108 protein-coding genes and 1 pseudogene are annotated in these 110,035 nt (G+C 73.2%); 79 read left to right on the forward strand and 30 right to left on the reverse strand.

All coding sequences use genetic code 11. The features are described from left to right. The 15 genes from WD794_05025 to ftsY form a co-directional block, all read left to right on the forward strand. Positions 1-682: dihydroxyacetone kinase (locus tag WD794_05025; GenBank protein ID MEX2289673.1), on the forward strand; the 682-nt coding region annotated here is incomplete at its 5' end. Positions 683-693: 11 nt separating this feature from the next. Beyond that, a complete protein-coding gene (recG, locus tag WD794_05030) occupies positions 694-2,862 on the forward strand; it encodes an ATP-dependent DNA helicase RecG (protein ID MEX2289674.1) in 2,169 nt (722 codons plus the stop codon). A 24-nt stretch (positions 2,863-2,886) separates the two neighbouring features. After that, the gene (gene rsmD / locus WD794_05035) at positions 2,887-3,438 is read left to right on the forward strand and encodes a 16S rRNA (guanine(966)-N(2))-methyltransferase RsmD (GenBank protein ID MEX2289675.1); all 552 of its coding nucleotides are present in this window, start codon (positions 2,887-2,889) and stop codon (positions 3,436-3,438) included. 7 nt (positions 3,439-3,445) lie between these two features. Continuing rightward, the gene (coaD, locus tag WD794_05040; protein MEX2289676.1) at positions 3,446-3,928 is read left to right on the forward strand and encodes a pantetheine-phosphate adenylyltransferase; all 483 of its coding nucleotides are present in this window, start codon (positions 3,446-3,448) and stop codon (positions 3,926-3,928) included. Between the two features lie 65 nt (positions 3,929-3,993). Continuing rightward, positions 3,994-4,431, forward strand: coding sequence for a hypothetical protein (locus WD794_05045; GenBank protein ID MEX2289677.1), 438 nt, complete (start codon positions 3,994-3,996; stop codon positions 4,429-4,431). Between the two features lie 220 nt (positions 4,432-4,651). Further along, positions 4,652-5,224: a YceD family protein gene (locus tag WD794_05050; protein MEX2289678.1), complete on the forward strand. Its 573-nt coding sequence runs from the start codon at positions 4,652-4,654 to the stop codon at positions 5,222-5,224. Between the two features lie 4 nt (positions 5,225-5,228). Next, entirely contained in the window at positions 5,229-5,399 is a 171-nt protein-coding gene (rpmF, locus tag WD794_05055) for a 50S ribosomal protein L32 (protein ID MEX2289679.1), read from the forward strand. 11 nt (positions 5,400-5,410) lie between these two features. Then, a complete protein-coding gene (gene plsX / locus WD794_05060; GenBank protein ID MEX2289680.1) occupies positions 5,411-6,448 on the forward strand; it encodes a phosphate acyltransferase PlsX in 1,038 nt (345 codons plus the stop codon). Then, entirely contained in the window at positions 6,445-6,702 is a 258-nt protein-coding gene (locus WD794_05065; GenBank protein ID MEX2289681.1) for a phosphopantetheine-binding protein, read from the forward strand. Before plsX ends, WD794_05065 begins: the two co-directional genes overlap by 4 nt. Positions 6,703-6,754: 52 nt before the next feature. Beyond that, positions 6,755-7,465, forward strand: coding sequence for a ribonuclease III (rnc, locus tag WD794_05070; GenBank protein ID MEX2289682.1), 711 nt, complete (start codon positions 6,755-6,757; stop codon positions 7,463-7,465). Further along, entirely contained in the window at positions 7,458-8,360 is a 903-nt protein-coding gene (gene mutM, locus WD794_05075) for a bifunctional DNA-formamidopyrimidine glycosylase/DNA-(apurinic or apyrimidinic site) lyase (protein ID MEX2289683.1), read from the forward strand. The genes rnc and mutM overlap by 8 nt, the downstream gene beginning before the upstream one ends. Next, complete coding sequence (locus WD794_05080; GenBank protein MEX2289684.1) at positions 8,357-8,656, forward strand: acylphosphatase; 300 nt, start codon at positions 8,357-8,359, stop codon at positions 8,654-8,656. Before mutM ends, WD794_05080 begins: the two co-directional genes overlap by 4 nt. A 126-nt stretch (positions 8,657-8,782) precedes the next feature. Beyond that, entirely contained in the window at positions 8,783-8,980 is a 198-nt protein-coding gene (locus WD794_05085; GenBank protein MEX2289685.1) for a hypothetical protein, read from the forward strand. Positions 8,981-9,158: 178 nt separating this feature from the next. Further along, the gene (gene smc, locus WD794_05090; GenBank protein ID MEX2289686.1) at positions 9,159-12,722 is read left to right on the forward strand and encodes a chromosome segregation protein SMC; all 3,564 of its coding nucleotides are present in this window, start codon (positions 9,159-9,161) and stop codon (positions 12,720-12,722) included. A 162-nt stretch (positions 12,723-12,884) separates the two neighbouring features. Further along, positions 12,885-14,087: a signal recognition particle-docking protein FtsY gene (gene ftsY / locus WD794_05095; protein ID MEX2289687.1), complete on the forward strand. Its 1,203-nt coding sequence runs from the start codon at positions 12,885-12,887 to the stop codon at positions 14,085-14,087. Between the two features lie 76 nt (positions 14,088-14,163). On the opposite strand, the gene WD794_05100 is transcribed toward ftsY, so the two are convergent. After that, positions 14,164-14,742, reverse strand: a complete 579-nt coding sequence (locus WD794_05100; protein MEX2289688.1) for a class I SAM-dependent methyltransferase — start codon at positions 14,740-14,742, stop codon at positions 14,164-14,166. 226 nt (positions 14,743-14,968) lie between these two features. Between WD794_05100 and WD794_05105 the strand changes: the two genes are divergently transcribed. The 5 genes from WD794_05105 (at position 14,969) to ffh (ending at position 20,907) form a co-directional block, all read left to right on the forward strand. After that, positions 14,969-16,228 (forward strand): ammonium transporter, encoded by a 1,260-nt coding sequence (locus WD794_05105; GenBank protein ID MEX2289689.1) that lies wholly within the window; start codon positions 14,969-14,971, stop codon positions 16,226-16,228. Then, positions 16,225-16,563 (forward strand): P-II family nitrogen regulator, encoded by a 339-nt coding sequence (locus WD794_05110; protein MEX2289690.1) that lies wholly within the window; start codon positions 16,225-16,227, stop codon positions 16,561-16,563. The genes WD794_05105 and WD794_05110 overlap by 4 nt, the downstream gene beginning before the upstream one ends. A gap of 52 nt (positions 16,564-16,615) precedes the next feature. Then, positions 16,616-16,954: a P-II family nitrogen regulator gene (locus tag WD794_05115; protein ID MEX2289691.1), complete on the forward strand. Its 339-nt coding sequence runs from the start codon at positions 16,616-16,618 to the stop codon at positions 16,952-16,954. A gap of 41 nt (positions 16,955-16,995) precedes the next feature. Further along, complete coding sequence (locus WD794_05120) at positions 16,996-19,269, forward strand: [protein-PII] uridylyltransferase (protein MEX2289692.1); 2,274 nt, start codon at positions 16,996-16,998, stop codon at positions 19,267-19,269. 87 nt (positions 19,270-19,356) lie between these two features. Further along, positions 19,357-20,907 (forward strand): signal recognition particle protein, encoded by a 1,551-nt coding sequence (gene ffh, locus WD794_05125; GenBank protein ID MEX2289693.1) that lies wholly within the window; start codon positions 19,357-19,359, stop codon positions 20,905-20,907. A 466-nt stretch (positions 20,908-21,373) separates the two neighbouring features. Here ffh and WD794_05130 read toward each other — a convergent pair whose 3' ends face one another. Both WD794_05130 and WD794_05135 read right to left on the reverse strand, forming a co-directional pair. Next, positions 21,374-22,513 (reverse strand): hypothetical protein, encoded by a 1,140-nt coding sequence (locus tag WD794_05130; GenBank protein ID MEX2289694.1) that lies wholly within the window; start codon positions 22,511-22,513, stop codon positions 21,374-21,376. A gap of 25 nt (positions 22,514-22,538) precedes the next feature. Further along, positions 22,539-23,756, reverse strand: coding sequence for an MFS transporter (locus WD794_05135; protein ID MEX2289695.1), 1,218 nt, complete (start codon positions 23,754-23,756; stop codon positions 22,539-22,541). Between the two features lie 226 nt (positions 23,757-23,982). On the opposite strand from WD794_05135, the gene rpsP reads away from it, so the two are divergent. The 12 genes and pseudogenes from rpsP (at position 23,983) to WD794_05195 (ending at position 31,116) form a co-directional block, all read left to right on the forward strand. Next, on the forward strand, positions 23,983-24,615 hold the full coding sequence (gene rpsP / locus WD794_05140) for a 30S ribosomal protein S16 (GenBank protein ID MEX2289696.1): 633 nt from the start codon (positions 23,983-23,985) through the stop codon (positions 24,613-24,615). 3 nt (positions 24,616-24,618) lie between these two features. Next, the gene (locus tag WD794_05145; protein ID MEX2289697.1) at positions 24,619-24,858 is read left to right on the forward strand and encodes an RNA-binding protein; all 240 of its coding nucleotides are present in this window, start codon (positions 24,619-24,621) and stop codon (positions 24,856-24,858) included. Positions 24,859-24,861: 3 nt separating this feature from the next. Beyond that, positions 24,862-25,416 carry a ribosome maturation factor RimM gene (gene rimM / locus WD794_05150; GenBank protein MEX2289698.1) on the forward strand — a complete coding sequence of 185 codons (555 nt, stop codon included), beginning with the start codon at positions 24,862-24,864 and terminating at the stop codon, positions 25,414-25,416. A gap of 1 nt (position 25,417) precedes the next feature. Continuing rightward, positions 25,418-26,203 carry a tRNA (guanosine(37)-N1)-methyltransferase TrmD gene (gene trmD / locus WD794_05155; protein ID MEX2289699.1) on the forward strand — a complete coding sequence of 262 codons (786 nt, stop codon included), beginning with the start codon at positions 25,418-25,420 and terminating at the stop codon, positions 26,201-26,203. 108 nt (positions 26,204-26,311) lie between these two features. After that, positions 26,312-26,650 (forward strand): annotated as a pseudogene (gene rplS / locus WD794_05160) (50S ribosomal protein L19). A gap of 206 nt (positions 26,651-26,856) precedes the next feature. Further along, positions 26,857-27,834 (forward strand): signal peptidase I, encoded by a 978-nt coding sequence (gene lepB, locus WD794_05165; protein MEX2289700.1) that lies wholly within the window; start codon positions 26,857-26,859, stop codon positions 27,832-27,834. A 32-nt stretch (positions 27,835-27,866) separates the two neighbouring features. After that, positions 27,867-28,322: an NUDIX domain-containing protein gene (locus tag WD794_05170; GenBank protein ID MEX2289701.1), complete on the forward strand. Its 456-nt coding sequence runs from the start codon at positions 27,867-27,869 to the stop codon at positions 28,320-28,322. Further along, positions 28,319-29,020 carry a ribonuclease HII gene (locus tag WD794_05175; protein ID MEX2289702.1) on the forward strand — a complete coding sequence of 234 codons (702 nt, stop codon included), beginning with the start codon at positions 28,319-28,321 and terminating at the stop codon, positions 29,018-29,020. The genes WD794_05170 and WD794_05175 overlap by 4 nt, the downstream gene beginning before the upstream one ends. Next, on the forward strand, positions 29,017-29,343 hold the full coding sequence (locus tag WD794_05180; protein ID MEX2289703.1) for a DUF2469 domain-containing protein: 327 nt from the start codon (positions 29,017-29,019) through the stop codon (positions 29,341-29,343). Before WD794_05175 ends, WD794_05180 begins: the two co-directional genes overlap by 4 nt. A 9-nt stretch (positions 29,344-29,352) precedes the next feature. Then, on the forward strand, positions 29,353-30,033 hold the full coding sequence (locus tag WD794_05185; protein ID MEX2289704.1) for a hypothetical protein: 681 nt from the start codon (positions 29,353-29,355) through the stop codon (positions 30,031-30,033). A 423-nt stretch (positions 30,034-30,456) separates the two neighbouring features. Next, positions 30,457-30,579: a hypothetical protein gene (locus WD794_05190; protein ID MEX2289705.1), complete on the forward strand. Its 123-nt coding sequence runs from the start codon at positions 30,457-30,459 to the stop codon at positions 30,577-30,579. Between the two features lie 237 nt (positions 30,580-30,816). Further along, a complete protein-coding gene (locus WD794_05195) occupies positions 30,817-31,116 on the forward strand; it encodes a type II toxin-antitoxin system HicB family antitoxin (GenBank protein MEX2289706.1) in 300 nt (99 codons plus the stop codon). On the opposite strand, the gene WD794_05200 is transcribed toward WD794_05195, so the two are convergent. Then, positions 31,113-31,343, reverse strand: coding sequence for a hypothetical protein (locus WD794_05200; protein MEX2289707.1), 231 nt, complete (start codon positions 31,341-31,343; stop codon positions 31,113-31,115). The genes WD794_05195 and WD794_05200 overlap by 4 nt on opposite strands. Positions 31,344-31,958: 615 nt before the next feature. On the opposite strand from WD794_05200, the gene WD794_05205 reads away from it, so the two are divergent. The 5 genes from WD794_05205 (at position 31,959) to whiG (ending at position 37,298) form a co-directional block, all read left to right on the forward strand. Next, positions 31,959-32,342, forward strand: coding sequence for a YraN family protein (locus WD794_05205; protein ID MEX2289708.1), 384 nt, complete (start codon positions 31,959-31,961; stop codon positions 32,340-32,342). Between the two features lie 101 nt (positions 32,343-32,443). Further along, entirely contained in the window at positions 32,444-33,970 is a 1,527-nt protein-coding gene (locus tag WD794_05210; GenBank protein ID MEX2289709.1) for a YifB family Mg chelatase-like AAA ATPase, read from the forward strand. 110 nt (positions 33,971-34,080) lie between these two features. After that, positions 34,081-35,238 (forward strand): DNA-processing protein DprA, encoded by a 1,158-nt coding sequence (gene dprA / locus WD794_05215; protein ID MEX2289710.1) that lies wholly within the window; start codon positions 34,081-34,083, stop codon positions 35,236-35,238. A 140-nt stretch (positions 35,239-35,378) separates the two neighbouring features. Next, positions 35,379-36,278, forward strand: a complete 900-nt coding sequence (locus WD794_05220; GenBank protein ID MEX2289711.1) for a tyrosine recombinase XerC — start codon at positions 35,379-35,381, stop codon at positions 36,276-36,278. 99 nt (positions 36,279-36,377) lie between these two features. Next, a complete protein-coding gene (gene whiG, locus WD794_05225) occupies positions 36,378-37,298 on the forward strand; it encodes an RNA polymerase sigma factor WhiG (protein MEX2289712.1) in 921 nt (306 codons plus the stop codon). A 174-nt stretch (positions 37,299-37,472) separates the two neighbouring features. Here the strand turns inward: whiG and WD794_05230 are convergent, their stop codons facing one another. Continuing rightward, positions 37,473-38,408 carry a peptidoglycan DD-metalloendopeptidase family protein gene (locus tag WD794_05230; protein ID MEX2289713.1) on the reverse strand — a complete coding sequence of 312 codons (936 nt, stop codon included), beginning with the start codon at positions 38,406-38,408 and terminating at the stop codon, positions 37,473-37,475. Positions 38,409-38,720: 312 nt separating this feature from the next. Between WD794_05230 and rpsB the strand changes: the two genes are divergently transcribed. The 6 genes from rpsB (at position 38,721) to rlmN (ending at position 43,939) form a co-directional block, all read left to right on the forward strand. After that, positions 38,721-39,605: a 30S ribosomal protein S2 gene (rpsB, locus tag WD794_05235; protein ID MEX2289714.1), complete on the forward strand. Its 885-nt coding sequence runs from the start codon at positions 38,721-38,723 to the stop codon at positions 39,603-39,605. 95 nt (positions 39,606-39,700) lie between these two features. Then, a complete protein-coding gene (tsf, locus tag WD794_05240; GenBank protein ID MEX2289715.1) occupies positions 39,701-40,519 on the forward strand; it encodes a translation elongation factor Ts in 819 nt (272 codons plus the stop codon). A 72-nt stretch (positions 40,520-40,591) separates the two neighbouring features. After that, positions 40,592-41,353, forward strand: a complete 762-nt coding sequence (pyrH, locus tag WD794_05245; protein ID MEX2289716.1) for a UMP kinase — start codon at positions 40,592-40,594, stop codon at positions 41,351-41,353. 16 nt (positions 41,354-41,369) lie between these two features. Beyond that, positions 41,370-41,927 (forward strand): ribosome recycling factor, encoded by a 558-nt coding sequence (gene frr, locus WD794_05250; GenBank protein ID MEX2289717.1) that lies wholly within the window; start codon positions 41,370-41,372, stop codon positions 41,925-41,927. Next, complete coding sequence (locus tag WD794_05255; protein MEX2289718.1) at positions 41,927-42,805, forward strand: phosphatidate cytidylyltransferase; 879 nt, start codon at positions 41,927-41,929, stop codon at positions 42,803-42,805. Before frr ends, WD794_05255 begins: the two co-directional genes overlap by 1 nt. Positions 42,806-42,859: 54 nt before the next feature. Next, positions 42,860-43,939, forward strand: coding sequence for a 23S rRNA (adenine(2503)-C(2))-methyltransferase RlmN (rlmN, locus tag WD794_05260; GenBank protein MEX2289719.1), 1,080 nt, complete (start codon positions 42,860-42,862; stop codon positions 43,937-43,939). 16 nt (positions 43,940-43,955) lie between these two features. Here rlmN and WD794_05265 read toward each other — a convergent pair whose 3' ends face one another. Both WD794_05265 and WD794_05270 read right to left on the reverse strand, forming a co-directional pair. Beyond that, positions 43,956-44,837, reverse strand: a complete 882-nt coding sequence (locus WD794_05265) for a hypothetical protein (protein MEX2289720.1) — start codon at positions 44,835-44,837, stop codon at positions 43,956-43,958. 84 nt (positions 44,838-44,921) lie between these two features. Next, on the reverse strand, positions 44,922-45,518 hold the full coding sequence (locus WD794_05270; GenBank protein MEX2289721.1) for a hypothetical protein: 597 nt from the start codon (positions 45,516-45,518) through the stop codon (positions 44,922-44,924). A 71-nt stretch (positions 45,519-45,589) separates the two neighbouring features. Between WD794_05270 and dxr the strand changes: the two genes are divergently transcribed. The 5 genes from dxr to WD794_05295 all read left to right on the forward strand — a co-directional run bounded on the left by dxr (position 45,590) and on the right by WD794_05295 (position 52,004). Further along, positions 45,590-46,792 (forward strand): 1-deoxy-D-xylulose-5-phosphate reductoisomerase, encoded by a 1,203-nt coding sequence (gene dxr / locus WD794_05275; GenBank protein MEX2289722.1) that lies wholly within the window; start codon positions 45,590-45,592, stop codon positions 46,790-46,792. Next, complete coding sequence (locus WD794_05280) at positions 46,789-48,189, forward strand: site-2 protease family protein (GenBank protein ID MEX2289723.1); 1,401 nt, start codon at positions 46,789-46,791, stop codon at positions 48,187-48,189. The genes dxr and WD794_05280 overlap by 4 nt, the downstream gene beginning before the upstream one ends. A gap of 76 nt (positions 48,190-48,265) precedes the next feature. Next, on the forward strand, positions 48,266-49,393 hold the full coding sequence (gene ispG, locus WD794_05285) for a flavodoxin-dependent (E)-4-hydroxy-3-methylbut-2-enyl-diphosphate synthase (protein MEX2289724.1): 1,128 nt from the start codon (positions 48,266-48,268) through the stop codon (positions 49,391-49,393). Positions 49,394-49,514: 121 nt separating this feature from the next. Then, the gene (locus tag WD794_05290) at positions 49,515-50,360 is read left to right on the forward strand and encodes a GNAT family N-acetyltransferase (protein MEX2289725.1); all 846 of its coding nucleotides are present in this window, start codon (positions 49,515-49,517) and stop codon (positions 50,358-50,360) included. A 105-nt stretch (positions 50,361-50,465) separates the two neighbouring features. Further along, on the forward strand, positions 50,466-52,004 hold the full coding sequence (locus WD794_05295; GenBank protein ID MEX2289726.1) for an aldehyde dehydrogenase family protein: 1,539 nt from the start codon (positions 50,466-50,468) through the stop codon (positions 52,002-52,004). 84 nt (positions 52,005-52,088) lie between these two features. Here WD794_05295 and WD794_05300 read toward each other — a convergent pair whose 3' ends face one another. From WD794_05300 to WD794_05315, 4 genes are read right to left on the reverse strand one after another with little or no spacing between them, the layout of a single operon-like run. Then, positions 52,089-53,720: a cytochrome bc complex cytochrome b subunit gene (locus WD794_05300; protein ID MEX2289727.1), complete on the reverse strand. Its 1,632-nt coding sequence runs from the start codon at positions 53,718-53,720 to the stop codon at positions 52,089-52,091. Continuing rightward, positions 53,717-54,880, reverse strand: coding sequence for a Rieske 2Fe-2S domain-containing protein (locus WD794_05305; protein MEX2289728.1), 1,164 nt, complete (start codon positions 54,878-54,880; stop codon positions 53,717-53,719). Before WD794_05305 ends, WD794_05300 begins: the two co-directional genes overlap by 4 nt. Next, on the reverse strand, positions 54,877-55,668 hold the full coding sequence (locus WD794_05310) for a cytochrome c (protein MEX2289729.1): 792 nt from the start codon (positions 55,666-55,668) through the stop codon (positions 54,877-54,879). The genes WD794_05305 and WD794_05310 overlap by 4 nt, the downstream gene beginning before the upstream one ends. Before the next feature lie 23 nt (positions 55,669-55,691). Further along, a complete protein-coding gene (locus WD794_05315) occupies positions 55,692-56,240 on the reverse strand; it encodes a heme-copper oxidase subunit III (GenBank protein MEX2289730.1) in 549 nt (182 codons plus the stop codon). 146 nt (positions 56,241-56,386) lie between these two features. Between WD794_05315 and WD794_05320 the strand changes: the two genes are divergently transcribed. Genes WD794_05320 through trpD form a run of 3 tightly spaced genes read left to right on the forward strand, consistent with a single transcriptional unit; the run spans position 56,387 to position 58,814 of the window. Continuing rightward, positions 56,387-57,319 carry a cytochrome c oxidase assembly protein gene (locus WD794_05320; protein ID MEX2289731.1) on the forward strand — a complete coding sequence of 311 codons (933 nt, stop codon included), beginning with the start codon at positions 56,387-56,389 and terminating at the stop codon, positions 57,317-57,319. Then, positions 57,316-57,771, forward strand: a complete 456-nt coding sequence (locus tag WD794_05325; GenBank protein ID MEX2289732.1) for a hypothetical protein — start codon at positions 57,316-57,318, stop codon at positions 57,769-57,771. Before WD794_05320 ends, WD794_05325 begins: the two co-directional genes overlap by 4 nt. Positions 57,772-57,776: 5 nt before the next feature. After that, positions 57,777-58,814 carry an anthranilate phosphoribosyltransferase gene (gene trpD / locus WD794_05330; GenBank protein ID MEX2289733.1) on the forward strand — a complete coding sequence of 346 codons (1,038 nt, stop codon included), beginning with the start codon at positions 57,777-57,779 and terminating at the stop codon, positions 58,812-58,814. A 1,386-nt stretch (positions 58,815-60,200) separates the two neighbouring features. Here trpD and WD794_05335 read toward each other — a convergent pair. From WD794_05335 to WD794_05355, 5 genes are all read right to left on the reverse strand, one after another. After that, a complete protein-coding gene (locus WD794_05335; GenBank protein MEX2289734.1) occupies positions 60,201-61,142 on the reverse strand; it encodes a glutathione S-transferase C-terminal domain-containing protein in 942 nt (313 codons plus the stop codon). Then, entirely contained in the window at positions 61,139-61,420 is a 282-nt protein-coding gene (locus tag WD794_05340) for an Lrp/AsnC ligand binding domain-containing protein (protein MEX2289735.1), read from the reverse strand. Before WD794_05340 ends, WD794_05335 begins: the two co-directional genes overlap by 4 nt. Further along, entirely contained in the window at positions 61,417-63,297 is a 1,881-nt protein-coding gene (locus WD794_05345; protein ID MEX2289736.1) for a DEDD exonuclease domain-containing protein, read from the reverse strand. The genes WD794_05340 and WD794_05345 overlap by 4 nt, the downstream gene beginning before the upstream one ends. 102 nt (positions 63,298-63,399) lie before the next feature. Further along, a complete protein-coding gene (locus WD794_05350) occupies positions 63,400-65,070 on the reverse strand; it encodes a hypothetical protein (GenBank protein MEX2289737.1) in 1,671 nt (556 codons plus the stop codon). After that, positions 65,067-66,356, reverse strand: a complete 1,290-nt coding sequence (locus WD794_05355) for a tetratricopeptide repeat protein (GenBank protein ID MEX2289738.1) — start codon at positions 66,354-66,356, stop codon at positions 65,067-65,069. The genes WD794_05350 and WD794_05355 overlap by 4 nt, the downstream gene beginning before the upstream one ends. A gap of 148 nt (positions 66,357-66,504) precedes the next feature. On the opposite strand from WD794_05355, the gene WD794_05360 reads away from it, so the two are divergent. The 5 genes from WD794_05360 to sepH all read left to right on the forward strand — a co-directional run bounded on the left by WD794_05360 (position 66,505) and on the right by sepH (position 70,847). After that, the gene (locus WD794_05360) at positions 66,505-68,379 is read left to right on the forward strand and encodes a DUF4331 domain-containing protein (protein ID MEX2289739.1); all 1,875 of its coding nucleotides are present in this window, start codon (positions 66,505-66,507) and stop codon (positions 68,377-68,379) included. Between the two features lie 101 nt (positions 68,380-68,480). Then, positions 68,481-68,888 carry a hypothetical protein gene (locus WD794_05365; GenBank protein MEX2289740.1) on the forward strand — a complete coding sequence of 136 codons (408 nt, stop codon included), beginning with the start codon at positions 68,481-68,483 and terminating at the stop codon, positions 68,886-68,888. Between the two features lie 40 nt (positions 68,889-68,928). Next, positions 68,929-69,177: a hypothetical protein gene (locus tag WD794_05370; protein ID MEX2289741.1), complete on the forward strand. Its 249-nt coding sequence runs from the start codon at positions 68,929-68,931 to the stop codon at positions 69,175-69,177. 87 nt (positions 69,178-69,264) lie between these two features. Next, positions 69,265-69,483: a hypothetical protein gene (locus WD794_05375; GenBank protein ID MEX2289742.1), complete on the forward strand. Its 219-nt coding sequence runs from the start codon at positions 69,265-69,267 to the stop codon at positions 69,481-69,483. Positions 69,484-69,581: 98 nt separating this feature from the next. Continuing rightward, positions 69,582-70,847, forward strand: a complete 1,266-nt coding sequence (gene sepH / locus WD794_05380) for a septation protein SepH (protein MEX2289743.1) — start codon at positions 69,582-69,584, stop codon at positions 70,845-70,847. Between the two features lie 65 nt (positions 70,848-70,912). Here the strand turns inward: sepH and WD794_05385 are convergent, their stop codons facing one another. Then, complete coding sequence (locus tag WD794_05385; GenBank protein ID MEX2289744.1) at positions 70,913-71,212, reverse strand: thiamine-binding protein; 300 nt, start codon at positions 71,210-71,212, stop codon at positions 70,913-70,915. A gap of 372 nt (positions 71,213-71,584) precedes the next feature. On the opposite strand from WD794_05385, the gene WD794_05390 reads away from it, so the two are divergent. From WD794_05390 to WD794_05400, 3 genes are read left to right on the forward strand one after another with little or no spacing between them, the layout of a single operon-like run. Beyond that, positions 71,585-72,991, forward strand: a complete 1,407-nt coding sequence (locus WD794_05390; protein MEX2289745.1) for a hypothetical protein — start codon at positions 71,585-71,587, stop codon at positions 72,989-72,991. After that, positions 72,988-74,238, forward strand: coding sequence for a M48 family metallopeptidase (locus WD794_05395; protein ID MEX2289746.1), 1,251 nt, complete (start codon positions 72,988-72,990; stop codon positions 74,236-74,238). Before WD794_05390 ends, WD794_05395 begins: the two co-directional genes overlap by 4 nt. Beyond that, positions 74,235-75,350 (forward strand): glycosyltransferase family 4 protein, encoded by a 1,116-nt coding sequence (locus WD794_05400; protein MEX2289747.1) that lies wholly within the window; start codon positions 74,235-74,237, stop codon positions 75,348-75,350. Before WD794_05395 ends, WD794_05400 begins: the two co-directional genes overlap by 4 nt. 4 nt (positions 75,351-75,354) lie before the next feature. Here the strand turns inward: WD794_05400 and WD794_05405 are convergent, their stop codons facing one another. After that, positions 75,355-75,573 carry a hypothetical protein gene (locus tag WD794_05405; protein MEX2289748.1) on the reverse strand — a complete coding sequence of 73 codons (219 nt, stop codon included), beginning with the start codon at positions 75,571-75,573 and terminating at the stop codon, positions 75,355-75,357. Positions 75,574-75,684: 111 nt separating this feature from the next. Between WD794_05405 and WD794_05410 the strand changes: the two genes are divergently transcribed. Both WD794_05410 and WD794_05415 read left to right on the forward strand, forming a co-directional pair. After that, positions 75,685-76,362, forward strand: a complete 678-nt coding sequence (locus WD794_05410; GenBank protein ID MEX2289749.1) for a response regulator transcription factor — start codon at positions 75,685-75,687, stop codon at positions 76,360-76,362. A gap of 85 nt (positions 76,363-76,447) precedes the next feature. Beyond that, entirely contained in the window at positions 76,448-77,122 is a 675-nt protein-coding gene (locus WD794_05415) for a HAMP domain-containing sensor histidine kinase (GenBank protein ID MEX2289750.1), read from the forward strand. 45 nt (positions 77,123-77,167) lie between these two features. Here WD794_05415 and WD794_05420 read toward each other — a convergent pair whose 3' ends face one another. The 3 genes from WD794_05420 to WD794_05430 form a co-directional block, all read right to left on the reverse strand. Continuing rightward, the gene (locus WD794_05420; GenBank protein ID MEX2289751.1) at positions 77,168-77,659 is read right to left on the reverse strand and encodes a hypothetical protein; all 492 of its coding nucleotides are present in this window, start codon (positions 77,657-77,659) and stop codon (positions 77,168-77,170) included. Next, the gene (locus tag WD794_05425) at positions 77,656-79,251 is read right to left on the reverse strand and encodes a sialidase family protein (GenBank protein ID MEX2289752.1); all 1,596 of its coding nucleotides are present in this window, start codon (positions 79,249-79,251) and stop codon (positions 77,656-77,658) included. Before WD794_05425 ends, WD794_05420 begins: the two co-directional genes overlap by 4 nt. Before the next feature lie 85 nt (positions 79,252-79,336). Then, the gene (locus tag WD794_05430; GenBank protein MEX2289753.1) at positions 79,337-79,882 is read right to left on the reverse strand and encodes a hypothetical protein; all 546 of its coding nucleotides are present in this window, start codon (positions 79,880-79,882) and stop codon (positions 79,337-79,339) included. A gap of 190 nt (positions 79,883-80,072) precedes the next feature. Between WD794_05430 and WD794_05435 the strand changes: the two genes are divergently transcribed. From WD794_05435 to WD794_05480, 10 genes are all read left to right on the forward strand, one after another. Then, positions 80,073-80,606, forward strand: coding sequence for a hypothetical protein (locus tag WD794_05435; GenBank protein ID MEX2289754.1), 534 nt, complete (start codon positions 80,073-80,075; stop codon positions 80,604-80,606). 91 nt (positions 80,607-80,697) lie between these two features. Continuing rightward, complete coding sequence (locus WD794_05440; protein ID MEX2289755.1) at positions 80,698-82,275, forward strand: sialidase family protein; 1,578 nt, start codon at positions 80,698-80,700, stop codon at positions 82,273-82,275. Between the two features lie 119 nt (positions 82,276-82,394). Further along, a complete protein-coding gene (locus tag WD794_05445) occupies positions 82,395-82,835 on the forward strand; it encodes a hypothetical protein (GenBank protein ID MEX2289756.1) in 441 nt (146 codons plus the stop codon). Between the two features lie 55 nt (positions 82,836-82,890). Continuing rightward, positions 82,891-83,523: a hypothetical protein gene (locus WD794_05450; protein MEX2289757.1), complete on the forward strand. Its 633-nt coding sequence runs from the start codon at positions 82,891-82,893 to the stop codon at positions 83,521-83,523. A 499-nt stretch (positions 83,524-84,022) separates the two neighbouring features. Continuing rightward, positions 84,023-86,515, forward strand: a complete 2,493-nt coding sequence (locus tag WD794_05455; GenBank protein ID MEX2289758.1) for a hypothetical protein — start codon at positions 84,023-84,025, stop codon at positions 86,513-86,515. A gap of 41 nt (positions 86,516-86,556) precedes the next feature. Continuing rightward, positions 86,557-89,856, forward strand: a complete 3,300-nt coding sequence (locus tag WD794_05460; protein ID MEX2289759.1) for an IPT/TIG domain-containing protein — start codon at positions 86,557-86,559, stop codon at positions 89,854-89,856. A 108-nt stretch (positions 89,857-89,964) separates the two neighbouring features. Further along, complete coding sequence (ftsH, locus tag WD794_05465) at positions 89,965-91,884, forward strand: ATP-dependent zinc metalloprotease FtsH (GenBank protein MEX2289760.1); 1,920 nt, start codon at positions 89,965-89,967, stop codon at positions 91,882-91,884. Between the two features lie 2 nt (positions 91,885-91,886). Then, complete coding sequence (locus WD794_05470; protein ID MEX2289761.1) at positions 91,887-92,447, forward strand: hypothetical protein; 561 nt, start codon at positions 91,887-91,889, stop codon at positions 92,445-92,447. Beyond that, entirely contained in the window at positions 92,440-93,195 is a 756-nt protein-coding gene (locus WD794_05475) for a HAMP domain-containing sensor histidine kinase (GenBank protein ID MEX2289762.1), read from the forward strand. Before WD794_05470 ends, WD794_05475 begins: the two co-directional genes overlap by 8 nt. A gap of 41 nt (positions 93,196-93,236) precedes the next feature. Then, a complete protein-coding gene (locus WD794_05480; GenBank protein MEX2289763.1) occupies positions 93,237-93,677 on the forward strand; it encodes a hypothetical protein in 441 nt (146 codons plus the stop codon). Positions 93,678-93,838: 161 nt separating this feature from the next. On the opposite strand, the gene WD794_05485 is transcribed toward WD794_05480, so the two are convergent. The 4 genes from WD794_05485 to WD794_05500 all read right to left on the reverse strand — a co-directional run bounded on the left by WD794_05485 (position 93,839) and on the right by WD794_05500 (position 95,285). Beyond that, the gene (locus WD794_05485) at positions 93,839-94,102 is read right to left on the reverse strand and encodes a type II toxin-antitoxin system RelE/ParE family toxin (GenBank protein MEX2289764.1); all 264 of its coding nucleotides are present in this window, start codon (positions 94,100-94,102) and stop codon (positions 93,839-93,841) included. Continuing rightward, positions 94,099-94,377, reverse strand: coding sequence for a type II toxin-antitoxin system Phd/YefM family antitoxin (locus WD794_05490; GenBank protein MEX2289765.1), 279 nt, complete (start codon positions 94,375-94,377; stop codon positions 94,099-94,101). Before WD794_05490 ends, WD794_05485 begins: the two co-directional genes overlap by 4 nt. A gap of 369 nt (positions 94,378-94,746) precedes the next feature. Further along, complete coding sequence (locus WD794_05495) at positions 94,747-95,094, reverse strand: type II toxin-antitoxin system HicB family antitoxin (GenBank protein MEX2289766.1); 348 nt, start codon at positions 95,092-95,094, stop codon at positions 94,747-94,749. After that, on the reverse strand, positions 95,091-95,285 hold the full coding sequence (locus WD794_05500; protein ID MEX2289767.1) for a hypothetical protein: 195 nt from the start codon (positions 95,283-95,285) through the stop codon (positions 95,091-95,093). Before WD794_05500 ends, WD794_05495 begins: the two co-directional genes overlap by 4 nt. A gap of 559 nt (positions 95,286-95,844) precedes the next feature. On the opposite strand from WD794_05500, the gene WD794_05505 reads away from it, so the two are divergent. Together WD794_05505 and WD794_05510 are read left to right on the forward strand one after the other, a co-directional pair. Continuing rightward, positions 95,845-96,117, forward strand: a complete 273-nt coding sequence (locus tag WD794_05505) for a helix-turn-helix transcriptional regulator (protein ID MEX2289768.1) — start codon at positions 95,845-95,847, stop codon at positions 96,115-96,117. Beyond that, the gene (locus WD794_05510) at positions 96,117-97,364 is read left to right on the forward strand and encodes a HipA domain-containing protein (GenBank protein MEX2289769.1); all 1,248 of its coding nucleotides are present in this window, start codon (positions 96,117-96,119) and stop codon (positions 97,362-97,364) included. Before WD794_05505 ends, WD794_05510 begins: the two co-directional genes overlap by 1 nt. Positions 97,365-97,483: 119 nt before the next feature. On the opposite strand, the gene WD794_05515 is transcribed toward WD794_05510, so the two are convergent. The 5 genes from WD794_05515 to WD794_05535 form a co-directional block, all read right to left on the reverse strand. Then, the gene (locus tag WD794_05515; GenBank protein ID MEX2289770.1) at positions 97,484-100,132 is read right to left on the reverse strand and encodes an AAA family ATPase; all 2,649 of its coding nucleotides are present in this window, start codon (positions 100,130-100,132) and stop codon (positions 97,484-97,486) included. Continuing rightward, positions 100,122-101,696, reverse strand: coding sequence for a sialidase family protein (locus WD794_05520; protein MEX2289771.1), 1,575 nt, complete (start codon positions 101,694-101,696; stop codon positions 100,122-100,124). Before WD794_05520 ends, WD794_05515 begins: the two co-directional genes overlap by 11 nt. A gap of 106 nt (positions 101,697-101,802) precedes the next feature. After that, entirely contained in the window at positions 101,803-103,308 is a 1,506-nt protein-coding gene (locus WD794_05525; protein MEX2289772.1) for a hypothetical protein, read from the reverse strand. Further along, on the reverse strand, positions 103,305-104,009 hold the full coding sequence (locus WD794_05530; GenBank protein MEX2289773.1) for an ABC transporter ATP-binding protein: 705 nt from the start codon (positions 104,007-104,009) through the stop codon (positions 103,305-103,307). The genes WD794_05525 and WD794_05530 overlap by 4 nt, the downstream gene beginning before the upstream one ends. Before the next feature lie 40 nt (positions 104,010-104,049). Then, positions 104,050-105,792 carry a long-chain fatty acid--CoA ligase gene (locus tag WD794_05535; protein MEX2289774.1) on the reverse strand — a complete coding sequence of 581 codons (1,743 nt, stop codon included), beginning with the start codon at positions 105,790-105,792 and terminating at the stop codon, positions 104,050-104,052. 170 nt (positions 105,793-105,962) lie between these two features. Here WD794_05535 and WD794_05540 point away from each other — a divergent pair, with 170 nt between their 5' ends. The 6 genes from WD794_05540 (at position 105,963) to WD794_05565 (ending at position 109,815) form a co-directional block, all read left to right on the forward strand. Continuing rightward, positions 105,963-106,484 (forward strand): hypothetical protein, encoded by a 522-nt coding sequence (locus WD794_05540; GenBank protein MEX2289775.1) that lies wholly within the window; start codon positions 105,963-105,965, stop codon positions 106,482-106,484. An 86-nt stretch (positions 106,485-106,570) separates the two neighbouring features. Then, positions 106,571-107,008, forward strand: coding sequence for an SRPBCC family protein (locus WD794_05545; GenBank protein ID MEX2289776.1), 438 nt, complete (start codon positions 106,571-106,573; stop codon positions 107,006-107,008). A 2-nt stretch (positions 107,009-107,010) separates the two neighbouring features. Then, on the forward strand, positions 107,011-108,210 hold the full coding sequence (locus WD794_05550; GenBank protein ID MEX2289777.1) for an ArsA family ATPase: 1,200 nt from the start codon (positions 107,011-107,013) through the stop codon (positions 108,208-108,210). Then, a complete protein-coding gene (locus WD794_05555; protein MEX2289778.1) occupies positions 108,207-108,545 on the forward strand; it encodes a hypothetical protein in 339 nt (112 codons plus the stop codon). The genes WD794_05550 and WD794_05555 overlap by 4 nt, the downstream gene beginning before the upstream one ends. 1 nt (position 108,546) lies before the next feature. Then, positions 108,547-109,503, forward strand: a complete 957-nt coding sequence (locus WD794_05560) for an ROK family glucokinase (GenBank protein ID MEX2289779.1) — start codon at positions 108,547-108,549, stop codon at positions 109,501-109,503. Between the two features lie 48 nt (positions 109,504-109,551). Next, positions 109,552-109,815: a hypothetical protein gene (locus tag WD794_05565; GenBank protein ID MEX2289780.1), complete on the forward strand. Its 264-nt coding sequence runs from the start codon at positions 109,552-109,554 to the stop codon at positions 109,813-109,815. Positions 109,816-110,035: the final 220 nt, after the last annotated feature.

The following is a 110,035-nucleotide window of genomic DNA, read 5'->3' on the forward strand; positions in this document are numbered from 1 at the left end:
GGGGGGGGGGGGGGGGCGGCCCGGCCGCTCCGTGGTGGCCGTCGTCCCCGGTGAGGGTCTGGCCGCGCTGTTCCGGCAGGCTGGGGCCGAGGTGGTGCTGGGCGGACCCGCCGACGGCCCCTCGACGGCCGACGTGGCCGAGGCGGTCCGGCGGGCCGGGACCGCCGAGGTCGTGCTGCTGCCCAACGACGCCGACAGCACCGGCATCGCCGCCGCGGCCGCGGCCATGTCCCGCGACGAGGGCTGCTCGGTCGCCGTGGTCCCCACCCGCTCGCCGCTGCAGGGCCTGGCCGCGCTCGCCGTGGCCGACCCGAGCCGGCCGTTCGCCGACGACGTGGCCTCGATGGCCGAGGCGGCCGGCTCGACCCGCTGGGCCGAGGTCACGACGGCGGTGCGCGAGGCGGCGACCATGGCGGGCATCTGCCGGCCCGGTGACGTGCTCGGGCTGCTCGAGGGCGACGTCGTGCTCATCGGACACGACGTCGAGCAGGTCGGCGAGGAGCTGCTGCGCCGGATGCTGCTCGGCGGCGGCGAGCTGGTCACCGTCGTCACCGGCGAGCAGGCGGCGGCCGGCGCCGCCGAGCGGCTCTGCGAGGTGGTGGAGAAGGCGCACCCCGCGGTCGAGGTGGTGTCCTACACCGGTGGGCAGCCGCACCACCCGCTGCTGCTGAGCGTCGAGTAGGGCGGGAGGCCGTGGTCGCGCTGGGTGCCAAGCTGTCGGCAGCGGTGGGGGACAGGACCGCCAAGCAGCTCACCGAGCACCTCGATCTGCACACCGTCGGCGACCTGCTGCGGCACTACCCGCGGCGGTACGTCGAGCGGGGGGCGCTGACCCCGTTCGCCGAGCTGGTCGTGGGTGAGCACGCCACCGTCTTCGCGGAGGTGCAGAGCGTTGCCGGCCGCACGGTGAGCGGCCGGGGCAGCGGTCGCCGGCCGCTGCACAAGACCGACGTGACGATCCGGGACGACGGCGGCGCCCGCATGACGCTGGCCCTGTTCAACCGGCCCTGGGTGGCCAAGGACCTGCGGCCCGGCCTGCGGGCGTACTTCGCGGGCAAGGTCGAGACGTTCCACGGCCGCGTGCAGCTGGCGAACCCGGAGTTCCAGCTGGTCGACGACGAGGCCGGCGTGCTGCAGGCGGAGTTCGCCGGATCGCTCGTCCCGATCTACCCGGCGGCGGCCAAGGCACCCAGCCACACCATCGCGCGCAGCGTCGAGCTGGCGCTGGCGATGGTCGACCTCGGGCCGGACCCGCTGAGCCCGGAGCTGCGTGTCCGGCACGGGCTGATGGGCCTGGAGGAGGCGCTGCGGGGCATCCACCGGCCCTCCAGCCGTCAGGAGGTCGAGCAGTCCCGGGCGCGGCTGACGTGGGACGAGGCGTTCGTCCTGCAGGTGGTGCTGGCCCAGCGCCGCGCCATGACCCGCGGGCTGGCGGGCACGCCCCGACCCGGGCGTCCGGCCGGCCTGGGCGAGGCCTTCGACGCGATGCTGCCCTTCAGCCTCACGGCCGGCCAGCTCGAGGTGGGCCACGCCCTGGCCGAGGAGTTGGCCGGGAGTTCACCGATGTACCGCCTGCTCCAGGGAGAGGTGGGCTCCGGCAAGACGGTCGTCGCGCTGCGGGCGATGCTGCAGGTCGTCGACAGCGGTGGGCAGGCCGCCCTGCTCGCCCCGACCGAGGTGCTCGCCCAGCAACATCTGCGTTCCCTACGCTCGATGCTCGGCCCGCTCGCGCAGGCCGGCGAGCTCGGTGCGGCCGACCGCGCCACCCGGGTGGCGCTGCTGACGGGCTCGCAGGGCGCAGCGGCCCGCCGTACCGCCCTCGCGGAGGCGGCCTCCGGTGAGGCGGGGATCGTCGTGGGCACCCACGCGCTGCTGAGCGAGGGCGTGGAGTTCGCCGACCTCGGCCTCGTGGTCGTCGACGAGCAACACCGCTTCGGTGTCGAGCAGCGTGACGCGCTGCGCGCCAAGGGCACCTCGCCGCCGCACGTGCTGGTGATGACGGCCACCCCGATCCCCCGCACCATCGCGATGACGGTCTACGGCGACCTGGAGGTCTCCACGCTGAGCGAGCTGCCGGCCGGTCGGCCGCCGACCACCAGCGCCGTCGTGCCGGTGGGGGAGCGGCCCGGCTGGCTCGAGACCGCCTGGCAGCGGGTCCGTGAGCACGTCGCCGAGGGCAGGCAGGCCTTCGTCGTCTGCCCGCGCATCGGAGGCGACGAGCCGGAGGAGCCGGCGTCCGATGGACGACGGCCGGCGGTCGCCGTCCTCGACGCGCACCTGATGCTGGTCCACGGCCCCCTCCACGGGCTGCGGGTCGAGGTGCTGCACGGCAGGATGACGCCGGAAGACAAGGACGCGGTCATGCAGCGCTTCACCCGCGGCGCCGTCGACGTGCTGGTCGCCACGACCGTCATCGAGGTGGGCGTGGACGTGCCCAACGCGACCGTCATGGTCGTGCTCGACGCCGAGCGTTTCGGCGTCAGCCAGCTGCACCAGCTGCGTGGGCGGGTCGGCCGCGGCGAGCAGGCCGCGCTCTGCCTGCTGGTGACCGATGCCGAAGCCGGATCGCCCTCACGGGCGCGGCTCGACGCGGTCGCGGCGACTGGCGACGGCTTCGCGCTGTCCCGCGTCGACCTGCAGCACCGCCGCGAGGGCGACGTCCTCGGTGCCAGCCAGTCCGGCGGCCGGTCGTCGCTGCGGATGCTCCGCCTGGCCGACCACGAGGAGGTCATCCTCGAGGCCCGTGCCGAGGCGGTCCGGCTCGTGGACGAGGACCCCATGCTCGAGCGGCACCCGGGACTGCGCCAGGCCGTCGTGGACGTGCTGGACGAGGAACGGGCCGACTTCCTCGACAAGGCCTGAGGGAGTGACCGGCAGACTGTCGGCATGACGCGCGTCATCGCCGGCCACGCCCGGGGCCGCCGGCTGCAGGTCCCGCCGGGCGGCACGACCCGGCCCACCTCCGATCGGGCCCGCGAGGGGCTGTTCAGCAGCCTGCAGAGCCTGCTCGACCTCGAGCAGGCCCGGGTGCTCGACCTCTACGCCGGCTCGGGCGCGCTCGGGCTGGAGGCGCTGTCCCGCGGCGCCGGCAGCGCCACCCTGGTGGAGAACGACCCCGACGCGGTGGCCGCGTTGCGGGCCAACGCCGAGCTGCTCGGTTTCCAGGGCGCGTACGTCGTGCCGCAGCCGGTGGAGCGCTTCCTGGCCGTCGACGCCGAGCCCCGCTACGACCTCGCGCTGCTGGACCCGCCGTACGACGTCGAGGCGGTTCCGGTTCTCGATGCGCTCGTGCCGTGGCTGGCCGCGGACGCCGTGGTGGCCGTCGAACGCCGCACCCGCGGGCCGGAGCTGGCCTGGCCGGCCGCGTACGAGCCGGTGCGGTCGAGGAGGTACGGCGAGGCGACGCTCTGGTACGCGCTGCTAGCGTCGACCCCGTGATCAGGCCATGAGACGGGCCGTCTGCCCCGGTTCCTTCGACCCGGTGACCCTCGGCCACCTCGATATCGTCGAACGCGCCTCCAAGATCTACGACGAGGTCACCGTCGCGGTCCTGGTGAACAAGAAGAAATCCTCGCTGTACAGCGTCGAGGAGCGGATGGCGCTGCTGGCCGACGTCACCGCCGGCTACGGCAACGTCAAGGTGGACAGCTTTCACGGCCTGCTCGTCGACTACTGCCGGGCCCGCGACATCCCCGTGATCGTCAAGGGGCTGCGGGCGATCAGCGACTTCGACTACGAGCTGCAGATGGCGCAGATGAACCACGGCCTGGCCGGCATCGAGACGATGTTCATGACCACCAACCCGCTCTACTCCTTCCTGTCCAGCTCCCTGGTCAAGGAGGTCGCGACCTACGGCGGGGACGTCTCGGGGCTGGTGCCCGAGCGGGTGCTGACCTCCCTGTCCGACCGGCTGGCGGACTCCTCCTGACGCCCGCCGACGAGCCCGGCAGCAGGGGTGCGACGGCCGATGTCGAGCGGGTCCTGGACCAGGTCGTGCGGCTCGTCGAGCAGGCGCGGACGCTGCCGGTCTCGGCCTCCGCGGTCGTCCACCGCGGTGAGCTGCTGGAGCTGCTGGCGCAGCTGCGCTCCGGGTTCCACGCCGCGTTGGGCGAGGCGCAGGCGCTGCTGGGGAACCGTGACGACGTCGTGGAGCAGGGCCGCCGGGAGGTCGAGCGGCTGTTGACCGAGGCGCAGACGGAGCGGGTCCGGCTGGTCGAGCGGACCAGCGTGCACCGGGAGGCACAGGCCGAGGCCGATCGGCTGCTCGCGCAGGCCCGCGCGCAGGCCGCGGCGATGCAGGCTGAGGTCGAGGACTACGTCGACGGCAAGCTGGCCAACATGGAGGTCGTGCTGACCCGGACGCTGCAGGCAGTCCAGCGGGGGCGGTCCCGGCTGGCCGGCCACAGCGAGCTCGACGACCTGCGCGACTGACCCCTCCCACCTCCTTGCCTCTGCCCTCCTGCCTCTGCCCTCCTGCCTCTGCCCTCCTGCCTCTGCCCTCCTGCCTCTGCCCTCCTGCCTCTGCCTCTTGCGTCCTGCAGCCCACGCCCGCAGCTTGTCCTGTCAGCAGGACGCAACGTCGCCCGGTCGAGCCCCCGCTCTGGCGTCCGCTAGGCTCGTGAACGGTCTTCTTTCGACCCCGAAGGTTGTCGTGCCCGAGAACAGGAAGTCGCAGCACCGCCTCGATCCCCGCTCACCCCTCGTCGTGGACACCCGCGAGCTGGGCCGGCGGCCGGGATCGATGCGCGAGGTGCGGTTCCCCGCTCCCGCGCCCGAGAGCCTCGGGGTCGACCTCATCGGTGTCCCCGCCGGTGCCCGGCTCGACCTGGACCTCAGGCTCGAGTCGGTCATGGAGGGGGTGCTGGTGAGCGGCACGGCGACGGCGCCGCTGGCCGGGGAGTGCGGACGGTGCCTGGAGCCGGTCAGCGACACGCTGGCCGTCGAGCTGCAGGAGCTGTTCGCCTATCCGGAGAGCGACGCCGACGACGACGAGGATCTGGCACGGATGGAGGGCGACCTGCTCGACCTCGAGCCCGTGCTGCGTGACGCGGTGGTGCTCGCACTGCCACTCACACCGTTGTGCCGGCAGGACTGTGCCGGGCTGTGCGTCGAGTGCGGCGAGCGGCTCGACGATCTGCCGGCGGACCACGCGCACGACGCACCGGACCCCCGGTGGGCAGCCCTGCAAGGCCTGACCCGCACGACCTACACCCAGGAGAAGTGAGCAGATGGCCGTCCCGAAGCGCAAGATGTCGCGCAGCAACACCCGCTCGCGCCGCGCGCAGTGGAAGACCACTGCTCCGCAGCTGACCACGTGCGACCGCGGCCACGTCACGCTGCCGCACACGGTGTGCCCGGAGTGCGGTCGCTACGACAAGCGCACCGTCGTCGCGGTCTAGCACCTCCCGCGTTGATCCGTGTCGCGCTCGACCTGCTCGGCGGCGACCACGCGCCCGAGTCGGTGGTCGAGGGCGCCCTGCTCGCCCTCGCGCACGAGCCGGACGTCGAGGCCCTCCTGGTCGGCCCGCCCGAGGTCGCCCAGCGGCTGCTCGCCGGGCGGGACACGACCGGTCGCTGCCGGCTCGTCGCCGCCAGCCAGGTCGTCGGGATGGACGAGGACCCGGCCCGCGCGATCCGTACCAAGCGCGACGCGACCGTCCGCGTCGCCGCCCGGCTGGTCCGCGACGGCAAGGCGGACGCCCTGGTGAGCGTCGGCTCCACCGGTGCCGCGCTCGCGGCCGGCATGTTCACCCTGGGCCGGCTGCGCGGGGTGAGCCGGCCACCGCTGGCCGCCGTCGTGCCGGCCAAGGCGGGGCCGCTGGTCTTTCTCGACGCCGGCGCCACCACCGAGGCGACACCGGAGCTGCTGGCGCAGTTCGCGCTGGCGGGCGCCGCCTTCGCCACGGTCCGGCTCGGCATCACCGCGCCCCGGGTCGGGCTCCTGTCGATCGGCGAGGAGGCGGGCAAGGGCGACGAGCTTCGCAAGGCGGCGTACGACGCCCTGGCCGCGCTCCCGCTGGACTTCATCGGCAACGTCGAGGGCCGGGACGTCCCCTACGGTGGCCGGGCGGACGTGGTGGTGACGGACGGCTTCACCGGCAACGTGCTCGCCAAGGGGCTCGAGGGTGCCGCCGCGATGCTCACCGAGGTGCTGCACGAGGCGCTGACCTCCACCCCGGAGCGCGCGCAGGCAGCGCAGCTGCTGCTGCCGGCACTGTCGGAGGCGACCGCCCACATGTCGCCCGAAGGGCTGGGCGGCGCCGTGCTGCTCGGTGTCGGCGGGGTCGTCGTCGTCGGTCACGGCGCCAGCACTCCGCAGGGGGTGGCCAGCTGCGTCCGTACCGCCGCGCAGGCCTGCCGGGCAGGGCTGGTGCCGGCCATCGCAGCGGCGCTGGCGGACCTGCTCGACCGCAGCCGGGCGGCCGCCGCCCAGGAGGTGGCGACATGACCCCCGACGAGGTGCTGGCCGTCATCCAGGCCGCCGTGGCCACCGTGCTGGAGCGGGACCCCGCCTCCGTCGACCGGGCGACCCGCTTCCGGGAGGACCTCGAGGCCGACTCGCTCGCGCTCGTCGAGATCGTCGAGATCGTCGAGGAGGAGCTGGCGCCACGGGCCCGCGCCGGCTTCCACATCGAGGACGAGGACCTCGACGCCCTCACGACGGTCGGTGAGGCCGTCGACTATGCGGTGGCCAGGTTGTGAGTGTGCCCAGCGCCCGGTGCTCCCGCGCCGGGGCGGCGGGTGTGCCGTCGCCGTGAGCGGTGAGCCGCCGCCGGCGTACACCCTTCTCGAGGCGCGGCTCGGGACCGGCATCGACCGGCCCCTGCTCGAGCGCGCGCTGACCCACCGCTCCTATGCCTACGAGCACGGCGGGTTGCCCACCAACGAGCGGCTCGAGTTCCTCGGTGACGCCGTGCTCGGGCTGATCGTCACCGATGCGCTCTACGCCACCCATCCGGACCTGCCGGAGGGCTCGCTGGCCAAGCTGCGGGCCAGCGTCGTGAACACCCGCGCCCTGGCCGACGTCGCCCGTACGCTCCAACTCGGCCGCTGGCTGCGCCTGGGCCGGGGCGAGGACGTGACGGGGGGGCGGGACAAGAACTCGATCCTGGCCGACACGATGGAGGCGCTCATCGGTGCGGTCTACCTCGACCGGGGGGTCGGGCCGGCGACCACCATGGTCCGCGGGCTGTTCGACCCGCTGATGCGCGCGGCGTCCGAGGACGGCGCCGCGCTGGACTGGAAGACCGCCCTGCAGGAGCTGACCGCCACCCGCGGCCTGGGCGTGCCCGACTACCGCATCGCCGAGAGCGGCCCCGACCATGCCAAGAGCTTCACCGCCGACGTTGTCCTGGGCGGCCGGGTGCACGGCAGCGGCGCGGGCCGCAGCAAGAAGGAGGCCGAGCAGCAGGCTGCGGAGGCTGCCTTCCTCGCGCTGCAGACGGGTCCGCCGGTCGGTGCCTGAGCTGCCCGAGGTCGAGACCGTCCGGCTCGGCCTGCAGCGCGGGGTCGCCGGGCGGACGGTCGCCGACGTCACGGTCACCCACCCGCGGGCGGTCCGCCGGCACACCGCCGGAGGCGCCGACTTCACCGCCCGCCTGGCCGGTCGAACGGTGCTGTCCGCCGAGCGGCGCGGGAAGTACCTCTGGCTGCCGCTGGACTCCGGTGATGCGCTGACCGGCCACCTCGGGATGAGCGGCCAGCTGCTGGTGGTGCCGGCCGACAGCCCGGTGCAGAAGCACCTGCACGTACGGGTGCGCTTCGCCGACAGCCACGTGCCCGCCGGCCGCGAGCTGCTCTTCGCCGACAGCCACGCACCCGCCGGCCGCGAGCTGCGCTTCGTCGACCAGCGCACCTTCGGGGGGCTGCTCGTCGTCCCCGGCGGCGATCCGGTGCCGCCGGTGCTGGCGCACATCGCCCGCGACCCGCTCGACCCGCTGTTCGACGACGACGCCGTCGTGGCGGCCGTACGACGGCGCCGCACCGGGCTCAAGCGTGCGCTGCTGGACCAGACGCTGGTCAGCGGTATCGGCAACATCTACGCCGACGAGACGCTCTGGCGGGCAGAGCTGCACGGCGAGCGGCCGACGGACCGGTTGACCCGGCCGGCGGTGCGGCAGGTGCTGGCGCACGCCCGGGACGTGCTGCGGGAAGCGGTGGCGGCCGGAGGCACCAGCTTCGATGCGCTCTACGTCTCGGCCGAGGGGGTGAGCGGGCTGTTCGAGCACTCGCTGAACGCCTACGGCCGCGGGGGCGAGCCGTGTGCGCGCTGTGGTTCGCCGATTCGGCGGGAGCCCTTCATGAACCGGTCGTCGTTCCGCTGCCCGCGCTGCCAGCCGCGACCGAGGCGGTCGCCGTGACCCGCCCGTTACCGCCGTCCGGCGCCGAGGTCCGGCTGACCGCCTTCGTCCAGGGGCGGGTGCAGGGCGTGGGCTTTCGCTGGTGGACCCGCACCCGGGCGCTGGAGCTGGGTCTGCGGGGCAGCGCCACCAACCTGGCGGACGGGCGGGTCCAGGTCGTGGCAGAGGGGCCCGAACCAGCGGTGCGGGAGCTGCTGGTCCTGCTGCGCGGCGCCGGCGCCCCCGGTCGGGTCACCTTCGTGGCCGAGCAGTGGGGGAGGGCCCGCGGACAGAACGCGGGCTTCGTCGAACAGTAGCGGTTCGTGACCTGATCGTGACCTGGCTCTTGACCCTGAGGGCCGGCGCTGGCATTCTGGACTTCCCGCTCCTCTGGCCGTCTGCCGAGTGAGCCGCTGCTACCTCGACCTGGAGGATTCCTTCTGATGGCCAAGGCCCTGTTCGGTCATGTCGGCGGTGCCGACGCTCGTCTCGTCGACGAGGTCCGCCGCCTGCGGACCCGCGTACGCGAGCTCGAGACCGAGCTCTCCCGGCTGACCGCCGCCAACGACGCGCTGATGGCGTCGGTGCACGTCGAGGACGACATCCGCCTGCTGACCGTGGACGAGCCGGCCCTCACCTAGCCAGAACCGCCGTCCGGCCCAGAACCGCCGTCCGGCCCAGAACCGCAGCTCGACAGGGCGCTTCCCGCACAGGGGGCGCCCTCCGCGCTGTCCCGGCGTCCCGGACGACGCGACCGCCGGTAGGCTCGCCCCCGGCCATGGGGGTGACAGCGCCCCGGGACCTGACGAGAGCGGCTGCGTGCACCTCAAGAGCCTCACGCTGAAGGGCTTCAAGTCCTTCGCCTCCCCGACGACGCTGCGCTTCGAGCCCGGCATCACCTGCGTGGTGGGCCCGAACGGCTCGGGCAAGAGCAACGTCGTCGATGCCATCGCCTGGGTGCTCGGCGAGCAGGGCGCCAAGGCGTTGCGTGGCGGCAAGATGGAGGACGTCATCTTCGCCGGCACTCCCGGGCGGCCGCCGCTGGGCCGCGCCGAGGTGACCCTCACGATCGACAACACCGACGGCGCGCTGCCGATCGAGTACGCCGAGGTCAGCGTCACCCGGCTGATGTTCCGGGACGGCGCCTCGGAGTACGCCATCAACGGCACCAGGTGCCGGCTCGTCGACATCCAGGAGCTGATGAGCGACAGCGGTATCGGCCGCGAGCTGCACGTCGTCGTCGGGCAGGGCCAGCTCGACGCGGTGCTGTCCGCCCGGCCCGAGGACCGCCGCGGCTTCATCGAGGAGGCCGCCGGCGTCCTGAAGCACCGCAAGCGCAAGGAGAAGGCGCTCCGCAAGCTCGAGGCGATGTCGGCGAACCTCACGCGCCTGCAGGACCTCACCGTCGAGCTGCGCCGCCAGCTCAAGCCGCTCGGCAGACAGGCGGAGGTCGCCCGCCGCGCCGCGCAGGTGCAGGCCGACCTGCGCGACGCCCGGCTCCGGCTGCTGGCCGACGACCTGCTGGCGCTGCGTACCGCCCTGGACGCCGAGGTCCGCGACGAGACGGCCGTCCGCGAGCGGCGAGCCCTGGTGGACCAGGAGCTCGTCGACGCTCAGGAGCGCGAGGCGGCGCTGGAGGCGGCCGCGGCTCCGCAGGCCGCGGCGCTGTCCCGCGCGCAGGAGACCTGGTACCGGCTCTCGGCACTCGAGGAGCGGCTGCGGGGGACGGCGACGCTCGCGGCGGAGCGGCACCGGCACCTGGCCGCCGCCCTGCCGGAGGAGACCCGGCCTGGCCGCGACCCCGAGCAGGTCGAGCAGGACGCCGCCGGCGTGCGCGAGCAGGAGGCGGCGCTGGCGGTCCAGCTGGCCGCCGACGCCGACCGGTTGAAGGACGCCGTCACCCGGCGTACCGACGCCGAGGCGGCACTGGCCGCCGAGGAGAAGGCGCTCGTCGCCGCGGTGCGTGCGGTCGCCGACCGGCGCGAGGGGCTGGCCCGGCTGACCGGGCAGGTCGGCGCGCTGCGCTCGCGGGCCGCTGCCGCCGAGGCCGAGCTGGGCCGGCTGGCCGCCGCCCTCGACGAGGCGCATGCCCGGGTCGAGCGGGCACAGGCCGACCTCACGGCGCTGCAGGTCCAGGCCGGCGGGCTCGACGAGGGTGAGGTCGACCTGGACGAGCGGCACGAGAACGCCGCACGGGCCCTGGCCGAGGCGCAGGAGCGACTGGGCGCGCTGCAGGCCCAGGAGCGCGAGGCGGAGCGCGAGCGCAGCACCTGGGCGGCCCGCCGCGACGCGCTGTCGCTGTCGCTGGCCCGCAAGGACGGCTCCGGAGCGCTGCTGGAGGCCGGCCTGCCGGGTGTGCTCGGCAGCGTCGCGGGGTTGGTCTCCGTCCACGCGGGCTTCGAGCAGGCCGTCGCGGCTGCGCTCGGCGCGGTCGCCGACGCCGTGGCCGTCGCCTCTCCGGCCGACGCCGCGGAAGCCTTGCAGCGGCTGAGGGCCGAGGACGGCGGCCGTGCCGGGCTGCTCGTGGGCGGCGGGTCCTCCGACCGGGACATGCCGCGGTCCGAGGGTCAGCCGGCGCTGCCGGCGGGCGCCCGGTGGGTGATCGACCTGGTGGAGGCGCCCGAGCCGCTGAGGCCGGCGCTGGCTCGGGCGCTGAGGTGGGTCGCCGTCGTGGATTCGCTGGCCTCGGCTGCGGAGCTGGTCGAACGGCACCCCGACGTCTGCGCCGTCACCGCCGAGGGCGACCTGCTCGGCGCGCACTGGGCGGTCGGCGGCTCGGCCACGGCGCCGTCGTTGCTCGAGGTGCAGGCCGCGGTCGACGAGGCCGCGGCCGCGCACGACCAGGCGCAGCGGCGCCAGGAGCGGCTGCGCTTCGAGGTCCAGTCCGCCCGCGCCGACGTCGAGGCCGCGACCGTGGAGGTGGAGAACGCGCTCGAGGCGCTCAACGCCTCGGACGCGGCCATGGCCGCGCTGGCCGAGCAGCTCGGGCTGCTCGCCTCCGCGGTGCGGGCCGCCGAGGCCGAGGCCGGCCGGCTGGAGCAGGCCCGGGTGCGTGCGGAGCAGGCCCGCGATCAGGACCTGTCCGGCCTGGCCGAGCTCGAGGAGCGGCTCGCCGCCGCCGAGAGCGCCCCGGCCGAGCGGGAGCCCTCGACTGACCTGCGCGACCGGCTGGCGCAGGCCGCCACCGCCGCCAGAGCGGCCGAGGTCGAGGCGCGGCTGGCTGTCCGTACCGGCGAGGAGCGGGCCCGGTCGCTGACCGGCCGGGCCGAGTCGCTCGAGCGCACGGCCCGGGCCGAGCGGACCGCCCGTGAGCGGCTGGTCGCCCTGCGGGCCTCCCGCTCGCGCGGCGCGGTGGTCGCCGCCGAGGTCGTCCGAGGCGCCCAGGAGGCGCTGCGCCTGCTCGCCCGCTCGCTCGCCACGGCGGCGGCCGAGCGGGAGGAGGCGGCAGCGGCGCGCTCGGTGACCGAGGGCGAGCTGCTCGCCCTGCGCGCCCGCACCCGCGAGCTGGCGGCCGACCTGGAGCGGCTCACCGATGTCGTGCACCGCGACGAGGTGGCCCGCGCCGAGCAGCGGCTGCGGATCGAACAGCTCGAGGACAGGGCGGTGTCGGAGTGGGGCGTCCCGCTCGAGCAGCTGCTGTCCGAGTACGGCCCGGCCGTGCCCGTCCCGGTCGTGGCCGAGGCGGGCACGCCCGACGAGGACGCCGAGCCCGCCGCGTACGACCGGGGAGAGCAGGAGAAGCGGGCGGCGACGGCCGAACGCGCGCTGGCCCTGCTCGGGAAGGTGAACCCACTTGCACTCGAGGAGTACGCCGCGCTCGAGGAGCGATCGGCCTTTCTGACCACCCAGCTCGAGGACCTCGCGGCCACCCGGCGCGACCTGCTCGGGATCGTGCGCGACGTCGATGAGCGCATCCACGACGTCTTCCGTAGCGCCTTCGAGGACACCGCGCGCGAGTTCGTGCACGTCTTCGCGACGCTGTTCCCGGGCGGGGAGGGCAAGCTGGTGCTCACCGACCCCGACGACCTGCTGACCACCGGCATCGAGGTGCTCGCCCGCCCGGCGGGCAAGAAGGTCAGCCGGCTGTCGCTGCTGTCCGGCGGCGAGCGGTCGCTGACCGCCATCGCCCTGCTGGTGGCCATCTTCCGCGCCCGCCCCTCGCCCTTCTATGTGCTGGACGAGGTCGAGGCGGCGCTGGACGATCGCAACCTGGGCCGGCTGCTGCAGCTGCTCGAGGGTCTGCGCGAGGCCTCCCAGCTGATCGTCATCACGCACCAGAAGCGGACGATGGAGATCGCCGACGCGCTCTACGGCGTGACCATGCGCGGCGACGGCATCTCGGCCGTGGTCAGCCAGCGGCTGCGCGAACGCGAGCCCGCCTAGCGCCGCCTACCCCCCTTGCGTCCTGCTGAGGGGACAAGTGTGCCGCTGGGGCAGCAGGACGCAAGGGACAGCCCCCCACCCCTTGCGTCCTGCTGAGGGGACAGGTGCGCCGCTGGGCCAGCAGGACGCAAGGACAGGTGCAGCTGGGGTAGACACGTCCACGTGATCGAGCTGCTCGGCCTGCTGGCCGTCGTCCTGGTCCTGACCGTTGTCGCCGTCGTCGCGTTCGTGAGCAACAAGGGCGGCCGGGGCAGGCAGGTCCCGCCGCCGCCCCGCGCCGGTGTCGACTACCCGCCCGGCACCGGCGACGACGCCGAGGTGCCGCGGGACACGCCGAAGCGCACCGTCGACGTCGTCGACCTGCCGGAGGACGTGCTGGTCCTGCCTGCCGACACGGCCGCGGTCCGCCCGGTCCTCGACGTGCCCGAGCCGACAGCGGGCCGCCTGACGCGACTGCGGTCGCGGCTGGCGCGCTCGCAGACGACGCTGGGCCGCGGGCTGTTCGCCCTGCTGTCCCGCGACAACCTCGACGAGGACACCTGGGAGGAGGTCGAGGACACCCTGCTGGGCGCCGACATGGGCGTCGCGGCGACCACCGAGCTCGTCGGCCGGCTCCGCACCCGGGTGCGGGTCGACGGCGTATGCACCATCTCCGACCTCCGGCCGCTGTTGCGCGAGGAGCTGGTGACCGCGATCGGCGCCGACGCCGACCGCAGCCTGAAGACGCTGCCGCACGAGGACGGCACCCCCGCGGTGGTGCTCGTCGTCGGCGTCAACGGCACCGGCAAGACGACCACCTGCGGCAAGCTCGCCCGCGTGCTGGTCGCCGACGGCCGGTCGGTCGTGCTGGGCGCCGCCGACACCTTCCGCGCCGCCGCCGCCGACCAGCTGCAGACCTGGGGCGAGCGGGTGGGTGCAGCCACCGTGCGCGGCGCCGAGGGGGGCGACCCGGCCAGCGTCGCCTTCGAGGCGGTCGCCAAGGGCAAGGCCGACGGGGTCGACACCGTCCTCATCGACACCGCGGGCCGCCTGCACACCAAGTCCGGGCTCATGGACGAGCTCGGCAAGGTCAAGCGGGTGATCGAGAAGCACGGCCCGGTCGACGAGACGCTGCTGGTCCTGGATGCCACCACGGGCCAGAACGGCGTCGTGCAGGCCCGCGTGTTCACGGAGGCCGTCGCCGTCACCGGCATCGTGCTCACCAAGCTCGACGGCACCGCCAAGGGCGGCATCGTCGTGGCCGTGCAGCGCGAGCTGGGCATCCCGGTCAAGCTCATCGGCCTCGGGGAGGGACCGGACGACCTGGCGCCGTTCGAGCCCGAGGCTTTCGCCGACGCCCTGCTCGGCGACGAGGCCGCGCTCTAACTGTCTCAGCGACGTCCGCTCGACGGCGCTGCCGCGGCGCGTGGTCGAGCGGACACCGGGCCGAGCCGGCCCGACGTCACGGGCGGCCGGCGCGGTCCACCGCCACGCACCAGTCCGCGTCGTCCGTCAGCGCAGCACCCTGCCAGGTGGCGTGCCGCACCACCGGCTCCAGGCCGGCGGCGCGCGCCCAGCCGTCGTACTCCTGCACCGCCAGCTCGTCGGTGCGCCAGCCGCTGACCAGCAGCCCGCCCGGCCGCAGCGCCGCCGCCAGCCGGCGCACCACCTGGGGCCCCGTCCCCGGCACCAGGAAGATCATCACGTTTCCGGCGGCCACCACCAGGTCGTACGCCGCCTCGTCCTCGAGCGCGGCCAGGTCGACCAGGTGCCACGGCAACGAGGGCGCCTGGTCCCGCGCCACCGCCAGCATGGAGGCGTCGCTGTCCACGCCCACCACGTCGTAGCCACGGCGGGACAGCTCGATCGCGACCCGGCCGGTTCCGCAGCCGGCGTCCAGCACGCAGGAGCCCGGCGGGACCAGCGCCGCGACGTACGCCGCCTCGCCGTGGACGTCCACGCCGGACGCGGCGAGGTCCCGGAACGCCTGGTCGTAGGACCGCCCGCGGTCGCCCCCCGTCTCCTGCAACCAGCGGCTCATCCGCCCAGCCTGCCAGGTGGCCCAGCCTGCCAGGTGGCCCAGCCCGCCAGGTAACGGCGGACACGCGGGCGAAACGAAGCGCCGGGCTTGTTCACCTCTGCGAAACGGACGGGACACGGCCGGGGAACAGCGCACCCGCACAGTCGCAGCAGTCGCCGGGACAGGCCCGGCCACAGCAGGGAGAGGTGCTCTCGTGCCCGAGATCGACACGGGTGACACCGCGTTCATGATCATTGCCAGTGCACTGGTACTGCTCATGACACCGGGGCTCGCGATGTTCTACGGCGGCATGGTTCGCGCCAAGAGCGTCCTCAACATGATGATGATGAGCTTCGCCTGCCTGGCCGTCGTGCCGGTGCTGTGGACGCTCTACGGCTACACGCTGGCCTTCGGCCCCACCCAGGGGAACGGCCTGGTGGGCGGCCCGGACTTCCTCGGCATGGCCGGCACCGTCGGCGAGGTGAGCGGCACCGTGCCGGTGCTGGTGTTCGCGAGCTTCCAGATGATGTTCGCCATCCTCACCCCGGCCCTGATCAGCGGCGCCATCGCGGACCGCGCGAAGTTCGGTGGCTGGGTGCTGTTCGTCATCCTGTGGGTCAGCGTCGTCTACTTCCCGGTCGCCCACTGGGTCTTCAGCCTGGAGGAGGGCTGGATCGCCGCCCGGCTCGGCGCCCTCGACTTCGCCGGCGGCACGGCGGTGCACATCAACGCCGGTGCGGCGGCGCTCGCGCTCACCTTCGTGCTCGGCAGGCGCCGCGGCTTCCCACGCGAGCCGATGCGGCCGCACAACCTCCCGATCGTGCTGCTCGGCGCGGGCCTGCTGTGGTTCGGCTGGTACGGCTTCAACGTCGGCTCGCAGGTGGCCGCGGACGACGTCGCCGCCACGGTGCTGTTCAACACCACCGTCGCCACCGGCGCGGCGATCATCGCCTGGCTCGGCGTGGAGAAGCTCCGCGACGGCCACGCCACCACCCTCGGTGCGGCCTCCGGTGCCATCGCCGGCCTGGTGGCCATCACCCCGGCCTGCAACGTCGTCAGCCCGGTCGGGGCGATCGTGGTGGGACTTGTCGCCGGTGGGGCCTGTGCCTTCGCGGTCAGCCTCAAGTACCGCCTCGGCTATGACGACTCGCTCGACGTCGTGGGCATCCACCTGGTCGGCGGCATCGTCGGTTCGCTGATCATCGGCCTGCTCGCGAGCTCCGCGGCCCAGGGCGGCGAGGGCGTGAACGGCCTGTTCTACGGCGGTGGCCTGGAGCAGCTCGGCAAGCAGGCCGTCGCGGTCGTCGCGGTCCTGGCGTACTCGCTCGTGATGTCCTTCCTGCTTGGCACGTTGGTGGACAAGACCATCGGCTTCCGCATCTCGGCGGAGGACGAGCTGACCGGCGTCGACGAGACGACGCACGCCGAGAGCGGCTATGAGCTCGGCGGCATCCGGGCCGGCGGGTTCAACGCGACGTCCGCTGCCTCGGTGAAGGCGGACGCATGAAGCTGATCACGGCGGTGCTGAAGCCGTTCAAGCTGGACGACGTCAAGAGCGCCCTCGAGTCCTTCGGCGTGCAGGGCATGACGGTCAGTGAGGTGCAGGGCTTCGGCCGGCAGCGCGGGCACACCGAGGTCTACCGCGGTGCCGAGTACACCGTGTCGTTCGTGCCCAAGGTCCGGGTCGAGGTGCTGGTGGACGACGCCGACGCCGCGGAGGTGATGGACGTGATCGCCAAGTCCGCGCACACCGGAGCCATCGGAGATGGCAAGGTCTGGAGCACCCCGGTCGACGAGGTCGTCCGGGTCCGGACGGGTGAGAGGGGGGCGGAGGCCCTGTGAGCACAGGATGCGGGGCGACACCCCGTGACGAAGGTGCGAGCGAGGTGTCCCGGTGAGGCTGGTGACCGCGGTGGTCAAGCCGTTCAAGCTCGACGACGTCAAGAGCGCGCTCGAGGCGATCGGGGTGCAGGGCATGACGGTGGGCGAGGTGCAGGGCTTCGGCCGCCAGCGCGGACACACCGAGGTGTACCGGGGTGCCGAGTACACCGTCGCGTTCGTGCCCAAGACCCGCATCGAGGTGCTGGTCGACGACGCCGATGCGACCCGGGTCGTCGATGCGATCGTGGCTGCTGCCAGCACCGGGTCGATCGGCGACGGCAAGGTCTGGTCCACGCCGGTGGAGGACGTCGTCCGCGTCCGCACGGGGGAGCGGGGAGCCGAAGCACTCTGACGGTGCAGGGGGATCCGGGTGCGTCGGCCGGCGGTCTGGTCATGAAGCAGGCCCGCGCCACGATCCTGGCGTCGCAGCTGACCGGTGCAGCCCTGCGCTGTGCCCTCGTCGAGCTGTACGACCGGGAGCTCGCGGCGCTGTTCGGCGACCCCGGGCCGGGCATCGCGCTGGTCGCGGTCGGCGGGCTCGGCCGCCGCGAGGTCGCTCCCGGCAGCGACCTCGACCTGCTGCTGGTGCACACCGACCGGCCGGACGTAGGCAGGCTCGCCGACGCGACCTGGTACCCGCTGTGGGACTCCGGGGCGGGCCTGGATCACGCGGTACGGACCCTCGACGAGGCGCTCGCCGTCGCGGCCGGCGACCTCAAGGCGGCGCTCGGCCTGCTCGACGCGCGGCACGTCGCCGGCGACCGGGCGCTGAGCGCGCAGCTGCTCGACCGCACCCGGGCCGCCTGGCGCGCCGGTGCGCCGGCCCGGCTGCCCGAGCTGCGGGAGTTGGTGCAGGAGCGGGCGCGTACGCAGGGGGAGGTGGCGTTCCTGCTCGAGCCCGACCTCAAGAGCGCGCGCGGCGGGTTGCGTGACGTGCACGCCCTGCAGGCGCTCGCCGCGGCCCAGGTGGCGAACCTGCCGGGGCCGGAGGTCCAGGCGGCGCACGCGGTGCTGCTCGACGTGCGTGGCGAGCTCCACCGGCGCACCGCCGGCGCCGGCCGGCGGGTCGTGGACGTCCTGCTCCTGCAGGAACAGGACGCCGTGGCCGCCGCGCTCTCCTACGCCGACGCCGACGCGCTGATGCGCGCGGTGTCCTCGGCGGCCCGCACCATCGCCTACGCGGGTGACACCACGTGGCGCCGCATCCGGCCCCCCGCGCGCCGCCGGCTGCTCGGCCGCCGTTCCGCCGCCCCGCTGCGTCGCCCGCTGGCCGACGACGTCGTGGAGCAGGACGGCGAGGTGGTGCTGGCCCGGGACGCCGCACCGGCGTCGGACCCGGTGCTCGTGCTGCGGGTGGCCTCGGCGGCGGCCCGCGCAGGTCTGCCGGTCTCGCCGCACACACTCACCCGCCTCGCGGCCTGCCCACCGTTGCCCGAGCCGTGGCCGGCGCCGGCCCTGGACGCACTGGTGCGGCTGCTGGCCGCCGGCCCGGCCTGTGTCCCGGTCGTCGAGGCGCTGGACCAGGCCGGCCTGCTCGTACGCCTGCTGCCCGAGTGGGAGACGGTCCGCAGCAAGCCGCAGCGCAACAGCTACCACCGCTTCACCGTCGACCGGCACCTCGTCGAGGCCGCGGCCGAGGCGGCGGCCCTCACCCGGCGGGTGGCGCGCCCCGACCTGCTGCTGCTCGGGGCGTTGCTGCACGACATCGGCAAGGGGCTGCCCGGCGACCACACCGCCGTGGGGATGCAGGTGGTGGCCGGACTCGCGCCCCGGCTGGGCCTGCCGCCCGAGGACGTCGCGGTGCTCGTCCGGCTGGTGGAGCACCATCTGCTGCTGCCCGACGTCGCCACCCGCCGGGACCTGGCCGACCCGGCCACGGCGCGGGCCGTGGCGGATGCCGTCGGCAGTGCGGAGGTCCTGGAGTTGTTGCACGCGCTGACGGAGGCGGACGCGGCCGCGACGGGCCCGGCGGCCTGGTCGTCCTGGAAGTCCGGGCTGGTGACCGAGCTGGTACGGCGGACCTCGGCCCTGCTGGCCGGCGCGCCCCCGCCGGGGCCCGCGCCGCTGGCCGACTGGCAGGAGCGGCTCGTCGGACGGGGCGGCCCGCTGCTGGAGGCCCGCGGAGAGGAGGTCACCGTCGTCGCGCCCGACCGACCAGGCCTGCTGTCGCTGGCCACGGGCGTGCTGGCCCTGCACCGGCTGGACGTCCGTTCGGCATCGGTGTTCTCGCGGGGCCGCACGGCGGTGACCGTCTGCCGGGTCCAGCCGCGCTTCGGTACCCCGCCGGACTGGGCGCTGGTGCAGGGGGAGCTGCGGCGGGCACTGGCCGGCGAGCTGGACCTGCCCGCGCTGCTGGCCTCCCGGGAGGCGGCCTACGCGCCGCGCACCCGGCTCCCTGCCGTCGCACCGACGGTGCGGCTGGTGGACGACGCCTCCGATGCCGCCACCGTCGTGGAGGTGCACGCCGCTGACGCGCTGGGCGTACTGCACCGGATCACGGCAGCGCTGGCAGCCGCGCGGCTCGACGTGCGCAGCGCGCACATCTCCACGCTCGGCGCGGACGTCGTCGACGCCTTCTACGTCGTCGGCCCGAACGGCACCAAGGTCCAGGACCCGGCGCTGCGCGCACAGGTCGAGACCGGGCTGCTCGCCGCGCTGCAGGGCTGAGTGCCCTGTCCCGTGGCCCGGCCGCTGCGGCCCTGTCCCGGCGGCGTGACCCGGTCCCTGCGGCACCGACCCCGCTAGGCTGACGCGGTGTTCGACACCCTCAGCGACCGCCTGGACAAGGTCTTCACCAGCCTGCGCAGCAAGGGGCGGCTGTCCGACGCCGACATCGACGCCACCGCGCGCGAGATCCGCATCGCGCTGCTCGAGGCCGACGTCGCGCTGCCGGTCGTCAAGGCCTTCATGGGCAACGTCAAGGAGCGGGCCCGCGGCGCGGAGGTCAGCCAGGCGCTGAACCCGGCCCAGCAGGTCATCAAGATCGTGAACGAGGAGCTCATCGGCATCCTCGGCGGCCAGACCCGCACGATCCGCTTCGCCAAGACGGCCCCGACGGTGATTCTGCTCGCCGGTCTGCAGGGGGCCGGCAAGACGACCCTGGCCGGCAAGCTCGCCAGGCACCTCAAGGCGCAGGGCCACGCGCCGCTGCTCGTCGCCTGCGACCTCCAGCGGCCCAACGCCGTCCAGCAGCTGCAGGTCGTCGGCGGGCAGGCCGGGGTCGACGTCTTTGCGCCCTATCCGGGCTCCGGGGTGGGCGACCCGGTGGATGCCGCGCGTCGCGGCGTGGAGCAGGCCCGGCGGATGAACCACGACGTCGTCGTCGTCGACACCGCCGGCCGCCTCGGCATCGACGCCGAGCTGATGCAGCAGGCCACCGACATCCGCGACGCCGTGCAGCCCGACGAGGTGCTGTTCGTCGTCGACGCGATGATCGGCCAGGACGCCGTCGTCACGGCGCAGGCGTTCCAGGACGGCGTCGGCTTCACCGGGGTGGTGCTCACCAAGCTCGACGGGGACGCCCGGGGAGGCGCCGCGCTGAGCGTCCGCCACCTGACCGGACAGCCGATCCTGTTCGCCTCCACCGGCGAGAAGCTCGACGACTTCGACGTCTTCCACCCCGAGCGGATGGCCTCGCGCATCCTCGGCATGGGTGACGTGCTCACTCTCATCGAGCAGGCCGAGAAGTCCTTCGACCAGGACACCGCCGAGCGCATGGCCGGCAAGATGATGGAGGGCAAGGACTTCGACCTCGAGGACTTCCTCGAGCAGATGGTCCAGGTCAAGAAGATGGGCTCGCTGACCAGCCTGCTCGGGATGCTCCCCGGCATGGGTCAGATGAAGGACGCGCTCGCCCAGGTCGACGACAAGGACATCGACCGGATCGCCGCGATCATCCGCTCGATGACACCCCAGGAGCGGCGGACGCCGAAGATCCTCAACGGCTCGCGCCGGATGCGTATCGCCAAGGGCTCGGGCGTCACCGTGACCGAGGTGAACAATCTGGTCGACCGGTTCTACGAGGCGCAGAAGATGATGAAGTCGATGGGCGGCATCCCGGGCATGCCCGGGATGCCGGCCATGGGCCGCAAGGCCAAGCGCCAGCAGTCGCAGGGCAAGAAGAGCAAGAAGGGGCCGGGTCGCGCGGGTGGCGGCCCGAGCAAGGCCAAGCAGGCGCCCGGTCCGAGCCAGGGGTCGCAGTTGCCGCAGGGGTTGCCGAAACTCCCGCAGGGTTTTCCGCAGCTTCCGCCGGCCGGGCAGGCGCAGTCGCCGCCGGATCCGTTCGGTCTGCGCCGGCCGCGGTAGGTCAGAGCGCCTCGGCGGTTGCTGGGTCGGAGCGCCCCGGCGGTTGCTGGGTCGGAGCGCGCCGGCGGTTGATCAACGCCGGCCTTCCGCACATTCTGTCTCCGAATAATGTGCGCCAGCCCGGCGTTGATCAAGGCCTGGGTACGAGTGGGCGGCGGTGCGAGTGGGCGGCGGTGCGAGTGGGCGGTGATGGGGGCGGGCGGTGATGGGGGCGGGCGGCGGACAGCGGCGCGGCGACAGGTCGGCCGGATTGGGGCAGCACGCAGCTGGCGGCCCGGCGGTGCATCCTCCTGTCGCGCGTTGTACAGGAGGGGTCAACAATCGGGAAAACTTGACCGTTCCTGCACAGCCCCCGAGCGCACACATCGCCCCGCAGGCCGCCCCGCAGCGTCACGAACCGCACTGCCGCCCGCCGCGCCGCACTGCCGCCCGCCGCGCCGCCGCGCCAACGCCGCGCCGTGGCGGGTCAGCCCGCAGGCTTGGGGTGCGCCTTCAGGAACCGCCAGCCCTCACCGGTCGCGTCGTATCCGCCGTTGTGGCGGGTCGGCCAACCGTGGCCGTACGCCGGGAGCACCACCATGCGCACCCCTGCACCGGTGCGCGCCCACAGCCGCGGCCCGGTGTCGACGGCCGGCAGCCGGGACCGCAGTCCGGTGCTGTAGCGGATGCCCTTCAGCGGCACGGTCGGGTCCTGCCGGCCGTGCACCGCCAGCACCGCGGTCGCGCGGGTGGGGGTGCACGGGGCGGTGTGCGTGCCGGCCACCGCCAGCACCCCCGCGATCCGACCCGGCCGGCCGCAGGCATAGCGGTAGGCGAGCATCGCGCCGTTGGAGTAGCCCGCCAGGTGCACCCGGCGCCGGTCGATCGCGTGCAGCGCGCCGGTGATCTGCAAGAGCCGGTCGAGGTAGGCCAGGTCGTCGACTCGGCCGGCCGCCGTGCCGCAGCAGGGGCCGGCGTTCCAGGAGCCCTCGTGGCCGGCGCCCCAGACGAGGACGAACTCCTGCTGGAAGGCGAGCGTGGACCAGCGCTGCTGCGCCTCGACCTGCCGCAGCGACCCCCCGAGGCCGTGCAGCGACACCAGCAACGGCGCCGTCTCCGGCGCTGATCCCGGCACGTAGATTCGGGCCTTGCGAGCCAGTCCGCCTTGTTGCCAACTGATCTCGCCGCGGAAGCCCTGCCCGACCCGCAGCCGGTCCGGCACCCGGCCGACGCCCAGCCGGTAGACGGCCCAGCCGTCGCCGTTGGTGCCGCTACGCCGCAGCGCCGGTTCCGCGGAGGGTGAGGGTGAGGGCGACGGCGGCAACGGCGGCGTTCCTGTGGCGGCCGGCGGGTCCAACGCCGCTGCCTGCGCCACGGGGGCGGCGGCCTGCACCGTGTCCTCGCCGGCCCCTGCTGCGCCCCCTGCTGCGCCCCCTGCTGCGCCGCCCCCTGCTGCACCGCCCCCTGCTGCACCGGCCACAGCCTCGCCGGCCCCTGCTGCACCGGCCACAGCCTCGCCGGCCATCACCGGACCGGGGCCGGCGACGCCGCCGAGGCTGGCGATCCCCAGGACCGCCAGCAGGATCGCCAGGGGCAGGGGGGAGCGCGGGAGGGGCGTGCCGATCACTGCCGCACCCTACGGTCGGAGCAGGTCAACTGCGGGCGGTTCGGGTGAACAGCCCCAGGACGAGGCCGAGGACCTGCATCCCCGCCAGCCCGAGCAGCCCGACCCGCACCCCGTGGGCCGCCACGACCTGGCCGGCGACGGCGGCACCGAGCGCGAAGCCGCCGAACTTCAGGCTGGCGGCCGTGGTCACCACCTGCGTCTGCATCGACGCCGGGCTGTGTGCCGCGCGTACGGCCAGCGTGCTCGCCAGCACCGGCCCCTCCATCGCCCCGGCCAGCAGCACGAGCACGAGCGCGACGGTCAGGCTGGGTGCGACCGCGACACCGGTGAACGCCACCGCCAAGCCGGCGATCCCGAGGAACGCCAGGCGCATCGGGTCGGTACGCGGGGACCGCGAGGCGACGGCCAGGCTGCCGCCGAGCGCGCCGAGGGCGAAGGCGCTGAACAGGGCGCCGCCCGCGGCGGCCGGCTGCCCAACCTCGACGGCGAGCAGCGGGAAGACCACCGGCAGCGCGCCCATGCCGGTGAACGAGACGGTCGTCGCGACGGTGACCGCCCGCAGCGGCGGCACCGTGGCCAGCAGGCGCAGCCCGCTGCCGACCAGGCGTACGAGTCCGGTCCGCTCGCCGTGGACGGCGAGCGGCGGCATCGGCACCCGCAGCACCGCGGCCAGCGCCAGCGCGGACAACACCGCCGTGGCGATCACGGCCACGTTCGCCGAGGCGGCCGTCGCCAAGGCACCCGCCAGGGCCGGTCCGACGACGCCGGCGAGGTTGTAGCTGGTGGCCTCCGCGCCGTACGCCCGGCGCAGGTGCGGCGCCGGCACCAGCGGCGCGATCAGCCCGGTGAAGCCACCCGTCAGCACCGGGGCGGTCACCCCGGCCAGCAGGCCCAACAGCACGACGACGTACGAGGGCGCGGACCCGGTCGCGGCCAGCAGGCCGACCAGGACGCCCAGCAGCAGCAGCTGGTTGGCCACGAAGACCGCCCGGCGATGGGGGGTGCGGTCCAGCCAGGCCCCCAGGAGCGGCCCGGTGACCAGCGCGGGCAGGGCCAGCGCGCCGACGAGGGTGCCGGCCAGGGCCGGGGACCCGGTGCGCTCGAGCACCAGCAGCACAAGCGCCACCCGGGCCGCCTCGTTGGCCAGCCGGGCGGTCGTGGAGGCGGTGAACAGCGCGCCGAGCCCAGGGGAGCGCCACAGCGAGGGGGCGACCGGGATCGGCTGCTCCAGGGCGGCGGTCACGGCTCCAGTGTCCGGGCTGCTGCTGCCTCAGGGGCCGACTGTGGCCGACGTCACGGCTGAGCCACCTCGGCAGCCACGCCGGCGCCGCATCTGGCAGACTGTCCGACGAGCCATCGCAGGGGGCGGCCCTCTACCCGCCCTACCGCGTGTCCGCAGACCGTTCCCGGCCGCGTGCCCCACGCGCAGCGCCGGGGGCCACCCCATCTCACCTCCGGAGCCCACACCCGTGGCAGTCAAGATCAAGCTCATGCGTCTCGGCAAGATGCGCGCCCCGTACTACCGCATCGTGGTGGCGGACGCGCGGACCAAGCGCGAGGGCCGCGTCATCGAGACGATCGGCAAGTACCACCCCAAGGAGAATCCCTCCTTCATGGAGGTCGACGGTGACCGTGCCGCGTACTGGCTCGGCGTCGGCGCGCAGCCGACCGAGCCGGTCGCCGCGATCCTCAAGGTCACCGGTGACTGGCAGAAGTTCAAGGGCCTGCCGGCCCCGCCGCCGATGCTGGTCGCAGAGCCCAAGCCGGACCGCAAGGCCATCTTCGAGACGGCCGCCCGCGAGAGCGGCGGCGAGGCCGGTGGTGCCGCGACCACCCCGAAGAAGAAGGCCGCTCCCAAGGTCAAGGCCGACGACGACACGGCTCCGGCCGGTCACGCCGCCCCGAGCACCGGCGAGCCGACCAGCGCCACCCCGACACCCGCCGAGGGCAAGACCGACCCGTCCGCCGGCGACGGCCCGACGGCCGAGGCGCCCAGCGGCGACGGCCCCACGGCTGCCGAGGCGGGCACCGGCCAGACCACGGGCACCGACGCGGCTACCGCGCCGGATGCTGCCGACGCGGCCAGCGCCGACAAGGCCTAGCCCGTGCTCGAGAACGCCCTCGAGCACCTGGTCAAGGGCATCGTCGACAACCCCGACGACGTCGAGGTCGAGCTGGTCACGGGTCGGCGCGGCCGCACCCTCGAGGTGCGCGTCAATCCGGAGGACCTCGGCAAGGTCATCGGCCGCAACGGCCGTACGGCCAAGGCTCTGCGCGCCGTCATGACGGCACTGGGCGGCAAGGGCCTGCGGGTGGACGTCGTCGACACCGACGAGGTCCGCTAGTCCGTGGTCGAGCCGGACCTGCTCGTCGTCGGCCGGATCGGCAAGCCGCAGGGCCTCAAGGGCGAGGTCACGGTGCAGGTCCGCACCGACGACCCGCAGGCGCGGTTCGCCGCCGGGGCGGTCCTGCTCACCGACCCGCCGGATCGCGGTCCGTTGACCGTGGAGCAGTCCCGTTGGCAGAACGGCCGGCTGATGGTCGCCTTCCAGGGTGTCGCCGACCGCAACGCCGCCGAGTCCCTGCGCGAGACGCTGCTGCAGGTCGACGGGCGGACCCTGCCGCCGCCGGCGGACGAGGACGAGTTCCACGACCACGTTTTGCGGGGCATGAGCGCGGTGCTCGTCGGCGGGGAGCCGCTGGGCGAGGTGGTCGACGTGCTGCACCTCCCGCACGGCGACGTGCTCGTCGTACGGCGCCAGGACCCGCCGGGGGAGGTCCTCGTGCCGTTCGTGAAGGAGATGGTGCCGGTCGTCGACGTGGCTGCCCGCCGGATCGAGGTCGACCCGCCCGCGGGGCTGCTCGACCTGACGCCGGCCGATCCCGACGGCGAGCCGGCCTGACGTGCTCGTCGACGTCGTCACGATCTTTCCCGAGTACCTCGCGCCGCTGAGGGTCTCCCTGCTGGGCAAGGCGCAGGAGCGCGGACTGCTCGAGGTCCGCCTGCACGACCTGCGGACCTGGACCTCCGACGTCCACCGCACCGTGGACGACACGCCGTACGGCGGCGGGCCGGGCATGGTCATGACACCCGAGCCGTGGGGCGCCGCGCTCGACGCGGTGCGCGAGGCGGGCGGGCCGGGCGGATCCGGGGCGACGGCACCGGTGCTGCTCGTCCCGACCCCCAGCGGTGTCCCGTTCACCCAGGCGCTGGCCGTGGAGCTTGCGGCCGAGCCGTGGCTGGCCTTCGCCTGCGGGCGCTACGAGGGCATCGACGCCAGGGTGCTCGCCGACGCCGCGCGGCGCTTCCGGGTGCTGGAGGTGTCGCTGGGCGACTACGTGCTGGCCGGCGGGGAGGTGGCCGTGCTGGTCGTGGTCGAGGCGGTCGCCCGGCTGCTGCCGGGGGTGCTCGGCAACGCCGCCTCGCACCAGGAGGACTCCTTCGCGCCCGGCGCGATGGAGGGGCTGCTCGAGGGACCCGTCTACACGCGGCCGCCGGTCTGGCGCGGCCTGGAGGTCCCGGCGGTGCTGCAGTCGGGCGACCACGCCCGGATCGCCCGGTGGCGGCGCGACGAGGCGCTGCGCCGGACGGCCGTGCGCCGGCCGGACCTGGTCGCGGGACTGGTCGGCCGGTTGGACGAGCGGGACCGCGCCGTCCTTGGAGGCCGGTCACCGGATGTGGCAGAGTAGAGGGCTGTTGCGCCGTCCCGACGGGACGAGTGCCAGCTCCCTGGACCACCCGCCACCCGGCAGGCCCGCGCCCACCCGCGGCTGCCGCACGAGGAAGCGACGCCACCCATGAACGTCCTGGACGAGTTCGACGCCGCGCAGTTGCGCACCGACGTCCCCGACTTCCGCCCGGGCGACACGCTCGACGTGGGCGTACGCGTCGTCGAGGGCAACCGCTCCCGCGTCCAGCACTTCCAGGGCGTCGTCATCCGGCGTCAGGGCGGCGGCTCCCGGGAGACCTTCACCGTCCGCAAGGTCAGCTTCGGTGTCGGCGTCGAGCGCACCTTCCCGGTGCACACCCCCGTGATCGAGTCGATCAAGGTCGTCACGCGCGGTGACGTCCGCCGCGCGAAGCTCTACTACCTGCGCGAGCTGCGGGGCAAGAAGGCCAAGATCAAGGAGAAGCGGGCGGTGACGGTGCCCGCGAAGGCGGCTGCGTCGACCGCTCCGGCCGATCCGGCCGCCCCGCCCGCGCCGCCGACCGCCGCGCCGAGCGCGCCCGCCGAGGCCTGAGCGACTCCTGTCCGCGTCCGGCTTCGTCCGGTCGCTTCGCCCGGCCGTCCGGTCTGCCCGCCGGGCACCGACGTCGGCCCTGCACCGTTAGGGTCTGCGCAATGAGCAGCGACGACCGTGCCCCCGCCCCGGCCGGTATCTCCGTGTCCGACGCCGGCCGGGACGCCGACGTCGGCCGGGACGCCGACGCCGGCCGGGACGCCCGGGCGGGAGCGCCGGACGGTCCCGCCCGCGCCCGCGGCTCGGGCAGGGGGGTGGGCAGGCACGCCAAGGCCTCCGGTGGCTCCTTCGCCCGCGAGCTGCCGTTCCTGGTGATCATCGCGTTCCTGCTCGCCCTGCTCATCAAGGCGTTCCTGATCCAGGCGTTCTACATCCCGTCGGGCTCGATGCAGCAGACGCTGGAGCTGCGCGACCGGGTGCTGGTCAACAAGCTGGTCTACAACTTCCGTGAGATCCACCGCGGCGAGATCGTCGTCTTCAACGGGCTGGACTCCTTCACTCCGGAGACGCAGATCGCGCCCCCGAGCAACGACGTGCAGCGGGTCCTGCGCGCGATCAGCAGCGCGGTCGGGGTGGGTGCGCCGGGCGAGAAGGACTTCATCAAGCGCGTCATCGGGGTGCCGGGCGACCGCGTCGCCTGCTGCACCGACGGCAAGGTGAGCGTGCAGCCGGAGGGCGCCGAGCGCCCCACCGTGCTCGACGAGCCGTACGTCTTCGAGGACGACCGGATGCCCTTCTGCGCCGCCGGCACCGGAGACACCAGCTGCCCCGAAGGTGCCGAGGGCGTGCTCGTCCCCGAGGGGCGCTTGTGGGTGATGGGCGACCACCGCGGCAGTTCCAGCGACTCCCGCTTCCACATCGAGGATGCGAACAGCGGCACCGTCCCGCAGGACAAGGTCATCGGGCGGGCCTTCGTCATCGTCTGGCCGCTGGACCGCGCCCGGGTGCTCAGCGTTCCGGAGACGTTCAGCGCGCTGGCTCCGCTGGCCGCCGGAGCTGCGTCCGCCGCGCCGTACGGCCTCGGGCTGGTCGGCGCGCTGCCGGTGGCCCTGCTGCGCCGCCGCCTGCGCCGGCGGTAGCCGCCGCCTGCGCCATTAGGCTCGGCAGCGTCATGACGGTCCCCCTCGAGCGCCGCGCGGCGCGTGTGCTGCTCCTCGACGCCGACGGGCGGGTGCTGCTGCAGAACTGCTGCGATCCGACCGCAACGGATGCCGGCAGCTGGTGGAACACCACCGGCGGTGGTATCGACGAGGGTGAGACACCGGCGCAGGCCGCCGCCCGCGAGCTGGTCGAGGAGACCGGGCTGCGGGTCGAACCGGGACAGCTCGGCCCGGTCGTGCACCGGCGGCTGACCGAGTTCAGCTTCGGCGGCGACCGCTACCGCCAGAGCGAGGACTACTTCCTGCTGCGCACCGACAGCTTCGACGCCATCCCGACCGCGCACAGCGACGTCGAGCTCGTGGCGGTGCTCGGCACCCGGTGGTGGTCACGGGACGAGCTGCGCGGCACCGCCGAGCGGGTCTACCCGCAGGAGCTCGCCGAAGTGCTGGACCGGCTGGCGCCGTGAGGGCCCCGCGGCCGGTCGTCCGAACCGAGAACGGCCTGTGGGCGCTGGAGCGGGTCCTGCAGCGCAGCGGCTTCCCCTACGTCGCCGGGGCCGACGAGGCCGGCCGCGGGGCCTGCGCCGGCCCGCTGGTCGTGGCCGCCGTCGTGCTGCCGCAGGGCAGTCGCGGCGAGGTGCCGGGGCTGGCCGACAGCAAGCTGCTCAGCGAGCCCGCGCGGGAGGCGGCGTACGACCAGGTCGTACGCCGGGCGCTGGCCTGGTCGGTCGTCGTCGTCCCGTCGACCGAGGTGGATCGGTGCGGCCTGCACGTCATGAACGTCCGCGCCATGCGACAGGCCGTCCTGCGTCTGGACCCCTGCCCGTCGTACGTCCTCACCGACGGATTCCCGATCGGCGGGATGCCGGCGCCGTCGCTGGCCGTGTGGAAGGGCGACCGGGTGGCGGCCTGCGTCGCCGCGGCGTCCGTGCTGGCCAAGGTGACGCGGGACCGGATCATGCGCGAGCTGCACCCTCGCTGGCCGCAGTACGACTTCGCGCGGCACAAGGGCTACATCACGCCGGAGCACACGGCTGCCTTGCTGGAGCACGGGCCGTGTCCGCAGCACCGGTTCTCCTACGTCAACGTGAAGGCGTGCGTCGCGTCGGAGACGCGCCGGCAGGGACAGCTGCGGTTGGATGACCGGATGGTGGTCAGCGCATGAGTGCCGAAGAGCTCGAGAAGTACGAGACCGAGATGGAGCTCCAGCTCTACCGGGAGTACCGCGACATCGTCCGGCAGTTCGACTACGTGGTGGAGACCGAGCGGCGCTTCTACCTGGCCAACGCCGTGGACGTGCAGCCCCGCAGCGCCGCCGGTGAGGTGTGGTTCGAGCTGACCCTCACCGATGCCTGGGTGTGGGACATGTACCGCCCGGCGCGCTTCGTGAAGTCGGTCCGGGTGCTGACCTTCAAGGACGTCAACGTCGAGAAGCTCGAGAAGCCCGACCTCGAGCTGCCCGGGGGTCGCCCGCCGTTCGGCGGGTAGGGGGCCCGCATGGGCAACGTCGATCGGAACAAGGCGGACGAGCCGGGGGCGCCGAGCCAGCCGGAGGACAGCTCGGGCGACGGGCCGGTCACGCTCGCCGGCCGCACGGAGCCCGGCGGTCAGGGGAGCCCGGACACCAACCAGGCCCGGACCGAGCCGATGCCGCCGAGCGGCACGCATCCGGAGCCGCTCACGGTGCCGCAGCTGGACGACATGAACATCTCCGGTGCCGACCCGCAGGCGCCGCGCCATCCCGCTGCCCTGCGCAGTGACCAGTCGGGCACCGGGGCGTACGCCCAGGAGTCGGCCGGGGGACAGCCGGCCGGGGGACAGCCGGCCGGCCTCGGCGGTACCGGCGCCACCTTCGCCGCGACCCGGCCCGCTCCGGACCTGACCGACAGCACGGGTCGTGCCCCGGGCCCGGAGCAGCCGCGGCAGGTCTCGACCGGCACGTCGCACCGCGCCCCCGGTATGCACGGCCAGACACCCGACGGTGAGTGGGTGCGGAGCGACACCACCGCCGGTGCGGCACGGATGGGGCCGCAGGCGCTGGACAGCAGGGCGGGAGCCGCCCCGGGCCAGGGCGACGACGCCACCGTCCCCTCCGCCGGCACCTCGCCCTCGCCCGGCACCAGTGAGGAGCACCGCATCGTGTCCGGCATCAAGCTGCCGGAGGCGGACGAGGCCTGATTCCCCGTCCCGGTGGGGCCGGGCCTGTCTGACCCTGTGGACAGCGGCCGGCTCGTGCCGGTGTCGGCAGTGATGACAGTCGGACACAGCTGATCACAGCTGAGCCACGACTGATCACAGCTCAGCCTCCCCTGATCGCAGCCTGTCGCGATCGCACCCGTGGGGTGTCGGCCACGCCGGTTCTCGGTGCCAGCAGCGCCGGCTTGTGCGGGCCGATGGCACCAAGAACTCGATCCATCTTGGTGCCACGCCAGTGCGGGGAGCACTCGTCACGGCCGCGACCCCGCGGCCTCGACGATCGGAACTCAGGACTCGAAGGACCCGTCGGACCCAGCCGTAGACGTCGGTGCCGCAACCTCACCCCGACCTCGCCGGGGCTACGACGAACGCTAGATGTCGGACCCCGGTCGTAGACCTGTCGGCATGACACGTGAGGGACGGCTACTGGCGTCGGGGGAGCGGATGGTGCCGCACCACGAGACGGAGGAGGCGATGGCCGCAGGCGAGGCGCGGATCGCGGAGGTGATCGCGCGCGGAGGCCGGTGACCCGGACGTTGCTGTGGTGCGCCGCCGCCGCCGCTGCGATCGCTGGGTCGGGGGCCACGCGCGGAGCGGCGAGGTCGGCACTGCTCGTGTCACGCTGAACCTCCTGCGCGGCCTGCGCGCCCGTGCCATGGTGTGCCGCCAGGAAACTTCAGACGGTCCCGCGTGTTGTCGATGCACAGAGCCCGGCGCAGCCGGGCTGGCACTCCGGACATAGTCTTGTTCGAGGAGATCCGCAACGTGCGGACCCATGGTGAGGGCGGTGGAGCGGTGCAGGTCGAGTCGACCGTGACCGTCGACGTCCGGTACGAGCCGGACGACGAGCTGTACATCGCTGAGGTCCGCGAGCTGCAGGGGTGCTGGGCTTCCGGCAAGAACCGGGACGAGCTCATGCACAACCTGCAGGGCGCCATCGCGGAGTACTACGAGGTCTTCCAGGACCAGGAGGTCGTCGAGATGACCTTTGGAACGCCGATGCCCGCCGACGCGGAGAACGCCAGCGAGCATGCCGAGGTCAGGGTTCTCGCCGGCGCGAGCTAGAGCGCGTTGAGGAAGTCCTCGTGCGAGATGCCGAGCTGCTTCAGCACGGTAGCCACCTCAGAGCGGGCGTGCTTGTGCGCCATGACGTTGCTGCGCCGGCCGTCGGGCCCGACGACGTAGCAGTGGCTGCCCTTGCCGGCGCCCTTGCGGACGGGGTGGACGTCGAGCTTCGCCAGCGCGCGCAGGATCCGGGCCTGGGTCAGCTCCGGCAGCTTCGGGCTAGACATCGTCGACCTGCGGCGCCTCGACCTGCGCCTGGACGTGGTTGACCGGGGCCACGGTCCTCTCTTCCCAGTCGGCAACTCGGCAGCGGCCGGGGTCAAGAGGGGAAGGCTCAGGCCCAGGTGCTGTTGATCTTGCGGAAGTCACGCTACGCATCGATGCCGACGAACTGCGGCAAGGCCTGCGCGTCGCGTCGCGGTGGACGGGGCTGGGGATGACACACGCCCGGAAAGGACGACACGTTGAAGAGCCCCCACGAGGAGGGCTCTTCCGCTTGACCCTGGCGTGATGACTGCGAGATCGACGGCGCCGGGGTCCGACGCATAGTGCGTACGACGGGACCTGTGTCAACGCTCGGCCACCGTCGCTTACTGGCGCCTCGGCGATGCTGCGGTTCCTCGACGGGCAGCACTTGGGGGTGTGGCGGGAGTTGGGCCGCTACCGCCGGCCGTCACCTGGTGGGCGACGGTCCGCGCCGAGCGCCCGAGCCCGGCCCGCCGTCTGGGCAGGGGCCGGGCCTGTCTGATCCTGTGGACAGCGACGCGTCGCCCACAGATGCGCCCGCCGGTCGCCCGCCGCGGCCCCGGCGCGGCCACTGTCGGCACCGGGAGGTGGTCGAGGTGCGACCGGAGCAGACACGCGGGGCGCGGACGGCGGCACTCGGGCGCTGGGGTGAGGACCTTGCCGCCGAGTTGCTGACTACTGCCGGGATGCAGGTGCTGGACCGCAACTGGCGGTGCGAGTTCGGCGAGCTCGACCTGGTCGGCCGGGAGCCGGACGGCACCGTCGTGTTCGTCGAGGTGAAGACCCGGGCGGGCACCGGCTTCGGTCAGCCGGCGGAGGCGGTCGGCCGGGTCAAGGCCGGCCGGTTGCGGACGCTGGCCTGCCGGTGGCTGCTGGAGAACCGCCCGCCGGGCACCAGCGAGCTGCGCTTCGACGTGGTCGGCATCGTCCGGCGGTACGACGGGCCGCCCAAGGTCACCCATCTGAAGGCGGCGTTCTGAGGGCGCGGTGCCTGTGGGCACCGCGTGGTCGTCCACAACCTCGGCCGGAGCGGTGGCCACGGCTTCCGGCACCGGGCAGCGTCGCCGGCGGAGGTGATCCCGTGGCATTGGCCAAGGCGTACTCGGTGGGGCTGGTCGGCCTGGACGGCCACGTGGTGGAGGTGGAGGCCGATCTCGCCCGGGGGCTGCCCGGGCTGACCGTGATCGGGCTGCCCGACGCGGCGCTGGCGGAGGCGCGCGACCGGGTGCGGGCGGCGGTGGTCAACAGCGGCCAGGCCTGGCCGCAGCGGCGGATCACCCTCGCGCTGTCGCCGGCCTCGCTGCCGAAGCGGGGGAGCGGCTTCGACCTGGCCCTGGCGGCGTCGATCCTGGGCGCCTCCGGAGTGCTGCCGCCGGACGCGCTGCACGGGCGGGTGCTGCTCGGCGAGCTCGGTCTCGACGGGCGGGTGCGGTCGCTTCCCGGGGTGCTACCCGCCGTGCTCACCGCGTCGCGGGCCGGCATCGACCGGGTGGTGGTGCCGCTGGACAACCTGGCCGAGGCCCGGCTGCTGCCCGGGGTGCAGGCGCGCGGGGTCGGGTCGCTGCGGGACCTGGTCGCGCTGCTGACCGGCGTGCCGTACGACGAACCGGTCGTTGTGCCGGTGGTCGCGCCGGCGGCGGGTCCCACCCTCGACATGCTCGACGTGGCCGGGCAGGCCGTCGGGCGCACCGCGCTGGAGGTCGCCGCGGCCGGCGGGCACCACGCGTTGCTGCTCGGACCGCCGGGCAGCGGCAAGACGATGCTCGCCGAGCGGATGCCCGGGCTGCTGCCGCCGCTCGACCTCGACGCGGCGCTCGAGGTGACCGCCGTGCACTCGGTGGCCGGCTCGCTGCCGCGGGACGCGCCGCTGGTGACCCGGCCACCGTTCCAGGACCCGCACCACACGGCCACGATCGCCTCCATCGTGGGCGGCGGCGCGGGCATCGCCCGGCCCGGAGCGGCCAGCCTCGCGCACCGCGGGGTGCTGTTCCTCGACGAGGCGCCGGAGTTCTCGCCGCGGGTGCTGGATGCCCTGCGCCAGCCGCTGGAGAGCGGCCGGCTGTCGATCACCCGAGTCGGCGGGACGGCCGTCTACCCCGCCTGCTTCACGCTGCTGCTGGCCGCGAACTACTGCCCGTGCGCCAGGCCGGAGGACTGCAGCTGCCCCCCCGACGTGCGGCGTCGCTACCTGAGCCGGCTGTCCGGGCCGCTGCTGGACCGCGTCGACATGCACGTCACGGTGCCGCGCATCACCCGCGCGGAGATGCTGGCCGAGGACGGCCGCGGCGAGCTCAGCGCCGACATCGCCGCGCGGGTGGCTGCCGCCCGGGACGCGGCCGCCGTCCGCTTCGCCGGGACGCCGTGGCGCTGCAACGGCGACGTGCCGCCGGTCGAGCTGCGGCGGCGCTGGCCGCTCGACCGGAACGCGACCCGGCCGGCGGACACGGCGATGGACGGCGGGCAGCTGACCGCCCGCGGCTACGGCCGGGTGTTGCGGCTCGCGTGGACGCTGGCCGACCTGCAGGGTGTCGGCCGGCCGCGCCAGGAGCACGTCGCGCACGCCCTGGGTTACCGGCAGGGGGCCACGCAGGGCCTGGTGGCAGCGTGAGCGCCGGGTCAGGTGACCACGTGAGGGCCGGGTCAGGTGACGGCGTGAGGGCCGGGTCAGGTGACGGCGTGAGGGCCGGGTCAGGGAGCCGCGCAGGGCCTGGCGATCGCGTGAGTACCGACGAGCGGATCGCGCGCGCCGGGCTGTCCCGCATCGCCGAGCCGGGGGACCCCGACGTGGCCGAGGCCGTGGCCGCGGTCGGGCCGGTCGAGGTGTGGGAGTCGCTGCGCCGCGGCGTCCCGGTCGGGCAGGTCACGCAGGGCGTGCTGCCCGGCATCGCGCTGCGCGCCGAGGGACACGATCCTCGTGACGACCTGTCGGCCGCCGCCCGCGCCGGCGCCCGGCTGGTCTGCCCGGGCGACCCCGAGTGGCCCACCGCGCGGCTGACGTGGCAGCCGTCGAAGCTGTTGGAGCCGCCACCGCTGGCGTTGTGGGTGCACGGCAGCTGGCCGCTCGACGAGGTGGTCGAGCGGTCGGTCGCGGTGGTGGGCGCGCGGGCGGCCAGCAGCTACGGCCTGCACGTGGCGCGAGAGCTGGGCGCCGGACTCGCGGAGCGGCGCGCGACGGTCATCAGCGGCGGGGCCTACGGCATCGACGCCGCCGCCCACCGGGGTGCGCTGCTCGCCCAGAGCGCGCCGTCGGTGGCGGTGCTGGCCTGCGGCGTGGACGTCGCCTACCCGCGGGGCAACGACCGGCTGCTGCACCAGATCGGTGAACAGGGGCTGCTGGTGTCGGAGCTGCCGCCGGGCAGCCACCCCACCCGGCGCCGGTTCCTCATCCGGAACCGGCTCATCGCGGCGCTCTCGCTCGGCACGGTCGTCGTTGAGGCGGCCCTCCGCAGTGGCTCGCTGGCGACGCTCGAGCGGGCCCGCCTGCTGGGGCGTCACCTGATGGCGGTCCCCGGACCGGTGACCTCCGGCATGTCCGCGGGCTGTCACGTCGAGCTCCGCAACGGCGCCCAGTGCGTCACCTGTGCGGCGGAGGTGCTCGACCTGGTCGGCCGGATGGGGGTGGACGCCACCGAGCCGTCGCGCGGCCCGGTGGACCTGCGGGACGGGCTGTCGGACACGGTCCGGCGGGTCCTGGACGCGCTGCCCGTCCGCCGCTCGGTCGGTGTCGCCGCGATTGCGAAGGAGGCCGGCGTCCTCCCGCTCGTCGTGCAGCAGGTCCTGCCGCCGCTGGTCACCCACGGGCTGGCCGAGTCGACCCCGGATGGCTGGCGCCTGACCCCGCTCGGGGCAGGCAAGCCGGTCCGGAGTGGACGGTGAGCCGAACGGCCACCGGGGCGTTCACCCGACGGCGCACAGCGCCCCTCGGCCCGGCGGCTTGACCTGGCCCCGGCCCGCCGGACACCGTGCCGCGTGTGACCGCCGTGCCGGAGGACCCAGCCGGGCCGGAGGACCCAGCCCTGCCGCCCGCCCTCGACGAGGCGCTGGCCGCCTTCGAGCGTCACCTCCGGCTGGAGCTGTCCCGGTCGGTGCACACCGTCCGCGCCTACACCGGCGACGTGGCCGCCCTCCTGCAGCACGCCGCCCGGCTGGGGGTGACGGCGCCCGCGGAGCTGGACCTGGCCGTCCTGCGTAGCTGGTTGGCCCGCTCGCGCAGCACCGGCGCCGCACGCCCCACCCTGGCCCGCCGCGGCTCCAGCGCGCGGGTCTTCACCGCCTGGGCCTGCCGGCGCGGGTTGCTTCCCACGGACCCCGGTGCGTTGCTCGCGACCCCGAAGGGGCACCGGCCGTTGCCGGACGTCCTGCGCGCCGACGAGGCCGCACGGCTGGTCGAGCAGGTCGACGGCGGCACACCGGAGGATCTGCGCGACCGGGCGACGCTCGAGCTGCTCTACGCGACCGGCATCCGGGTCGGCGAGCTCTGCGGCCTCGACGTGGGCGACGTCGACCGCGAGCGCCGCGTGGTGCGGGTGCTGGGCAAGGGCGCCCGCGAACGCTCCGTCCCGTACGGGGAGCCGGCCGCCCTGGCCGTCGCCGGCTGGCTGGCCCACGGCCGTCCCCAGTGGGCGACGCCTGCCAGCGGACCGGCGCTGCTGCTGGGCCGGCGCGGTGGACGGCTGGACCCGCGCGCCGCCCGCACCCTCGTGCACCGCCGGCTGGCGGACGTACCCGGGGCCCCGGATCTCGGTCCGCACGGGCTGCGGCACAGCGCCGCGACCCACCTGCTCGAGGGCGGTGCGGACCTGCGGGCCGTCCAGGAGCTGCTCGGCCACGCGACGCTGGCCACGACGCAGATCTACACGCACGTCAGCGTCGAACGGCTGCGCACCAGCTATGCCCAGGCGCATCCCCGCGCCTGACGGCTCCACGGGGCAACAGCGGACGGTGGCGGAGGCGTCGCGCTACGCTCGCTTCGACCGGAAGTACGCCGCGGGGGCTCGAACGGGTGAGGACCAGTCATGACTGTGCGCACGCCCGGACCGGACGGTTCCGGCCGTCTGGCCACTGCCGAGGACGACCCGGGCGCGGACGACGTCGTGGTGCAGCCCGCGCCCGCCGCCAAGACCCCCGCCCGGCGCGGCCGGTACGCCGGTGTCAGCGACGAGGAGCGGGCCGAGATCGAGTCGGCCATCGCGGAGCTGTGGCGGGAGTACAAGGACACCGGCGACGAACGGCTGCGTGAGCGGCTGATCCTGCACTACTCACCGCTGGTGAAGTACGTCGCCGGCCGCGTCGGCGTGGGTCTGCCGCCGAACATCGAGCAGGCCGACCTCGTGTCGTACGGCATCTTCGGGTTGATCGACGCGATCCAGAAGTTCGACCTCGAGCGCGCGATCAAGTTCGAGACCTACGCGATCAGCCGCATCAAGGGCGCGATCATCGACGAGCTCCGCTCGATCGACTGGATCCCCCGCTCGGTGCGCTACAAGGCGCGTGAGGTGGAGAAGGCCTACGCCGCGCTCGAGGGCCGGCTGCACCGGACGCCGACGGAGGCCGAGGTCGCCGCCGAGCTCGGCATCGCGCTCGAGGACCTGCACACGATCTTCAGTCAGGTCAGCTTCGTCAACGTCGTCGCGCTCGACGAGCTGCTCTCTGCCGGGGGGGAGAAGGGGGACAAGCTCTCCCTGGTCGACACCCTCGAGGACACCAAGGCCGAGGATCCGGTCCAGGCGTTCGAGTCCGAGGAGACGAAGTACCTGCTGGCCAAGGCGATCAACACGCTGCCCGAGCGGGAGAAGATCGTCGTGACGCTCTACTACTACGAGGGCCTCACCCTCGCCGAGATCGGCCAGGTCCTGGGCGTGACGGAGAGCCGCATCTGCCAGATGCACACCAAGGCCGTCCTGCAGCTGCGCGGAAAGCTGTCCGACAACGACTGAGCCGGTACCACGGGTCAGCCGGGACCACGGGTCAGCCGGGACGAACGGGTCGTCCGCGGGTGGCGACCTGCACGGGGCCCTGCTGCTGTGAACGCCCTGTGCAGGAGAGGTCAACAATTCCGGATTGTTGACCTCTCCTGTACACCTCATGCGCACCATAGGGGCCCTGGGCGCTCAGGAGGCGTGGCGGCGCAGGCGGGCCGCATCCAGGTCGAGCAGCGGCGCCGGCAGCGCGACCTGCTCGTCGTCCTCGGCCGGGGCGGCCGGGGCGGGCGCGGCCGCTGCGCCGCTCGCCGGTTCGGGTGGGTCCGGCACCGGCCGCGCCAGTAGCGCGATGCCGAGCGCCAGCGCGACCAGGGCCGCGGCCGCCAGCGGCGCCTCGTCGGCGCGCAGGGACCAGGACGGTTCGTGGAGCACAGCTGCCGCGGGCGGCGGGGCGGTCGTCGCGCGCACCGGCCCCGCAGCAGCGCGGACTGCACCACCGGGCACCTCAGCACCCGGCATCCCAGCACCCGGCATCCCAGCACCCGGCATCCCACCCCCGGGCACCGCAGCCCCGGGCATCCCGGCTCCGGGGAATGCCGGCGCGTGCGGTGCCCACGCGCTGCCCGCGGTCATCCGGTCCAGCGGCAGCAGTCGCACCGGCCCCCGCTCCACGAGTCGCACCGGGTCGAGGTACTGCTCGCCGCGCCGCAGCCCCCAGTGCAGACACGCGGCCACCGTACAGCCGGCGTGACCCGGCTCCAGCTGCCCGACCGGCTGGCCCAGAGCCACGACTGCGCCGGGGCGTACGGCCGCGGTGACCGGCTCGTAGGTGGTCCGCAACGTGCCGTGGGTCACCACGACGACGCCTCGGCCTGCGAGCAGCCCGGCGTAGCTGACCTGTCCGGCGGCAGCTGCCAGCACGGCTGCGCCCGGCGCAGACGGCAGGTCCACGCCGCGGTGGCCCGCCCCGTAACGCGTCGCCGGCGGCTCGAACCCGCGCACCACCTCCCGCGGGCCGGACAGCGGCCAGCCCCATGGTCCGGCGTCGGCGACGGCTCGCTCCGCCGGCAGCCCGACCAGTGCGACCAGGACGAGCAGCACCAGCACCAGCACACGACGCACCACGTCCACCTCCTTGCAGCAAGGACGACCTCGACCAGGACGACGTGGCGAGCCTGCGGCAGCCGACGCCGGGGCGACAGCGGTCCGGGCAAGGCTGTGGACGACAGGCCGTACACTTGCTGCAGCGACCCGGTCCGCTGGGTCGACTTCGCGTGCCCTACCACGGCCCGCCCGTCGGTCTCCGCGAGGAGCACGGGCAGGACACGGGCACCAGGGCCGGCCCCCACCCGGGGGACGGCGACAACCGACCGCCGCGCGGCCGCACCTGCCTGACCAGTGGGCGCACGCCGACGCGGACGAACAGAGAGGGCCATCATGGCCGTCGTCACCATGCGCCAGCTGCTCGAGAGCGGCGCGCACTTCGGGCACCAGACCAAGCGCTGGAACCCCAAGATGAAGCGCTTCATCTTCACCGAGCGCAACGGCATCTACATCATCGACCTGACCCAGACCCTGGGCTACATCGACCGCGCCTACGACTTCGTCAAGGAGACGGTCGCCCACGGTGGGACGATCATGTTCGTCGGCACCAAGCGCCAGGCGCAGGAGTCGATCGCGGAGCAGGCCGGCCGCGTGGGGATGCCCTACGTCACCGAGCGCTGGCTGGGCGGCATGCTCACCAACTTCCAGACCGTCTACAAGCGTCTGCAGCGCCTCAAGGAGCTCGAGCTCATCGAGACCACCGGCGGCCAGACGGTGCTGACGAAGAAGGAGGCGCTCGTGCTGTCCCGCGAGCGCATCAAGCTCCAGCGCACCCTCGGCGGCATCCGCGAGATGACCCGTACGCCGAGCGCGGTCTGGGTCGTCGACACGAACAAGGAACACCTCGCGGTCAACGAGGCGCGCAAGCTCGGCATCCCGGTCGTCGCGATCCTCGACACCAACTGCGACCCGGACGTCGTCGACTACAAGATCCCGGGCAACGACGACGCGATCCGCAGCATCCAGGTGCTGACCCGCGTGATCGCGGACGCCGTCGCGGAGGGTCTGATGGCCCGCGCCGGCGCCAGCGGCGGCGACGCCAAGCCCGAGGCCGGCCAGCTGGCCGGCGACGAGCCGCTGCCCGAGTGGGAGACCCAGCTGCTCACCGGTGCCCCGGCCGAGGCCGAGGCCGCCGCGGCGCCCCAGGCCGCCGCCGTCCCCGAGGCCGCCGCGGCCCCGGAGGCCGCCGCCCCGCAGGCCGCCGCCCCCCAGCAGTAGCGCCCTGTACGTCCGGCGGCGCCCGGGGGACCACCCCTTGCGGCGCCGCCGTCGTACGTCCGACCTCCATCGCAACGAGAGACAGGCGACCTGACATGGCTTCCATCACCGCCGCGGACATCAAGAAGCTCCGCGAGGCCACCGGCGCGGGCATGACCGACTGCAAGAACGCCCTGGTCGAGGCCGACGGCGACTACGACAAGGCCGTCGAGCAGCTGCGCATCAAGGGCCTCAAGGGCGTCGCCAAGCGCGAGGGCCGGGCAGCCTCCAACGGCCTGGTTCTCGCCAAGCTGGAGGGCACCGGCAAGGGCACCCTGCTCGAGCTCAACTGCGAGACCGACTTCGTGGCCAAGAGCGCGAAGTTCCAGGACCTCGCGCAGTCGGTCGTGGACGCGGCCTTCGGCACCAACGACGTCAGCAGCGTGCAGGTCGACGGGCGCCCGCTCACCGACGTGCTCAACGACGCCAACGCCTCCATGGGCGAGAAGATCGAGGTCCGCCGGGTGGCCACCTTCGAGGGCGCCTACGTCGCGACCTACCTGCACCGCACCAACCCCGACCTGCCCCCGCAGCTCGGGGTGCTCGTCGAGTTGTCGGCCGAGAACGCGCAGGTGGCCAAGGACGTCGCGCAGCACATCGCTGCCTTCAGCCCTACCTACGTCGCGCGCAGCGAGGTGCCCGAGGACGTCGTGGCCAAGGAGCGCGAGATCGCGGAGGCGACCGCCAAGGAGGAGGGCAAGCCCGAGGCGGCCCTGCCCAAGATCGTCGAGGGCCGCGTCAACGGCTTCTTCAAGGAGGCGGTGCTGCTCGAGCAGGCCTTCGCCAAGGACAACAAGAAGACGGTCGGCAAGGTGCTCGAGGAGGCCGGCGTCCAGCTGAACGGCTTCGCCCGGTTCAAGGTCGGTCAGGCCTAGTCTGCCGAGAGGCAGGTACGGCCTACGTTCCCGCCCGACCGTTCCGCCGTACGACGAGGAGGCCGCCACCCCGTGAGCAACGACAGGGAGCCGGCCTCCTCGCCCGCCGCAGGAGGTGAGCCGCGTCCGTACGACCGGGTGCTGCTGAAGCTGTCCGGCGAGGTGTTCGGCGGCGGGGCGGTCGGCCTCGACCTCGACGTCGTGTCCGACATCGCCCGGCAGATCCGCGACGTCGTGGCGGGTGGCGTCCAGGTCGCCATCGTCGTGGGCGGCGGCAACTTCTTCCGCGGCGCCGAGATCGCCCAGCGCGGGATGGACCGGGCCCGCGCCGACTACATGGGGATGCTCGGCACGGTCATGAACTGCCTGGCGCTGCAGGACCTGCTCGAGCAGGCCGGCGTCGACACCCGGGTGCAGACGGCCATCACGATGGGGCAGGTGGCCGAGCCCTACATCCCGCGCCGCGCGATGCGGCACCTCGACAAGGGCCGGGTCGTCATCTTCGGTGCCGGCGCCGGCATGCCGTTCTTCTCCACCGACACGGTCGCCGCGCAGCGGGCGCTCGAGATCGGCTGCCAGGCGCTGCTGATGGCCAAGTCCATCGACGGCGTCTACGACAGCGACCCCCGCAAGAACCCCCACGCGGTCAAGTTCGACGCGGTCAGCTACGCCGAGGTGCTCTCGCGGGGGCTGCAGGTCGCCGACGCGGCCGCCTTCAGCATCTGCATGGAGAACAACCTGCCGATCATCGTGTTCGCGTTGCAGGAGGACGGCAACATCGGCCGCGCGGTGCGCGGTGAGAAGATCGGCACCCTCGTGAGCAGCACCTCGTGAAGACCGGAGCAGCGTAGTGATCGACGACACCCTCCTCGACGCCGAGGAGAAGATGGAGAAGGCGGTCAGCGTCGCGAAGGAGGACTTCGGCGGCATCCGCACCGGTCGCGCGACACCGGCCATGTTCAACAAGATCGTCGTGGACTACTACGGCGCGATGACCCCCGTGAACCAGCTGTCCTCGCTGACGGTGCCCGAGCCGCGGATGGCGGTCATCAGCCCGTACGACAAGAACTCACTGGGGCTGATCGAGCGCGCGATCCGGGACTCCGACCTGGGGGTCAACCCCTCGAACGACGGCAACATCATCCGGATCGTCTTCCCGCAGCTCACCGAGGAGCGGCGCCGCGAGTTCATCAAGGTCGCGCGGCACAAGGCGGAGGAGGCCAGGATCTCCATCCGCAACATCCGCCGCAAGGCGATGGAGGAGCTGTCCCGCTTCGCCAAGGACGGCGAGGTCGGCGAGGACGAGGTCGCCCGCGCCGAGAAGGAGCTCGAGAAGACGACCGCGCAGTACGTCACCACCGTCGACGACCTGCTCAGGCACAAGGAAGCCGAGCTGCTCGAGGTCTGATGGAGATTCCCGCCGTCGACACCGCTCCCGCGCCACCGGAGGGCGTTCCCGGCAAGCGCGGGCAGGGACGCGCGGGCCGCAACCTGCCGGCCGCCATCGGCGTCGGGCTGCTGCTGGCCGCGCTGGTCGCCGCGCCGCTGTTCTCGCCCTACCGGTGGCTGTTCATCGGGGTGCTGGCTGCCGCCGTCGCGATCGGGACGTACGAAGTCGTCTCCTCGTTGCGCCGGCTGGGCGCCTTGCCGCCGATGCCACCGCTGCTCCTCGGCGGGACCGCCACGGTCGTGTTCGCCTACCGCGAGGGGCCGGAGGCGCTGTTCCTCGGCCTGGTCCTGACCGTCCTGGCGTGCCTCGCCTGGCGGATGGCCGATCCTGCGGAGGGCTTCCTGCGCGACGTGGCCGCGGCGACGTTCACGGCGGCCTACGTCCCGTTCCTGGCCGGTTTCGGTGCGCTGCTGGCGATCCCGGCGGACGGCGCACTGCGGGTGACCGCGTTCATCGCGGTGGTCGTCTGCAGCGACGTCGGCGGTTTCGTGGCGGGGGTGCTGTTCGGGCGGCACCCGATGGCGCCGTCGATCTCGCCGAAGAAGTCCTGGGAGGGCTTTGCCGGCTCGCTGCTGGCCTGCACGGCCGCCGGGGCGTACTTCTTCGACCGGCTGTTCGACGTCTCGCCGCTGCTCGGCGTCGTCTACGGCCTGGCCGTCGTGTCGATCGCGACGCTGGGTGATCTCGGCGAGTCGATGGTCAAGCGCGACATCGGCATCAAGGACATGGGCACGCTGCTGCCCGGCCACGGCGGCATCATGGACCGGCTGGACTCGCTGCTGCCGGCCGCGCCGGTCGCCTGGCTGCTGCTGGCCGCCTTCGTTCCCTACCCGTAGCCGCGGGCCACGGGCCGCGGGAAGGGTTCACGGCGCCCGGACGCTGACGTTCCTGTGACCGCTCTCCCCCTCGTCTTCGACGCGCCCAGGCGCGCCCTGCCGCCGCGCCACCTGGCCGACCTCGAGCCGGCCGGGCGGCGCGAGGCGGTCGTCGGGCTGGGCGAGCAGGCCTTTCGCGCAGAGCAACTGTCGCGGCACTACTTCGCCGGGCACCTGCCCGAGCAGATGACCGATCTCGGCGGCGCGGTCCGGGACCGGCTCGTCGCCGACCTGCTCCCACCGTTGCTCACCCCGGTGCGCGAGGTCGCGACCGACGGCGGCGACACCCAGAAGACGTTGTGGCGCGGTCATGACGGCACCCTGGTCGAGTCGGTGCTCATGCGCTACGCCGACCGCACCACCGTCTGCATCAGCAGCCAGGCCGGCTGCGGGATGGCCTGCCCGTTCTGCGCGACCGGCCAGGCCGGGCTGACCCGCAACCTGTCGACCGCGGAGATCGTCGAGCAGGTCGTCGCCGCACAGCGCACCGAGTCGGCCCGCGGCGGCCGGGTCAGCAACGTCGTCTTCATGGGCATGGGCGAGCCGCTGGCCAACTACGGCCGGGTCCTCGGCGCCGTGCGGCGCATCACCGAGGCCGCGCCGCACGGGGTGGGCATCGGCCAGCGCAGCGTTGTCGTCTCGACGGTCGGGCTGGTGCCGGCGATCCGCCGGCTGACGACGGAGGGTCTGCAGGTCACGCTCGCGCTGTCGCTGCACGCGCCGGACGACGAGCTGCGCGACACGCTGGTGCCGGTCAACACCCGCTGGCCGGTGCGCGAGGTGCTCGGCGCGGCGCTGGACCACACCCGCGCGACCGGGCGGCGGCTGTCGATCGAGTACGCCCTGATCCGCGACGTGAACGACCAGCCCTGGCGGGCGGACCTGCTGGCCCGGCTGCTGCGCCACAAGCTGGTGCACGTCAACCTCATCCCGCTCAACCCCACGCCGGGCAGCGAGTGGGACGCCAGCCCGAAGCAGGTCGAGCGGGAGTTCGTCCGGCGGCTGCGCGCGGCGGGCGTGAACGCGACCGTCCGGGACACCCGCGGCCGGGAGATCGCCGGCGCCTGCGGCCAGCTGTCCGCCGCGCAGGCATAGCCGGTACGCGGCGGGCTCAGGCGCCGAAGAACCGGTCGGCCAGGGCCGCGAGCGTGCCGGGCGGGACGTCGCCGGCCAGCTCGCTGCGGTTGGTGCCTGCGCCACGCGCCCACTGGGCGTAGACCTCGGCGAAGTCGCCCGCCGGTGTGGCGAAGTCGGTGCAGCTGCTGCAGCCGTACCACGGCGTGCTCAGCGGGATGCCGCGCGCGACCTGCCAGGCCTGCCGGGTGCCCTCGCTCATCCGGGTGGTGTCGTACGCGTGGCCGAGCTCGTGCGCGATCACGTGCCGCAGCAGCTCGTCGCTCTCGACGCCGCAGGGCCGGACGAAGATCTCGATGCGGCGCTGCTCGAGGTGGGTCAGCCCCAGATAGCCCGTGCGGGCGCCGGTGAACTCGATCCGGAAGCCGGTGCGGTCGGCCCCGGCCCGCAGCGAGGCGAGCGCGGCGCTGCCACGACGCTGCTCCCAGCCGGTGCCGGAACACAGGCCGGCGGTGGCCACGGCAGGCGCGGGGGCGGCTGCCGCAGGCGCATCGGCCCCTGGCGTTCCGGCCCGGTCGGGCCGCGCGACCCGGTCGGCCTGCCCGTCATCGGCGCCGTCATCGACGCCGCGGCCCGGACCGGCAGCCGGTCGCTCGGCGGGGGAGGCGGGGGAGGCAGCAGCAGAGGCGGTGGGGCCATCTGGGGCGGTGGGGCCATCTGGGGCGGTGGGGCCGGCTGGGGCGGAGGCCGCCGGCGGCGCAGCCAGCAGGACGTCCAGGGCCGCCTCCACGGGTGCGGGCAGCTGGTCATCGGCGGAGGTGGCCCTGACCTGCCCGGCGCCGAGCAGGGCCAGCACGGCGGCCAGCCCTGCGCCGGCGATCCAGCCGCGTCGGGCGGGGGCGCCGCGCTCGTGGGCCATGCAGGGCCTTCGACCGGAGTCCTCAGGCGCTGAAGTCATCCTGGCCGTTCCTGCCCGGCTCGTGCCTGTTCATGCCGCAGGACGTCACCCTCGGCCCGTCGTGGTCCGTGGATCGCGCCCGGTCCCGGTGACGTCCAGTCGGATCTCCGGCCGCACCGCGGCGGTGCGGCGCAGCAGCCCCGACGGCCCGTACGCCATGCGGATCCGCAGGGTTCCGGCCGTCACCGCTCCGGTACGGGTGGGGGTGACCAGCACCCGCAGCGTGCAGTCGCCCTCGCCCGGCGGCACCGGGTAGCCCGCGACGTCGTCGCCCTGACCGTCGGCCGGGTCGCCCCCGCCGCCCCCGTCGCCCGGATCTGCACCGTCGGCCGGGTCATCGACCGGAAAGCCGATCACCGGGGGGCCGGACGGCGGCCGGACCAGCCTGGTGACGCTGCCCTCGGCCTGCTCGACCTCGACCGACAGCACCTCGGCGGCGACCTGCGGTGACAGCACGCACACCAGGCCGTCGAAGGCGTAGGTCGTCCCGACGTAGCCCCGCTCCAGGCCGACGGCCGAGGAGGCCTCCGCCGACGGCCGGGCATTGAGCGCGAGGATCACGAGCACCCCCAGCCCGCCGACGGTGAGGATCGCGACGAGCGCAGGGGTACGCCGCACCCGTCCCCGTACGCCTCCCAGCACCCGGCCACTGTCCCGCATGCCCGGCCGCGGGCGGCCGGGCGGCCGGGCGGTCGACCTGGGAGACTGCAGGGGTGAGCCCTCGTGACGTCGTGCTGCTCGGTGCGACCGGCTCGGTCGGCACCCAGGCCCTCGAGGTCGTGCGGGCCAACCCCAGCCGGTTCCGCGTCGTCGGGCTGGCGGCCGGGGGTGACCGGGTCGACCTGCTCGCCGCGCAGGCGCTGGAGCTGGGCGTCGAGGTGGTCGGAGTCGCTCGGGCCACCGCCGCGCAGGACCTGCAGCTGGCCTTCTACGCCGCCGCCAGGTCGCGCGGCTTCAGTGCCGGCGAGTTCGCCGTACCCAAGATCCTGGCCGGACCGGACGCGGCCGCCGAGGTGGCCGCGTGGCCGTGCGACGTGGTCCTCAACGGCATGACCGGCTCGGTCGGGCTGGCGCCGACGCTGGCGGCGGTCCGGGCCGGCCGCACCCTCGCGCTGGCCAACAAGGAGTCGCTAGTCGCCGGGGGGCCGCTGCTGGCTCCGTACATGGACCAGATCGTGCCGGTCGACTCCGAGCACAGCGCACTGGCGCAGTGCCTGCGCGGTGGCCGGGCGCAGGAGGTGCGGCGGCTGGTGCTGACGGCCAGCGGCGGGCCGTTCCGGGGCCGCAGCCGCGCGCAGCTGGCCGAGGTGACGCCCGAGCAGGCCAGGGCCCACCCGACCTGGGACATGGGGCCGGTCATCACGATCAACTCCGCCACGCTGGTCAACAAGGGGCTCGAGGTGATCGAGGCGCACCTGCTGTTCGGCACGCCGTACTCCGCGATCGACGTGGTCGTCCACCCGCAGTCGCTGGTGCACTCGATGGTGGAGTTCGTCGACGGCTCGACGCTGGCGCAGGCCAGCCCGCCCGACATGCGGCTGCCGATCGGGCTGGCCCTGGGCTGGCCCGAGCGCCTGCCGAGGTCCTCGTACGGCCTGGACTGGACCGCCGCCACGACCTGGGAGTTCGAGCCGCTGGACACCGGCGCCTTCCCGGCCGTCGCCCTGTGCAAGGCGGCGGGGGAGCGGGGCGGGACCGCACCGGCGGTGCTCAATGCGGCCAACGAGGTCTGCGTCGCTGCCTTCGTCGCCGGCCGGCTGCCGTTCCTGGGGATCGTGGACACGGTGGCCGCCGTCGTGTCGGAGAGCCCGGCCGGGGAACGCCCGAGCCTGGCCGAGGTGTTGGAGTCAGAGCGGTGGGCGCGCGAGCGGGCCCACCAGCTGGTCGCGGACACGACGAGAAGGCAGGGCGGATGACCAACCTGGTGGCGAGCAGGCCCACGACGGGCGGCGGGGCCGCCCCCCCGCAGCCGGTCTCCAGGCGGGTGCTCGGCGCGGTCGGCCTGGTCCTGCTGGCCGGCTTCGCCGTCGCGGTGGCCCGTGGCAACGGCGTCTACGTGCTCGGCTTCGTCGGCTTCGTGATCGCGCTGCTGGTGTCGGTGTCGCTGCACGAGGGCGGCCACTTCTGGACGGCCCGCCGCTACGGCATGAAGGCCACCCAGTACTTCGTCGGCTTCGGGCCGACCCTCTGGTCGCGGCAGCGTGGCGAGACCGAGTGGGGCGTCAAGGCCATCCCGGCCGGTGGCTTCGTCAAGATCGTCGGGATGACCTCGCTCGAGGAGATCGACCCGGCCGACGAGGAGCGCGCCTTCTACCGGCAGCCGGCCCGCCAGCGGGCGGTCGTGCTCGCCGCCGGCTCCACCGTGCACTTCCTTCTCGCGATCGTGCTCGTCGTGCTCAGCTCGCTGTTCATCGGCAAGGCGGTCGAGCTCCCGCCCGGCGTGGCGAGCGTGTCGCAGTGCGTGCCGGCGACCTACTACTCGACCTGCGAGGACCCCGGCGCGCTGCCGGCCCCCGCGCAGGCGGCGGGCCTGCAGGAGCGCGACGTCGTCGTGGCCGTCGGAGGGGAGCCGGTCGAGGACTCGCTGTCCTTCCTGCGGGCGATCCGTGCCTCGCCCGGCCGGCCGCTCGAGCTCACCGTCGAGCGGGACGGCGAGCGGCGCGAGCTGACGATGACGCCGGCATCCGTAGAGCGTCCGGTGCTGGGCGCCGAACCGATCCTCGGTGCGGACGGCGAGCCGGCCCGCGACGAGAACGACCAGCCCGTCTTCCCGATGGAGACGGTCGGCGCGATCGGCATGGGCATCGAGTTCCGCCAGGCCACCGAGCGGCTCGGCCCGGTCGAGGCGCTCGGCCACAGCGTCGACACGATGGACCAGATCGTCACCGGCATCTGGGTCACCTTCAGCGAGAAGCTCGACACCATCGCGCAGGTCTACGGTCCGGACCGCGACCCGCAGGGCCTCGTCGGCCTCGTCGGGGCCGGCCGGATCAGCGGCGAGGTGCTGGCCAGCGACGAGACCTTCGCCTTCAAGGCGCTCGGCTTCTTCCTGCTGATCGCCGGGCTGAACCTCTTCGTCGGCGTGTTCAACCTACTGCCGCTGCTGCCGCTGGACGGTGGCCACCTGGCGGTGCTGTTCTTCGAGCAGGCCCGCGACAGGATCCGGCGGATGAGGGGCTACACCGGGCCGCTGCGCCGGGTCGACCTGACCAAGCTGCTGCCGGTGACGTACGCCGTGGTGATCTTCTTCGCCGGCTTCACCCTCTGGCTGCTCGGCGCCGACATCGTCAACCCGATCCGCCTCAACCCCTGAGGACACCGTGCCCCTCCCCATCACGCCCGTGCCCGTCGGCCCCCTCCCCGTCAGCCCCGTGCCCGTCTCCCTGGGCATGCCCGAGCTCCCGCCGGCGCGGCTGGCCGAGCGCCGCCCCACCCGGCAGCTCGACGTCGGTGGGGTGCTGGTCGGCGGCGGCGCGCCGATCAGCGTGCAGTCGATGACCACCACCGTGACCGCGGACGTCAACGCGACGCTGCAGCAGATCGCCGCGCTGACCGCGACCGGCTGCCAGATCGTCCGGGTGGCCGTGCCCGACCCGGTCGACGCCGAGGCGCTGCCCCGGGTGGTCAAGCAGTCGCAGATCCCGGTCATCGCCGACATCCACTTCCAGAGCAAGTACATCTTCGCGGCGATCGACGCCGGCTGCGCGGCCGTACGCGTCAATCCCGGCAACATCCGCGAATTCGACGGCAAGGTCGGCGAGGTCGCGCGGGCGGCGCGGGAGTCGGGGACACCCATCCGGATCGGGGTCAACGCCGGGTCGCTCGACAAGCGCATCCTCGCCAAGCACGGCAAGGCCACCCCGGAGGCGCTGGTGGAGTCGGCGCTGTGGGAGTGCTCGCTGTTCGAGGAGCACGACTTCCGGGACATCAAGATCTCGGTCAAGCACAACGACCCGGTCGTGATGGTGCAGGCCTACCGGCTGCTGTCGCAGCAGTGCGACTACCCGCTGCACCTCGGTGTCACCGAGGCCGGGCCGGCCTTCCAGGGCACGATCAAGTCGGCGGTGGCCTTCGGGGCGCTGCTGTCCGAGGGGATCGGCGACACCATCCGCGTCTCGCTGTCGGCGCCGCCGGTCGAGGAGGTCAAGGTCGGCCTGGCGATCCTCGAGTCGCTCAACCTGCGTCAGCGCGGCCTGGAGATCGTCTCCTGCCCCTCCTGCGGCCGGGCGCAGGTCGATGTCTACACGCTGGCCGAGCAGGTGACGGCCGGCCTCGACGGGCTCACCGTCCCGCTGCGGGTCGCCGTCATGGGCTGCGTCGTCAACGGCCCCGGCGAGGCGCGTGAGGCCGACCTCGGCGTCGCCTCCGGCAACGGCAAGGGGCAGATCTTCGTCAAGGGCGAGGTCATCAAGACCGTCCCCGAGTCGCAGATCGTGGAGACGCTGATCGAGGAGGCCCTGCGGCTGGCCGAGGCCTACGACGGCCCCAGCGGCGCCCCGGCGGTCGCCACCAGCTGACCCCGCCCCCCCCACCCACCCACCCCCACCCCCTTGCGTCCTGCGCTGAGGCCACCCGCACGCGCAGGTTGATAGGACGTACGCGGGGGTCGGTCTACGCTCGGAGCGTGCGAGGGTGGCCGTGCTGAGGACCTCCTCGGCCTGCCGTGTCCTGGACGGCAGGGACCTCGACGAGGTCCTCGCGCTGCTCGCCCGCGACCCGGTCGCCGACGTCTTCGTCGCCTCCCGGATCCAGCAGGCCGGGCTGTCGGAATCCCGGCTCGGCGCGCAGCTGTGGGGCTTCGGCGAGCGGGGCCGGCTCGAGGCGCTCTGCTACTCCGGGGCCAACCTTGTGCCGGTGCAGGCCGGCCCGGACGCCGTGCGTGCCTTCGCCGACCGGGCCCGCCGCCAGGGCCGCCGCTGCTCCTCGCTGGTCGGCGCCGCCGCGTCGGTGCTGCCGCTGTGGCGGCTGCTCGAGCCGTCCTGGGGGCCTGCCCGCGAGATCCGGGCGACGCAGCCGCTGTTGGCCCTGGACGGCCCGCCGGCGGTACGTCCGGACCCGGCGGTGCGCCAGGTCCGCCCGGATGAGCTCGACGTGCTGCTCCCGGCCTGCGTGGCGATGTTCACCGAGGAGATCGGTGTGTCGCCGACCCTCGGCGACGGCGGGTCGCTCTACCGGGCGCGGGTGCAGGAGCTCATCGCCCAGGGGCGGGCCTTCGCGCGCATCGAGGGCGGCGCGGTGCTGTTCAAGGCCGAGGTCGGCGCCGCCACCGCCGCCGTCTGCCAGGTACAGGGCGTGTGGGTGCCCCCGGCGCTGCGCGGTCGCGGACTGTCCGAGGGCGGCACCGCCGCGGTGGCGGAGCTGGCCCGCAGCCGGATCGCCCCGGTCGTGAGCCTCTACGTCAACGACTTCAACCTGCCCGCCCGACGGTCGTACGCGCGGGTGGGCTTCCAGGAGGTGGGCACTTTCGCGAGCGTGCTGTTCTGAGGAGCCGCGTCCCAGAGCGTGGGACGGGGAATGTCATCGTGGACCCGCGCAGGTCATGCTGCAGTCACGCCGTACGAGGACACGCCGTACGAGAAGAGGGAGATCGTGACGCTTTCGCTCAAGCCCGGTACCAGCTGGGACGAGGTGTACGCCCTGGCGCGCACCGCTGCGCCGGAGGCCTTCGACGCCGACCGGATCCTCAACCTGTCCGGCGGGGAGTGGAAGCGCACCGGCGAGCCCGGCACGCACGTCACCCCCGTCGACGGCAGCACGATCCAGGGTCCGCCGCGGATCTCGCACGACGAGGCGGTGCACGCCGTGCAGCAGGCTGCGGGTGAGCACAAGGCCTGGGCCGAGGTCGATCTCGACGAGCGCAAGAGCCGGGTGGCCGCCGCCGTCGCCGAGATGCGCCGGCACCGCGAGACCCTGGCGTTGCTGCTGGTCTGGGAGATCGGCAAGCCGTGGAAGCTCGCCTGTGACGACGTCGACCGCGCCCTGGACGGCGTCGACTGGTACCTCGGCCAGATCGAGCGCCAGCTCGCCGGCCGCTCGCCGCTGCCGGGCCCGGTCAGCAACATCGCCTCGTGGAACTACCCGATGTCGGTGCAGGTGCACGCCGAGCTGGTGCAGTGCCTGGCCGGCAACGGCGTGGTCGCCAAGACGCCCTCGCAGGGCGGCTTCCACACCCTCACGCTCGCGCACGCCTTCATGAAGCGCGCCGGCCTGCCGGTCACCCTGCTGTCCGGCGTCGGCGCGGCCCTCGGTGACGCGCTGATCAGTTCGCCGGAGATCGGCGCGCTGGCCTTCGTCGGTGGCCGGGCCAACGGCCGCAAGGCCGCCACGACCCTGGCCGACACCGGCAAGCGGCACCTGCTCGAGCAGGAGGGCCTGAACGTCTGGGGTGTCTGGGACTTCTCCGACTGGGACAGCCTGGCGACGCACCTGAAGAAGGGCTTCGACTACGCCAAGCAGCGCTGCACCGCCTACCCGCGGTACGCCGTGCAGCGCGAGCTGCTCCCGCAGTTCCTCGAGATGTACCTGCCGGTGGTCAGGAGCCTGTCCTTCGGCCACCCGCTGGCCGTCGAGGGGCCGAACGACGACTTCCCGGTCCTCAACTTCGGCCCGGTCATCCACGCCACCAAGGCCGCCGAGCTGCGCGAGCACTTCGACACCGCCGTCGCCGGCAAGGGCATCCCGCTCTACCGCGGCACCCTCGAGCAGGGTCGCTTCCTCGACGGTCAGGACACCAGCGCGTACGTCGCGCCTGCCTGCGTGCTGGAGCCGCCGCCGTCCTGGGCGTTGCGGCACGCCGAGCCGTTCGGACCGCTCGACTCGATCGTGCTGGTCGACAGCCACGCCGAGCTGCTCGCCGCGATGAACGCCTCCAACGGCTGCCTGGTGGGCTCGGTCGCGACCGACGACGCCGACTTCGGTGCGCGCATCGCCGAGGAGCTGCAGGCCTTCAAGGTCGGCATCAACAAGCCGCGCTCGCGGGGTGACCGCGAGGAGGTGTTCGGCGGCAAGGGCGCGTCCTGGAAGGGCGCGTTCGTCGGCGGTGACCTGCTCGTGCAGGCGGTGACGGAGGGGGAGGGGCAGGTCTACGGCAACTTCCCGGCCTACTCGCTCTACCCCGAGAAGGTCTGACGCCGCGACCGCCGCGGCTTCCCCGCATCGGCCGCCGCCGGCTGCCGGCTGCCGACGGCCACCCGCCGCCAGCCCGCCGGCGGGCTACTCCGGCTCGGCGGCCCTGCTGCCGGTCTCGACCATGGCGGACTCGGGGCGCGGCAGCGAGGTCTGTGCCGGGTCGTCGCTGCGGCGCTTGGCGCGGAAGAAGCCCTTGACCTTCTCGGGCTCGTTCTCGTGCAGCTCCACCGCGCCGTAGCCGGGGCCGTGCGGGTCGGTGTGCTCCCCGATGGCGGCCTGGTCCGGCTCGACCCGGTTCAGTGCGAGCCGGTACGGCACCGGCAGCGGCACCGTCTCCTCGACGAACTCGCCGGAGGGCAGCCGCCGGATCGTCCCGGACTCGATGCCGTGGTGCAGCAGCTCCTCGTCGCTGTGCTGCAGCGCCAGACACCAGCGCTTGGTGATCACGTAGACGAGCGGCGGCAGCAGGATCAGCGAGGCCCGCAGCGCGTACGTCATGTGGTTGAGGTTGATCTGGAAGACCGAGGCGATCACGTCGTTGCCACCGGCGATCAACAGGATGATGTAGAAGGTGAGCGACATCGTGCCGATGGCCGTGCGGGTCGGGACGTCGCGCGGCCGGTCGAGCAGGTTGTGGTAGGCGCGGTCGCCGGTGAAGCGGGCCTCGAGCCACGGGTAGAAGAACATCGCGGTGAAGATCGCGCCCGGCATGATGATGGTCGGGAGGAGCACGTTCCACGAGAGCGTGTAGCCGAACGCCACCGTCTCCCAGTTGGGCATCAGCCGGGTCGAGCCGTCCAGGAAGCCGATGTACCAGTCGGGCTGTGAGCCGGCGGTGACCTGCGAGGCGTCGTAGGGGCCGTAGAGCCACACCGGGTTGATCTGCAGGAGCCCCCCCATCACGGCCAGGACGGCGAAGACGAGGAAGAAGAACCCGCCGGCCTTCGCGGCGTAGGCCGGATACAGGCGCGAGCCCACCACGTTGTCCTCGGTGCGACCCGGTCCGGCGAACTGGGTGTGCTTCTGGTACCAGATCATCATCAGGTGGAAGGTGATCAGGCCCAGGAGCAGCAGCGGGACGATGAAGACGTGCGCGATGTAGAGCCGGTCCAGCAACTCGGTGCCGGGGTACTCGCCACCGAACACCAGGAAGGCCAGCCAGGTACCGATGACCGGGATCGACAGCGCGATGCCGTAGGCGATGCGGGCGCCGGTGCCGGACAGCAGGTCGTCCGGCAGCGAGTAGCCGGCGAAGCCCTCCACGATGCCCATCAGCAGCAGGCCGACACCGATCACCCAGTTGAGCTCACGCGGCTTGCGGAACGCGCCGGTGAAGAAGACGCGCATCAGGTGCACCGCGATCGAGGCGAGGAACAGCAGCGCCGCCCAGTGGTGGATCTGGCGGATGACCAGCCCCCCGCGCACGTCGAAGCTGATCTCCAGCGTCGAGGCGTACGCCTCGCTCATGGTGACGCCCTGGAGCGGGATGTAGCTGCCGTCGTACACGACCTCGCTGAGCGAGGGGGTGTAGAAGAACGCCAGATAGGTGCCGGTCAGCAGCAGGATGACGAAGGTGTAGAGCGCGATCTCGCCCAGCATGAACGACCAGTGGTCCGGAAAGACCTTGTTGACGCTGCGGCGCACGAAGTTCGAGGAGCCGAGCCGGTCATCGATCCCGCGGGCCAGTCGATCGGTCCGCTTCTGCTCGTGGCTCATCCGCGCTCCCAGTAGCTCGGTCCGATGGGCTCGGCGAAGTCGCCCTCTGCCACGAAATATCCGTCCTCGTCGACCGAGATGGCCAGCTGGGGCAGCGCCCGGGCGGCCGGTCCGAAGATCACCTTCGCGCCGTGCGCCGCGTCGAACGTCGACTGGTGGCACGGGCAGAACAGGTTGTGCGTCTGCTGCTCGTAGAGCTTCACCGGGCAGCCCAGGTGGGTGCAGATGCTCGAGTAGACGACATGGCCGCTGTAGGCCCACGTCTCCGCCTGCCCGGTGAGCTCGAGCTCCTCCGGCCGCATCCGGATGAGCAGCGCGGGGGAGTCGGCCAGCTTGGTGCCGTGATCGACGTCGGGGAAGACACTCTCGACGGCGCCGATGACCAGGTCACCGAGCTTGACCGGTGTGCCGTTCTGGCGGATGAGGCGCACGCCCTGCTTCCAGCCGGTCGTGGCGAGCACCCGCTCCTTGTGCTGGTACGGGCCCATGCTGAACAGCAGCGGGACGGGCAGCAGCGCCAGCGCGCCACCGCCGAGCGCGAGCGAGCCGAGCAGCAGGGGACGGCGGGCGATGTTGGCCTGCCCGAGACCGGCCTTCAGGGCCTCGGCGGCCGCCGCGCGCTCCTCCGGCGCCGAGCCGAACGGGTGGCGTTCCTGGACCGCCTCCTCGTCCGGCATGAGCAGCTTGGCCCAGAGCACGGCGCCCGCGCCGATGCCGAACAGCGCCAGCCCCATGAAGCTGCCGAGCAGTCGGGTGTAGTAGAAGTTGCCGGGCTCGTCGTAGCGCCACTCGCCGAGGACGTAGGTGGCCAGGAACCCGACGACACCGACCACCGACAGCAGGAACAGCGCGGAGACCTTGCGCTCGGCGGAGCGGGCCTCGGCCGGGGTGAGGTCGCGGTGCCCGGCGGGCGTCGCGACCGGCTGCGGGCCGTGGCCGGCGCTGCGCTGCTCCTCGTCGCCGACGGCGGCGTGCATCGCGGCGCGGCTGTCGGTCTGCTGGAAGTCACTCTCGTGCACGCCGGAGTCGCGGTTGTCGCCGCCCCTGTTGGCCTGATCGGTCGGGCGCGCGGCCAGCCGCTCACGGATCGAGCCGGCGGCCTCGGCGGAGGTCTGGGTGGTCGGCGGTGAGGGCTGCTGGCCCCCGGTGTTCTCGGTCATGCGCGGGCACCGATCCAGAGCGTGAGGACAATGAGGGCGGTGATGCCGACGATCCAGGAGACCAGGCCCTCGGTGAGCGGGCCATAGCGGCCCAGGCTGGCGCCGCCGGGGTTCTCGGCCTCCTGCGTGATGTAGCGGACGAAGCGGGTGATGGCCCGCTTCTCCTCCGGCGTGAGCTGGTTGTCGCCGTAGCGCGGCATGCTCTCCGGTCCGGACTGCATCGCCGTGTAGATCACGCGGGGGCTGGCCGACTTCAGCTCCGGGGCGTACTTGCCGAAGGTCAGCGCCCCGCCGGAGCCGGCGAAGTTGTGGCAGCTCGCGCAGTTGGTGCGGAACAGCGAGCCACCCAGCTGCAGGTCGCCGTCGGTCAGGTCTCCGCGGGGCACGGTCGGTCCGCCGCCGTTGGCCTGGATGTAGGCCGCGATCTGGTCGATCTGCTCGAGGTCGTACTTCGGCGTCTTGCGCGGCGCCTGCTGCAGCCCGGCGTTGAGCGGCATCCGGCCGCTCTCCATCTGGAAGATGACCGACGAGGCGCCCACCCCGATCAGCGACGGCCCGCCGGCGCCGCCCTCGAGGTTGAGCCCGTGGCAGGTCGAGCAGCCGGTGAGGTAGAGTTCGCGTCCCTCCGCGGCCGCCGTCGACTGGTTCCGCGGAGTGACCTGCGCCTCGCTGGAGGGCGCGCCGAAGGCGGTGTAGAGGGTGCCGACCAGGCTCAGCGCGAGCAGGACGACGGCGTAGCCGCTGACCGGGCTCCGGCGCCGGGCCCGCGCGGTGGAGGAGGTTGTCACGGGTGTCCGATTCTGTGCGGTCGTCACTGGATGATGTAGATCGCGGCGAACAGGCCGATCCACACGACGTCGACGAAGTGCCAGTAGTACGAGACGACGATCGCGCTGGTGGCCTTCTCCGGGGAGAACCGGCCGACCGTCGAGCGCATGAGCACGATCACGAAGGCGAACAGGCCGCCGATCACGTGCAGACCGTGGAAGCCGGTCGTCAGGTAGAACACCGAGCCGTACGGCGCGGAGGCGATGGTCAGGTGCTCGTGGGTGACCAGCTCGCGGTACTCGTTGAGCTGGCCCAGCACGAAGGCCAGCCCCATGACCAGGGTGATCGCGAACCACTTGCGCAGGCCGTAGACGTCGCCGCGCTCGGCCGCGAACACACCGAACTGACAGGTGACCGACGACGCCACCAGGATCACCGTGAAGACGAGGGCGTAGGGGACGTTGAGGACCTCGGTGGCCTCCGCCCACACCTCGGCGCCCTGCACCGAGCGGATCGTGAAGTACATCGCGAACAGCGCCGCGAAGAACATCAGCTCGGAGGACAGCCACACGATCGTGCCGACGCTGACCATGTTCGGGCGCGTCAGGGATCCGTGAGCCGGCAGCTTCTCGAGGGCGGGTGCAGCAGTCACGCGAACATGATGGCAGGCCCCGGCGTACCTCTCCACGCGGGGCCGTCCGCCACGCCGGGGCGGTCGGCCGGACCTAAGCTGCAGCGGTGGCCGGCGTCCTCGCGTACTCCTCGACGGCGGTGCTGGCGCACCGCGACGGCCTGCCGGCCTTCACCCCGGGCGTCCTGCTGACCCAGGCCCGTCCCGAGGTCCTGCCGCTGCTGCTCGTCCTGCTCCCGGCCGCCGGCTACCTCTACGGCGTGCACCGGCTGCGCGCCCGCGGCGACGCCTGGCCGGTCGCCCGTACGCTGGCCTTCCTCGTCGGTGGGCTGGGCACCGTCGCGCTGGCCACGCTGTCCGGCCTGGCGGCGTACGACGTGAGCCTGTTCGGCGTCCACATGGTCCAGCACATGCTGCTGTCGATGGTCGCGACCGTCTTCCTGGCCCTCGGCGCGCCGATCACCCTGGCCCTGCGCACCCTGCCCCGGCGCCCGCGAGGGGCGGTCCTGGCGGTCCTGCACTCGCGCGTCGCGCGGCTCGTCGGCTTCCCGCTGATCCCCTGGATGCTCTACGTCGCCAGCCCGTTCGCGCTCTACTTCTCCGGCTGGTACGAAGCCACGCTGGACAGCCGGGTGCTGCACGAGTTGCTGCACCTGCACTTCCTGGCCGTGGGGGCGCTGTTCTTCTGGCCGCTGCTCGGCATCGACCCTGTCCCCGGCCGGGGCGCCCACCCGTTCCGGCTGCTGCTGGTCGGGACGACGCTGCCCTTCCACGCCTTCCTCGGCGTGGCGATCATGAGCGTCGAGCCCGACGGGCGGGGGCTGCTCTCGCCCGACCACTACCTGGCGCTGCACACGCTGGACGAGGCGGTCTTCCAGCAGCAGCTCGGTGGCGGGCTGCTGTGGGCGTCCGGCGACATCATCGGCCTGCTGTTCCTCGCCGTGCTCGTCACCCAGTGGATGCGGGCCAGTGAACGCGAGGCGCAGCGTGAGGACCGCCGGCTCGACCGGCTCGACACGCCCGTACGATCACCGCCATGAGCGACCCGGCCACTCCCGCCTCGCCGAGCCCGTCCGCAAGCAGCCACAGCGTCGTCGTCTACAGCGACGACCCGGCGGTGCGCGACCAGATCCGGGGCGCGGTGGGGCGGCGACCGGCCGCCGACCTCGGCCGGGTGGAGTGGGTCGAGTGCACGACCGGCGAGCAGGTGGTCGCAGCGGTCGACGCCGGCGGGGTGGATGCCGTCGTGCTCGACGGGGAGGCCTGGCCGACCGGCGGCATGGGGCTGGCCAAGCAGATGAAGGACGAGCTGGCGGACTGCCCGCCGGTCCTGGTCCTGATCGCCCGCCGTGACGACCGGTGGCTGGCCACCTGGTCGCAGGCCGACGCGGTGGTCCCGCACCCGATCGACGCGCCGGAGCTGACGGACGCGCTGGCCGAGCTGCTGCGCCGGCGCGTGGCCGGCCTGCCGGTGCGCCGCGCCGTCCACTGACACCGGTGGCAGCCCCCGGTTGGCCGGCGCTGCTGGCCTCCCTGCTCCGTGGCCAGGACCTGACCGCCGCCGACACCGGCTGGGCGATGGGTGAGGTGATGGCCGGTGAGGCCACCCCTGCGCAGGTCGCCGGTTTCGTCGTCGCGCTGCGGGCCAAGGGGGAGACGCCCGAGGAGGTCGCCGGGCTGGTCGAGGTGATGCTGGCCGAGGCGGCGCCGGTGACCGTCCCCGGCCGCGTCGTCGACACCTGCGGGACCGGCGGGGACCGCTCCAACACCGTCAACCTGTCCACGATGGCCGCGCTGGTGGTGGCCGGTGCGGGGGTGCCGGTCGTCAAGCACGGCAACCGCGCCGCCTCCTCGGCCTGCGGGTCGGCCGACCTGCTCGAGCAGCTCGGGGTGGTGGTCGACCTCCCGCCCGCCGCGATCGGACCGTGTCTGGCCTCAGCCGGCATCGCGTTCTGCTTCGCGCCGGTGTTCCACCCCGGGATGCGGCACGCTGCCGTGGCCCGCCGCGACCTCGGGGTGCCGACGGTGTTCAACGTGCTGGGCCCGTTGACCAACCCGGCCCGCCCGGCTGCGCAGGCGGTGGGCGTGTCCGACCCGCGGCTGGCCCCGGTGATGGCGGACGTGCTCGCCCGTCGCGGCGCCGACGCGCTGGTCTTCCGCGGCGACGACGGCCTGGACGAGCTGACCACCACGGGGCCGTCCACCGTCTGGGTGGTGTCGGGCGGGGCGGTACGCCGCGAGTCGTTCGACCCGGCCGACCTCGGCGTCGCCCGGGCGACGCTGGAGCAGCTGCGTGGAGCGGGCCCGGCCCACAACGCCGGCGTGTCCCGGGACCTGCTGGCCGGCGCCCGCGGACCGGTGCGCGACGCCGTGCTGCTCAACGCCGCGGCCGCGCTGGCCGCACACGCCGGCGGCGACGGCCCGCTGGTGCCCCGCCTGGAGGACGGCTGGGACCGCGCCGCGCAGGCGCTGGACGGCGGTGCCGCCCGCGACCTGCTCGAGCGCTGGGTGTCGGTCAGCCTCTCGCTGCGCTGACCCGGCGTGGGGGCGGCGTGGGGGCGCCGGTTCGGTTGCTCACTGCCGGTGCCGAGTGGCCAGAACAGCCAGGGCACCTACGCAGCAGTCGTCCTGAAGCCAGCGAGCGTCACCGATGCTGTGATCAACGCCGTTCTCACGCACATTTCCGGCGTACCAGAAGTGAGCAACCCCGGCGTTGATCACAGCCGGCGGCGGCCGAGCCGGGACGCGCGATACTGCCGGCTCTGTGACGACGCCGCAGCCACCTCACGCGCTGGGTGCAGTAGGAGCATCACCTATGAGGCCCGGCCACGACAGTTCTCGGTGCCAGCAGCGCCCGCTTGTGCGGGCCGCTGGCACCAAGATGGCCCGGCCCGGCCCGGCCCGGCGCCGCCCCGGTGCCCGACGTTCTCGGTGCCAGCACCGCCTGCTTCGAGCACAGGCGTGGCACCGAGATGGATCGAGCAGCCCGGCGAGCAGCCCGGCGAGCAGCCCGGCGGCCGCACCGCACGGCCTCTACCGGCGGCTCTCGGACGTGGCAGCACGTCGGGCGATCGGGCAGCCGCTACCGGCGCGTGTGCCGTGCCGTGCCGGGCCTGGGCCGACAGGAGACCAAGATCTTCGGAACATCCACAGGGCCAGGGTCCTGTGGATGTTCCGATGATCTTGCTCAGGTTTGGCGGCACCCTGCCTGACATCCACGACCGGCGGCACCCCGCCACCGGCGAGAAGCGGCGACAGGCCGCGGCGCCCTCGCCGCTGACCTCAGCAACGCATCGCAGCCGGCTGTCGCAGTGGCAGCCGGGCGGGAGCTGATCGCGGCCCGAGCGAGCAGAACCGATGCTCCGCCCTTCGGCCAGTGGTCCAGAACCGCTGCACCGTCCGGGCAGCTGATCAGCCCGCCATGAGGTGTGTTGCGTCATGACGTTGTTGTCATGACCGGACCCGGCGGACCCCGAGCGGCTGGCGCGCGGCCCCGACCCCCTGCTGGTCGACGAGTGGCAGCGGCTGCCGACGTCCTGGGGCATGGTGCGGCGGGCCGTGGACGACGACCCCTCAGCCGGTCGCTTCCTGCTCACCGGGTCGGCCGCCCCCAAAACGGCCTGTTCGAGTCGTTGGCAACACTGGTCGTGCGCGTCAGCGCGCAGGCTGCCGAGGCCCGCGTGCGCCACTTCCGCTCCTGGCGCGGGGAGCGTGAAGTGGACCTCATCGTGGAGCGCGAGGACCACCGGGTGCTGGGTCTGGAGGTCAAGCTCAGCCCGGAGGTCGACGACCGAGATGTCCGGCACCTGCTGTGGCTCGAGGAGCAACTGGGCGAGGACTTCCTCGGAGGCGCAGTGCTGACTTCTGGCTGGGAAGTGGAGCTAGCGCATCTGGAGCCGCGCCCGCGCGCCGCGGTGGGCCTCAGGAGCCGAGGGAGTCGCGGCCGTGGGGCGCGGACCAGCCGGACAGGTTCGGCCCCTTGGGCACCACCCGAGTCGGGTTGATCTTGTCGTGGGTGGCGTAGTAGTGCCGCTTGATGTGGTCGAAGTCGGTGGTGTCGCCGAAGCCGGGCGTCGAGAACAGGTCGCGGGCGTACGGCCACAGGTGGGCGAACTCGGTCAGCTTGCGCTCGTTGCACTTGAAGTGGCCGTGGTAGGCGGCGTCGAAGCGGACCAGCGTCGTGAACAGCCGCACGTCGGCCTCGGTCAGCTGCCGCCCGACCAGGTACCGCTCGCCGGCGAGGTGCTCGTCGAGCGCGTGCAGCCGGGCGAACAGCGCGTCGTACGCCGCCTCGTAGCTCTCCTGCGTCGTCGCGAACCCCGCCTTGTAGACGCCGTTGTTGACCGCATGGAAGTTCGCCTCGGACATCTCGTCGATCGCCTCGCGCAGGTGCTCCGGGTAGAGGTCCGGCGCGTCGGCCTTGTGCAGCGAGGTCCACTGCGTCGACAGGTCGAGGGTGATCTGCGGGTAGTCGTTGGTGACGACGCGCTCGCTGGTGGTGTCCCAGACGAACGGCACGGTGGCCCGGCCCTGGAAGGAGGGATCGCTGCGCTGGTAGAGCTCCATCACGTACGACGCGTTGGTCACCGGGTCCCTGCCGCCCTCATCGAGGGTGAAGCGCCAGCCCTTCTCGTCGCGGATCGGGTCGACGACGCGCAGCGCGATCGCGTCCTCGAGGCCGAGCAGCCGGCGCACGATCACCGAGCGGTGCGCCCACGGGCAGGCCAGGCAGACGTAGAGGACGTAGCGGCCGGGCTCGACCGGGTAGCCGCTGCTGCCGTCGGAGGTGATCCGGTCCCGGAAGTGGTTGGCCTGCCGGACGAAGCTGCCGTCCTTCACCTCGGCGAACTGCGGCGATGTCACGACTCCATCCCGAGGGAGAAAGTGGCCTCGAGGTCGTGCTTGCTGTAGGCCTGGAAGGCGATGAGCGTCTGCGTGGCCTGGACCCCGTCGACCTTGTTCAGCCGCCCGGCGATCACCTCGTGCAGGTCCTCGTGCCGGCGCACCCGCACCATCGCGACGAGGTCGACGTCACCCGCGACGGAGTAGACCTCGCTGACGCCGTCGAGGTCGGCGATGCGCTGGGCCACCTCCGGGATCGAGTCGACGGCGGCGCTGACCATGACGATGGCGGTGATCACCTGGGCAACCTATCCGCGGGCGGTGCGGGGCACACGTCCTGCAGCCGACCCAGGGCGCGCGGGCGGGGCGCAGGGCCTGCCCCCGGCTCGCGCGCCGGCCGCGCCAGCGGGCGCAGGCCGCGCCGGTCATCGAACGGGTGAGCGGTCGCCCGCGCCTGCTGCGCCGCCTCCAGCCAGGCCCGCCGGCCGCCGGCGCCGAAGGCGGGGGAGGCCCAGGTCCCGTCGAGGCGGACCAGCCGGGTGCCCGGCAGCTCGAGCCAGCGCAGCACGGACTCCACCTCCTCGGCGGTGGCGGCGGGCAGCGGCCCCGGACCGGGCACGACGGTCTCGGCGGTCGCCAGCAGCGCATCGACGTACGGCCCGGGGCGGGCGCCACGCGGAACGGTGCCCGCGGCGACGAGCCGGCCGGAGCGGACGACGGCCAGCTCCCAGCCCAGCTCGGCGGTCGGCCGGGCGGCGACCAGCTGCGTGACCGCGGTGAGGGCAGCCAGCCGCTGGAGCTTGGCCACCGCGCGGACGAAGGCGGTGAGCCGATCCCGCTGGGCGGCGGCGTCCTCGAAGCGCTCGTCGGCGGCGAGCGCGCGGATGCGGGCGGTCAACGTGTCCACCACCGCCGCCGGGTCGCCCACGACCGCGGCGCGGTAGGCCGCGGCGTGCGCGGAGTAGGCCTGCACCGACTCGCCGTCGTCGGCGCCGCGGCAGGGGGCGCCGCAGCGGTGCATCTCGGCCAGGACGCAGGCACCGGTGGGCCGGCGTGGGGAGATCCGCGTGGTGCACTGGCGCAGCGGCAGCGCCTCGTGGACGGCCGCGACGGCGAGCTCGGCGGTGGCGGCGCGGCCGAACGGCCCGAGGTAGAGCGCCCCGTCGTCGAGCACCGCGCGGACCGTGGACAGGCGCGGGAAGGCCTCGACCGTCAGCTTCACCCAGATCGCCTTGTCCGGGCGCTTGCTGCGGCGGTTGTAGCGCGGGCTGTGCTCGGCGATGAGCCGCAGCTCGCGGACCTCGGCCTCCAGGGCAGTGCTGCAGACGACCGGGTCGACCCGCTCGGCGAGGCCGACCATCTCGGCCATCCGGCTACGGGTCTCGCTGGCGGTGAAGTAGGTCCGGACGCGGGTGCGCAGGTTGGTGCTCTTGCCGACGTAGAGCACCTGCCCGCGGCCGTCGCGGAACAGGTAGACGCCGGGGGCGGTCGGCAGCGCGTCGGCGAGGTGGCGCTTGCGGCGCTGCTGGGGCGTCACCTGGGCGGAGAAGGTCCGCAGCTCCTCCAGGCTGTGCACGCCGAGGCCGCCGAGCCGCGCGATCAGGCCGTGCAGGACGTCGACGGTGGCCCGCGCATCGGACAGCGCCCGGTGGTTGGGCGTCGTGGTGCTCCGGAACAGCGGCGCGAGGGTCGACAGCTTGCAGTTGGGCGCCTCGTCGCGGGTCAGCACCCGGCGGGCGAGCCGGGCCGTGTCGAGCCAGTCCGGCGCCGGCCAGAGCAGGTCGAGCCGCTCACAGCCGGCCTCGAGGAAGCCCAGGTCGAACGGCGCGTTGTGGGCCACCAGCACCGCCCCGCGGGAGAACTCGAGGAAGGCAGGCAGGGCGGCGTCGAGCCGCGGCGCACCGGCCACCATCGCATCGGTGATGCCGGTCAGGACGGCGATGAACGGCGGGATCGCCTGGCCCGGCCGGACCAGCGTCTGGAACTCGCCGAGCACCTCCCCACCGCGCACCTTCACCGCACCGATCTCGGTGATCTCGCAGGCGCGGGCGGAGCCGCCGGTGGTCTCGAGGTCGACGACGACGAAGGTGGTCTCCCGCAGCGGGGTCCCCAACTCGTCGAAGCTCGCCTGGACGGGAAGCTGACGGGGGACGGTCGGTGGTGGTGCGGCCGGCATGGGTCGGACGGTAGGCGTGGCCTGCGACAGGACCTGGCTGCGACGCGCGGTGTGGGCCACACCTGCTCGGACGCCACGGGCCGGTGACCCGGGCGCCTGGGGTCAGAGCAGGCCGCGGCCGCTCACCAGGCCGCGCAGCACCAGCCCGACGCCGACGACGATCACGATCCCGGCCGTGGTGACGGGCAGCAGGCGTACGAAGGAAGCAGCCCGCCCGCCGGTCCAGCCGCGGCGGTCGAGCACCGCCCGGGCGCGCAGCAGGAGCAGCCCGGCGGCGGTGAGGGTGACGGCCATGCCGAGGCCGTAGCCGAGGACCAGCAGTACGCCGAACAGCGGCCGGCCCAAAGCGTTCGCGCTGAGCAGCACCAGCAGGGCCGACGGGCTGGGGACCAGCCCACCGGCGACGCCCATGCCGGCCAGCGCCTTCCAGGACAGCGGCCCGTCCGGCAGCGGGGCATGGGTGTGCGTCCGGCCGCCGTGGCTGTGCGTGTGGCCGGCGGGCGTGTGGCCGGCGTGTGTGTGGCCGGCAGGTATCTGCCCGGCGGGCCGGACTGCGACGGCCAGCCCGCCGGCGCCCGGCCCACTCGTGTTCTCGGTGCCACCAGCGGCGTGCTGGTGCGGGACGGCGGCACCGAGATCGGCTGTGGCGGCGTGCGGGTGACCGCGATCGTGGTCGTGTCCGCCGGGCTCACGCGCCGCACGCAGCCGGCGCACCGCCAGCACCGCCAGGTAGCCGCCGACGGCGGCCAGCAGGACGCCGGACAGCACCTCGGTCACCGGCACCACCAGCTCGGGCGCGGCCAGCGCACCCGCTGCCAGCACCGCGCCCAGCGCCAGGACGCTGGCGGTGTGCGTGAAGGTCACCACCGCACCGAGCTGCAGCGCCTGCCGGCGGGTACCGCGCTGGCCGACCAGGTAGGCGGCCATCACCGTCTTGCCGTGGCCGGGCGCCATCGCGTGCAGCACGCCGAACAGCACGGCCGCGCCGAGGGACAGCAGCGCGAAGGCGGCCGTCAGGTCCGGCCGGGACAGGAAATCGGTGAAACCGCGGGTGAGTGAGTCGACACCGCGGGGCGCCACCTCGTCCTCGAGCCCCGCGGCCCCGGCCGCCGAGGTCGTGCACGCCGCGCCGGCGCGGACCGAGAAGGACGCCGTCGTCACGTCGACGGGGGAGGAGAGCAGGTCCTCCGGATAGCTCGTGAGCAGTCCGCTGGGACTGTCCGCTGGTACGGAGGACTCCTGCAGCGGACCGCACCGTGAACCTGCCGTGACCTCGCGCCAGCCGTTGCGGTCGAGCGCGACCGGATCGCGGAACGACACCGACGAGGTCGGACGGGCGGACCCGGTCAGCGAGCAGGTCAGCCGGGTGGTGGGCAGGCCGGCGGTGCCCGGCCGCGCCGCGCCGACCGATGTGGCGACGGTCAGCGGCACGGCCGCGCCGTCGACCTCGAGCGACAGCAGTGGCGCGATCCGCGCGCACTCCCGGCCGGCGTGCGCGGTCAGTTCTGCGGCCGACAGTGCGCCGTTCCCGTCGGTGTCGGCGCCCGCCCGGGCCTGGGCGAGCTGCACCGTCGGGATCTCGGCGAGGTCGACCACATGCGTGACCGCGACGCCCTCGGCGGTCACCACCAGCTGGTCGGCGGTGTTGACGGTGAAGTTGCCGAGCGGGTGCGCCGACGCCGGCGCGGCCGGCAGCAGGGCCAGGCCGACGCCGGCGACCAGGACCAACAGCGCACGCCTCGCCGCAGGCGAGCCGAGCAGTGCGCGCCTCACCGCAGCGACCCCAGCAGGGCCTTTGCCTCGGGCGCGCGCAGCGGGTCGAAGTCCGGGTTCATCGAGAGCGCCTTCTGCAGCGAGATCCTGGCCGCGGCGGTCTCGCCCGCGGCGGCCTCGATCGTGCCGAGCCGGTAGTAGAGGGCCGGCGACGGCAGGCCGAGCCGGACGGCCTGCCGGGCGATCGGCAGTGCCTGCGCCGACCGGCTGGCCTGGTGCAGCGCCCAGGCATAGGCGTCCTGGGTGAAGATCGACAGAGGCCGCTTCGCGTGGGCCTTCTCGGCCGCGACGACCGCCGCCGCCGGCGTCCCGTGGTCGGCCTCGAACAGCGCCAACTCCGTGTCGACGTCCTGGCCGTTCGCCGCGAACAGCCGCTGGGTCGCGCGGACCACGTCGTACTGCTCCTGCGCCTGCTCGCTCTGCCCGGTCGCCTCGAGCAGTTCGCCGTAGGCGACGAGGAATTCGGGCGCGGGCAGCCGTTCGACGACCGTGCGCAGCTCGCCGAGCGCAGCGGTGGTGTCCCCCTGTGCGGCCAGCACCTTCGCCCGGCCGGCCAGCAGCGGCAGGTAGGAAGGATCCACCGAGAGACCGGCCTCGTACGCCGTCCTCGCCGCCTCGACGTCACCGGTGTTCCACGCGAGCTCGCCCAGGTAGTACTGCGCGAATGCCTTGTCGGCGGGCAGATTCGCCAGCTGCACCGCCTCCTCGAGTGCGGCCCGCGCGCGGTCGACGTCGCCGCGCAGTTCGAAGGCGTACGACGCGCGGCTGGAGGTGTCGGCGCCCGGCCGCAGGTCGGCCATCCGCCGCACGGCCGCGAGCGACTCGTCGTAGCGGCCGAGCTCGTTGAGGGCGTCGCTGCGGACGGCCCACGTCGTGGCGCTGTCGGGGTTGACGGCCAGCGCCCGGTCGCTGAGCGCGACTGCCCCGGCGAAGTCGTGCCGGGCGGCGGCCAGGGTGGCCTGACCGGTCAGCGCGCCGTCGTCCTCCGGCCGCAGCGCGAGTGCCTTGTCGAAGGCACCCTCGGCCTTGGCGTAGTAGCTCGGGTCGGCGGTGAGCCGGGCCTGCTGTACATAGGCGCCGCCCAGGGCCGTCCAGCTGCGGAAGTCACCGGGGACGCGCTCGAGATCGGCTTGCAGCGCGGCGATCGAGCCGTCCGGCGCGACGTTGCCGGCCGGTTCGGTGCCGGAGGGAGCCGGCGGGCTGCCGGCCGCTCCCACGGCGAGCAGCGCGACGGCGGCGCCGACCACGGCGGCGCCGGACAGCGCGCGGCGGGTCCACCGCTGCATGGGTTCCTCCGGAGGTCGGCGTCGGTCGTCGCACTGCGTTCGTGCGAGCGGCGTCAGCGGTTGGGCCCATCCAAAAGTCCGTCCGGCGCGAACACCTGCCGGGTGACCGTTGCCCGGACCTGCTCGTCCTTCTCAACGTAGGAGCCTTATGACCCTGCCCTCACGGCGAGCGGCGCGACGTCGCGTCCTCGCCATCCTCACCGCAACGGCGACCGCCGCGGGCGGCGCCGCTCTGCTCGGCCCGGGGACCTCCTCGGCGTCGAGCCACCGCGAGGCGCCGTACACGCAGTCCGACCCGGGCGCCGACAACACCGACACGTACGCCTTCGTGTCCCCGGACGATTCGAACAGCGTCACGCTGATCGCCAACTGGATCCCCTTCCAGGAGCCCGGCGGCGGACCGAACTTCTTCCCCTGGGACCCGACGGCGCGCTACGAGATCCACGTCGACAACAACGGCGACGCCAAGCCCGATCTCACCTACCGCTGGGTGTTCCAGGACGTCGACAACCGCGGCACGGCCGAGCGGGGCGAGAACGACGGGACGTTCCTCTACAACGACGGTCCGGTGAACTCCTTCGACGACGCCACGCTGAAGTTCAAGCAGACCTACTCGCTGCAGACCGTCACCTACAACGCGGACGGCACCGAGCGGCCGGGCGTCCCGATCGTGCCCGAGGGCAAGGTGGCGCCGAGCAACGTGGGCGTCGCGTCGATGCCCGACTACGTGAAGCTGCGCAACGAGGCCATCACGAACACCGTGGGTGGCGGCAAGGCCTACGCCGGCCAGGCCGACGACCCGTTCTTCCTGGACCTGCGCATCTTCGACCTGCTGTACGGCGGTGACCTGTCCGAGGTCGGCTACGACACGCTGTCCGGCTACAACGTCAACACCGTCGCGCTGCAGCTGCCCAAGAACCTGCTGGTCGCGAACGGCGACGCCGGCAAGAACCCGGTCATCGGTGTCTGGTCGACCACCTCGCGGGCCAAGACCCGCGTCTTCGCCGACAACAACGCGACGCCGACCACGGGGATCGACGACAGCAGCGACACCACGACCGACAGCGGCGACTTCGTGCAGGTCTCCCGGCTGGGCAACCCGCTGGTCAACGAGGCGGTCGTCCCGGCCAACCTCAAGGACTTCTTCAACCGGTCCACCCCGGACACCGACGCGAAGTTCCTCGCCAAGGTGCAGGACCCCGAGGTCCCGATCCTCGTCGAGTCGATCTACAAGATCCCGAACCCGAACAAGCTGGACAACGAGGCGGCCAAGAAGCGCAACGACCTGGTCGCGGCCTTCCTGACCGGCTTCTCCAAGGACGTCTTCGAGGGCAAGACCTTCGGCGGTGCGGGCAAGGGCGTGCTGAACGCCGACCTGAACTCGCTGGACCTCAACGAGGTCAGCCCGGACCCGGCTCCGGCCGAGTACCTGCGGCTCAACGTCAACGTGCCGCCGAAGTCCGCCGGTGATACGGGCTACAGCCGGCTCGGTGCCGTCGGCGGCGACCTGTCGGGCTTCCCGAACGGCCGTCGCCTGCAGGACGACGTCGTCGACGTCGCGCTGCAGGTCCTCGAGGGCGTGCTGGTCCGCCCGGACGGTGAGCTCAAGACGGCCGTCGCCGGACTGGGTGACGCGGTGGACGCCAACGAGCGGGAGCGCCCGCTGTTGTCGACGTTCCCCTACATCGCCGACCCGCACACCGGCTCCGACCCGCGCAAGGGCCAGACACCGGTCAGCTTCGTGCAGAACTTCACCAGCGCGAACGGCGTCGTCACCGCCAACGCCACCCGCATCACCCCGGCGGCCAAGGGCGGCTTCGCCCAGCTCTACCGGATCAACGCGGACGGCTCGAGCACCGGTCTCGGCTCCTCGGCGATCTCCGCCGACGGCACCGCGACCGTCAGCAAGCAGTTCCGGGTCGCCCCGGGCACCCGCGTCACGCTGAACTGGCGCGTCTTCCCGGCCCGCGGCTCGGCCGCCCAGGAGAACCGCGGTATCCCGACCACCATCACGGTCAGGTAGCCGCTCCTCTCTCCGCACGACCCGCCGGGGCGGTCCCTGTACGAGGGGCCGCCCCGGTGGCGTGCCACCCTGCCCCGTCCCCCCTTCCAGGAGTCCCCGCCGTGCGCCCGTTCACCGCCGTGTCCGCCGTCCTGCTCACCGCCGTGCTGGCCGGCTGCGCCGGCTCCGGCCCCGACGTGCCCGAGGAGTCGGCCTTCGCCGAGGGCACCTGTCGCACCGCCGCGCCCGACGTACGGGCGGTGGGTCAGTCGCTCCCCGAGCTGGGGGAGGGCGGTCGCGTCGACCCGCAGGTCAGGGACGCCCTGCGCGAGGCGCAGGACCGGCTGGACGCGCTGGCGGACGGCGCCGAACCCGCGCTCCGGCCCGCGTTGACCGACCTGGTGCAGAAGATCGGCATCGTCCGGATCCGGGCCGACGGCAACACCTACGAGCCGCAGTTCGGCGACGGGCTCACCTCCTCGTACGCGCAGGTGGTCCAGCTCTGCACCGGTGCGGGCGCTGCTGGCTAGGCTCGGTCCCTCCGTCCCGACTCGCTGATCGGTCTGCACGTTGCCCGTCCCCCAGCCAGGCCCCGACTCCCGCTGGCGCTGCACGCTGTGCGGCAACCTGACGCGCTTCGACGTCACCCGGTCCACCCGGGCGCAGGAGTACGTCCACGTGGACTTGGCGGGGCAGCAGGTCGTGGAGACGCGTGAGGTGTTGCACGACCGGGTCGAGCACGTCGTCTGCCGGTGGTGCAAGGCGGTGGACGCGGTCGAGGTGGTCGGCCGTCCCGGGCTTGTCGGACCGCCCTCGTAGGTGGTCGCCCGTCCCGGACTTGTCGGACCCCGCTCCTAGCGTCCGCCGGACCGGCACCACGCCGGCCCGACTTCCCCGGAGGACGCTGTGCTCATCGACTGCGACGGCTGCGCCGTGCGTGACCTGGCCTGTGGTGACTGCGTCGTCACCGTGCTGCTCGGCGCGCCCCCGGGCGCGGTGGAGGTGGACGACAGCGAGCGCCGCGCGCTCGACGTGCTGGCCGACAGCGGGCTCGTGCCGCGCCTGCGGCTGGTGCCGCTGGGGCCGCCGGGGCCGGATGGACAACGCAGGAGCCAGGCCTGCTGAGCGGGCGGCTTTTGCCAGCGCGCTTGTGATCCGGCCCCGCAGCCGCGAGACTCCCGGTCAGCCGGGACGCCCCCTGTCCCGGCGCGGACGGAGGAGCGGTGCGCGAGCTGCACGTCGTCGCGGTGAGCGAGGACGGCCGACACGTCGTGCTGGCGACTGGCAAGGGGGCGCTCCGCGGCGACTTCCGGGTGGCGATCGACGACCGGCTGGCCGCCGCCGTCCGCGGTGACCTGCCGCGACCGGGCGAGGTCGAGCCGCCGGCCGTCACCCCCAAGGAGATCCAGGCCAGGCTGCGCGCGGGGGAGTCGCCGGAGCAGATCGCGACCTCGGCCGGCGTCCCCCTGAGCAAGGTCGAGCGGTACGCCGGTCCGGTGCTCTCCGAGCGGGAGCGCGTGCTCGGCCAGGCGCGGGCCGGCTTCGTGTCCCGCAGCCGGTTGGGTGCCTCCGCCCTGCCGCTCGGCGAGGCCGTCGATCGCCACCTCGCCGACACGACCGGCGTGCGACTGGAGACGGTGACCTGGTCGACCCGCCGTGAGGAGACCGGCACCTGGCTGGTCGAGCTGTCCTACGTCTCGCAGGCCCGCCGGCGCAGCGCCGTCTGGCGCTATGACGTCATGCGCCGCGAGGTGACCGCCACCGACTCGACCTCCGCCGCCCTGGCGCACGTCGAGCCCGCCGGCCGACGGTCACGTCCGCCGGCACCGGCACCGGTGCCCGTGGCGCAGGCTCGGCGTGCTCCGGCCCGGTCGGCCCGCTCGGCGGCACAGGATCGTGCGGCGTCCTCCACCCGCTCGGCGGCCCCCGGCCGCACGATCGCGGCGCGACCGAGCGTCGCGGCCGCCCAGCCCACTGGCGGTCGTCGGGCGGCGGCTCCGGCGCCCCGGGCGGCCGCGGCCAAGGCGGCAGAGGCAGCGGCGGCCAAGGCTCGGCAGGCCGAGGAGGCTGCGGCCAAGGCTGCAGAAGAGGCGGCGGCGGCAGAGGCCGCGGCCGCGGCCAGGGCAGCAGAGGAGGCCAAGGCGGCGGAAGAGGCCAAGGCAGCAGAGGAGGCCAAGGCGGCGGAAGAGGCGGCGGAAGAGACGAAGGCGGCAGAGGCGGCGGCGCGCAAGACGGCGGACGCCAAGGCGGTCGCGGAGGAGGCGCCGGCCGGTCCGCCCACGCTGCGGGTGGTGGGAGCCGAGGCCGATCCGGCTCCGTCCCGCCGCGGGCCGAAGGAGCCGCCCGCGGCCGCGCGTACGGCGCCGGCCCGCGCCGCCGGGCAGCGCGCCAGCGTGCCGGGCTGGGCGGACGTGCTGCTGTCCACCGCACCGGTCGCCCGCCCGGCGGACCCCAGGCCTGATCCGGACCCGGAGCCCGATCCGGACTGAGCCTCGACCCCGACTGAGCCCGACGCGGATTGAGCCCGACCCGGACTGAGCCCGACTGGCGCAGCTCACTGGTCGAGCAGCCGGTCGACCTTCTCCACCTTGGCGGTGAGCTGACCGGCATGTCCCTGCCGGATGTCGGCCTTGAGCACGAGCCCGACCCGCGGCGACCGTGCAGCCACCACCTCCACGGCGCGCTTCACGACGGCCATGACCTCGTCCCACTCGCCCTCGACGTTGGTGAACATGGCATTGGTCTCGTGCGGCAGCCCAGACTCCCGCACGACCCGCACCGCCTCCGCGACGGCCTCGGACACGCCTCCGGCGTCGTCCCCCGTACTCGGGCTGATGCTGAAGGCGACCAGCACGATCCTCTCCTTTCCGGATGCCTGCGGCACCCCGGCCAGCCCTCATGATGCCCCGACCAACTGGTCTCCCGAGGTACCCGGCGCCGACTTGTCGATCTCTTCCTGATCGCCCGGCGGAGCTAGTGACGGCGTATATGGATCTGCTGGCACCGGCGTCAGCAGATCCATATACGGCCGCGGGGTGGTCGTCCGGTGGCGCCTCCTGGCCGGGTCCTCCTGGCCGGGTCCTCCTGGCCGGGTCCACCTGGTCCGACTGGCGCCACCGCCTGCGCTTCGCCTCCCGGCTGGCCGCCGGGCGACCGGTGACCCCCCCTGGCCCGGTCCCGGCCGGTGCGGCTGCCTGCACTTCACCGTCGGCCGTACGATCAGCACGTGCTGCGCCTGCTCGTACGGCCGACGCCGGACGGGTCGCGCGCGCTCCGTCTGGTGGCCGTCGCCGTCGCCCTCCAGCTCGTCGCGGGTCTCGGCGCCGTCGTGCTGGTCCGCGACCCGGCGCCGGTCCCGGCGCCGGACGCCCGACCGCAGGCGAGGGTCGCCCCGGCCGCGCCTCGGGTCGCTCCGCCCGCCGCCCCGCTCGATCCGCAGAGCCTGCAGGCGCGTACCGCTCGCGACAGGGCGGTGCGCCAGCTGCTCGCCGACCGTGCGGGGGCGCTGCTGCGCCGCGACAAGGATTCCTTCCTGTCCGTCGTCGACCCGCTGGCAGGTGCGCTGCGCGAGCGGCAGGCCGGGCTCTTCGACGCGCTCGGCGCGGTGCCGCTGCAGACCTGGCGCTACGTGCTGGACGGCACGATCCAGCAGCCGAGCGACAGCCGGCTCGACCGGCGGTACGGGCGGGACCGCTGGTGGGCGCCGGAGGTGATCCTCGAGTACGCGCTCGAGGGCTACGACGCGCGGCCGACGGCGGCCGAGCAGCACCTCACCTTCGTGCTCCGGGCTGGCCGCTGGCTGCTCGCCGCCGACGACGACTTCGCGGCGACCGGGCTCGTCACGCCGCGGGCGCTCTGGGACCGCGGTCCGGTCGTGGCCGAGCGGGTCGACGACGTCCTGGTGCTCGGCCGGCCGTCGGCCCGCCGGTTGCTGCGCAACGTCGCCGTTCTCGCCGCCGCCGCCGTGCCGCAGGTGAGTGAGGTCTGGGGCACCGGCTGGCAGCGCCGCGTCGTGGTTCTCGTGCCGACGGATGCCGTCGAGATGGCCGAGCTGCTCGGCTCCGACGGGGACCTGACGCGGATCGCCGCCGTCGCCACCGCCCAGCTGGGCGGCGGGACGCACGCCTTCGATCCCACCGCTGACCGAATTTTGGTGAACCCGGAGGCGTTCAGCCGGCTCGGTCAGCTCGGCCGGCGGGTCGTGCTCACCCACGAGGTGACGCACGTGGCGACCCGGCGGGCGACCGGTCCCGCCATGCCGGGGTGGCTCGCCGAGGGCTTCGCCGACCACATCGCCTACCGCGACATCGACCTGCCGCTGGCCCTGTCGGCGCGTGAGCTGCACGCCGACGTGCGGGACGGCCGACTGCCGACTGCGCTGCCGTCCGACGAGTCCTTCGACGGCGGCAACCCGGAGTTGGCCCAGGCGTACGAACAAGCCTGGCTGGCGGTCCGGCTGCTGTCGCAGGTCCACGGCGACGCTGCCCTGCTCCGCTTCTACCGCGCGGTCGGCGCCGCCCGCGCCGTCGAGCCCGCCGCGGCGGTGGAGGCCGCACTGCGGGCAGAGCTCGGCACCACCACCGCCCAGCTGACGAAGGACTGGCGCGCGGCGCTGCAGCGCGAGCTCGGGTGACCCGGCGCGCCCCCGCCGCCCTCTCGCTCGCGGCCCTGCTCGTCCTGCTCGGCGTGGCGCTGGCCGTCACCGTGCCCTGGACGCCGCTGCCCGGGGCGGACCTGCAGGGCGAAGCGCTGCGCGACTTCACCCCGGAGCAGATCGCCCGCGAGGTCGCCTTCCACGACCAGATCCGGCCCTGGTCGTACGCCGCGCTGGCCCTCGGCCTGCTGGTGGCCGGCGCGCTCGGGCTGACCGGTGCGGGGGCCCGCCTCGTCCGTGCGGTCGCCCGCCCCCTCGGCGGCGGCTGGGTGTGGCAGGTGCTGCTGGGGACGCTGGCGCTGGCGGTCGTCGGGCGGCTCGCGACGCTGCCCCTGTCGGCGCGCGGCGAGATCGTGCTGCGGGACTACGGCCTGTCGACCCAGACGTGGGGCTCGTGGCTGCTCGACGTCGGCAAGGGCGTGCTGGTCGGCGCGGCGCTGACGGCGCTGGCGATGCTCGCGCTGGTCGGGCTCGCGCGGGGCCTGCGCCGCACCTGGTGGGCCTGGGGGGCTCTGGTCACCGCCGGGCTCGTGGTGGCCGGCTCCTTCGTCCACCCGCTGGTCGTCGAACCGGTCTTCCACCGCTTCACGCCACTGCCGGCCGGCGAGCTGCGCAGCGACCTGCTGGCGCTGGCCGAGCGGGACGGCGTCGCCGTCGACGGGGTGCTGGTGGCCGACGCGTCCCGCCGCACGACGGCGGTCAACGCCTACGTCAGCGGCTTCGGCAGCAGCCGTCGGATCGTCGTCTACGACACGTTGCTCGCGCAGGCGACGCCCGCCGAGGTGCAGCTCGTCGTGGCGCACGAGCTCGGCCACACCGCCCGGCGGGACGTCCTGGTCGGGACGCTGCTCGGCGCGCTCGGCGCCGCCGCGGCGGTCTGTGCGCTCGCGCTGGCCCTGTCCTGGGGGCCGTTGCTGCGCCGGGCCGGCGCCGACGGGATGGCCGACCCGCGGGTCGTGCCGCTGGTGCTGGCGCTGGTCGCGGTCGGCTCGCTGCTGCTCGCGCCGGCGGGCAACCTGGTCTCGCGCCGGGTCGAGCTGCGCGCCGACGTGCACGCGCTCGACCTGACCCGGGACCCGCAGACCTTCCGCGCCACCCAGCAGCGGCTCGCGCTGGCCAACCTGTCCGACCTGGACCCGCACCCGCTCGCGTACGCCTTCTTCGCCACCCACCCGGGCGTCACCGAGCGGCTGGCGCTGGCCCGGGAGTGGGAGCGGCTGCGGTGAGGACGCTGGTCCTCAGCAACGACTTCCCGCCCCGCCCCGGGGGGATTCAGGCGTACGTCCACAGTCTCGCGGCGCGGCAGCCGGACGGTGAGGTGGTGGTGTACGCGCCGGCCTGGGAGGGTGCCGGGGCCTTCGACGCGCAGCAGCCCTTCCCGGTGGTCCGGCACCCGGGATCGCTGATGCTGCCGACGCCGGAGGTGCTGAGCCGGGCCCGGCAGATCGCCCGGGTCGAGGGCTGCGACCGGGTCTGGTTCGGCGCGGCCGCGCCGCTCGGGCTGCTGGCCCCGCGGCTGGGTCTGCCGCGCGCGGTCGCCTCCACCCACGGGCACGAGGTCGGCTGGGCGATGCTGCCCGGCGCGCGGCAGGTGCTGCGCCGGATCGGGCGCGGCGTCGACGTCGTCACCTACCTCGGCGGCTACACCCGCGACCGGCTGGCGCCGGCGCTGCGCGGCGTCGAGCTGGCCCGGCTGCCGAGCGGCGTCGACCCGACCCTCTTCCGGCCGGGCTGCGGGGGCGAGCAGGTCCGCCGGGCGCACGGCCTGGTCGGCCGGCCGGTCGTCGTGTGCGTGTCCCGGCTCGTCCCGCGCAAGGGCCAGGACGTGCTGGTGCGCGCACTGCCCGCGGTCCGCGCGCGGGTGCCCGGCGCCGCGCTGCTGCTCGTCGGCGGGGGACCCGACCTCCCGCGGCTGCGCCGGCTGGCCGCCGAGCACGGCGTCGCCGAGGACGTCGTGCTCACCGGCCCGGTGCCGTGGGAGCAGCTGCCCGCGCACTACGACGCCGGCGACGTCTTCGCGATGCCCTGCCGCACCCGCCGCGCCGGGCTGGACGTCGAGGGGCTGGGCATCGTCTTCCTCGAGGCGGCCGCGACCGGGCTGCCCGTGGTGGCCGGTCGCTCCGGCGGCTCGCCCGACGCCGTCCTGGACGGCGAGACCGGCCAGCTCGTCGACGGCCGCTCGGTGCCGGCGGTGGCCTGCACCGTCACCGACCTGCTGCAGGATCCGGTACGCGCCCGCGCGATGGGGCAGGCCGGCCGCGAGTGGGTCGAGCGCGAGTGGCGCTGGGACGTGCTGGCCGGCCGGCTGCGTGCCCTGCTGGCCGGCAGCGCCGCCTGACGTCTCACCCCGCGGCGGTGTCCTTGCGGTAGCGGGCGATGCGGTCGCGCAACCCGTCGGGCACCGGCCGGCCGGCGCGCTCGAGATCGTCGGCCCACAGCTCGGCGGCGTCGGCCCAGTGCGCCTCGGCGCTGGCGATCCGGGGGTCGTCCCCGCTGCCCTGCGCCCGGGTGAGCTCGGCGTCGGCTGCGCGGAAAGCGTCTTCGCTGCTGGTCTGCGACATGCCGTGCAGTATGCGCGTCGGCGGGCGAAGCCGTCGCGCCCGACCTGACGCGGCGGTGAGTAGGTGTCGTGAGCCTTTAGATTCGTCCGCCGTTTCGTGCAGACTCGGCGCGTGCCACCTGCTCCCGCCCGGATCCTGCTCGTGGAGGACGACGCGCCCATCCGGCAGGCGCTGGAGGCGGTGCTGCGGGCCGAGGGGTACGAGGTCGAGGCCCAGCCGGACGGCTCCCGGGCCGAGAGGGTCGCGTCGAGCTTCTGCCCGGACCTGGCCCTGCTCGACGTGCGGCTGCAGCCCGGGCCCGACGGCTTCACGGTCTGCCGGCAGCTGCGCCGCAGCCGCGACCTGCCGGTCATCTTCCTGACTGCCGCCGAGTCCATCGACGACCGGCTGGAGGGATTCCGGGTGGGCGGCGACGACTACCTGGTCAAGCCGTACGAAGCCCGCGAGCTGCTGGCCCGCGTCGAGGCGCTGCTGCGCCGGTCCGGTCTGCCCGGTTCCGCGGTGCTGACCGTCGGGGCGGTGACCATCGACCCCCGCGCGGAAGCGGTCGCCGTCGACGGTGAGCCGGTCGAGCTGACCCGGATCGAGTTCGACCTGCTGCTCGCGCTGGCGCAGCGCCGCGGGCAGGTGATGTCCAAGGTGCAGCTGCTGACCCGGGTCTGGGGCTTCGACCGCATCGACACCAACCTCGTCGAGGTGCACGTCAGCTCGCTGCGGCGCAAGCTCGAGGCGGTCGGGCCGCGGGTGGTGCATACGGCGCGTGGTATCGGCTATGTGCTGCGCGGCTGATCGCCGGGGCACGCCGCCGACTGCGGGCGGCGGCCACTCCCTGCAGCCAGAGCTGACGGAGACCGTCGCCGCCCTGCAGAAGGCATTGGACGAGGCCACCGCCGCGGAGGCAGGTGGGAAGCAGTTCCTCGCCGACGCCGCCCGGCACCTGCACGCGCCGGTGAGCAGCATCCAAGACGGCGTGCAGGCGCTGCTGTACGGGTCGGTGGGGGAGGAGCGCGAACGGCTGTTGGCCGGCCTGGTCCGGGAGGCCGCCCGCGGCGCGCGGCTGGTGACCTCGTTGCTGCGGCTGGCCCGGCTCGATGCCGGCGAGCAGCTCGCGCCGGCGCCGTGCGACCTGGTCGGCGTCTGCACCACCCAGGCCGACCGGATCCGCCTGCGCTCCCCGCACCTGCTCGTCCACTTCCTCGCCCAGCCGCCGCTTCCGGCCGCGCCGCACCTGGACGGGCAGGCGGTACGGGAGATCCTGACCGAGCTGCTCGACAACGCCCGGCGGCATGCCACCAGCCGGATCATCGTCAACGTCGCGGCACCCGACGACCGGGTCGAGATCCGGGTGTGCGACGACGGCCCCGGCCTGCCGGCCGGCACGGCCGAGCGGGCCTTCGACCGCTTCACCAGCTTCGACGGACTGGAGGGCCCCGGGCTGGGGCTGTCCATCGCGCGGGAGCTGGCCCGCCTGCATGGGGGAGACCTCCACTACGAGGACGGGGCCTTCGTCCTGCGCCTGCCGGTCCAGCTCGAGGCGCCACCGGGCTGAGCGACCGTGCGGGCACCCGCGCTCGCAGGTCGGTCACCTGCCAGCTCAGGTGGGGGCCGCCTCGGGGGTGCGGAACTCCGTGGCCATCCCCTTCTTGGAGTGCGGCTCGCCGTCGGCGTCGACGACGGTGCAGATCATCGCGTACCGCTGTCCGGGCAGCAGGTTGACGGCGAACGTTCCGGTGTCACCGGGCGGCCGGTCGTAGATGCCGGCGTAGGGCTCGACCAGCCGGCGTTTGGTCCCGCGGATCTGTTCCTGGATCGGTGGGAGGTCCTCGGGCAGCGGGATCAGGACCAGGTTGTGCGGGGACCGGCCGGCGTTGGTGAGCCGGAAGACCACCCGGCCGGCCGGGACCGGGGTGGCGAACTCGAAGCGATGGTCCACCATCTGCACCTCGACCACCGCGGCCGCCGCCGGGGCGGCTGGCCGGCTTGCGGCGGCGGTCCCCCCGGTGCCGGGGGCGCAGCCGGTCAGGGTCAGAGCCAGGAGCCCGAGCAGCCCGAACGGCCAGCGCCCTCGGAGGGGCTGCCGGTTCATGTCGCCACGACCGGCTGCCCGGCGGTGTCGGGTCGGCGGCGCCGGCCGGCGATCAGCCCGAGTGCCCCGGCGCCGACCAGCACGGCCCCCGCGGGTACGGCGTAGGAACGGCCGGTACGGGGCAGCTCGACAGTCGCGGTGAACACGTCCTGCCCGGTGCTGTCCGGCCGGGAGTTGCGGGTGTCGCCCCAGGCGGCCAGTGCGCCGCCCGGGCCGGACAGCAGCCCCAGCCGGGAGCCGAACTCGGCCCGGCCCATCGCCGAGGGATTGGCGTAGTGCTGGCCCACCAGCGAGCTGGAGGCGTGCCGGCTCAACTTCACGTTCGGCGCCCAGCTGCGGCCACCGTCGGTGGAGAAGGTGAGGTAGGCGTAGTTCAGGCCGTTGGAGGGGTGCCCGCGCCGGTCGTGGAACACCGCGTCCAGGCGGCCCTGCGGTGAGAAGTCCAGCTGCGGGGTGAACTGGCTCAGCCCGTTCCCGACCTCGTCGTCATTGAGCCGCTGCGCCTTTAGCCAGCTGCGGCCACGGTCGTCGGAGCAGCGGGCCAGCACGTCGGCGTCGCCGGAGCGGCCGTCGGCCCAGGCGACGCAGACCTGCTCGCCGTGCACGGCCAGCGCCGGTGGCGTCATGGTGAAGATGAGCAGCACCCGCTCATACGGCACCACCGCGTCCTCGACCACCGATGCCTCATCGAAACGCTCGCCGCCGTCGGTGGAACTGGCCAGCACCACCGACCAGGGCTCCTGCCACACCGGCCCTTCCAGGCCCTGGTAGTCCACCGCGTCACGGCCCAGGTCGTAATAGCCGACGTGCACGCTGTGGTCCGGACCCAGCGCCAGCGCCGGGGCCACCACCCGGTCCCGCTGCGCGTCGCTGACCTGCACTGGCTCGGAGAAGCTCTGGCCGCCGTCGTCGGAGTGCGCCGACATGATCGGGTTCGGCGGCGCCGGGAAGCCGCCCAGCGGCGGGTCCGCGGTGACCGCGATCCACACCAGATGCATCCGCCCCGCCTCGCCCAGATCAGGGTCGATCGCCATCCGGACGGCGAAGCTCAGCGGACCGAGCACCCGGCGCGGTGGGCTGAACGTGCGTCCACGGTCCTCCGAGCTGGTCAGGAACGCCCCCATCGGCTCGTTGCCCCGCCCGGCCAGCCCCACGAACAGGTAGTACAGCCGGCCGTCGCGGTCGAACGCGACCTCCGGCGCATAGCACTTCTCCGCCCCCTCCGGCAGCACCCGCACCGGCACGACCGGCGCCCAGCTGCGCCCGCCGTCCCCCGAGACGTGCAGCGCGCAGCTGAAGTCCGGCGCGTCCAGCCGGTTCGCCAACGCCACGAACTGCCGGTCACCCGGGTCCGCGACGAGCACCGGAGAGTTGTTCGCCGGCGCGACGCTGCGGTCCATCGCCGTGACCGGAACCTCCTGGCCCACCCGGGCACCTGGTGCGCTGGCCGCCGAATCTCTCGGCAGCAATCCGCTGGTCAGCAGCACCACCCCGGCGAGCACCGCCACGGCACTGGCGAGAGCGAGCACCCGGCGGCTGCGGCGAGCTACCGCACGTGCACCCATATATTTCAGCCTGTCAGTCTTGGTCAAGCGGAAGAAGCGCAAGAGCGGAAAAGCAGCAGTTGACGGCCCGGCGGGGACCCGCCAGGCCGTCAACTGCGGAGCTGTGGTGTCTCTAGAGCGACAGCAGCCGGTACGGGGCGAGCATGCCCTTTCCATCGGCCCCGACGCAGAAGTTGGCAGCCTCACCCGTCGGTGGGTAGTAGTCCGTCCCGGCGGGGTCCCCCAGAGTTCCGGTCCAGGAGCCAGACCCGTCCACGACAGTCATGGCGCCCAGGATCGTCGTCGTATCGGAGTTGTCGCTGAGGAAGCACCCGGTGCCGGAGATCATGGTCCACTGGGTGCCGTCGAAGGTGTAGGACTTCTCGTTGTTGTAGCGGACCTCGTACAGGCCGTCCGGCAACTGGTGGGGCTTGTTGTTGCACGTCGCCGGGGCGACGGAGGCGGTGATCGAGTCGGCCAGGTGGCCGGCGGCGGCCGTGGTCGGCTGCGTACAGTAGGCATGGGAGTTGCCAGTGCCCACAACGGTGACGTCGCCGTCGTGACCGTCCACCGTCATCTGCCCGATGAACGTCACGCACGCAAACGCTGTGCCGCCCATCGCCATCAGTGCCGCTCCCACGGCGGACGCGAACAGCGTCCCTCTGCGGTAGTTCTTCAAGGTTCCTCCATCAGATCAGATCTGGGATGGACCGACCGATCCAGCCTCATTTCTGACCGTACGGGCGTTTCCTGAAGATAGCCTGAAGATCCAACATCTTCAGGCTATCTTCAGGAACCGGCTCTAAGTTCGTCTCAGAAGCAGCAGCGGGCTGCCGGTCAGGACAGGGAGCACCATGAACATGCGGCGCATGAGCTTTGGGGTTGTGGGGATCAGCGTGGCTGGTCTGATGTGGGTGAGCGCGGCCTTCGCGTGCAGCCCGTTGCCGAAGGTGTCCTCGGTGTCCCCGGAGTCCGGCGCGCCGGGTGAGACTGTGCAGGTGGAGGGTGAGGTGCGCACGGGTGCACCGGTCGAGATCCGCTGGAACGGTGTGGGCGGTGAGTTGCTGGCGGTGAGCCGGGTCGGCGGTGACGGCATGTTGTCGGTGCCGGTGAGGATCCCTGACGTGAGCCCAGGTATCTACTCCCTGACGCTGGTCACCAGCGACGTCGGGGTAGCTCGCACGGCGGTGGAGGTCACCGCACCGGGCGGTTCGCTGCCCGTGGCGGCCCCGCAGCTGTGGCCGACGAGCCTGGCCGCTCAGCCGCTGGACGCGGCGTCAGCATCTAACGGGGTCAGCTCACTGGGGGTGGCGTTGCTCGGGGTGGGCCTGGTCGGTTTGTTCGCCGGCACGACCGTGGCGGTCGCCCGTACCCGCCGGGTCCCCGCCGGCCCGCGCTCGTAAGCCGACAGCCGGGCCGGACGTGCGCCGCCGCTGACGTGCTCACCCAGGAGCTTTCCTGTCCAGCGCCACCAGGCACGTCGAGGGTGCGGAGGTGAGCCGTGACCTCCTCCCGGCCAGAGTTCCGTCCCGCCGGTCGCTCCTGCTGACACTGGCCGCGGCAGCCGCACTCATCGGCGCCGTGCTCGCCGGCGGTGAGCTCCCGCCCCAAGACCCCGGCGCTGCCGGCCAGCCGCAAGTTCTTGATGAGGTGGCGGTCACGGCGATGAACCAGATCGTCGGGGTGTCGAACAACTCCCCGATGATCCTTGCCGACCCGGCCGAGCCGCGTTTCGTGGTGATGGCGAACCGCCTGGACGCGCCGGACTTCAGTTGCGCGCTTCAGGTGTCGGGCGACGCCGGGCGCAGCTGGGTGTCGGCGCGCCCCGTTCCGGTTCTGCCTGCGGGGGCGCAGAAGTGCTACGCCCCGGAGGTCGCCTTCGACCGTGCTGGCCGGTTGCATTACCTGTTCGTCGGGTTGGCCGGCGCGGGTAACGAGCCGGTCGGGGTGTTCCTGACCACCTCCGAGGACCGCGGCCGGACGTTCACCGAGCCGCGGCAGGTGCTCGGGGCGCGTAACTACGCCGTCCGGATGGCGGTCGACCCTGAGCTCGGTGAGACCGGGCGTCTGCACCTGGTGTGGCTCGCCGCGACGTCCGAGCCGTCGCTGGGTGGTTTCGGTCCGCCACCGAACCCGATCCTGACCGCCTACTCCGACGACGGTGGCCGGACGTTCACCGACCCTGTGCAGGTCAGTGATCCGGCTCGGGAGCGGGTGGTCGCTCCGGCGCTGGCGTTGGGTCCGGACTCGAGTGTGCACGTCGGCTTCTACGACCTGGGCCGGGACGCGATCGACTATCAGGGCCTGGAGGGGGCGGTGTGGGAGCAACCTTGGACGTTGCTGCTGTCGACCTCCCGCGACGGCGGTCGCCGCTTCGAGCCCGCGCGGGTGGTGGATGCGCAGATTGCCCCCCCCGAACGGGTGATGCTGATCTTCACGATGGCCCCGGCCGCGCTGGTCGCCGGCTCCGGTGGGCTGGTGTGCGCGGCCTGGACCGACGCCCGCAACGGCGACGCCGACAGCCTCGCGCGCTGTTCCCCCGACCACGGCCGGACCTGGCAGGACATCACACGGCTCAACGACGACCCGCTGGGCAACGGCGCCCGGCAGTACCTGCCCCGGCTCTCGCTGTCCCCACAAGGACGCTTGGACGCGGTCTTCTTCGACCGACGGGACGACCCGGCGAACGTGCTCAACCACCTCTACCTGACCTGGTCGGCTGACGGCGGGCGCAGCTTCACACCGAACGCGCAGATCTCCCGCGCACCGTCGGACACCCAGATCGGTCAGCAGTACGTACACGCCTCAGCCCGCGGCCAGTACGAGATCGGAGCCCGCCTGGGTCTGCTTTCCCAGCGCGTCGGGGCCGTCGCGGTCTGGCCCGACACCCGCCACTCCGAGTCCGGCGGCACCGGCCAGGACCTGTTCGCCGCCACCGTCGGCCTGCCCGACGCAGGTCGGCGGTTCGGGACGGTCGAGATCGTCGGAACTGCCCTGATCCTGGCAGTACTGATCGCTGTAGCGACCCTCGGCCGGCGCCACCGGCGGCAGCGTTCCCAGGCTGCCGCGTGAGGACCAGGCCGGTTCTGCCCGTCGCCGTCCTCAGCGCGGCGCTGCTGTCAGCCTGCCAGTCACCCACCGGAGCGCCCGTCGCGGCTCTGCCACCGGGCCCGCAGGTAGTGCAGGTCACGATGACCGAGTACGGCTTCAGCTACGACCCGACGATCACCGCCGGCCGGGTGCTGTTCCGGGTTCGCAACACCGGCACTGTCGTGCACAGCCTGAACATGCTGCCCTTGACCGAGGACATCCCCCCGATCGACGAGCAGATCCGCGGTGACCGGCGGCTGGCTGTGCGCCCCTTCGCCGGCTTCGAAAGCCTTCGGCCAGGAGCCGACACGACGTTCGCCGTCGATCTGGCACCCAACACCCGGTACGCCTTGCTGTGCTTCGAGGCCGACGATGAGGGAGTGTCACACCTGTTGCGTGGGATGAACTCCGAGTTCCGGACGGCGCGCGCGGGCCCCCCACCCCCACCCCCACAGCCACCCCAGCAGCGACAGCGGCACATCGAGCCCGTAGAAAGCCGAACGCTGACTTCAGAGTTTCTTCAGGTTCGGCTGCCACACTGACCGGGCCACCAGCCGGTGAGGCGCAACTTACTCGGGGGCACCCCCAGAAGAGGACATGGACATGACATGCAGATCTCTGACGCGCAAGGCATCGTTGCTCGGCTTCACAGCCGGCACGCTCGTGCTGTCGATGACAGGCAGCGCCTACGCCTGCACCTACTTCTACGGCAAGCTCACGGTGACAGCGACAAGCCCAACCGATCCGCTCCTGACCAGTAGCGCGTTCACCGACGGAGCAGGGGGCTATTCACCTAACGCGCTGGAAGAGGGCGGAGTACACGGGTACTGCCCCATACCGGCACCCGTAGACAACCGCACTGGTTCGGCGGCCTCCGCAGCTTATCCCGCGCAAGGCATGTATAAGGCAGAAACCTTCGGTCTGCAGGTCGGGCCCACCACGACATGCGTGACGCAGAACCAATTGACGGGTGAGCTAGGGGGGAACGCGACCCATGATGTGCGCTGGCTGAACATGAAGAACGCGGTCAGTCAGTACTGCGTGTCTCCGAATAACGATGCTGTGATTGAAAGCAAGGGCTCGATTACGCTGACGGATGGAGTGGGCTCTGGAGTCTTCCCACAGGGGACAGCGGCCGCTGGCGAAGTAGTCAAGGTCTGCATCAGGAACGATGAGTCATTGTCAAGCACCGGAGCCTCGGCCCCGGATGTGAAGCTCCTCATGATCTGAGATGCTGAAGATCACCTGTGAGTCGCAGGGTGCAGTCCTCGGATCTTCAGGGTGTCGCTGATCCTGTGAGCGGGACCGCGGGCAGTAGACGGATTGGGGACCGCCCTGCTCGGGACCGTCCTTTTGCCTCGTTGCGGGGCACGCCATGCATGGTGACCTGTCCCACATCACCAAGCGCGCGTGTCCCGCTGCGACTCGAAGGATCCCATCGTGCGTCGTCCCCTGCTCGCCCTGTGAGGCTGGAGCGTCGCGGTGAAGGCTACTGCACGCGCCGTTGTGGTTGGCGGCGGCGCCCGCAGGTGTGGCCGAGGATAGTCGGCCGCTGCAGGCCACTTCAGCCGTCACCGGCGTGAGCCGGTTGCGCAGTGACTGGACAGCGTTGCTGGGCAGGCGTCTGGTCGGGTGGTCGCCGACTCGGCTGTCGCGGTTGCCGACAACCGCCGGATCTCTGCGTGGCAACGGGCCTAGGCACGTGCGGGAGACCGGGGCGTCGATGCAGATGAGCCTGCGCGCCGGCAGGGCGGGCTTGGTGGTCGCGCTGTGCCTGTTGGTCACCTTGGCGGCGCCGGCGCCGGCGGCTTCACCGGGGTTGCTGCGGGCTCCGGGCCCGGTGGCCACGGTGGACACCGTGGCCGGACCCGGTTTCTGTGCAGGAACCTCAACCGCGGATCCGGCTTCGTCCGCGGTGGGCGCGGTCGCTGCCGATAATGCTGGTGCCTTGTGGTTCAAGTCTGATGCTGCGGATGACGGCTTGGTGACCACGGTGTTGAACAGCGGGTACGTCGTGGTGAACCGGGTGGGTCCAGCGAGGTCTACCGGCCCGGCTGCGAAGGGAGCGGATGCTCGCCCGAGGTCGGCGTCCTCGCTGACGGCTGACGGCACCGGCGGGGTGCTTGTGGCGACCTCGAGCGCGATCCTGCAACTCGACAAGGGACTGATGACTGTGGCCGGGGCCAGCTCGCCGACGACGGCCCCGGCGGGACTACCAGGCTCAGCCAGCGTCGGGGATGGTGGTCCGCTGCGGGCGGCCCGGTTCACCCGGATCACTGCTGTCACCGCCGACCGCGCGGGCAACGTGTACGTCGCGGACGAGATCGAGCCCGCAGCAGCCAGGATCAGCCTGCGTTTTTTGAACCGCAGCAACCAGCCGGTGACTTTCTATCCCGGCACCCCCGACGCGCTCACAGTCCCTGCGGGGATGATCGACACGATCGCGGGTTCCGTCGGGAGCACGGCCGGCTCGGGGCCTGTGGGTTCATCGGTGGAGGCGGTCGCGCCGGCGCTGGCGGTCGCACAGAGGCGGTTGTATCTAACGGCCGCGCTTGGCGGGCCGCGTCCCCGGGCGCAGGTGCGGATGCTGAACCTGGCCGGAACGGAGCTGTCGGCTCACGGCGTGACGCTCGCCGCTGGCGCGTGGGAGGTTCTCACCGAGGTGGTCGGCGGCGCCGGGGCCTTTGCCGTTGGCGTGCGGCCGGTGTCAGCGCTGTCGGGTATCGCCGCGGATCGGGAGGGGAACCTGTTCCTGGCCGAGCAGGCCAATCATCGGATCAGCCGACTGGACCCGGCCGGAACCGTGGCGACGGTGGCCGGGACGGGTGTGGCCGGGTTCGACGGCAACGACCTGCCGGCTGTGCAGGCCCGTCTTGATCGGCCGGTGGGGGTGGCGATCGGGTCGGGTGGACGGCTGTTCATCTCCGATGCCGGCAACGCCCAGGTCCGGGTAGTGGACCGGGCCGGGACGATCCGGGCCGCGCTGGGCAACGGTGCGGCGCTGCGCTGGACCTGTGCGGCGGGGGCGGGGGCAGGGTCGGCGGGGGCAGTGCAGCCGGAGACGGCACGGGTCGGCAAACCCGACAGTCTCACTGCCGATGCGAGCGGCAATGCCTATTTCGCGAGCGCACTGCTCGGCCGGGTGTACGGCATCGCGTCGTCGGGCGAAGTGCGCACTGTCATCGACGCTGGAACTGCCGGTGCTGCGCCACCGCCGGACGGTCTTGGCCAGGTGAGCAAGATGACGGCGGGCCCATCCGGGGCGCTGTACCTCGGGGACCAGGCCGGGGTTCATGTGCTGAACCTGGGTAGCGCACCGCTGAGCGCGCACGGCCAGCTCATCGCCCCGGGTGCGCTCGCCGCTGTCGCCGGCGGTGCCAGGGCCTCCACGTTCGTGCTCGACGGGAAGGGGAACCTGCTGCTGGCTGACGACGACGACACGCCGGAGAGTTCCTACCGCGGCCGGGTGCGCCAGGTCGATCCGCAGGGCACGATCACAACAGTGCTTCAGGGTGCCGGGCGCCCTGCGGATCGCGGCATGGACCTCACCCGGTGCTGCGGCTACATCAGGGGCCTGACCGCCGACCTCGCCGGCAACCTCTACCTCGCCGACGTCGGGGTGGAGCCCCCCCCGCGTGTGGATGGGCGGATTGTCGCAGCCAGCCCCTCGGTACACCGGGTGTGGTTCGTCAATCGGAGCGACGTGCCAGTGGTAGCGCATGGTGTGCCGGTGCCGCCGGGCGAGACCGCGTTGATCGCCGGCACGGGTAGCGCCGGCACCGATCAGATCGGTGCTGCGGCGCTGCAGACACGCCTCCCCTCGGTGGGGCCGCTGGCCCTGGACCGGTCGGGCAACCTGTACATCGTCAGCCGCGCCGACCACACCATCCGTCAGCTCGACCCCCGCGGCCTGCTCACGACCGCTGTCGGTACTGGGCAGGGGAGCTTCAACGGCGATGAGCGCAAAGGCCCGCTGACGGCGCTGAGCGCGCCCACCGACGTGGTGCTCGACGCCTGCGGCAACCTGCTCATCGCCGACGCCAACAACGACCGGGTCCGTCGGTTGAACCTGGTGACGTCCTGCCCAGCTGCTCTGGCCGTAGCGCCACCCCCTGCCGGCAGCCGGTCGCTGCCGGTTCCGGCCGCTGCGGCTGCCGCGCTCGTACTGATCGGGACGGCCACGGTGCTGAGCACGCGCCTGCTGCGAAGGCGCCGCCGCTGACTCGATAAGCGCGCTCCGGCGCGCCGTCCACCTTGAACGGCGTGACGATCCCCGCCCGGCTTCAGGGATTCTTCAGGAAGCTGCGTCAGCATATCTGTCAGGCCCGCGCCACCCGTGCATCAGCTGAGGAGCACACCCGCCCGATGACCGACCCGTTCCTTCCCACCGCCGAGGGCCGCTCTGGCTGGACCGGCCACCGACCGCGCCACCATCGTCGCGGTGTCCGCCGGCTCGCGGCGCTGACTGCCGTCGCGGCTCTGGCAGCCTCCGCGCTGGCGCTGCCCGCTGCGTCCGCTGCAGCTTTGCCTTCAGCGGCGGCCGGTGCCGGGTCGTGGTCAGCTGCCGCTCCACCAGCGAAGCCGGTGTTCTATCCGCGCTCAACGCGGTTGGCTGACGGGCGGGTGCTCGCCGCCCACCGCGAGCCCGCGGAAACAGATGTGGACGGTTGCGGATCTTTCCCCCTGCCAAGGTGCCTCACGCAGTTCGCGATCTATGACCCCAGCACAGACCGGTGGACCCCAACAAGCAATCCCGGCATCCGCAAGTCGATCGCCTTGATGACCGCGTTGCGGGATGGAGGTGCTCTTGTCGCCTTTGTAAGCAGCGGGACTAGCGACTACGTACCGCCACAGCATTTCCGGCCGAGTCCGGCCGGGGGAACCTGGACAGCCGCGAAGAACTCGAGTTATTACCGGGCTAACTTCTCCTCCCACACGTTGGTCGAAGGCACGCAGGAGCAGTGCGGTCCCCACTGCGGCAAGGTGCTGATCGCCGGCGGCGAAAATGATAGCCCTAACCCGCATCCCAATGACCGTGATGTATCGCGCAGCGCCGAGCTGTTCGATCCGGTTACGGACAGCCTCACGGTGACGGCACCCATGCCCGACAGGCACAATACGGGTAGCGGGACCTCACTACCCGACGGCCGCATCCTCACCACGTGCGGCACCTACCTTTTTGATCCGAAGAATGAATCGTGGACGCTTGCGGGGGACCCCCCCCTCGGTGGTGACTCACCTTGCGGCTCCCCCGGGTCCTCGCGGTCGCTGCGTTTGCTCGACGGCAAGGTGCTCGCTTTTTCCTCCAACTCGGCTGGCGTGTTTGATCCGGCTGCGGGAGAAGTGGATCCGTTGTCAGGTCGCCCGAGAGGCAGGTGGAGCGCGATTGCTACCTGTCCGCAAAACTGTTTTGCTCCGGTGTTGTTGCCCGACGGCACGGTCCTGGCGATCAACCGGCTCAAAGTCGCCCACGTCTTCGATCCGGCCAGCCTCGAGAATTCGTCCGTTCCGCTGTGGACGCGGGCACCGGATCCGGCACCCGACGATTCTACCGCGAAGTTTGTCACGCTGGATGGCCTCGGTGGGGGGGTTGGCAACAAGGTTCTGGCCGCTGGGGAGAGCGGCCCGAAGGACGCTCGGGTGGGGGTGGCGCGGCTGTTCACGCCTGCCGGTCCGGTGTTGGAGCTGCTGGGGGCTTCGGCGGCGGCCGGGTTCAGCTGTGGTGGCACAGAAGTGACGCTGTCAGGACGTGGCCTGGCTGAAGCGTCGGAGGTGCGGTTCGGGAAGGTCTCGATCCCCAGAAAGGACTTTGTGCGCCTGACGGACACCTCGGTCACGGTGAACAGCCCGGCGCATGTTCCGGGTGAGGTGGGGGTGTCGGTGATCGTGCAGGGGCGGGGGGTGGCCGGGCCGGCGTTCCCGACCTTCACCTTCACCCGCCCCGGCCCGGGGCGAATCGATTTGCTGGACCCGAACCGGGGCCGCGCGGCGGGTGGTACCGGCGTGAACATCAGGGGTCAATTCGCCGGTGAGTGCGTGCGGTCGGTCTCCTTCGGCGACGCGCCTGTGTCTTTCACAGTGGGTCCTGCCGTCGGGGAGCAGGGGACGGCGAAGGTCATCGAGGTGATCAGTCCGCCGCACGCTCCGGGTGAGGTTCGGGTGGGGGTGCAGATCGACCCCGGCCCTGTTGCTGAGGACCCTGCTGTTCCAGGTGCTGTGGGGCCGCTGGTTCCCGCGCCCCCCACGTCGCCGCCGCGGCCGGCATCACCGACCGTGCCGGCCCTGCCCGCCTCACCCGGCGCCGATGTCTTCACCTACCTGAGCCTGCCGCAGGTCAGCGGGATCGAGCCGTCGTCCGGGTCGGGCTTGGGGGGTGGTGAGGTGCAGATCAGTGGCAGTGGTTTCCGGGATCCTGAGCAGGATCCGGAGCAGGAGGTGCCCGCGGATGCGGCCGCACCGAAGGTGACCATCGACGGGCAGCCGGCGACGGTGGTGAGTTATTCGGACACGAAGGTGACGGTGCAGGTGCCGCCGCTGGCTGCCGGCAGGCCGTCCGGGGAGAAGGTGCCGGTCGCGGTCAGCACCGACCCGCGGGGGGACTCGAAGCCGTCCCCGTTGTTCACCTACCGCCCGGGGGTATCCGGGCTCACTCCGCCGTCGGGGCCGATGGAGGGCGGCACGGCCGTACGCCTTGCCGGTAGAGGGCTGGCGCAGGTGAGCGAGGTGCAGCTGCGCGGGCAGCCGGCGACGATCACAGCCCGCTCCGAGAGCGAGTTGGTGGTGACCACCCCGCCGCATTCGGTGGCCGAGGCGGTGCCGGTCCAGGCGCTGGTCGGGGAGTTGCCGTCGTTGGAGAAGGTGCTGTTCTCCTACGACGCGCCGCCGCCGCCTCCGCCGGGTGCGCAGGCCAATGAGGGTGCGCCGCCGCCGCAGCAGAACGCTTCGGGAGGTCAGCCGGCGCCGCCGGCTGGCACCGGTGGTGCTCCGGCACCGGCGCCTGGGCCGGCTCCTGCGCCGGCTCCCGCGCCAGGGCAGGCACCCGCGCCGGCGTCCGGTCAGGCTCCGGCTCCGCAGCCGGGTCAGGCTCCGCAGCCGGGTCAGGCTCCGCAGCCGGGTCAGGCTCCGGCGCCCGGTCAGGCTCCGGCGGGTGCGCAGGCGCCCGCGGCCGGTCAGGCTCCGGCGCCGGGTCAGGCTGCTGGGCAGGTGCTGTCGGCGGGGCAGGCGCCGGTGCCGGGGCAGGCGGGAGTGCAGGCGCCGGCGGTGGCGCAGGCGCCGGGTCCGGTGTCGGCTGGCGCGCCGGCGGCTCCGGCGGCGCCGGCTGGTCCAGCGGCGGCTCCGGCCCAGGGCAGTACCGGGGTGGGGCAGCAGGGGGTCGCGGCCGGCGAGGAGGACGACGGGCCGGCTGGGAGTCATTCGACCCGGTATGCGATGTCGGCGGCGCAGACCGGCCTGGGGTTGGGCGGGGCGCTTGCGGCGGGCTGTTTCTCCTTGCTGGTGCTGTCCAATCGCGCGTCGCGCCGGCGGAGTCCGGCGGGTCGGCCGCGGCCGCGGGTCGCCTACTGAGGCGGCTGTATCCACGCACGATCTGCTGTTGCCTACCGAGTGTTGTTGTGCACGTTCACTGACCGGAGATCTCTGATGCGACTGCGATCCAAGACGGCTGACCCTGTGGTGCCCGAGACCGCTGACGGTGGTGCGGCGCCGCCGCGGGTGAGTCGGGGGGTGCGGTGGCTCAGTGGGACGTTGGCGTTGCTGCTGGTGGTGTATGCGTTGGCGTTGGTGGTGCTGCGTCCGCCGTCGCCGGGTAGTGAGTTGGCGTTCGGGGATCTGCAGCGCAAGGTGCTGGCCGGTGAGGTGGCTTCGGCCCGGTTGCTGGACGAGGACGCCCGGGTGGTCGGGACGCTGGCGGATGGCGCTCAGTTCTGGACGTCCTATCCGCGCTCGGACACCGCGACCAACGATCTGCTCCGGAGCCTGTTCAATGCCGAGACGCCGGTGAGTGTGCAGACCCAGACCGGTAAGGCGATGGTGCGGTTCGTGGCGCAGTTCCTGCTGCCGCTGGTGATCTTGGCGAATCTGTTCGCGTTGCTGTTCTATGCCACCCGCTCCAGTGGGGACGGCGCGTCGGAGTTCTTGCTGTTCGGCAAGCTGGGGGACAAGCGGGTCGGTAAGGCCCGCACCGCGACGACGTTCGCTGATGTGGCCGGGGCGCGGGAGTCGATCATCGAGTTGGCGGAGGTGCGGGACTACCTGGCTGATCCGAAGGCGTTCGAGGTGATGGGTGCGTTGCCGCCCAAGGGGGTGTTGCTGGTCGGTCCGCCCGGGTGCGGGAAGACGTTGCTGGCCCGGGCGGTGGCCGGGGAGGCCAACGCGAGTTTCTACTCCATCAGCGGCTCGGAGTTCGTCGAGTCGCTGGTCGGGGTCGGCGCGGCCCGGGTGCGCAGCTTGTTCGCCCAGGCCCGGGCGCATGCCCCGTCGATCATTTTCATCGACGAGTTGGACGGCGCCGGCCGGCAGCGCGGCGCCGGGCTGGGTGGTGGGCATGATGAGCGGGAGCAGACGCTGAACGAGTTGCTGGTCCAGATGGACGGTTTCAGCCCGTCTGAAGGGGTGGTGGTGTTGGGGGCGACGAACCGGCCGGACATCCTGGATTCGGCGTTGCTGCGGGCCGGCCGGTTCGACCGGCACATCACGATCGAACGCCCCGATGCGGCCGGCCGCCTGGAGATCCTGCGGTTGCATGCGCACAAACGCCGGTTGGCCGATCCGGAGGCTGATCTGCCGCACATCGCCCGCCGCACGGCCGGGTTCACCGGCGCGGACCTGGCGAACGTGGTGAACGAGGCGGCGCTGCTGACGGTGCGGGCCAAGGCCAGCAGCATCGACCGGCGGGCCCTGGAGGAGGCTGTGGAGCGGGTGCTGTCCGGGCCGCGCCGGGCGGCCCGGCTGATCCCACCGGCGGAGAAGTCACGGATCGCGGTGCACGAGGCCGGCCATGCCGTGGTCGCCGCGGCGTTGGGCAAGGCCGCTGAGGTCGACAAACTGTCGGTGATCGCCCGCGGGAACGGCGTCGGGCACCTGGCGATGCTCGAGGAGGACAAGGCGGTGTTCACCCGCGATGAGATGGCCGGGCGGATCACCATCGCGATGGCCGGGATCGCCGCCGAGGAGATGATCCTCGGGCAGCCCTCCACCGGCTCGGAGGCCGATCTGGAACGGGCCACCAACACCGCCCGGGACATGGCCGGCCGGTTCGGGATGAGCCGGCTCGGCCGGGTCCGGGTGCTGCGCGAGCAGGGCGAGATCTTCCTGGGCCGGGACTACCTGGCCTCCCACGACGTCTCCCAACCCACCCTCGAGCAGCTCGACAGTGAGATCCGCCGGATCCTGGACGAGGAAGAAACCGCCGCCCGCAACATCCTGGACCAGCACCGCACCGTGCTGGACAACCTCACCGCCGCCCTGGTCGAGCAGGAGACGCTGTCCGGCATCGAACTCGAACGCCACCTCAACGCCGTCGCCGGCTACACCCGCCCCACACCCACCCCGGCGGCCGGCAGCGGCGGCACCCGCAAGACCCCGCTGCGCTAGCCATGCTGCTGCCGATCACGACGCCGTTGACCCGGGCGATGGCGGCCGTGGGGCTGTTGCTGTCGATGGCGGTGGCGGCCACCGCGTGGGCGTGTGTGCCGCAGCCGACGATCGTGGCGGTGCAGCCGCGGGCGTCCGGCCCGGCCGGCGGGCAGGTCACCGTGCTGGGGGACAACTTCGACGGCGCTCCGGTGGAGATCCGCTGGAACGGCCTGCAGGGCGCGCTGCTCGGTACGGGCAACGGTCCGAGCTTCTCCATCCCGATCACCGTCCCGGACGGCGAGCCGGGGCTGTATGTGCTGACCGCGCTGTCCCGCCAGCCCGGTGGCGGGGTCGGTGGCACCGCCCGGGCCTCCTTCCAGATCGAAGCCGGCGACGGTGCCGGCGGCGCGGCCGCAACACCCGGCTCGCACGAAGAGGACGGGCCGGCTGCGGCGGCGGGCCCGGCGGCCAGCAGCCTGGTCGCCGGCGCCGCGGTCGGGGTGTTCGCCGCCGGAGCGCTGACGATGTGGCTGGGCACCCGGCTGGGCCGCCGGTCGGCCGGCCGGGGCGGGAGTGGCTGAGCGGGGTGGAGCCCCGGCCGGCGGTGCCGCCGACCGGGAGCTCGAGCTGCGCCTGCTGGCCGCGACCGTCGATGAGCTGGAGGCGGCGCTGGCGCACACCGTGGCGGTGCATCGGGCGCACCGGCAGTTCCTGGCCGATGCCGCGCATCAGCTGCGCACCCCGTTGGCGGCGGTGCAGGCGTGCGCGGAGGCGCTGCTGCGCGGGGCGGCCGGTCAGGAGGAGTTGTCCGACAGTCTGCTGCAGGAGGCCTCCCGGCTGACCCGGCTCGAGGCCGACCTGCGGACGTTGTCCCGGCTGGGGGCCGGGACCGTGCTGCGGCCGGCCGAGATCGACCTGGTCGCGCTCTGCCGGGAGGAGATCAACCGGCTGTGGAGCCTGGCCCCGCAGCTGGACGTCGTGCTACGTGCCCCCGCACTGAGCTGGAACGTCGTGGCCGACGACAGCGCCGTCCGGGAGATCGTGGCCAACCTGCTCGACAACGCCCGCCGGCACGCCCACGCGCGGATCGACGTGGCGATCCAGCCCGGCCGGGCCTGCGTGGACGTACGGGTCGCCGACGACGGGCCGGGCGTACCGGAAGGCATGCAGGACCGCATCTTCGAGCGCTTCGTCAGCCTGGACGGCGAAGGCGGCAGCGGCCTGGGCCTGCCGATCGGGCGCGACCTGGCCCACGTCCTGGGCGGGAAGCTGGTCCACCGCGACGGCGCCTTCGTGCTCTGCCTGCCAGTGAGTGTAGAAAACATCTAGTTCTTCAGGTCATCTTCAGGAACGGCTGGGACTGTGAGCACATGGTGACCGACGGGGCGGGGCTGGTGGCGGTGATCTGCGAGAGTCAACCGGCGGTGGCCGCGGCGATGGTGCACACCCTCGCCGACCTGTACGGGCTGCGGATCGCCGCGACCGTACGCACCGGCACCCAGGTGCTGGCCGCCGCCGCGGCCGCCCGGCCCGACCTGGCCGTGGTCGACCTGGCCTCGGCCGCAACGTACGGGCTGCGGATCGTCGGCGAGCTGCACCAGATCGTCCCCGACTGCGCCGTCATCCTGGCCGCGCCACCGGAATTCGGCGGCCTGCGGCTGGACGCCGTCGCCGCCGGCGCCATCACCCTGGTGGTCACCAGCGACCTGCGGCCGTTGCAGTGCGGCATCGAGCGACTCATCCACACCCACGGCGAGAACTGCCCCAGCTGCGCCGCCCGCGAACGCGAGACCTACTTCCGCAACGCCTAGGCCGGCGCGCTCTTGCCGGACGAGGAGCTGCTGGCAGGTGCCGGGGGAGGGTGGCGGCGGGCGGTCACCCGACCTACCGGCCAACCTGGTCAACCTGCGAGTACGTCCCTGACCCAGGCGTGCACGGTCGTGCAGGGGCCGGCGTCGACAGGACGACGGTGTCAGCGGGACTGGTAGACCTCGCGCCGGTGCCCGAGCCGCAGGACGAGGACCAGCAGCTGGTCGTCCTCGATCTCGTACACGATCCGGTAGTCGCCGGTGCGGACCCGCCACTCTCCTGCGCCCCCGACGAGCTGCGTCGCAGAGGGTGGCCGGGGTTGCTCGGCAAGAAGTTCGAGAGCGGCCTGAATGCGGCGCCGCGCCGCAGCGTCGAGCGTGCGCAGCTGCCGCGTCGCCATCGGCGACAGGGTGACGAGGTAGGTCATGCCAGCCCGAGGTCTGCCTTGACCTGCTCCCAGGGGATCGGCGACTCGCCCGTCGCTCGCATCTCTGCACGTGCCGCCTCAGCGGCCCGGATGTCGGCCATGTCCTCAGCGAGTTCGAGGAGGCGCTCGAGGTCCTCGGCATCGATGACCGCGGCCACCCGCTTGCCCCGCCGAGCCAGGTAGACCGGGGCGTGCTCGGCGCGTGCACGGTCGATGATCGCCGCCAGCTGCTGACGGGCGTCGGAGACGGCGAGATCTGGCACCGAGGAGTTCACGTACAAAATGTACTTCAGCCTACCGAGTTGTACCAGTCAGGCTGGCGGTACACGTCAGCGCGCTCGAGCTGTGGGTAGTCCCGTGCTGCCCATGATCGGCTGTGTCGCCCGCGCGCCCGGGCTGAGCGCGCGGCTCCCCACAGCCGATCAACGGCGCCCGGCACACAAGATCAGCTGTGGGGCTCTGCCGCCGAAGCTGAGCTTGCCCAGCGCCACAGCCGATCAGCGGCTTCGGCCCGTCCGCGGCTCGTGCGCCCTCGTCCGCAGCAGGTCGGTCAACCTCGTCATGCCGGACAGTGCACGGTGACGCTATGTGGTGGCCGGGCGACTGCCGCCGTGCGCTGCCGCCAGCGGGCTGTGTGCTGCTGGTCAGGCTGAGGCGAGTTTCTTCACAACGTACTGGTTGAGGCTCATGCTTTCCTCTGCCGCGTGCATGGCGAGGTTACGGTGGAGGTGCTCTCCGATGCGGACGTTGAAGGTTCCGGAGAACTTGCGCTCGGCCAGCGGCACAGGCGCCTTCTCGCCGTTGTTGTGCATGTCTTCGACGACTTCTGTGATCAGGCACTCCAGGCCGTCCATCGCCTCGGCGCGGGAACTGTCGAGCCAGGACAGGGACGGGAACTCCAGGCAGGTGGCGAGGTACTCGCCGTCTTCTGCCGACCACGTCACGCGGTAGGTGTAGTGCCGCGCGTCGATCGGGTTCTGGGTTTCGGTCACTTCGCGTCCTTCTTGTCGATCGCGGCGAGAACCTGGCGGACCTGGTAGGTCTTCGCCTTGCCCCTGTCGTTTTGGATGTTCACGCGCGGGTCGCCTGCCCATGGCGTCTTGAACACGGCGTGGGACGACCGGCTCTGCCGGGGTGGCCCGAAGTGGTGCTCGCACACTTTGAGGAGATCGATGTAGGGCACATTCCGAGGGTTGCTCCTCATCGCCGTCACGATCTTCGGTACCGACGCCATCCCACGCTATGGTACTACGGGCGGTACCACGACGGCAAGTGCTAACGGGCCTTACCTGCCCGCCAGCGCGGGCGTTGTGATGCTCGGACGGGGTCTCCTTGGCGGAGTGCGTCCTCGCCAGCCTCATGGTGAGGTCGGCTTCGCTCATGCCGTTCTGCAGGTGGCGGCGAGGATGCGACGGACGAGTTGCCGGCTTCCATCAACACGGTCCGGTAGGCCAGCTCGCGCCACTGCTCGTCGGCGAAGTCGTACAGGTGGCGCGCGGAGGCGTCCAGGTGGTGGGGAAGCCGGTGGCGGCCGGTCAGCGGCCCACGCAGCTCGTCCAGGTCGTCGGCCACGACGACGGTGCGCAGCGCGGGGCCCGGGGACCGCGGCGCAAGACGCCGACCGCCGCGGACACCCGCCTGGGCGGATAATTGCACAACCGCACCGAAGAACATACTGTGCCGAAAAACGCACATCCCTTTTCCAGGCTGGCATGTGCCGGACTACGCACAGGAGGCCGGCGATGGGCAAGCAGGTCACGGTACGCACGGCTGCGGAGCTCGGGATCGCCGTCGCGGAGGCTCGACGCCGGTGCGGGCTCAGCCAGGTGGAGCTGGCCGAGCAGACGGGCATCGCCCGCACCTATCTGGCGCGGATGGAGACCGGGCTGACCGTGGTCCTGCTCGACCGGGTGCTGCTGGTCCTGCGCCGGCTCGGCGCGCAGATGGTAGTGACCTTGCCCGATCCGGACCAGACCCCGTCGGCGGCATCGTCGGCTGCCGCGCAGTCGCCCTGATGGTTCGGGTGCGGCAGCTCGAGGTGTGGCTTCACGACCAGCACGTGGCGTTTCTCAGAGCGCCGGGCATCGGCAAGATCCGCGTGCACTACACCGCTGAAGCACTCGCCAGCCACGATCTGGGGATCCCGCTGCTGTCGTGCTCGCTCCCGCTGCGCACCGCAGCCCTGGACGGGTGGGCCTTCGCCACCGGCCTGCTGCCCGAGGGGCGGCACAGGCAGGCCATGGCGGGCCTGGCCGGTGTACCGACCCACGACGTGCTCGGCATGCTTGCGCGCTTCGGGCGGGACGTGGCCGGCGCGCTGGTCGTCTCGGAGGTTCCGGCGCCGGCCAGTGACCCCATCGTCGAGCCGTACGGCACCGCCGGCCTCGAACAGGCAGTCGGGGAACTCGGCGACCATCCGCTGGGGCTGTTCGACGACTCCGAACTTTCCGTGGCCGGGCTGCAGGACAAGATGCTGCTGGTTGCGCTTCCGGGCGGCGGCTGGGGACGGCCGGTGCACGGCTGGCCATCCACCCACATACTCAAGCTCGACGACCGGCTGCGCCCAGGACTCGTGCGCGCCGAGCACGCCTGCCTCGAGCTCGCCCGGGCCGCAGGACTGCCCGCTGCGGCTTCTGAGTTCGTGACGATCGGCGAGGCCGAATGCCTCATCGTGACACGCTTCGACCGTCTCGAGCTGCCGGCCGGTGTGGATCCGATTGCGCTCGCACCCGCCGTACGCGTGCACCAGGAAGATGCCTGTCAGGCGACAGGAACCGACCCGGACGGGGCCAGGGGCCGAGCCAAGTACGAGCAGCACGGCGGACCCACCCTGAAGACCATCGCCGGGCTTCTCGATGCCTGGGGTGGGAACGAGCAGATGTGGGCTCTGCTCGACCAGGTCGTCCTCACAGTGGTGATCGGCAACGCTGACGCACACGCGAAGAACATCGCCCTGCTGCACCGCGCCCCTGGCCAGGTGGAGCTCTCGCCGGCGTACGACACCGTTCCGACGGTGCTGTGGCCGAGAATCGGCACCCGTGCCGCTCTGAGCATCGGCGGCTGCGTGGACCTGCCCGCGGTCACCGTGGACGACCTCGTCGGCGAGGCGTCGCGGTGGGGGCTGAGCGCGACGACGGCTCGAGCGCGCGTCCGGAGGGTGCTGGACGCTCTTCGAACGGCCGGAACCGTCCTGGGCGACGAGATTGACAGCGCAGTGCTCGCAGCCGCCACAGCAAGGGTCGATGCTCTGATCGGACGCTGAAACAGTTGTGAAGCCGGGGCTTCTCACGGTCATCGCGGGAAGGGAGGGAATGTCCTCGTCGAGGGCTGGACCGGGGACCGGATCGACTGCTACCGGGTCGATCTCTATCGGGTCGATCTCTACCAGGTCGCCTGCTCCCGGAGCGTCAGCAGGTCGGCGAGGTCGGCGCCGGTGAGCGTCTCGCGCTCCAGCAGTGCGGCGGCGAGGGCGTCCAGCTGCGGGCGGGCGTGGGTGAGCAGGACGGTCGCCTGCCGGCCGGCCTCCTCGACCAGCCGGCGGGTCTCGGCGTCGACGAGGCGGGCGACCTCGGGGGAGCGGCCGCCGGTGTCGCGGTAGTCCAGCGGGCCGAGGGCCTCGCTCATGCCGAATTCGCGGACCATCCGCCCGGCCAGCTCGGTGACCCGCTGGAGGTCGCTGGCGACGCCGGAGGCGTTGGAGTCGAAGACGAGGCGTTCGGCGGCCCAGCCGCCGAGCAGGGTCGCCATCTGGTCGAGCATCATCGGCCGGGAGAACATCACCCGGTCGTGGCTGTCGATGGTCACGCAGCGGCCGAGCGAGCCGCCGGAGGCCAGGATCGACAGCCGGTGCGGGCGGGCGCCGGTCAGCAATGAGGCGACGAGGGCGTGCCCCGCCTCGTGGTGGGCGACGACGGCGCGTTCGTGCTCGGACAGCACGGTGCCGCGGGAGGCGACGCCGCCGTGTGCCCGCTCGACGGCCTCCTCGACCAGCGGCAGCGAGATCTCCGGACTACCCCGCCGGGCGGCCAGCAGGGCCGCCTCGTTCAGCACGTTGTCCAGGTCGGCGCCGGAGAAGCCGAGGGTGATGCCGGCGACCTTGTCCAGGTCGACGTCGGGTCCGAGCGGCTTGCCCGCGGCGTGCAGCGCGAGGATCGCGGACCGGCCGGCCCGGTCGGGCAGCTGGATCGCGACGTGCCGGTCGAAGCGGCCGGGGCGCACCAGCGCGGAATCCAGGATGTCCGGCCGGTTCGTCGCCGCCATCACGATCACCCCGGCGCGGCCGGCGAAACCGTCGAGCTCGACGAGGATCTGGTTGAGGGTCTGCTCACGCTCCCGGTGGCCGTCGGCGGCGCCGGTCGAGCGGCGGGCCCCGATCGCGTCGATCTCGTCGATGAAGACGATGGCCGGCGCGATCGCGGCGGCCTCGGCGAACAGCTCCCGCACCCGGGAGGCGCCCTCGCCGGCGAAGACCTCGACGAACTCGCTGCCGGCCACCGACAGGAAGGCGGCGTTGGCCTCCCCGGCCACCGCCCGCGCGAGCAACGTCTTGCCGCAGCCGGGCGGGCCGGACAGCAGGATCCCGCGCGGCACCCGGGCGCCGACCGCGGCGAACCGGGCCGGATCGGCGAGGTAGTCGCGGACCTCGGCCAGCTCGGCGATCGCGTCGTCGACCCCGGCCACCTCGGCGAAGGTCAGCCGCTCCTCCGCACCGGACCGCCGGCCGATGCCCTTGTCCCGCAGCGACAACCGGCGCTGCCGCTCCGGGGCCTCCAGGATCCGCTGCACCGCGGCGTCCAGGTCGGCCTGCGCCACGCTGGTCCGCTCGGCCCGCAGCGCCAGCAGCGCGGCGTCGTTGACCACCGCGGCCAGGTCGGCGCCGGTCAGCCCGATCGCGCGGTTCGCCACCGCGTCCAGGTCGACGTCCACCCCGAGGGACGTACGGCGGGCGTGCACCTGCAGGATCGCCCGCCGGGCGGTCTCGTCGGGGCGTTCGAGGCCGATCGTGCGGTCGAAGCGCCCAGGCCGCAGCAGCGCCTGGTCCAGGATGTCCGGGCGGTTGGTCGCACCCAGCACGATGACCCGCTCGCCGGTGGAGAAGCCGTCCATCTCGGCCAGCACCTGGTTCAGCGCCTGCTCCTGCTCTCCGTGCGAGGACGCCGCGCCCGGCCCGCCGCCGCCGCGGGCCCGCCCGACCGAGTCCAGCTCGTCGACGAAGATCAGCGCGGGGGCGTTGGCCCGCGCCTCCTTGAACAGCTCGCGGACGCGCGCGGCGCCGACCCCGGCGTACAGCTCGACGAAGTCCGACCCGGAGATGGAGTAGAAGGCGGCGCCGGCCTCGCTCGCCAGCGCCTTGGCCAGCAGCGTCTTGCCGCAGCCGGGCGGGCCGTAGAGCAGCACGCCCTTGGGCACCGCCACCCCCATCCCGGTGAACCGCTCCGGGTCGGACAGGAACTCCTTGAGCTCCCGCAGCTCGGCGACCGCGGCGTCCTGCCCGGCGACGTCGGCGAAGGTCACCCCGCCGTCCTCGGCCTCGAACCGGGTGGCGACGCTGCGGATCCCGAACAGCCCGGTCCCGCGGCGGTAGGACAGGATCAGGTAGACGAACAGCGTGACCAGCATCAGGCTCGGCAGCAGGATGCTGGCCAGCGACACGACCCGCTTGCCGACCTGCTGGTCGACGGTGACCGGGACGCGGCTCTCGATGAACAGGTTCAGCAGATCGCGCTGGGTCCCGCGGATCAGCGGGGCGTTGTAGGCCTTCGGGGTCGCCTCGGCGCCGAACTCCGGCGTCTCGGCGATGTAGGACCCGACGACGTAGGCGTCCTCGTCCAGGACGTGCGCGTTGACCAGCATGCCCGACTGGGCCAGCTCGACCAGCTGGTCGTAGCGCAGCTCATCGCCGCTGACGTGCGGCCGGGACATCTCCAGGACCCCGATGTAGCAGAGGACCAGCGCGCCGAGGGCCAGCCCGATCCACAGGCCGAGCCGGTCCTTGCCGCCCTTCTCGGGCGTGCGGGTGCTAGCTGCCATCTCGCCCTCCTGCGTGCGATGCCGCCTGCAGCGTGACCCTGTCACGTCCGGCCGGCCGTCCGGCCGTCCGGCGCCGCGGTCGTACGGACAACAGCCCCACAGCCGCGACGGCCACCAGCCCGGCCAGCCACGGCAGTGCACCGCGCAGCGCCGACGGCGGCTGGAAGACCACGACCGCACGGGCCAGGTCCTGCTTGCCGGAGGCCTCGGTGCCGGCGCGGGTGTCGGTCCACACCGCCAGTGCCCGCTCGTCGCCGGAGACCAGGCCCAGCCCGCTGCCGAGGTCGGTCAGGCCGCGTTCGCTGCCCGGGCCGATCCGGGCGTCGAAGGACCGGTCGGACAGCAGCATCCGCGGGCCGAAGCTCGCGCCGCCGTCGGTCGAGGACTGCAGCGACACCTCGTTGTTCGCGTCGTCGGGGTCAACCCGCCGGTCGTAGTAGACGACGTCCAGCCTGCCGTCCGGGGCGAGCCCGAGCCGCGGCAGGTACTGCGCGGTGCCGTCCCCTTCGGGGGTGTCGTTGACCCGCCGGCCGGGACCGAAGCTCGCGCCGCCGTCGGTGGAGGTCCAGACCCGCACGTCCGGGTCACCCAGCCGGGCGTCGCTGAACGCGACGTGCACCCGCTCGCCGCCCACCGCCAGCGACGGCGCGGGCGGGATGAACACCACGAACCGCTGCGCCGGCACGACCGCGTCCTCGACCACCGTCTGCGACCAGGTGGCGCCGGCATCGGCCGAGCGGGCGAGCATCAGGGACCAGGGACCGGGGTAGGGCTCGCCACCGCGGCCTTCGTGGGCGCCTGCGTAGTCCAGCGAGTCCCGGCCGATGTCGAGGTAGAGCACGGACAGCCGGTCGCCGGCGACCGCGACCGACGGGGCCAGCACCCGCTCGCGTGAGGGCGGGCTGACCTGCTCGGGCGGGCTCCAGGTGGCGCCGCCGTCGTCGGAGCGGGCGGCCAGGATCGGATTGCCCGGCTGGGGGAAGGCGAAGGTGCCGACCTGCCCGACCTGCAGCCAGGTCAGCCACAGCCGGCCGGCCTGCTCCGGATCCGCGGCCAGTCGGGCCTGGAACGCCAACGGCCCCAGCGCCTTTCGCGGCACCGAGAACGTCTGCCCCAGGTCGGTGGAGGAGACCGTCCAGCCGGCGTTCGGGGTGTTGCCGAAGCCCTTCAGCGTGACGAAGAAGAGGTAGAGCGTCCCGTCCGGGCCGAAGCCGGCGTCCGGGGCGTAGCAGCGCTCGGGCTGCTCCTCCCCTGCCGGGAAGGGGATCGGCCGGGCCTGCCAGCTCGCGCCGCCGTCTGCCGAGGTGTGCATCGCGCAGGAGAAGACCGGCGCGTCCACCCGGTTGACCAGCGCGAGCATCCGCGGGTCGGTCGGGTGGCGCGTGACGACCGGCGAGTTGTGCGCGGAGAAGTCCTTGGCGTCCGCCGCCGACGCGTTCACCGGCAGGCCGCGGGTGACCACGGTCGCACCGGCCGCCGGGGCCGTCCCGCCGATCAGCGCCAGGCCCGCCGCGACCGTCAGCAGCCCCGCGGCCAGCATGGCGCGGACGGCGCTGGACGTCATCGGCACCCGCGGGGCAGGCAGCAGCAGCGCATGGGCCCGACGGTAGGGCCCGAAGCTGAAGATTGGCTGAAGAACGCTGACACCCGGCGCCGGGCCTGCCCCGCTGTCAGCCGTGCGCGACCGCCTGCACGATGCCGGCGCGGGCCGTCGGGTCGGCGTAGCGGCGCAGGCTGCGCAGCACGGACAGGCCGGCCAGCAGCAGTACCGGCAGGGCCAGCAACGGCGGCCACCACCAGATCCCGGCCTGGCTGGCGGCGCCGAGCAGGACGCCGACGACCGCCACCGGCACCGCCAGCCGGGCGCTGGCGACGGCCAGCGCGCCGGGTGGGGCGACGGCGTCACGGGGGCCGCGCAGCTCGGCCCGGTGCGGACGGCGTACCGACATCTTCAGCGCGCCGGCCACCACGACCGCGGTGCAGGCCAGCCCCGAGGCGACGATGGCGGCGAGTTGACTGCCGGTGGGGGAGCCCGGGCTGCGCAGCGAGCCGGCGAGGGCGGCGACGACGGTCGCGGCCAGCACCGTCTCGGCCAGCACCAGAGCCTTCGCGCGGGCGACCAGCCTCGGGTCGTGGGGGAGCGAGGCCAGCCACACCGCACCGGAACCGTCCAGGCAGAAGGCGTTCACCCCGAACAGCAGCCCGGCGCCGGCAGCCACCAGCCCCGGCAGCACGATCATCGACTCCCACGGGACCGCCGTGCCGGCCGCGATCAGCCCCGGCAGGATCGCCAGGACCAGGCCGCCCCGGCGCAGCGCCGGAGCCCGCCAGACCGAGGCCCGGTCGACCGCGACGAGCTCGCGCAGCGCGCCGGCCTTGGCGGCCCGGCGTCGTACCGGCTGGCTGTGCCGGACGTGGCCGGCGTCACCGGGACGGCGCAGCGCCCAGGCGCAGGTCCGCACCCCGGCACCCAGGCCGATCGCGGTGCCTGCGAGCAGCACCCCCGTGACCACGCCCCAGTGCACCAGCTGGCCGCCCCCGCCGGCGACGACGCCGGCCACCACGCTGCGGGTCGGGCTGGCGTCGAGCAGGTCGCGGCCGTGGCCGGTGCGGATCACCAGCACGGCGGTGCCGAGCAGGGTGATCCCGAGACCGCCGACCACCCGGCGGCCGGCCTGCGTGTGCCGCAGCCCGACGACCAGCCAGGCGAGGGTCTGCCCGGCGACGGTGAGACCGGCGACGTACGCGCCGGTGGTCACCCCGCCGCGCAGTGCGCTGCCGTCGAGGGTGAGATAGGAGGTGAGGGCGACCAGGACCAGCAGCTGGATGACCCAGACCAGGTTGAGGGGGGCCAGCAGCAGGCCACCGAGGAACTGGGTCGCCGGCCGGACCGGCAGGGCGACCAGCTGGTCGGGCGGCACCACCTCGTTGCCACCGCCGGCGGTGAGCGGCGCGATGACCGCGAGCGCTCCGAAGCCGAGGTAGGCCACCGGAGCCAGCTCGACGGCGGTGGCCAGCGCGGCCGGGTCGAGGGCGTCGCCGCTGCCGGCGACCAGGATGACCAGCCAGCCCACCACCAGCGCGGCGAGCACGATGCCGACCCGCAGCCCGGGCGAGCGGCTCATCTGCCAGCGCAGCACCAGCAACGCCTGCAGCTGGTCGAGTGCACCGGTCACGAGATGAGCGCGCGGTAGCGCGCGTCGCCGTCGGGGCCGGTGAGCTCCGCGGCCGGGGCGGCGCCCACGACCCGGCCGCCCGTGAGGACCACCGCCTCCTGGCACCCCTGCACCGCGAGCTCGAGCAGGTGCGTGCTGATCAGGACGGCCGCGCCCTGCGCGCGCGCCTCCCGCACGACCTCGAGCGTCGCGTCCACCCCCAGCGGGTCGACGCCGTCGAACGGCTCGTCGAGCAGCAGCAGTGGCGGCTCGTGGAAAGCTGCGAGGACGACCGACAGCCGGCGGCTCATGCCGTGCGAGAAGCCGGCGGTCACCCGGTCGGCGGCGTCCGCGAGGTCGAACCGGTCGAGCAGGTCACTCGCCCGGGCCCGCCAGTGGTACATGCCGCGCAGCCGGGCGGCCAGCTGCAGGTGCTCCCACGGCGTCGCCCGCGGGATGAGCCCGCCGACGTCCGGGCAGTAGCCGACCGCTGCGCGTACGCCCGCCGGGTCGTCGGCCGCCTCGATGCCGGTGACGCGCACGGTGCCGGCGCTCGGCGGCAGCACACCGGCGAGCACCCGCATCGTCGTGGACTTGCCCGCACCGTTGCGGCCGACCAGCGCGACGGAGGCGCCGGCGGCGACGGAGAGGTCGAAGCCGCCCACGGCGCGCACGGCACCGAAGTCGACGACGAGGCCGGAGGCCAGTAGGACGGGGGCCACGGTCGTCCTTTCGGGGAGCGGACCTCCAGGAGAACCCGACCTAGCCGTTACCGCCAGCGTAGAGCTCCTCGACCGCGCTGTGGTACTGCTTCATCACCACCGACCGCTTCAGCTTGAGCGACGGCGTCAACTGGCCGCCCTCCTCCGTCCAGTCCTCCGGCAGGACGGCGAACTTGCGGATCGCCTCCGCCTGCGACACCGCCTTGTTCGCCTCGTCGACCGCGCGCTGGAGCTCGGCCAGCAGGTCGGCGTCCTGGGCGAGCGTCGCCACGTCCGCGGGCTTGCCCTTGGCCGCGGCCCAGCCCGGCACCGCCTCGGCGTCGAGCGTGACCAGGCAGCCGATGAACGGGCGCTGATCGCCGACGACCATGCACTGGCTGATCAGCGGGTGGGCCCGCAGCCGGTCCTCCAGCACGGCCGGCGCGACGTTCTTGCCGGCGGCGGTGACGATCAGCTCCTTCTTGCGGCCGGTGATGCGCAGGAAGCCGTCGGCGTCCAGCTCGCCGATGTCGCCGGTGTGGAACCAGCCGTCGACGACCGTCTCGCCGGTGGCGGAGGGGTTGTGCCAGTAGCCCTGGTAGACGTTCTCGCCCGACATGAGGATCTCGCCGTCCTCGGCGATGCGGATCGTGACGCCGGGGGAGGGCCGGCCGACGGAGCCGATCCGCAGCTGGGCCGGGGTGTTCACGGTGCCGGCGGCGGTCGTCTCGGTCAGCCCCCAGCCCTCGAGGATGGTGATGCCGATGCCCCGGTAGAAGTGGCCCAGCCGGGCGCCCAGCGGCGCCCCGCCGGACACCGCCCAGGCGACCTGCCCGCCCAGCGCGGCCCGCAGCTTGGAGTAGACGAGCTTGTCGAACAGCGTGTGCTTCAGGCTCAGCGCCAGCCCCGGCCGGCCCGCGTCCAGCGCCTCGGAGTAGGCGATGGCGGTGGCCTCGGCCTTGTCGAAGATGGCGCCCTTGCCGTCGCCGTGCGCCTTCTGCTTGGCGCCGTTGTAGACCTTCTCGAAGACCCGCGGCACCGACAGGATGAACGTCGGCTGGAAGGTGGCGAAGTCGGGCAGCAGCGCCTTGAGGTCGGCGGTGTGGCCCATCCGGGCGCCGCTCTCCACGCAGGCGACCTGGATCAGCCGGGCGAAGACGTGGGCCAGCGGGAGGAAGAGCAGCGTCGAGCCGGTCGGGTGGAACAGCTCGGGCAGGACCACCGACGCGCTGCGGCAGGTGCCGAGCAGGTTGCCGTGCGTCAGCTCGCAGCCCTTGGGTCGCCCGGTCGTGCCGGAGGTGTAGATGATGGTGGCCAGGCTGTCCGTGGTCAGGGTGGCGCGGCGGGCCTCCAGCTCGCTGTCGGGCACGTCGCGCCCCGAGGCGGCCAGCTCCTCCAGGCCGCCCGCGTCGATCTGCCAGGAGGAGGCGAGATCGGGCAGTGAGCCGCGGACCTGCTCCAGCGTCTGCTGGTGACCGGCGCTCTCGACGATGACGGCGACCGCACCGGAGTCGCCGAGGTTCCACTGCACCTGCTCGGCCGAGGACGTCTCGTAGATGGGGACCGTGACGGCGCCGGCGGTCCAGATCGCGTAGTCGCAGAGCGTCCATTCGTACCGCGTCTTGCTCATCAGCCCGACCCGGTCGCCGGGCTGCACGCCACTGGCGGCCAGCCCGGCCGCGACGGCGCCGACCTCGGTGGCGAACTCCCGCGCCGTGACCGGCGTCCAGCGGCCGTCGACCTTGCGGGTGAAGACCACCTGGTCGGGCGCTGTCCGGGCGCGCTCGAGAACGATGTCCGTCAGCGCCGCGGACGGCGCGACCTCGACTGCTGGGGGGGTGGCGAACTCCTGCACCTGAACTCCTCGTCGAGTCGCGGCGGACGGCCCAGATGATCGAGCGCGTCCTGACGTGCGACCTTAGCGTGCAGCCCTTTGTGCTACAGGCACGTTGCGGATCTGCCGACCACGACCCCGTGGAAGACCTGCTGGAGAACGCCACCCGCTGCCCGCACTGCCGGGCCGCCGCCCGCCCCGGCGCGCCCTGGTGCACGCTGTGCCACGCGGACCTGCGCCCGCCGCCGCCCGAGCCGTTCCCGCCGGTGCTCGACCCCGTGCCGGTGCTGCGCCAGCCGATGCTGCGCCCGCTGGTGCTCGATCCGCTGACGGCGCCCGCCCACGAGCTCGGGCTGGCGCCCGCGCCGCACGCCCTCGGGCCGGCGCCCGCGCCGCACGCCCTCGGACCGACGCCGCACCCGGTCGAACCGACCTGGCCCTGCGTCACCTGCGGCGCCGCGAACCCGCTCAGCGGCGATGCCTGCAGCGCCTGCGGGGCCGGCTTCCTGGCCGGGCTGCGCGAGTCCGACGGCCCGCTGCTCGAGCTTCCGGGTCTCGGGGACCTCACCCGGATGAGCCGCAGTCAGCGACTGATGCTCGCGGGCGCCGTCGTGTTCGCCGTGGTCGCCCTCACCGCGCTGCTCGGGCTGCTGGTCGGCTGACCTCCTGGCTGGCTGGGCCTGTCCCCGGCCGACCCCCGCTCCCCGGCCGCCGCCGCTCTCCCGCCGGAGTACTAGCCTCGGGGCCCATGGCGGATGTCGCGAGCTCCACGATCACCATCAGCATGCCGCCGGAGCAGGTGCTGGAGGTCATCGCGGACGTCGCCCGCTACCCCGAGTGGACCGGCCAGATCAAGAGCGCCGAGGTGCTCGAGGCCGGAGCGGACGGCCGGCCGCGGCAGGCCCGCTTCGTCATGGACGCCGGTGTGCTCAAGGACGAGTACGTCCTGCAGTACGACTGGACCGCCACCGGCGTGAGCTGGGAGCTGGTCGGCCGGAGCTCGGTGCAGAAGTCGCAGGTCGGGTCGTACTCCCTGGTGCCGACGGGTGAGGGCACCGAGGTCACCTATCAGCTCTCCGTCGACATCGCGATGCCGATGCTGGGGATGTTCAAGCGCAAGGCCGAGAAGATGATCATGGATTCGGCGCTGAAGGAGCTCAAGAAGCGCGTCGAGTCGCGGGCCTGACGGTGGGGCCGGCGACAGCGCGCGTCCTGCTGTTCACTGGCAAGGGCGGTGTCGGCAAGACCACCGCGGCGGCGGCCACCGCCGCAGCGGCGGCCGCCCGCGGTACCAAGGTCCTCGTGCTGTCGACCGACTCCGCGCACTCGCTCGCCGACGCCTTCGCCGTGCCGCTCGGCGCCACCCCGATCGAGGTCGACACCGGGCTCTACGCGATGCAGGTCGATGCCCAGCGGGCCTTCGAGCAGACCTGGCGGCAGATCCAGTCCTACCTCGCCGGGCTGCTCGAGCGGGCCGGCGTCGACGCGCTGCAGGCCGAGGAACTGACCGTCCTGCCGGGTGCCGAGGAGGTGCTCGCGCTGCTCGAGGTCACCCGCCAGGTCACCACCGGCCCGTGGGACCTCGTCGTCGTCGACTGCGCCCCGACCGGCGAGACGCTGCGGCTGCTCGCCCTGCCCGAGGCCCTGACCTGGTACGTCGAGAAGGTCTTCCCGGCCCAGCGCCGAGCCCTGCGGGCCGTACGACCGCTGCTGTCCCGGGTCTCCGGGCCGTCGGTGCCGCACGAGGACGTCTTCGACACCGTCGAGCGGCTGCACCGCGAGCTGCTGCAGGTGCGTGCGGTGCTGACGGCCGACTCCACCTCTGTCCGGCTGGTCCTGACGCCCGAGGCCGTCGTCGTCGCCGAGGCCCGGCGCACCCTGACTTCCCTTGCCCTGTACGGATACCGCGTCGACGCGCTGCTCGCGAACCGGGTGTTCCCGCCGTCGCAGGACCCCTTCGTCGCCGGCTGGGCCGCGGCGCAGGCCGCGCAGCTCGAGGCGGTCCGCACCGACGCCGGCGGGCTGCCGGTGCTGGTCTCGCCCTACCGGCCGGTCGAGCCGGTCGGGCTGGCGGCGCTCACCGCGCTCGGTCAGGAGCTGTACGACGGGGCCGATCCGGGCGCGCCCTGCCCTGACCTGCCGCAGCTACTGGACGTCCGCCGCAGCGCGGAGGGCTTCGAGCTGTCGCTGGCCCTGCCGCTGGCCCGCCGGGAAAACCTCGAGGTGACCCGCAGCGGCGACGAGCTCGCGGTCACCGTCGGGGGGCACCGCAGGGTGCTCGCGCTGCCGAGCGCGCTGCGCCGCTGCACGATCGCCGGGGCGGTCCTGACCGGCGGGCGGCTGGTCGTGCGCTTCGAGCCGGACCCGGCCGTCTGGATGCGCCCGTGACTGCCGGCCCGCCGCCGGTCGGCTCGGCCGCCGAGGAGGCCGCGCGGCTGTTCGCGGTGGCGCAGGAGTGGGTGTGCTCGCGCGGCGGCGCCCACCTCGACGGGCTTGCGACGGGGGCGCCCGAGTGCTCGGCCTGCCCAGTCTGTCAGGGCATCGCGGCGATCCGTTCGGTGCAGCCGGAGACCGTGGAGCACCTGCTGGATGCCGCCGCGTCCTTCGTGGCCGCGGTGCGTACCGCCGCCGGCAGTACCGGCGCCGCCAGTACTGCCGCCGCTCCACGGGAACCGGGCTCGTCGCGGCCCGGCGTGCAGCGCATCGACGTACGGGAGGACTGACGTGCTGACCATCGGCGTCGACGTCGGCGGGACGAAGGTCGCCGCGGGGGTCGTGGACGAGGCCGGCACGATCCTCACCCGTGTCCTCAGGCCGACGCCGTCCGCCGGCCCGGCCGACGTCGAGGACGTCATCGCCGGGTGTGTGCAGGAGTTGCGCCGGGACCGGGAGATCGAGGCGGTCGGGGTGGGCGCCGCCGGGTTCGTCGACGCGGACCGCGCGAGGGTGCTGCTGGCGCCCAACCTGACGTGGCGGGACGAGCCGCTGCGCGATGCCGTGCAGGCCAGGACCGGGCTGCCGGTCGTCGTGGAGAACGACGCGAACGCCGCCGCCTGGGCGGAGTACCGCTTCGGCGCGGGGCGCGGCGAGTCGCACCTGGTGCTCGTCGCCGTCGGCACGGGCATCGGCGGCGGCATCGTGCTGGACGGCCGGCTCTACCGCGGGAGGTACGGCATCGGGGCGGAGTTCGGGCACCTGCAGGTGGTGCCGGGCGGTCGGCGCTGCGGGTGCGGCCAGTCCGGCTGCTGGGAGCAGTACTGCTCGGGCCGCGCGTTGCTGCGGGAGGCCCGGGAGATCGCCGACGTACGGCCGGGCTGGGGCGCGCGCCTGCTCGAGCTCGGCGAGGGTCGGCCCGAAGGCATTGCGTCCGTCGAGGTCACCCAGGCCGCACGGGAGGGCGACGCCGCGGCGCTGGCCTGCTTCGAGGTGGTCGGCGGCTGGTTGGGCCAGGGGCTGGCCGACCTCGCCGCGGTGCTGGATCCCAGTGCGTTCGTCGTCGGCGGCGGGGTGGCCGACGCCGGGGAGCTCCTGCTGGGGCCCGCGCGGCGGGTCTTCGCCGAGCGGCTGACCGGGACGGGCTCCCGGCCGCGTGCCGAGATCCGGCTGGCCTCGCTCGGCAACGACGCCGGCCTGGTCGGCGCGGCCGATCTGGCCCGGCGGAGTGGGGGATGTCCGAAGTAGCCCTTCTGGTCATGGTGCAGGAGCGGCTCCGGTGGGAAGGTGAGGTCCATGACCTCGCCTCAGCCGACCACCACCACTGCCACTGCCGCCACCATCGCCCCGCAGAGCTGCTGCCGCCGGCCGATGTCGAGCATCGAGGTGACCACCCGGGGGAGCACGCTCGTGCTGCACAGCTGCACCGCGTGCGGCCGGCACCTCTGGGAGAAGGACGGGCAGCTGGCCGACCGGGCCGAGCTGCTCGACGGCGTCAAGACCTTCCTCGAGCAGCCACGCGTCGCGACGCCGCGGAGGTCGAGGAAGCGCACCGCCTGAACCGACCTGGCGACTGACCCGCTGCCGGCCGACCCGCTGCCGGCCGACCCGCTGCCGGCCGACCCGCCCTGCCCTGCCGCACGTGGACATGATCCGGCCATGAGGCGGCAGCGGACCCGGCGGGGATGGTTGTCCGCACCGGGGGGTGTACAGGAGAGGTCAACTTTTCCCGTTTCATGACCTCTGCTGCACAACCCGCTGCAGAAGGCCATCCCCCCCC

The organism is Mycobacteriales bacterium (genome assembly GCA_040902655.1).
GTDB lineage: Bacteria > Actinomycetota > Actinomycetes > Mycobacteriales > SCTD01 > SCTD01.

Bases quoted from the DNA above. Each gene is read 5' to 3' on its own strand.
- WD794_05450 (MEX2289757.1), top strand. From the start codon at position 82,891: ATGGACATGACATGCAGATCTCTGACGCGCAAGGCATCGTTGCTCGGC.
- rpmF (MEX2289679.1), top strand. From the start codon at position 5,229: ATGGCCGTCCCGAAGCGCAAGATGTCGCGCAGCAACACCCGCTCGCGC.
- WD794_05360 (MEX2289739.1), top strand. From the start codon at position 66,505: ATGACCCTGCCCTCACGGCGAGCGGCGCGACGTCGCGTCCTCGCCATC.
- WD794_05355 (MEX2289738.1), bottom strand. From the start codon at position 66,356: ATGCAGCGGTGGACCCGCCGCGCGCTGTCCGGCGCCGCCGTGGTCGGC.
- WD794_05420 (MEX2289751.1), bottom strand. From the start codon at position 77,659: ATGAACCGGCAGCCCCTCCGAGGGCGCTGGCCGTTCGGGCTGCTCGGG.
- WD794_05110 (MEX2289690.1), top strand. From the start codon at position 16,225: ATGAAGCTGATCACGGCGGTGCTGAAGCCGTTCAAGCTGGACGACGTC.
- WD794_05315 (MEX2289730.1), bottom strand. From the start codon at position 56,240: ATGGTCAGCGTCGGCACGATCGTGTGGCTGTCCTCCGAGCTGATGTTC.
- WD794_05120 (MEX2289692.1), top strand. From the start codon at position 16,996: ATGAAGCAGGCCCGCGCCACGATCCTGGCGTCGCAGCTGACCGGTGCA.
- rsmD (MEX2289675.1), top strand. From the start codon at position 2,887: ATGACGCGCGTCATCGCCGGCCACGCCCGGGGCCGCCGGCTGCAGGTC.
- WD794_05505 (MEX2289768.1), top strand. From the start codon at position 95,845: ATGGGCAAGCAGGTCACGGTACGCACGGCTGCGGAGCTCGGGATCGCC.
- WD794_05190 (MEX2289705.1), top strand. From the start codon at position 30,457: ATGACACGTGAGGGACGGCTACTGGCGTCGGGGGAGCGGATGGTGCCG.
- WD794_05455 (MEX2289758.1), top strand. From the start codon at position 84,023: ATGAGCCTGCGCGCCGGCAGGGCGGGCTTGGTGGTCGCGCTGTGCCTG.
- WD794_05280 (MEX2289723.1), top strand. From the start codon at position 46,789: ATGACCAACCTGGTGGCGAGCAGGCCCACGACGGGCGGCGGGGCCGCC.
- WD794_05405 (MEX2289748.1), bottom strand. From the start codon at position 75,573: ATGTCGCAGACCAGCAGCGAAGACGCTTTCCGCGCAGCCGACGCCGAG.
- ispG (MEX2289724.1), top strand. From the start codon at position 48,266: ATGCCCGAGCTCCCGCCGGCGCGGCTGGCCGAGCGCCGCCCCACCCGG.
- WD794_05170 (MEX2289701.1), top strand. From the start codon at position 27,867: ATGACGGTCCCCCTCGAGCGCCGCGCGGCGCGTGTGCTGCTCCTCGAC.
- WD794_05480 (MEX2289763.1), top strand. From the start codon at position 93,237: ATGGTGACCGACGGGGCGGGGCTGGTGGCGGTGATCTGCGAGAGTCAA.
- WD794_05185 (MEX2289704.1), top strand. From the start codon at position 29,353: ATGGGCAACGTCGATCGGAACAAGGCGGACGAGCCGGGGGCGCCGAGC.
- rpsB (MEX2289714.1), top strand. From the start codon at position 38,721: ATGGCCGTCGTCACCATGCGCCAGCTGCTCGAGAGCGGCGCGCACTTC.
- WD794_05105 (MEX2289689.1), top strand. From the start codon at position 14,969: ATGATCATTGCCAGTGCACTGGTACTGCTCATGACACCGGGGCTCGCG.
- WD794_05515 (MEX2289770.1), bottom strand. From the start codon at position 100,132: ATGGCAGCTAGCACCCGCACGCCCGAGAAGGGCGGCAAGGACCGGCTC.
- WD794_05255 (MEX2289718.1), top strand. From the start codon at position 41,927: ATGGAGATTCCCGCCGTCGACACCGCTCCCGCGCCACCGGAGGGCGTT.
- WD794_05520 (MEX2289771.1), bottom strand. From the start codon at position 101,696: ATGACGTCCAGCGCCGTCCGCGCCATGCTGGCCGCGGGGCTGCTGACG.
- WD794_05325 (MEX2289732.1), top strand. From the start codon at position 57,316: ATGAGCGACCCGGCCACTCCCGCCTCGCCGAGCCCGTCCGCAAGCAGC.
- WD794_05265 (MEX2289720.1), bottom strand. From the start codon at position 44,837: ATGGCCCACGAGCGCGGCGCCCCCGCCCGACGCGGCTGGATCGCCGGC.
- WD794_05180 (MEX2289703.1), top strand. From the start codon at position 29,017: ATGAGTGCCGAAGAGCTCGAGAAGTACGAGACCGAGATGGAGCTCCAG.
- WD794_05510 (MEX2289769.1), top strand. From the start codon at position 96,117: ATGGTTCGGGTGCGGCAGCTCGAGGTGTGGCTTCACGACCAGCACGTG.
- WD794_05345 (MEX2289736.1), bottom strand. From the start codon at position 63,297: ATGCCGGCCGCACCACCACCGACCGTCCCCCGTCAGCTTCCCGTCCAG.
- WD794_05200 (MEX2289707.1), bottom strand. From the start codon at position 31,343: ATGTCTAGCCCGAAGCTGCCGGAGCTGACCCAGGCCCGGATCCTGCGC.
- WD794_05485 (MEX2289764.1), bottom strand. From the start codon at position 94,102: ATGACCTACCTCGTCACCCTGTCGCCGATGGCGACGCGGCAGCTGCGC.
- WD794_05065 (MEX2289681.1), top strand. From the start codon at position 6,445: ATGACCCCCGACGAGGTGCTGGCCGTCATCCAGGCCGCCGTGGCCACC.
- WD794_05470 (MEX2289761.1), top strand. From the start codon at position 91,887: ATGCTGCTGCCGATCACGACGCCGTTGACCCGGGCGATGGCGGCCGTG.
- WD794_05100 (MEX2289688.1), bottom strand. From the start codon at position 14,742: ATGAGCCGCTGGTTGCAGGAGACGGGGGGCGACCGCGGGCGGTCCTAC.
- WD794_05565 (MEX2289780.1), top strand. From the start codon at position 109,552: ATGACCTCGCCTCAGCCGACCACCACCACTGCCACTGCCGCCACCATC.
- WD794_05300 (MEX2289727.1), bottom strand. From the start codon at position 53,720: ATGAGCCACGAGCAGAAGCGGACCGATCGACTGGCCCGCGGGATCGAT.
- WD794_05085 (MEX2289685.1), top strand. From the start codon at position 8,783: ATGGCCAAGGCCCTGTTCGGTCATGTCGGCGGTGCCGACGCTCGTCTC.
- WD794_05435 (MEX2289754.1), top strand. From the start codon at position 80,073: ATGAGCTTTGGGGTTGTGGGGATCAGCGTGGCTGGTCTGATGTGGGTG.
- lepB (MEX2289700.1), top strand. From the start codon at position 26,857: ATGAGCAGCGACGACCGTGCCCCCGCCCCGGCCGGTATCTCCGTGTCC.
- WD794_05445 (MEX2289756.1), top strand. From the start codon at position 82,395: ATGACCGAGTACGGCTTCAGCTACGACCCGACGATCACCGCCGGCCGG.
- whiG (MEX2289712.1), top strand. From the start codon at position 36,378: ATGACTGTGCGCACGCCCGGACCGGACGGTTCCGGCCGTCTGGCCACT.
- WD794_05305 (MEX2289728.1), bottom strand. From the start codon at position 54,880: ATGACCGAGAACACCGGGGGCCAGCAGCCCTCACCGCCGACCACCCAG.
- WD794_05545 (MEX2289776.1), top strand. From the start codon at position 106,571: ATGGCGGATGTCGCGAGCTCCACGATCACCATCAGCATGCCGCCGGAG.
- tsf (MEX2289715.1), top strand. From the start codon at position 39,701: ATGGCTTCCATCACCGCCGCGGACATCAAGAAGCTCCGCGAGGCCACC.
- coaD (MEX2289676.1), top strand. From the start codon at position 3,446: ATGAGACGGGCCGTCTGCCCCGGTTCCTTCGACCCGGTGACCCTCGGC.